The following is a 115,343-nucleotide window of genomic DNA, read 5'->3' as shown; positions in this document are numbered from 1 at the left end:
TCGCTCCTACCAGCGTCTCAATTCGCCGACAGGGATGACGGGCAAGAAGGATTTGCGTCGAAGGACGCCGAATCCTGTCTGCCGCAATTAATCCGGCAGAAGGTGTGATCATCGTTGAGCAGGCAGTCGAAGTGGGTCTTTTGGATGGTAATGGCATTAATAATGGCAGTGGCCGGGGGGCCGGGCCGATCGAGCGCGCAGGAGGCGCAGGAAGCGAACGAAGCTTACATTAGCGTGGCGTACAGCATCAAACCTGGGGAAACGCTGTACAGCATCTCCAAGAAGTTTTATTTGACCGGCGATTACGAACGGGTTGCGAAGACGAATGGCTGGAATCCGATGGTCGGTCTGAAGTCGGGGACATCGCTTACGCTGCGGAATCCGCTTCTCTTGGACCAATATACGGTCAAGACGGGCGATACGCTGTACGCGGTAACGAACCGCTACTTCAACCGTACACGGTATATGGACGCATTGATGGATTATAACGGAATCTCGGATCCGAATACGGGACTGAAGGCGGGCGCCGCACTGCGCGTTCCGCTGCCCGCAGGGGAATTAAGGTATACCGTGCTGAAGGGCGACACGCTGTTCAGCCTTGCGGCCCGCTATTTCAAAGCAGCCGATTATCAGGGGGCCATCGCCCAATCGAACGGGATCAAGGACGCGGCCGGATCGATCAAAGCCGGACAGACGCTGCAAATCCCGAATCCATATTATGCGGACGAAGCAGTCTCGAGTGCCCCGAGCACTCCGAATGCTCCAAGCACCCCGAGCATCCCGAGCAATGGCGCGGCGGTCCCGATTGGTCCCGTCATAGTGCTTTCAATCGAGATCGACCTTGGGAATAACACGCTGAACGTGCTTCGCGGGGGGAAGGCTTTGAAGAGCTTCGGCATCGCCAGCGGGAGGAAAGCGGGTCTGACGCCGACGGGCAGTTATGAAATCATAACGAAAATCAAAAATCCGTGGTATTCGGCCAAAGGCATTCCCGGCGGGGATCCGAGCAATCCGCTCGGCAGCCGCTGGCTGGGACTGAGCGTTCCGAATACGCAGGGGACCAAATACGGCATTCATGGGACGAACGCTCCCTCATCGATCGGCAGTTATGCCAGCGGCGGCTGCATCCGAATGAACAACAAGGACGTGGAATGGCTGTACGACACGATTCCGACGGGCACGAAAGTGAGGATTCACGCGTAGCGGCATCGCCGCCTCGCCGAATAACGGCTTATTGAAGCTTCCGGACCGCCGCACGCGGGAGGAAGCTTCTTTCTATGGCAACCTTTTTTAATGCGCACCTTTTGGATGGAAACCTGACAGCATCGTCCCTTGCCCGAAGTCGATCGCAGCTCGATCCCGCACAGCCGGGGCCGCGTATCCATGGTACTGGGGACGATTGGAAACTCTGTCAAGAAGGAGTTGCGAGAACGATCGTCGAAGCCTGAGAAGGACGTGTCGCATGAAGGAAATTGAAACAGGGTTCCGATTATCGCGTATAATTGACAATCCAGCCAAAAAAGGGGAATTGACATCATCATGAAAGTATATTTAATCGAGAAGTCAGCGGACGGCACTTTAATTCCGATCGACGAGCGGGAGTGGGATACGGTCATGATCACGGCGCTCGAGCATGTGAATTATCTCAGCGTCAATAACCAGGAATACCAAACGATCGAAGGAAAATTGAACGTGGATTCCGGCAGCCTGGAGCTGCTTGTCGTCAAGATGAACAAAGACCACTAATCGCTTACACTGGAAGGGAGTCAGGATATGCACCCCGACAAACCGGATAAACCGGACGATCTGATACGAAACAAACTGTTCACGAGCGACGGAAAGCCTCTTCGCATTCTCTCGACCTCGCTCGGGATCGCCCTGCTGGCCAACGTGGCCTTCCTGCCCCATGCTTCGCATGCGGCGCCCGATGCCGCAAGCACGGCATCGACGACGGCCTCCCCTACGCTGGTAGAATGGTCGAACGAGGCGGTCAAGGCTTATTACGATCCGGCCGTCGACTGGAATCTGCCCTTGCCCCCGGAGAAAGAGCTGGATCAGAGCGAGCTCGACCAGGGAGCCGCATCAGGCGCAGGCGCTTCATCCGGCGGCGCGTCCGGCGGCACGACGATCATTAACACGACGTCCTCCGGCTTCGGCTGGGATGACCTTATGCTCTATCATCTCCTGTTCAACAGCGGCGGTCCGTATTCCGCGCAATCATGGTCTTCTTCCCATCGTTCCTACTATTACGGAAGCCATGCGCCCTACCAGCCAAGGACGCGTACCGCGGGCGTTTATCAGAACAAGCCCGTGGCGGGTTCGACCATCAAGCCTAAAACCTCGAATACGACGGGAAGCATCACGCGGCGCACGACCTCTTCGAAGCCCGGCGGAATCGGCGGGAAATCAAGCAGCATGAGCTCTTCGTCCTCGTCGGGCTCTCACGCGTCGTCGTCCAGCTCTCATGCGTCGTCGTCAGGGTTCGGAGGATGACCGCGGACGTATTTCAAGTGATCGGCCAGCCGGACGATAACCGCGCGGAGAAGGTAGCGCTCTTGAGCGAGCTTGGGTTCGCGTGGGCCGACCTGGAAGACGAAGCCTACTGGCTCGATCAGATCGTCGGGATGCGCCGCGATGTCTGCGAGGAGCTCTTCGGCGCGTCGGAACGGCTGTGGCTCATTCTCGACAAGACCGCCCGGTACATCCTGGGCAGGCGCGATCTGTATCAGCTGCTCGGCATCCCGGACATTCATTGGGATTTGCTCGATCGATTGCCCGTGCCTCCGGAAGGGTTGATCAGCAGATACGCCAGATTCGACTACGCGATCTCGGCGGACGGCAAGATCAAGATGCTGGAGCTCAACGCGGATACGCCCACCGGCTACGTGGAAGCCTCTATAGCGACGCCATGGCTCTGCGAACGGGCCGGAATCGAAACGGTCAACGATACGATGAAGGAACGGGTCGCCTCGGCATGGTCGATCGAGCGGCCGGACACCGCTGCCTGCGTCGCTTACGGGTCGCATCTCGAAGATTCGGGAACGATCGAAGCTTTGGTCAAGCACAGCGGCCTGCGGATGAACTGCGTGGACTGCCTGGATCTGTGGGTCGATAACGGCTTGCTGAAGAACGGCGAGGATCAGCCGATCCATCGCATGTTCGCGCTCTATCCGAAGGAATGGATGGCCCATGACGATGGAGGCGAAGCGCTCGCCTACGCCATCGAGCAAGGCAACCTGCAGCTGTTCAACGGCATGCACAGCATTTTGCTGCAATCCAAAGGGCTTCAGGCCGCCGCATGGGGCCTCTACGAGCTGGGTCTCCTCTTCGACGCGGAAGAACGGGACGCCATTGGGCGCTATATGCTTCCGACTTATAATAAGCCGGTCTTCGAAGGCGGCTTCGTGTCCAAATCGATGTTCGGCCGCGAAGGGGGCTCGGTCAAAATGTTCGACGAAAGCGGTCAGCTGGAGGTCGAAGATCGAGACGGCTTCGATACGAGCGAGCTCTTCCCGGTCGTGTACCAGAAGCGGGCCGACCTCGCGCGCATTGAAACCGCCGGTGGCGAGTTCCATCTGCTGGTGGGCATGTTCGTCATCGACGGCAAGCCGTGCGGCCTTCTGGGCCGGGCCGGCGGGCCGATTACCGGGAACGCCAGCCACTTTATTCCGATTGGAGTGTTGTAACGCTATGAAACGTATCTATCTTATCCTTGGCGGGTTGATGCTCTGCCTTCTCCTTAGCGCCTGCGGCACCGAGGATCAGACGTCGATCTTCAGCACGTCTTCGACTACGGACGACGCTTCTTCGTCGGTCGACGTTGCGCGGGTTCCCTGGGATTACCGGATCATGCAGGGCAAAGTCGGCGATCTCGTCGGCAGCGACATGACGATCCTGCCCGATAACGTGATGCTTCCGAACGATAATAATTTCGCGACCGGCGACGCGGTATGGACCTTGCAGTACATGGACGCCGAGATTACGACGGACGAACAGAAGCGCAATCAGCTCCAACTCTCGGCTTGGGGGACGCTGAAGTCGTACAAGGACGAAGCGAGCGCCAAGAAAGACATCGCGGAGCTCAAGGAAACGATTCAAACGGAGCTCGACCTGGTCGGCGTCTACAAGACCGAGAACCAAGGAAAGTTCCGCGAGTTTGCCGTGGTCGCCATGCCGTCCGGCAACGTGATCAAGCAGCCGATCAGCGAAGAGAAGTACGCCTCCTTGAAAGATCAGAAGAAGGTAAAAGCGAATATCGAGCAGATTCATGATTTCGGGGATTACGATACCGTGTACGCAAAATTTCGGGGGTGGGCGCAGTGACCGTATTCATTAATCTCGTTGGCAGCGTCGTCGTCATCGTGGCCTTGCAGCTGGCCGGCATGCTGATTTTCAGCGCCATGACGCCGTTTAACGATCTGGAAGAACTCAAGAAGGGCAATACGGCCGTCGGCTTGGCTTTCGGAGGGAAGTTCCTTTCCACCGCCATCATCATCGGCGTATCCGCTTATACGAACACCTCCATCTGGCACATGATGCTGTGGTTCGCGGTCGGTTATGTCATTCTGATCGCGACTTACTGGCTGTTCGAGTTGGTGACGCCCGGCCTGAAGGTGTCGGAGCATCTGCAGAAAGGCAACGTCGCGATCGGCACGCTGCTGTGCTGCGTGTTTATCGGCATGAGCTTCGCCATCAGCAGCTTGATCATTTAAGTCTTGCTTTTCGAATCGCATGAGGGCTTCCATTACCGAGCGCATCGGAACGGAAGCCTTTCTTGCGAACGGGAGCGGGACTGCCTAGAAGAGAGGAAGAAGCGGGATGCCCTTGATCATGAGGACGATGCTGAAGGTTTTACGGGTGCCGAATACGACCATCCTCATCACGGTGCTGGCCTTCATTCTCGGCTGCGCCACCGTTGCCTACGCGATCGAGCCGTCCACGTTCCGGACCTGGTTCAATGCGCTGTATTGGGTCATGACCACGATGGCTACGGTCGGATACGGGGATTTTTACGCGAAGACCTGGATCGGCAAAGCGTTTTCCTTGTTTATATACGTGTTCGGCATCGGCCTGCTCAGTCTGATAATCGGTAAAATCATCGATTCGATATCGACCATTTATAAGCATTGGGAGGCCGGGAAGATGCATTTCCACGGGAAAGACCACATCATCATCATCAACTGGAGCAAGAAAGCGCAATACGCGATCGACGAGATCCTGTCTTATTCGCCGGCTTCGCATATCGTCATCCTGGACGAGTCTGATAAGCATCCGATCGTGGATCGGCAGGAGATCCACTTTATCAGCGGGGATCCTTCGACGGAGGAAGCGTTGGACAAGGCGATGATCAAGCAGGCGAGGGCCGTCATCATCTTCGCGGATACGCGCATCGACGAGCCTGCGCTAGCGGATGGCAAGACGCTCTTGATCGCATCGAGCATCGAGCGCCTCCACCCGGACATCCATACGACCGTCGAGATCACGCAGGACAAGAACATCCCGAACTTCCGGCATGCGAAGGTGAACGAATTCGTCCTGTCGCATGACGCGGTTTCGAGACTGGCGGTTCGCAGCGCGCTGCAGCAAGGCGGCTCCGAGATCATCCATCAGCTGATCAGCCGTGAAGTCGGCGACGACATATACGAGGTTCCGGTCAGAGCGGAATGGAAGACGTACAGGGACGCCTTTCAAGGCATCTTGGAGCGCGGCGCAACGCTGCTGTCGGACCGGGGAGACCTGGGAATCAATCGCAAATTAAACGATCCGATTCCCGCAGCGGCCAGGCTGTACGTGGTTGCCGATGAAGCGACGTATCGGCTGCTGAAGTCGCAGGCATAGACGAATGAGGGCATAGCTGCATAGGAAGAACCGGAGAGGGAAGTGAAGCGATGCCCACCTATAACAAGCTCGTTCGCGACGGCATTCCGCGCACCATCGCTGCCAACGGCAAAAGCTTCCGCACGCGCATCCTGCAGCCCGAAGAGTACGCCGTCGCATTGCGAACGAAGCTGCAAGAGGAAACCGAAGAATTTTTGCGGGCCAAGGACCCTGAGGAAGCGCTGGAAGAATTGGCGGATCTGCTCGAGGTCATCCGGGCTCTGGCCGGTGCGAACGGCGCCGATTGGGATCGGCTCGAAGCGATTCGGGCCATGAAGGCGGAGAAGCGCGGCGGCTTCGAGGATCGGATCTATCTGGTCGATGTCGATGACGGGGAGTCGTAACGTCTTGCTAGCGCAGCATGCATCTGAATAGGCAATTGGAACTTTAGCAATTCAATACGGATTCGGCGCAGCCGGGTCCGTTTTTTGTCGGATTTACGCGTGGCGACGTAATTTGCACACCGCATGCAGAAATTGCAATATACAGGGAGAACGGCTCGAATCTACAATGAGGACGTCATCTAGGAAACCGGAGAGGAGGGGAATACGGCATAAATTGTTTAGCGGGATGCATTAGAAGAAAGCATGCATAGGATACGGCAAGTATAAATCGAGCAGATGAGGTGCTATTTATGAAAGCATGGACATGGTGGGCCAGAGGAATCGTTTCATTCGTGTTTGTAACCGCATTCATTTTAATTGCGCACTGGACGGTCACTTCCGCTTCGGCGGCGGCGTACTACATTAACAACCAAGTGACATGCAGCGATTCGAACGCCGGCACGTCGTCCGGCGCGCCGTGGTGCAACGTATCGCGGGCAAGCTCGCAGGCGTTCGCATCGGGAGATACGATCAACCTGGCGCGCGGCGCGACGTGGACGGGGCAGACGATGACGTTCACGGAGAGCGGCGCTAGCGGTTCGCCGATCGCAATCCAAGCGTACGGAAGCGGCAACCGGCCGAAGCTGCTCGGGAACGGGCTGGCTGCCGACCGGCTGATCAAGCTGACGAACCCGTCGTATTGGCGCTTCAGCGACCTGGAGCTGGGCAATGCCGGCGCGGGCCTGCTGTTGTTCTACACGACGGCGAGCCACGAGGGGCTCGACTTCAAGAGCCTGTATGTCCACGGCATGAACGGCATCGTCAAGGGCGTGCCGTCGAATACGGACCGCATCTTCTTCTCCTCCGGCATCCTCTTCACGGGCCAGTCGCTCAGCGTGCCGGACGCGGCGAATTACGTCGTGCGGAACGTGACGATGGACGGCATCGAGGGCACGGACAACCAAGACAGCGTGAACTTCGACTTCGACAACGGCGCCAGCGTGACGGATTGCTACGGCGACTGCGGCAACGTCGTGCAGAATGTCATCTTGAACCATCTCAACCTGCATGACGACGACGGCGGCGGCACGTCCAACAGCTGCAGCGATTCGCTGCGCCTTCACCTCGTGTCGAACCTGGTGCTGATGAATTCCACGCTGAAGAACGAAGCGTCCTGCTACTCGGTCAGCGGCACGGCGGCCGTGTTCGCGGCGCGGATGAACAACGTCGTCATCGTCAACAACGACATGACCGACGTGCCGGACACGAACTCGGCCGACCAGGTCGCCATCGACTTCGAATGGAACACGAACCAGACGAAGCTGTATGGCAATTATTTCGCGAACAACGCCGGGCCCGCGCTCGATCTGCTGAACGGAGCGGCCTGCAGCGGCTGCGGAACGACGGTCGACCTGGAGGTGAACGGCAATGCGTTCGAGAACAACGGTCACCATGCGCACGGGGCGCAAGCGGGGTCCGGTTCGATTTATGCCCACACGTATCCGTCGTCGGGCGTGATCAGTCATAATTTGTACAAGGAAGGCACCCGTCCGTTTACTTACGGGGACGTGAGCCAGCTGGCGCTGACCAACAATAAGGGCATCGCCGGAAGCCTCTATCCGATCCTGCGCGATTACGGCGGCACCCAGGGCGCAGGCGGCTGGCGCTACCAGTACAAGAACGGCAGCGGCGCCTGGACGGACATGCCGAGCTTCGATGCGGCGTCGCAGCAATGGTACCTGACGAGCGGCTCGGCGGCGCAGTCGGCGACGAAGTATGAGCTCACGCCGGGCACGGGCAGCAGCAACGCCGACGTCGCCAAGTCGTGGACGGCGCCTTCGTCCGGAACGGTCAGCATTCGCGGACGCGTCCTCAAGTCCGATATCGCGGGAGGCAACGGCGTCGTCGCGCGCATCACGAAGAACGGAACGCGCATCTGGCCGGCGTCCGGCGATCAAACGGTCGCTTATAACGACAGGAACGGCTACGACACGCATGTCGACGGCGTGACGGTGAACGCGGGCGACGTCATCCGCTTCGAGGTCGGGAACAACGGCAGCGGAACGAACGAAACGACGAGCTGGACGCCGGCGATCGCCTACACGGCCAGCGCCGAATCGCTGGCGTACGACTGGGGCTTCCCGGCGAACGGCGATACCATGGGCTGGACGGGTTCGAGCCAGGTCAGCCAATCGGTCTCCGGGGGCATCAATACGCTGACTTCGAGCGGCTCCGATCCGTATATCTTCTCGCCGGACAACTTGGGCGTGAACGCGTCGACGTACAAATTCATCAAAATTCGCGTCAAGAACAATACGGCATTCTCCGACGCGGAGCTGTTCTTCACCACGACGAGCGATACGTCCTTCAGCGCGGCCAAGCGCGCGCGGATATATATGTCGACGAGCGACGCCGGCTACAAGAACTACGTGTTCGACATGAGCGCGACGCCGGGCTGGACGGGCACGATCAAGCAGCTGCGCTTCGACGCGCTGTCCGGAACAGGCACGATGAACGTCGATTACATCCGCTTCTCCGACACGGGCTGGACGAGTACCGACTACGCCGCGTATTGGGGCTTCAATGCTTCCGGAAATACGGAAGGATGGGCGAATCAGAGCCAGATCAGTCAGAGCGTATCCGGCGGCGTCGACACGATCACGGCAAGCGGCGCGGATCCGTACATGTACTCGGCGGATAACCTGAACATCGATGCTTCCACGTACAAGAAGGTGCACGTGCAGATGCGGTACAACGGTTCCTCGGCGAGCACGACCGAGCTGTTCTTCACTACCAATGCGGATTCGTCGTTTACGCAGGCCAAGGCGGTAGCGGTAAACGTCGTCGCCGGCGATGCGATCTACGTCGACTACGTCTTCGACTTCACGGGGGTCGCGGCCTGGAGCGGCACGATCAAACAGCTGAGATTCGATCCGATCAACGCGAGCGGAACGGCGGACATCAATTCGATCGTGGTTACGAACTAGCCATGCCTTCGTAATTCTTGATTTGTATTCGTTGATTTGCAACCGTTAACGAGAAAGCCTGGCCATGTCCGAACAGGACGGGGCTGGGTTTTTTCTATTTGGCGGCAGGCGATAGAACATCCTCGCGTGTTCCCGGTTCGCAAAGAATGGATGACAGGAAATGGCCGGAATTATATAGTTATAGGGAACTTATCGAGCGACAGACGATGGACCCAAAGGAGCGATAGTTGAATGCTGCTGTTAGCGATTCGAAATGGTAATGACGCCGCAAGAGGCGAAGAGCCCCCGCTGTCAGAGCAAGCTGAAATCAAAATCGGCGATAGCGAGCGGGATTTATGAAGATACTGGTAACCGGCGCTACCGGCCAGCTGGGTTATGACGTCGTTCGACATGGAATGAAGCGCGGTTTACAAATGGTGGGGATCGGATCGCGCGATCTGGATCTGACAAAAGAAGCCGAGGTCTCAACGTATATAAGAGAATTGAATCCGGATGCTATCGTTCATTGCGCGGCCTACACGGCCGTGGATCGTGCCGAGGACGAGAAGGAGCAGTGTTGGAGCGTAAACGTTGATGCAACGAAATACTTGGCCCAACTTGCAAAAGAAGTGAACGCGAAGCTGTTGTATACGAGCACCGACTATGTTTTTGATGGCTTAGGCGAAGCCCCTTTCATGGAATCAGATCAACCAAGTCCGATCGGCTATTATGGAATCACCAAATACGAAGGCGAAGAAGCCGTGAAACGATTGGCGGACGATTGGTTCATTGTCCGTGTTTCTTGGGTTTTCGGCAGCAATGGAAGCAACTTCGTTAAAACCATGCTGCGACTGGCGGAAACGCGAACCGAATTGAATGTCGTCGGCGATCAAGTGGGTTCGCCAACGTATACGGCCGATTTGGCCCGGTTATTGATTGACATCGTACAAACCGATAAATACGGCGTTTATCATGCCTCTAACGAAGGCTTCTGCAGCTGGGCCGAGTTTGCGCAAGACATATTCAGACAAGCGGATAAAGACGTTACCGTCAACGCCATATCGACGGAGGACTATCCGACAAGGGCCGTTCGCCCGAAAAACTCCCGCATGTCGAAGCAGAATCTGGTCCGCAACGGATTTCATTTGCTGCCCGCATGGCAGGATGCCGTCAAGAGATACTTGAGCGAAATGGATCGGGAAGATACGAAGCCCATGCAGTAGAGTACGAAGCCTGGCCGAGTCCCGCTGCGACATGGTGGGGCTTTTAGCTTATTGGCGAAAAAGATTCGGCGCTCGATCCATTTTGTTGATGCAGGACATGAGCGCGATCGTGTATAATTACTTATGTACAGGTCGGAATACAAGGAATTGGATTTGGAACCGAAGCCGATATCGGCTATAATCGCTCTATAAGGCAACATTCGCAAGCTTGAAAGGAGGCCGCGCTATGCAGCTCATCGAACGCACGGCGATCCAAGAACGGATCGATCGATTCAAGGATCAGGATTTATATCTTCATTTGGAAATGACGACAGGTGCGTACGCCTCCCATCTCGACGCCTCGAAGCATCCCGCGGCGACATTCGTGACGAATGCGGTCGTTCATTATTCGCTCGGCTCGATCTCCGGCAACGGTCCGTACCGGGTGGGCCTGAAGATGGCACACGGCTGGATCTATTCCGAGGGATTGACGCATTACGAGGAGACGGATACGGAACGGTTGATTCTGGCGGGGCATGACGGACAGGGCAAGCTAGTGGTCGCGCTGCAGCTGAGCCGCGAACCCTTCTGATGGAAGAGGAGATGAGAAACGCCATGGAACGAGAACGACATATTCTGGTCGTGCTGCCGCATCCGGATGACGAAGCCTTCGGTTTGTCGGGCACGCTGGCAAAATATATAGAGGCCGGGTCGCCGGTAACGTACGCCTGCTTGACGCTTGGCGAAATGGGCCGCAATATGGGCATTCCGCCATTCGCCAATCGGGTGACGCTGCCTGAAATTCGGAAAGCCGAGCTTGAGGCCTCCTGCCGCGCGATCGGCATCTCGGATTTGAGAATGTACGGCTTCCACGACAAGACGCTCGAATTCGAAGATCAGGCGCTGCTGGAGGGACAGATCGGGGCGCTGCTGGACGAGTTGAAGCCGTCGCTGGTCTTGACCTTCTACCCGGGCTACGCCGTCCATCCCGACCACGACGCCACCGGCGCCGCCGTCGTGCGCGCGATCGGCCGTCTGCCGGAGAACGAAAGGCCGCGGGTGCATGCGATGGCGTTCGCCCGAGACCTCGAGAAAGCAATAGGGAAGCCCGACGTGGTCGTCGATATCCGGGGTTTCTTGAAGCAGAAGCTGGCCAGCATCGAAGCCCACCGCTCCCAGTTCCAGGCAGCGGAGCTGATGGGCAGCAAGACGCTTGAGGATCCGGAGCTGCAGGAGCGGTTCGGGACGGAACGTTTCTGGACGTATCGGTTCGAGTAACCGTCCACAGTCCGATTTAAACAGCCGAATGCGCATCTCAGCCCGAGATGCGCATTCGGCTTTTCGGCTTTTCAGCGTGAAGAAGGGTCGTTTCAGCCCGTAGGGAAACCCTGACCGCTTGAACTCGCCTTTGAGCCTGTGCGAACGGCTTGTTTTTATTGCTTGTCCGAGTCGCCGCTCCTGCCCGCGGTCTGATAAACTAGAACCAAGGCTCGAGCATTCGAGCAAACCCCGGACAAGCGGAAGGAGACAAGGAACAGCCATGCCGGACAACAAAACGGCCCCGGATTCAACCGACGACTATATTGCGGCTTTCCCGCCGAACGTGCAGGAAACGCTGCAGGCGCTTAGGCAAACGATCAAAGAGGCTGCGCCGGAGGCGAAAGAGAAGATCGCGTATCAGATGCCCGCATTCGACCTGCACGGCAGCCTCGTCTACTTCGCCGCTTACAAGAACCACATCGGCTTTTACCCGACCGCAAGCGGCATTCGGGATTTTCAGGACGAGCTGTCGGCCTACAAGACGTCGAAGGGCGCCATACAGTTCCCGCTCGGGGAGGCGCTGCCGTTTGCGCTGATCAAGCGGATCGTTGAATACCGCGCGGCCGAGAATATCGAGAAGGCAAGCCGCAAGCGGGAGAAGAAGCGGTAGCGGAATTGCTGCGCTAACGAATCAGGAAGACTTGTATCGTTCCTCTCGGAAAAACGTCCGACGCGTGCTACAATAATGCTGCAATCCTACTCTAACGAAAAGGAACCTATGCCATGCTGCCAATAAACAAGCCGCAAGCGGAGGCCGAGCTTCGGAAATTCGTCGGAGCAGACGCCTATATCCACAGCGAGGCGACTTCATTCGTATTCGTTCGGAATTTCAAGGTCAAGGTCACGCATGCTTTTATCGCCGGAGAGAGCTCTTCGTACCGGGCCGCGCTGCGGTTCGACGGACATGGCTGGCTGCGCATGGAAGCGCTCACGCATTACGAGGTGGATGAATTCGGCCGGCTCCTGCTGGCCGGTTACGATGATAGAGGACGCATGAACGTAGCGCTTCATCTAGGAAAGGAGCCGTTTCCGGAATGACAATCCAAGGTAACGCGAACACGCCGCGCAAGCTGCTGGCGGTCTTCGCTCATCCCGACGACGAGACGTTCATCTGCGGAGGAACGTTTGCCAAATACGCCGCCGAGGGCGTCGAGATGACGCTGGTGAGCGCGACCCGGGGAGAAATGGGACGCCGGATGGGCAACCCTCCCTACCTTAACCGGGAAACGATGGCGGCCGCCCGCGAGCAGGAGCTGCGGGAAGCCTGCGCATGCTTGGGAATCGGGAATCTGATCTTCTTCGATATCCGCGACAAAACGGTCGAATTCGAAGACGAGAGATCGCTCGAGGGGCGCATCGAGGCGTTGATCCGCGACATCGCACCTGACGTCGTGCTGACGTTTCACGAGCGTTACGGCGGACATCCGGACCACTGCGCGATCGGCAAGGCGACGACGGCCGCGTTTTGGCGGTCCGCACGCAAGGGAGCGCTCTATTTCATAACGTTCGGCGACGCGATGGAGCGGCCGGAGCGGTACGGCTACAAGCGGAAGGACGTCGTCAAGATCGACGTGCAGGCCTATCAGTCCGCCAAGCTCGCCGCGTTCCGAGCCCATCGCTGTCAGACCGAGATCGACGAGTGGGTATGGCTGGCCGACAACGAGGCGTTGTCCCGTTTCGGGCGGCATGAATATTTTCTCAAAGGCGACGTGCAGGCGGCGCAGCGGGCCAACACGGATTTATTCTAATTCGTGGAAGCGAAAGAGAGAGGCTCGAAATGCTGCAGCGCAGCATTTCGAGCCTCTTGTGGTGAGAGGGCGTATAGGGCGATAAGGCGATAAGGCGTAATATAAAAGGCGTATGCGCCTAAAGGCACAAAGGGCGATTGTATTCCGCGGCCTCGAGGCGAGTTGTGCAGCAGCGCAGCATTTCGAGCGTTCCGCGGCTCGGAAAAGGCGAAATTGTGCAGCGGCGCAGCTTTTTGAGCGTCCCGCTGCCTAGAAGCGGCGAAATTGTGCAGGAGCGCAGCATTTTGAGCGTTCCGCGGCCTAGAAGCAGTGGAATTGTGCAGGAGCGCAGCATTTCGAGCATTCCGCAGCCTAGAAGCAGCGAAATTGTGCAGGAGCGCAGCATTTTGAGCATTCCGCAGCCTAGAAGCAGCGAAATTGTGCAGGAGCGCAGCTTTTTGAGCGTCCCGAGGCCTAGAAGCGGCGAAATTGTGCAGGAGCGCAGCATTTTGAGCGTTCCGCGGCCTAGAGGCAGCGAAATTGTGCAGGAGCGCAGCATTTCGAGCATTCCGCAGCCTAGAAGCACGAAATTGTGCAGGAGCGCAGCATTTCGAGCGTTCCGCGGCCTCGAGGCGTCGCAGCTCTTACTCGTCCGCTTCGCCCAGCGCGGCGGCGGCCAAGCCGTAGAGCACCGCGTTGTCCATCGGCGGATTATGCAGCCCCGCCCGGACATCCCGGTAGTAGCGCTCGAGCGGCGTGTTCCGCGACAGGCTTGATCCGCCGACGATGCGCATCGCCAAGTCCACGATTCGGATGGCGTTGTTGGTGACCTCGTACTTGGCCAGGCCGAGCTCCGGCTTGAGCGCCGGCCGGTCATCCGGCTCGTTGTCCCAACGCTCCGCCGCCGCATACAGGACCGCTCGCGCGGTACGAAGCTCGACCTCCATCTCCCCGATCGTATGCTGGACGTACGGAATAGCCGAGATCGGCTTTTCCATCCCGCCGGGCCGATAGGACCGTGCGAAGGCCAAGGCATAATCCCGCGCGGCGAGGGCGATGCCCATGTAACAAGCCGGAATATGCAGCATCCATCCTGCTCCGTCGTCCACGCCTTTACCGCCTGACAGCCGCATGTCCCGGGCAGCGAATGCCCCGTCCAGCACGACGTCATGGCTTCCGGTGGCGCGCATGCCTAGCGTGTCCCAGGTTTCCACCAGCGTAACTTGGTCCGAGCGATGGACCAGGAAATCCGCCGTGCTGTCCTCGTCCGGCAGATAGGCGGTCACGACGAAACGATCCAATATCGGGGAGAGCGTGCTGAACGTCTTGCGTCCCGTGATGCGCCAGCCGCCGTCCGCGGGCACCGCCGTCGTCGACGGCCGTCCTCCGCGGCTGGGGCTGCCGGTTGCCGCTTCGCTGGCGAAGGTGTTGATCATCGTGCCGTCCTTCACGACGGAGCGGCAGAGCTCGGCAAACGTATCGCCCGGCCATTTGCCGGTCGTCCGCAAATGCAGGATCTGGCCGAGATGCCAGCCGACGGCAAGCGCGGTCGATCCGTCTCCGTAAGCGAGCCGCTCCTGCAGCATGACGAACTCGTACAGCGATATCTCCTCGCCCCCGTAAGCACGGGGAACGGTCAGTTTCAAATAGCCCGCCTCGCGCAGGTCGGCGAAGTTGTCGAACGGGAACGAGCCCTCGCGGTCATGGACGGCCGCTCTCTCCGCGAAAACGGCCGCCAGCTCTTCAGCTTGTCGAACCCTAGCTTGCTCTGCTTCGTTGCGAATATAGGTATCGATCAGTCGTTTCATCCTTGCCACACTCCTTCTCTTCGTATTATACCAATCGACGCAAGGCAGGGGGAGCACCTTTCGGAGCATAAGGCCAGCGACCTGGCGGCGAGCATGTCAGGGATGCAAATCGAAAAGCGTCGCAACTTGCGAATAGCATTGAAAAGCATTGAAAAGCATTGTAATGCGCAGAGGAATGTGCTACTATGAATCAAATTTAGAACGCGATGAAGAGAAGCACATGCACGGACTTATGTTCAGAGAGCGGGGGGAGTGGTGAAACCTCCGTCATAAGCGCTGCATGACGTCGTCTCGGAGCGGTTGACCGAACATCGAAGCTTGGAAGCCAGCTGCTGGCTGCCCCGGCCGAGATCGGTAGGCTCAGACGGAGCGCACACGTTACCGTGCGGAGGCAGGGCAATAGACTGCTTCATGAGGCCGAAATCGCGAGATCTCGGCAAATCAGGGTGGTACCGCGAAATGTTAACCCCTTTCGTCCCTAGGCCGGACAGCTGCTGTCTGCGCCTTGGGAGGAGAGGGGTTTTTTGACGTTCTTTACGGTCTATGCATAGCAGTAACGCGATGAAGAGAATCACATGCAGCAGTCTTGATGCCCAGAGAGCGGGGGGAGTGGTGAGACCTCCGCCGTAAGCGCTGCATGACGTCGTCTCGGAGCAGTCGATCGAAAGCCGGAGCCTGCGTTTGCCAATGGCGGACGCATGGAGTTCGGGGAGTAGGTTCGAACGGAATGGCACACGTTACCGTGCGGCAGGCAAGGTTACTCGACCTTGTCTCTTGAGGCTGGAACCGCAAGGTTTCGGCAAACCAGGGTGGTACCGCGAAGATCGACCTCTTTCGCCCCTTCGGAGCCGAACGGCAGTCGCCGTTCCCGCTCGCGAAGGGGTTATTTATTTTGAAGGAGGCCATGGAAGATGAAAATGGAGACGGAGACGGGAACGGGCACGGATCGAGAGCTGGATGCGGAACGGAATCATGCGAAGCAGCATGATTCGGAGACAGGACGGAATTACGACCGCGAGGAAGAGCGGATAACCGGCTCGGAGGCGCTGCTGCGGCTGCTGCTTGCGGAGGGTGTAGATTGCGTATTCGGTTATCCGGGCGGCAACGCGTTACATATTTACGATGCGATGACGGGCAATCCGGCTTTTAGGCATCTGTTGACGAGGCATGAGCAGGGGGCGGTCCACGCCGCGGACGGTTATGCGAGATCCACGGGGAAGATCGGCGTGTGCATCGCGACTTCCGGGCCGGGGGCGACGAACTTGGTCACCGGTATCGCGACGGCTTATATGGACTCCGTGCCGATGGTCATCATTACGGCGAACGTGCCGACGACGGTCATGGGGACGGATGCCTTCCAAGAGGCGGACATCGTGAGCATGACGATGCCGATCACGAAGCACAGCTATGCGGTCCGCGACGTGCGCGACCTGCCGCGAATCGTCCGCGAAGCCTTTCACCTTGCGGGCAGCGGGAGGAAGGGACCGGTGCTCATCGACATTCCGAAGGACGTATCGAATCACCGCATGCTGTTCCAGCCGGCGGATGCCGAGGTTCGGCTGCGGGGCTACGATCCTATGCCGGCCGTTGATCCGGACGCTGTCGGCGAGCTGCTCGCGGCCATCGCGGAAGCCGAGCGGCCGGTCATTATCGCCGGCGGGGGCGTCGTGTATGCCGATGCCTCGGCGGAGCTGCTGGCCTTCGTGGAACGGACGCGAATGCCCGTGGCGACGACGCTGCTCGGACTCGGCGGTTTCCCGAGCGGCCACGAGCTGTGGCTGGGGATGCCCGGCCATCACGGTGCGTATACGCCGAACATGGCGATTCAAAATGCCGATCTCCTGATCGCGATCGGCTCTCGCTTCGACGACCGGGTCACGATGAAGCTCGACGGCTTCGCTCCGAAGGCGAAGCGCATCGCCCATATCGATATCGACCCGGCCGAGATCGGCAAGAACGTGCGAACCGATATCGCCTGCCTCGGTGATATCAAGGACGTGCTTCGCGCCGCGAACGAGGCGGCGGAGAAGTCGGACCGGTTCGAGCCATGGATCGCGGAGCTGCAGCGCAGCAAGGCGGAATACCCGCTTCGTTATCGGGATTCCGAGACGGAGCTGAAGCCGCAGTACGTGATCGAGATGATTCACGAGACGACGAAGGGCGAAGCGATCATGACGACGGACGTCGGTCAGCATCAGATGTGGACCGCGCAGTTCTACGCGTTCCGCCATCCGCGCTCGCTCATCACGTCGGGCGGGATGGGAACGATGGGCTTCGGCTTTCCCGCAGCGATCGGGGCGCAGATGGGGCATCCGGGTCGTCTCGTGGTCTCGGTCAACGGCGACGGCGGCATGCAGATGTGCGCGCAGGAGATGGCCGTCTGCGCCGTTCACAACCTTCCCGTTAAGATCGTCGTCATCAACAACCAAGTGCTCGGCATGGTAAAGCAGCAGCAGGAGCTGATGTACGAGCGGCGGTACAGCCAGATCGATTTGGCCGGCAGTCCCGATTTCGTCAAGCTTGCCGAAGCTTACGGAATCAAAGGGCTCCGGGCGAGCAATAAGGCGGATGCCCGTCAGGCTTGGCGGGAAGCGCTGGACACTCCGGGGCCGGTCCTCGTGGAGTTCATGGTGCCGACGGACGAGAACGTATATCCGATGGTGCTTGGCGGCACGACGCTGGATCAGATGATCATGGGGGAGTAGAAAAAGCCGGAAGGGCGCTCGTTATCGAGCGCGCCATCCGGCTTTTGCCGCATTTGCAGGCATATTTCAGCTTAGCGATTATTAAAATAATGATACGCTTTGGTGAGCAGGTCAGCCAAATGATCGCTTTCTTCCGCGCCCAGATGGTCGATGAGTCCGCCAAGCGTTTGCTTGATGCTCGCATCGGCTTCCATGGCGACCGCTTTGCCCTTCTCCGTCAGCTCGATGCCCACGGATCGACGGTCGTCCGGATCGACGGTGCGCTCGATCAACTCTTCTTCGATCAGCTTCTTGATCAATTGGGTGACCGTAGGCGTCGTCACGAGCAGCTTCTTGCTCAGATCCGAGATGCGCGGCTTCGGATTGCCGCTGCACTCGCTTTCCATGATGCAGAAGAGGATGCGTATGTCGCTGCGCGTTAGGCCGTTAACCGGTTTCTGCCGCCATTCGGCCTTTGCAAATAGCGTAAACGCGTCCTTCAGCCGTTGTATGGTTTCTTGGTCGTCCTTCATAACGTGCTCCTATTCGTTTCTGTTTTTTTTGATACTTGAAATATACTACATGGATCTTTATTATAAAAGTTAAGTTGGTAAACTAATTTTTCTCATTTTGCGAAAACGGCACGACGGCGAGGAGGAACGATGGTGAAGATTGGAATTATGGGCACGGGGTACGTTGGCTTAGTTCATGGCGCCGTCCTTTCCAGTTATGGCTTCCCGGTGACCTGCATGGATGTGGATGCCGCCAAGATCGAGCGTTTGGCAGACGGGATATCGCCCATCTATGAGCCGGGTCTTGATGAGCTGCTGGCAAGCGGCCTTCGCGATGGGACGCTGTCGTTCACGACGAACGCCAAGCAGGCGATTCAATCCAGCGACGTGATCTTCATTGCGGTAGGAACGCCTGCGAAGGAAGACGGGAGCGCCAATCTTTCCTATGTCCAAGAAGTCGTGCAGTCGATCGGAAAATACGCGAACGATTATAAAGTGGTCGTCTGCAAGTCCACGATGCCCGTCGGCACGAATCGCGGCATCGCGCGTTATCTCGATGGCGTGCTGAAGGCGCGGAATGCGCCTTTCCGAATCGATGTCGCTTCGAATCCGGAGTTTCTTCGGCAGGGCAAAGCGGTCGGCGACTCGCGGCATCCGTCCAGAATCGTCATCGGAACCGAGAACGAGGAAGCGAAGCTGAGGCTTCAATCTCTCTATGACGTTCATATCCGCCAGGATGTTCCATTCCTGTATACGAATCCGGAAACGGCGGAGATGATCAAGTACGCTTCCAATTCGTTTCTCGCGGTCAAAATATCATTCGTAAACGAACTCGCGCTTCTGTCCGAGAAGGTGGGCGCGAACATTCAAGACATTGCGGCGGGCATGGGGCTCGACGATCGGATATCGCTGCATTTCCTTCAGGCCGGCCCGGGGTACGGGGGGAGCTGTTTCCCGAAGGATACGCAGGCGCTCATCGATGTCGGCCGGAAGAACGGCGAAGAGCTGTACGTCGTGCGCGCGGCCATCGCGGCCAACGAGAAGCAGAAACTGAAGATGGTTCATAAAATCAACGACGTGCTTTCGTTCAATGGCACGCTCAAAGGAAAAACGATCGCCGTATGGGGGCTGTCGTTCAAACCGGAGACCGATGATATTCGCTCCGCGCCGAGTTATGATATCATCAGCGGTCTTCTCGGCAGAGGCGCGGCAGTGAAAGCGTACTGCCCCCAAGGCATGAAGCAGGCAGAACGATTATGGACGGACTTGAACGGCTCCGTCGCGTATTGCGAGAACGAGGCGGACTGCGCCCAGAATGCGGATGCCATCGTATTAATGACGGAATGGGAGCAGTTCAGGGAGAACAGTTGGGATACCATCGTCAAGAGCATGCGCGGCAATGCGTTTTTCGATCTGCGCAATATGTTTGCGGGGCATGCTCATGTACGCCGGTTGTTCGATTATTACCCGATCGGCTCGAATGAACTGGCGTATGCCCTGGAGGAGGCCCAGTGAATGAAAACGTATTGCGTTACCGGAGGAGCGGGCTTTATCGGCTCCCATCTTTGCGAGCGGCTGCTCGCGCTCGGCCATCGCGTCGTCTGCATCGATAATTTTAACGACGCGTACGACTACAGAATCAAAATCCGGAATATCCTGAATAGTACAGGATCATTAACCACTTTTCAATTCACGGGGAAGGAAACCGATCTGCTTCATCTGCAGCAAGCTGTACGCGGGGACAGCTTCAAGCTCGTTGTTGCGGATATTCGCCATGTGGACGAGTTGGTGTCGGCCTTCGGGCGGGAACAGATCGACGCGGTCATTCACTTGGCGGCGATGGCAGGCGTACGGCCTTCCATCGAGGAGCCGCTGCTCTATGAGGATGTCAATGTGAAGGGGACATTGACGGTGCTGGAAGCGATGCGCAGGCAAGGCATTCGCAAGTGGCTGTGCGCTTCGTCCTCGTCCGTGTACGGCAACAACGCGAAGGTGCCTTTCGCCGAAGAAGATATCGTCGACCGAAGCATATCGCCTTACGCCGCGACGAAGAAAGCCTGCGAAGTGCTGGGCCACGCGTATTATCATTTGCATGGCATCGACACGGTTATGCTTCGTTTCTTCACCGTCTATGGCGAACGGCAGCGTCCGGACCTGGCCATCCACAAATTCGTGGGCATGCTGGAGCGGGGCGAGCCGCTGACGGTTTACGGCAACGGTTCGTCGAGACGGGATTACACCTACATTGGCGATATCGTGAACGGCCTCGTCGGCGCGCTGGCTTACGTCGAATCGGAGGAGAAGGTTTACGAAATCGTGAATTTAGGGACCAACCGGACGATATCGCTGCTCGAGCTGATTCGAGGCATCGAGCAGGCTTACGGCAAGGAAGCAGAGCTCCGCTGGCTGGCGAATCAGCCCGGCGACGTGGAGCAGACGTACGCGGACATTTCCAAGGCGAACAGGCTGTTCGGTTACGACCCGCAGACGGATTTCGCCGAGGGATTGCACAAGTTCGTCAACTGGTATAGGGGGAATAGATATGGTCAAGCTCTCGATCGTCGCGCCGATCTATAACGAGGAAGAGAATATATTGCTGCTGCACGAGGCGATTACGAATGCCGTGACAGGCAAGGTGGAGAGTTACGAAATCGTGCTCGTCAACGACGGCAGCCGAGATCGAAGCGCGAGTATTCTGACCGAGCTGGCGGAGCGCGATCCGGCGGTCAAGGTCATTCACTTCACCAAGAACTGCGGGCAGACCGCCGCGATCTACGCGGGCATGAAGGAATCCAAGGGAGAGCTCGTGGCGCTGATCGATGCCGATCTGCAGACGGATCCGAGGGATATTTTCAAGCTGATGCCTTACATTCCGAACATGGATTTCGTAAACGGCAAGCGCGTCAAACGGCAGGACAACATCGTGAAGAAAGTATCGTCGCGGGTGGGCAACGGCGTGCGCAACTGGCTGACGGGGGACGAGATATACGACACGGGCTGCCCCATGAAGCTGATGAAGCGCGAGGTGGCGGACAGCTACTATTTGTATGAAGGCATGCACCGCTTCCTGCCGACGCTGGCGAAAATCAACGGCTTCAAGGTCATCGAAATCGCGGTGTCCCATCATGAGCGGCAGCACGGCGTATCCAAATACGGCGTGTTCAACCGTGCGTTCGTCGGCCTGATGGACGCCATCGTCATCGGCTGGCTGCGAAAACGGGTCATTCGCTACCAGATCAGGGGACAGTAAGATGTGGTGGCATTCGTTGATAGGCAGCTTCTCCGGCAGCGGCATGGGATGGCTCATCTTCGGTTTCATCGGACAAATCATGTTCACGATGCGGTTCATCACGCAATGGCTCGCAAGCGAGAAGGCAAAGCGGACCGTCGTGCCGCTTTCCTTCTGGATCTACAGCATACTAGGCAGCGTGGTGCTGTCGATCTACGCGATCTACCGGCAGGACCCGGTCTTCATCCTTGGCCAGCTGCCGAGCGTCTTCATTTATTTCCGCAATATCATGCTGGAGCGTAAAAACAACATGGCCATGGCGACGGCAAACGCGGCGTCGGGGACGACAGCGGCGAGTGAGTTGAAAACGTTGGATTCATAGACGAATGGTTTGCGTAAGGCGATTGGTTTGCGCTCGCCGACGGAGGTCGGGGAGTGCAGCATTCGTCCGCTTCCTCGAAACGGACAGGGAATGCAGCATTCGTTCGCTTCGGAGCATAGAATGGTTTGCGTAAGGCGATTGGTTTGCGCTCGCCGACGGAGGTCGGGGAGTGCAGCATTCGCCCGCTTCCTCGAAACGGACAGGGAATGCAGCATTCATCCGCTTCCTCGAAACGGACGGGGAATGCAGCATTCGCTCGCTTCATCGAAACAGACAGGGAATGCAGCATTCGTCCGTTTCCGCGAAACGAACAGGGAATGCAGCATTCGCTCGCTTCATCGAAACAGACAGGGAATGCAGCATTCGTCCGCTTCCGCGAAACGAACAGGGAGTGCAGCATTCGCCCGTTTCCTCGAAACGGACGGGAAATGCAGCATTCATCCCGCTTCCTCGAAACGGACAGGGAATGCAGCATTCAACCTTCCCCTGTCGAAGCAGTTCCACCGCTAACCAAGGCGAATCTTGCAGAAAATGCAACAAATCCTGCTCCATTCATCTGCCGAAGATGCGATTGTTGCAGGAAATACAACATTTCCATCGTAAACAACCCGATTTGGGCTTTTTTTCACTATTTTCTTGCACATTATACATGAAATCATGATTTCCCCTCTGGAATTCTTCGATTTTCTTGCATTTTATGCAACTTTACTAATCATGCACATCTCGAGCGAGCCAAGCGATTGGTTTGCCCTTCACCATATCCGATTCCCTGGACACTACAAAGACGCCTCATGGCTGCATGGGGAGTCTTTTTGCTGTGGGCTCCTATTGCGATCCACTGACGGGAGGTGTCAGTCGACGCTGTTATACTTGAACCATAGAGATCTTTCGATAGGGAGGCATTCGCATGGCGGCGCAGCTCAAAGGGAGGCAGGATACCGAGATCGGCTTCATGTTCATCCACGGTGCGGGACTTAGAGGAAACGTTTGGGAGGCGGTAACAAGCGGTCTCGATGTACCTGTACTGCTGGCGGATTTTCCGTATCGGGACGGCTCCGAACAAACGAGGCTGGCCTTGACGTTGGACGACTATGCTTCTCATCTGTGCGGGCAGGCGGAGTCGTGGAATATACCGAGGGTGATCGTGGTCGCGCATTCCATTGGCGGCGTACTTGCCTTGCAAGTGGCGGAAGCTTTACTGAAGCGAGGAAGGCTCGCTGGCCTCGCGGCAGTCGGAGCCGCGATTCCGGGTCGCGGAGGTTCCTTCTTGTCCGAGCTGCCTTTGGTGAAGCGGGCGCTGCTGCGTATCGTCATGCGCGTCGCGGGGACCCGGCCGCCGGAATCGGCGATTCGAACCGGCTTATGCAATGACCTGCCGGAATCGCAATCGGCCGGCATCGTGCAAGCATTCGTACCGGAAGCGAGGCGCATCTACTCGGATGCTTGCCACGCCGGGGTTCCCGATGTACCATCGCTATATGTGAAGCTGACCCGGGACCGGGAGTTCAGTCCGGCCCTGCAGGACCGAATGATCGCAAATTTGGGCCCGGGAACGGTCAGGCAGCTGGATACGGGCCATCTCCCGATGCTCGGGAACCCGGATGGCTTGCGGGCGATTTTGCAATCGTTCATGGCGGAATGCGTGGATAAGCAACAATGAATCAGAGCGGATAAGCAGCGATGAAACGCAGCTGATGAGCCTCCAGGAAATGCATACGGAAGCACCGCAATCAAGTCCGCAATCAAGTCCGCAATCAAGTACCGCAATCAAGTACTGCAGTTAAGCACCGCAATCAAGTCCGCAATTAAGTACCACAATCAGTAACGGAATTGCATCACCCCAGTTGAAGTAACGCAATCCCTGCAGAATGCCAGAGCCGCCTAGGAGATCAAAACACATGAGAGAACATGAGATTGTTGCCAATACAAGGATGCCCGTCACCGTAAGCAGCCTGCTGCGCGATCTAAGCGCGCTTGGCGTTCGGGAAGGAGACTGCGTGCTCGTCCACTCCTCCTTATCCAGTCTCGGTTGGGTATGCGGAGGGCCGCAGGCCGTCGTTCAAGCGCTGCTCGGCGCGGTCGGGGAAGCGGGTACGATCGTCATGCCGGCTCAAAGCGGGGATTGGAGCGATCCGGCCGAGTGGTCGAACCCGCCCGTTCCGAAGGAATGGATCGACATTATCTATCGCGAGATGCCGGCCTTCGATCCGCTCGTAACGCCGACCCGCGGCATGGGCCGGATCGCAGAGACGTTCCGGACATATCCCGGCACTCTGCGGTCAGGGCATCCGCAGGTGTCCTTCTGCGCGAATGGGAGTCTAGCTGAGAATCTTGCGGCGGATCATCCGCTCACGCCGCAGTTTGGCATGGCGTCTCCGCTCGGCAAGCTCTATGAGCTGCCGAATGCCAAGGTGCTGCTGCTCGGCGCCGGCTATGACGCCTGTACGAGTTTCCATTTGGCCGAGGCGCTGCTCGAGGACATGCCGTCCAAGAAGATGGGCACGGCAGTGATGGACGCTGGCGCGAGGACATGGAAATGGTTCGAGGACTTTGCTTACGATTCCGCGGATTTCAGCCTGATCGGAGCAGAGCTGGACGAACGCGGCGAATTGCCGGTGCGAGACAAAGTCGGAATGGCGGACAGCCGCCTATTCAATTTGAGAGCCGGAGTAGATGCGGCTCGTGAATGGCTGAAGACTAACCGTAATAACGGTTAGGTTAGGCACGGCCATAGTCCGTCTACAGCAGACTTGCCGTAGTCATCGCGGCAGAAGCCGAACGGGTTGATCTTGAATACATGCGTGCAGCCAAAAGGCTGACCTGGCCATTTCTTATGGCACGGGTCAGCCTTTTCCTATGCTTGCTTTGGCCACTTGCTTTGCCCTCTCGCTTTGCCCTCTCGATACTCCTATAGTTCCTGTTTCCGTCATTTCTGTCCTTCCCGCCGTTCCCTTCACTCCCGATGCCGCTTGTAATAACCCGGATTCACGCCGGTGGCGGATTTGAACGTCTTGGAAAAATGATGCACATCCGTAAACCCGCAATACTCGCTCACCCGCTGCAGGGAGAGTCCATCCTTCAGCAGCTCCTGGGCGTGTTCGATCCGCAGCTTCAGCAAGTACTGATATGGAGACAGGTTGAAATGCTGCCGGAAGAGCACGGTGAACCGAGACGGCGACAGCCCGGCCCTCCTGGCCATATCCTCCACTTTGATCGGCTCCGAGATGCGGAAGGCGAAGTAGGACGTGATCCAGTTCAGGAACGGCTGCACGGAGAGCGTACCCGGATCGGGCGTCATGTAGGCTTTGAACAGGGCGGTCACCCACTCGTGGGCCAGCTGATTGGCTTCCATCATGCCGAGATACGTTTGCAGCTGCCAGCTCTCGATCATGCGGAAGACGAGGTCGCGCATTTTCTTCGGATGGGGAGTCTCCAGCTTGAGCGGAATCCGCAGGGACTCGCAATCGTGCAGCCGCGGCTGCATGTATGATGCGTACGGAGCCATGTCCAACTGACCGGGGCGGGTGACGAAGCTGTCCGCTCGGTGCGGGTTATAGAAGAAATCCAAATGCACGTACGGATTGATCGTGTTATCCAGCCCCCGAATCGTATGCAGGTCTCCGGGCTGAAGCAGGCAGAGATCGCCCTCCTTCACCATATGGCGCTGACCGTTGACTTGCAGGTCGAACCGGCCCTCCTGGACGTAGAAGATAATATAATCGAGCAGACTGCGTTCGCCGAGCAGAAAAGGAGGCCGGATCGCATAGTCCGCATTGCGAATATAAGGGGCGACCGCATGGTCTTCCAATCGCATCGTCATCACCTCGGAACAATCGTTTTCTACATAAAAAACAGTGCTTATATATAAAGGCATCCTGTCCGTAAACCTCTATAATGAAGGTGATTTCAGTATACCACGTCATGAGGGGGAACACTTGAATGACTCATTTATACAAAGGCGCCAAAACGCGGGAGATCAGCTTCCCGCTCGGAGGCATCGGCAGCGGAAGCATCGGCTTGGCGGGAAACGGCAGGCTGGTAGATTGGGAGATTTTCAATCGGCCGAACAAGCGGAGCTTTAACGGCTTCAGCCACTTCGCCGTAAAGGCGGAACGGGACGGGAAACTGCTCGACGCGCGGGTGCTGAACGGCGATATGCAGTCTCCCTACGTGGGCGAGCCCGTGCGAGGGGGCCCGCTGCACAGCGGCTACGGCTTCGGTCCGGAGAGCCAGACGATGGCGGGCATGCCGCATTTTCGGGAGACGACCTTCCGAGGGGAATTCCCGCTGGCCGAGATGACCTTCGCGGAACCGGCGTTTCCGGGACGGGTGCGTTTGACGGCATTCAATCCGTTCATCCCGCTGCGGGAGGATGATTCGAGCCTGCCTGCGGCATTCTTCGAATGGGAGCTGGAGAATACGGACGATGCGCCGATTGCGTATACGGTATGCCTGTCGGCCGGGAACCCCTTTGCCGTGGAGAACGCGGCATATCGGTACGGGGAGGTCGGGGGCGAACGGGAGCAGAAGGTTCATGCGATCAAGCTAAGCTCGAATCAGTACAGCCCGGAGCATGCCCGTTACGGAGATATTACGATCGCGACGGACGCGGCGGACGCGAGCTATCAAGAATATTGGTACCGCGGCGGATGGTGCGACAATCTCGAGATGTACTGGCATGATTTCACGCAGCCGGGCCGCTTGACGAATAGGCAGTACGGCGAGGACGAGCGGCCCGCGGGACGAAAGGATACCGCTTCGCTGGCTGCGCATCTGGAGCTGCGGCCCGGCGAGAAGAAGACGGTCCGCTTCGCGATCAGCTGGCATTTTCCGAACGTGGAGAATTACTGGAACCCCAATCCGGATGGCCCGAACGGCTGGCGAAACTACTATGCGTCGCTGTTCGAGGATTCCGGGGCGAGCGCGCGGTACGCCTTGGCGCACTGGGATCGGCTGTACGGGGAGACGCTGCGATTCAAGGAAGCGCTGTTCGCTTCCACGGTGCCGGACGCGGTGATGGATGCGGTATCCGCGAACTTGTCCGTCATCAAATCGGCGACGGCGCTCCGTCTGACGGACGGTTCGTTCTACGGCTTCGAGGGAAGCATCGAGGATACCGGCTGCTGCGAGGGCTCTTGCACCCATGTATGGAATTATGCCTATGCGCTGCCGTTCTTGTTCCCCCGCTTGGAACGCAGCATGCGGGAGCTGGACTTCGCGTACAACCGGCGCGAGGACGGCCGCATGTCGTTCCGGCTCATGCTGCCGCTCGGCCGCGACAGGCAGAATTTCCGCGCCTGCGCGGACGGGCAATTCGGCGGCGTCATCAAGGCGTACCGCGATTGGAAAATCTCCGGCAGCACGGACTGGCTCCGGTCGGTCTGGCCGGCTGTCAAAGGCTCTATCGCATACGCGTGGGCGGACAGCAACGAAGACAAGTGGGATCCGGGCAAGACGGGCGTGCTGTCGGGCAGGCAGCATCATACGCTGGACATGGAACTGTACGGACCGAATTCCTGGCTGAACGGCTTCTACCTGGCCGCGCTCAAGGCCGGCGCCGAGATGGCGGCGCATATGGGCGAGCAGGAGACGGCGGATGAATTCGGCCGCTTGTTCCAGTCGGGCAAACGCTGGGTCGACGAGCATTTGTTCAACGGCGACTATTATATCCAGCAGGTCGATCTGTCGGATAAGTCGCTGCTGGAAGCCTTCGATGAAGAGACCGTCCGCACGTACTGGAACGGAGAATTAGGCGAGATCAAATACCAAGTCGCGGACGGCTGCGCCATCGATCAGGTGGTCGCGCAGTGGCATGCCAATCTGAGCGGGCTGGGCGAGATTTTCGATAAAGAACAGTCCCGGAAGGCGCTGCGATCGTTGTATCGGCATAACTTTAAGCCGTCGATGCGCGGGGAAGCGAACACTTGGCGGCTGTATTCGCTCAACGATGAGGGGGGACTCGTCATCTGCACGTGGCCGGAAGGCACGAGCAAACCGGCGATTCCGCTCACGTACAATTCGGAGACGATGACCGGCTTCGAATACCAAGCGGCCGCGCATATGATCCAAGAGGGCTTGGTCGACGAAGGATTGTCGGTCGTGCAGGCGATCCGCGACCGCTACGACGGGGAGAAGCGCAATCCGTGGAACGAGATCGAGTGCGGCAGCAACTATGCAAGGTCGATGGCCAGTTATGCGCTGCTGCAGGCGTTCAGCGGTTTCGAGTACGATATGGTCCGGGGCATGATCGGGTTCAAGCCGGTGTCCGTGGATGCCGAAGGCGAATTCCGCGTCGTGTGGTCGCTCGACATGGCGTGGGGCAGCTACGAGCAAAGCGAGAAGCAGATCAGCGTTCACGTACGAGGCGGCGCGTTGTCGCTGCGGACGCTCAAGCTTCGCGAGGAGCAGACGTCGCGCATCGAGCGGATCGAGGCGGGCGGCGCCGGCGTTGACTATCGGATCGACGGGGATGAAATTCAATTCCCGGACCCGGTGGAAGTGGAAGCGGAGGGTTCGTTGGTCGTTACGCTGCGGTAAGCTCCGCCAAGCCTTCAGCGCACCGATGCGGGCGAAGAGTTTTATAGTTTCCTTTAAGATGCTCCCCTCCCAAGGGAGCATTTTTGCCGTTCGTTTCGCGGCCCGGCTCAAAGGCCTGGCGGCTGGACGCTGATGGCTGCAGACGTACGTCTTCGATAATCCAAATCTCGCCGGCGCGGAAGAATTACCCCAAGATCACAAAAGGAGCGAGCCGATGTCATAAAAACGATTTTGAAAGCGCTTTATCGCAGGTATGCTTATAGCTGGAAACCGTTTCTAGTTTCCAAGCCGCACGTAAGTTCATTTATTAAAGGAGGACTATGATGGGAATCGGAAAACGCAGCATCTTCGTCGCCGCTGCAGCGCTGGTGCTCGCGTCGGCGGCCAACTGGACGATGGCGCCGCCTCGCGCCGCGTATGCGTACTCGGCAGGCAGCATGATCGCGAAGGTGAGCACGGACAAGGCCCGCTACAACCCGGGCACCGCGGTCACGCTCAGCGTGAATCTCAAGAATACGACCGGCAGCACGATCACGAACGGAACGGTCACGCTGTACTTCAAGCATTTGGAGAACGAACTGAGCGGGACTTCGCAGACGAAGACGTACACGCTCGCGAACAACGCCTCCACGACGCTGACGTACGTGTGGACGCCGCCGAGCACGGATTATCAAGGCTATGCCGTGGAAGCATGGGCGCGCGACGGTGCCGGCACGACGATCGACAATATGAATTCGGCGGTCGACGTATCCTCGACATGGACCAAATTTCCGCGATACGGGTTCCTCTCTTCGTTCCCGTCCCAAGCCGGAAGCACTTCGTCCGCGATCGTCGGCATGCTGAAGGATTATCACATCAATGCCCTGCAATTCTACGATTGGCAGTACAAGCATCATCTTCCGGTTAAAGGCAGCGTGTCCAATCCCGATGCCAGCTGGCCGGATATCGCGGGCCGTACGACTTACAAGCAAACGATCCTGGATTACATCGGCGCCTCCCACAACGCGAATATATCGGCCATGAACTATAACTTGATCAACGGAGCGTTCGACGGCTACGGCCAAGACGGAACCGGCGTCAATGCCCAATGGGGGCTGTTCGACGACAGTGCCCATGCGAACCAGGCAAGCCTGTCGATGCCGGGCGGCTGGGCGACGTCCAAGCTGTGGTATTTCAACCCGGCGAATACGAATTGGCAAAATTACATCTTCGCGAAGGAGCAGGACGCCTTCAACGCCTTCGGCTTCGACGGCTGGCATGTCGACCAGATCGGCAATCCCGGCACGAAGTACGATTATAACGGCAATCCGGTCTCATTCGCGGATACGTTCAAGCCTTTCCTGGACCACGCGAAGACGGCGCTCGGCAAGACGATCGTGTTCAACAACGTGGACGAATACGGACGCATTCCGACGGCGCAAAGCCAGACGGATATCATGTACGACGAATTATGGGGCACGCGCAAGCTGTCCGACGTGAAGACCGTCCTGGACTACCAGACCGGGGACAGCGGGGGCAAGGCGACGGTGTTCCCGCTCTACATGAATTACAGTTACCAGAACAACTTTACGGACGCGAATCCCGGCTACTTCAACACGCCAGGCATTCTGCTCGCGGACGCCGGGTTCTTCGCCATGGGGGCGCAGCATCTCGAGCTCGGGGACGATCTCAAAATGCTGGATCATGAGTATTTTCCGAACCACCATCTGATCATGACGGACGACCTGAAGAAGCGCCTGCTCGGTTATTACGACTTTGCCGTGGCCTACGAGAACCTGCTGCGGGGCGGATTATCCAATACGTCGAACGCGGTCAGCTTGAACGGCATCGCCTCGAGTACGTCTTCCGACGCGAACAGGGTATGGACGTTCACGAAGAGCGGCGGCGGCTACGACGTCATTCATATGGTCAACCAGCTGGGCATCGCGGATACGGATATCCGGGATACGAACGCGAATAAGCCGGCTCCGACGGTACAAACGAACGTGGCGGTCAAATATTATTATGGCTCCGGCACGATCGGAAGCGTCAACTTCGCTTCGCCCGACTACGAGAACGGGAAGACCTATTCGCTTGCCTATACCCTGGGGTCGGACGCAGGCGGAAGCTATGTTCAATTCACGGTGCCGACGCTGCAGTATTGGGACATGGTTTACGTGAAGAAGACGTCTTCCTCGACGAACATCCCGGTCGCCAACCCCGGCTTCGAGAGCGGCACCATCACAGGCTGGAACGAGTGGCATCCGACGGGACAAAGCGCCCAGTACGGCGTGGATGCGACGGATGCGCACGGCGGCGGCTACAAGCTGTATTTCTGGAGCACGGCTGCTTACCAGCAGAGCGTCCATCAAGTCGTAAGCGGCCTGACGAACGGCTCCTACACGCTGACCGGCTGGGTGAAAGCGACGGCTTACGGCGGCTCGCCAACCTTCTGCCGAATGGAAGCCGCGAACTTCGGCGGCAGTACCGTCTATGCGAACATGACGGTGGACGGCGTCTGGCGGCAGTATTCCTCGACGGTGAACGTCACGAACGGGCAGCTCGATATCGGCTTCTATATCAATTCGCCGGGCTCGACGTCGATGCAGATCGACGATATTGCGTTGACGAAGAATTGAAAGGGACAGAGAAATACAACCTGAAGAGAGATCGATGAAATGAAAATACGTTTAATCCGATAGCTTATTGGCGATCGCTGTCCTACGCTCGACTGGGGAGCGGTCGCCAAGCGCTTGCTGGAATTTTTTTTCGTTGTACTATTGGGAGTTCATCGTAGGATGAACTCTTTTTCCGCTTTCTACCGTAAGGGGATAGTACCGGGATGAGTCCTATTATTCGCTAAGAAATAAATGATTTAACAGGATAGACAATCCGTGTAAAATAATGGAATTAACGCTTACGCACGGAGGGATTGAAAATGGGAGCTTTTTTTGCAAATGTTCAAGTGTTTACGGGAAGCATGGATAACGGGGAAGCAGTTCTTCACATTCAATCTGCGATCCGGTCGTGGATGAAACAGACCGGCTATGAGGAAATACCCGAAAACGACCATTCCGAAGCGGACCGGACATTTCTCGTCGGTGAAGTCTATAATGGACGCTGGCTGACGGTGTACGATCAAGAGCTTGCAAGCCAGGACGGCACGTTAGAAGAATTAGCGGCGTTTATTTCAAGAGAAAGTTCTGCCCCGACCGTAGGGGTATTGGTGCACGACAGCGATCTAATGCTGCTCAGGCTATTCGAACAGGGCAAACGGATCGATACGGTTGTTAATGACCTAACGATGTATAATGAGATGTTCGGGAAGAGTCGCAAGCGCAACGGATCGTTGAATAAATGGAAGCCGTTCTTGCTGCCCGGTCGCTCGGAACAAGAATTAAGGCAGGCTTGGGAGAAGCGCACGGTATTCGCTGAAGAAAATGTAGCCGCCGTCGCGGAAACCGTCGGGTGGCATCCGGAAGAATGCTCAAGCGATTATCAAAGGATCGAAGAGTCAAGCTTGTCGACGTTGTATACGTCATTGCGTTTTAGAGAGATCAACAAGCGGCCTCCCCATTTTGAAGAAAACGGGCCGCCTAAGCTTACGTACACAGGATATCGCACCTTTATTCAATGTTCTTCCGGACAAGTCGTAACCGAGCGGTTCGGACTTCGCAATCAGGGAAGAAGGTTCACGGGCCTGCAGGTTGCGATTTGGGGCGATACCCTCTCCAAGGGATGGATGGAAGTGGTGGAGGCCAAGCTTGTCGTTACGTCGCCTGATTATCGGTCGCGCCAAGAAATCGCAGGCAGTCTTGAAGAAGGCTGGATTGAAACGTCGGAAGACCGTATTCCGGGTATGTACCTGGATTTTCCGGATATCGATTTCCCGGATGGAATACGTATCCTAAGAGCTGTAGCCAATAATAAAGAAGCCAGGAACTTAGACAAACGATTGAAGACGACAAACATTGATCTTCATCTTTCCTACAAAGGAATCTCGAAGGGCGAAGGGACGCTCAGTCATGCCTTTATTCCTCATGATCATCCAGAGGGGTAGCTTCAACTGAAGGTAAACACGTACGTAGATATGGATATGGACGAGTACGCATTGCTCGACAAATTGTTGGCGGATTTGCCCAAATAAGCTCGCTATCATTGAATTCCTCCTACAACGTCAACAGGCTGCCGCATGCGGCAGCCTGTTTTTCTTCAATCCATGCAGCGGAATTCGCGCCAAGGGCGTCTAATAGGGTGGAGGTGGTTATCCCATGAAGCCGGCCGGCTTGGCAACTAAACAACATTTCGCGCAAGATCCCGCCGCGGCGCTTGAGCAGCTGATGGAAAGCTTCGGCGCCATCGTGATGCGTACGGCGTATTTCTATTCGGGCGACCGGCATCTTGCCGAGGATATCAGCCAGGAAACATTTCTGCGCGCATACCGCAAATGGACCTCGTTCCGGGGGGACAGTTCAGTTAAAACGTGGTTGACGACGATCGCGATCAACGTCTGCAGAGATAAAATGGGCGTTCGGATGTACACGGAGCAGCCGACTGACCCTAGCCGCATGGAGCAAGGCCGTACGATCAGCGTGGAGGAAGAGGCGCTTGAGAGGATGGCGAAGAGCGAAGTGCTGCAGCATGTGCTGCGCTTGCCTTTGCCGTACCAAGAAGCCTTGTATCTGTATTACTATCTGGAGCTGAGCACGCGGGAAATCGCGGAAGCAGTCGCGTCTCCCGAAGGAACCGTGCGGAACAGGCTGCACCGGGCACGCGAGGCGCTGGCCCGAGAGATGAATAAGGAGGACGTACAGATATGACGGACATGGATCATAAATTGCGCGGACTGCTTCAAGAAGAGGCCGACGAGCTGCTGTTTGCCGACATGGAGCTGAGCGACCGCCTGAAGCAGAAGATAAGGCTGCAAGCAGCGGCGGAGAAGACGGGCCGTCGATTTACGTTCAAGAAATCATGGACGGCCGCGCTGGCTGCCGCGGTCGTGCTGATCGCGGGCTTCATGCTGCTGCAGCAGCCGAATGCTGCGGTTCCCGATTCGAATTCGGTTGGAAACGTATCGCCGTCTGACGGTAGCGGCGCCGGTTCGGAGCTGTCGCAGTTAATCACCACGCCGCTGAGCACGGCGGAAGACGCAAGATCCGCCTTCGGATCCGAGCTTCGCGTCCCGAGCGTTCTGCCGCAGGGCTTTGCGCTGAAGGAGATCGTGGCGGTTGGGATGAAGAACGAGCGGGCGAGAGACGTCACCTTCACCTATTTCGCGGGCGAGAAGACGCTCACGTTCATGGCGAGCCGAATGGACGCTGCATTCCCGGCGGAAATGTTCGCCAAGACGAAGGTAGGCGGGGAAGACGGGTTCGTGTTCGAACAGCCCGAGCTCACGGAATTGTATTGGAAGCAGGACGGCATTCAATACGGCCTTACGGGCAATATCTCGGCGGATGAAGCGAGGAAGGTCGCTGAATCGCTGGAATAGGGAATAGGGAACGGCATTCGCGGCCAGGGGCCATGTGCTGAAAAGCAACAGACCTGCAAGTCTGCTGGTCAATAAGTCGGCAAAGCTGCAAGAATGCAAGGCTGCAAGAATGCAAGAATGCAAGGCAATAGAATCGTAGAGCCGCGGATGCCTCATCCTCGGCTCTTTGTAATTGGTTATTTTTGCAGTACGTGAAGGTATTTCCACTAAAAAGGCGAATATACATTCGTATTGCGAGGCCGGTATGGGCCGATATCTTAAACAACGGAGTGCTAACCTATGATGGATCATTCGGATTGGCTGATCGGGCTGCGGCCGGACCTGCTTCGATATTGCCGTTCGCTGTGCGGCAGGGGAACCCAAGGCTGGGAAGCGGAAGACGTCGCCCAGGAGGTCGTGACCAAGCTGCTCGGCCGCCGCGCCCAGGACCCCGAGTTCCGCCCCACCAAAACGTACGTGCTGCGAACAGCCCGCAACCTCTGGATCGACCGTCTGCGGAAGCGGCAGGAAGTGCCGGTCCCGGACATGCCGGAATGGCTGGAGACGTCGGCCTATCGCGACGAGTCTCCTTACGCCACGAGGGAGCTTCTCGACACGCTCATCCGGCGGCTGCCGCCGAGACCGTTCGTGATCCTGCTGCTCTGCGACATCTTCGGATTTACGGCGAAGGAGACGGCGAACTGCATCGATTCGGCGGAGGTTGCCGTGCAGGTCGCGCTCTCCCGTGCCCGAAGCCGGCTTCGCCAGCTGGCCTCCCGAGAACCCGGGCCGGACGCCGCCGCGGCTTCCGCATCGATCTCGGTGCCGCAAGCCCGCCTGCTCGACGAAGTGGCGGAAGCGTTCCGCCGGCATGATCCGAAGCGGATTTATCAAGCGTATCTGCGCCTCTACGAGAGTGGCGCGACCATCACGAGAATTCGAACGTCGCCCGGCGGCATCCTGTCGTTCACGTTCCGCGATCCCGACGGCAATCTGCTGATGGTGAGCGGATAATATTTTTCGGCGTGCCAGCGGGCGTGTATGGTTGCCGGCCGCTCGTTCGTCTATTAGGCGAAGGCAAGAAGAGGAGGATGAAGAATGCTGCAGGCGTTGGAGCACGCGCAAATTCCGGTCCGGGACATGGAACGGGCGATCATGTGGTATGCGGAATACTTGGGCTTCAAGCCGACGGGAAGGGACGGGGACCGGATCGCGTTCCTGTCGCTTCCGGCCGGGCCGATTCTCATGCTGTGGAAGACAACGAGCGACACGGCGGCGCACTATCAGGTGGATGGCGTGGATTTTCCCGTGCTGCTGTACCGGACGGAACGCATTCACGAGCTGCATGGTCGGCTGTCGGAGGCGGGAGCACGGATTCAAGTCTATGAAGACGGCGGCTTTGCTTGGGTGCTGAAATTTTACGACCCCGAGGGCAATCTATGGGGCGCCCTGCAGATGAACGAGAAGCAGGAGGAGGCCTGAAGATGAGCGCGGAAATTCGACGGGTCCATTTGAAAGGGAAGAAGTTCGTCGGCCTTACCGAGGAGGTCGTCATCCAGGAGGTAACCGCCGATGTTTGAGCGTATCGATCGCGTCATTCTGCCCGTCGCCGACGTGAAGCGCGCCGCGCAATGGTATGCGGACGAACTGGAATTTCGGATTCACCGGTACCGCGGCCGGGAAATCGACCTGCATGTTCACCGGGGCGAGGCGCTGCTTACGCTGACGGAGGTCCGGCCGTTCCGGCCGAGGAAGCATCTCCACGAGGATGGCCATGTGCCTTGCTTCAATTTCTACACGCATTGGGAGGACTTGCATCTCGATTGGCTGAGGGAGCGAGGCGTGAGCACGAGCGAAGCGATGCTCGATCCGCATATGAACGTCGCCGAGATGGCGGACCCGGACGGCAACGTCGTCGGGATGTGTCACGAGAAGGCAGGCTCCCTGTACCATACGCCCCATGAAGGACCGCTGCCCCCGATGTTTCACCGCGTGCTGGCCGTATTCCTGCCCGTGCGGGACTTGGAATCGTCCATCGCTTGGTACGTCGGCATGCTCGGCTTCAAGCTCCATAACCATTGGGGGCAAGGGGCGGACTTGACTGTTGGCGGCGGGGAGACGATCGTCACGATGATCGCGATGTCCGAGGAGGTTCATGGCGAGGCGATTGCAGGCATGAGCGACATCCCGTACTATTCGCTGCAGTCCGGCCGCATTCACGAGACGTATCGTAAGCTTCAAGAGCGAGGCGTGACGGCGGACGAATGCACCGAACAGGACGGCGTCATACAATTCCACGTTCGTTCGCCGGAAGGATTACTCATGCGCATATCTGAGAAGGAGGCGGTCATCGTTGAACAGCCGCGTTAGAGGAATAACCCCATTGGAGCCGAGAGCGGCATCCGTATTCGTGCATGTGACGAACCTGCGGGGATCGGCGGAATGGTACAACAAGCTGCTCGGCCTGCCCATGCTGGAGGACCGATTCAATGGCGGTCCCGTCTATTGGTACAATCTGCGGCATACGAATCTGATCTTGGATAACAACGCCGGGAATGAAGCCAACCCGGATTGGCGAGTGTCCATGAAGCCGCGGATTATGTTCAAAACCGCGAATATCGACGAAGCGTATGCCTACGTGAAGGAGAAGGGCGAGCCGTTCCTTGAGCCGGAGCGCCACGGCGGCGTCATGGCCTTCTTTAACTTCCGCGATCCGGAAGGCAACGTGCAGATGGTTTGCTGGACAGCGGAGGAAGAAAACCCGGGGGAACCCGAGCCCGTTGGCGCAAGTCCGATCCTTCCCCGCATCGGGGCCGTATTCATCGACGTGAAGGACATGACCGCCATGAGTTCATGGTATGCGGATTTGCTCGGTATTCCGGCGGATGCTTATCATGCCGAAGGCGAAGTCGTCGACCTGCCGACGACGAAGGGGGGCGGCATCCTGCTGGATGCCAATCGCGGCCTGCAGGGCAACGATTTCACGATTCCGTTCATGTTCGTGACGGAAGACCTCGAAGCTTCGCTGGTTTTTGCCCAAGAGAACGGCTTCGAGCTGTTCGGCGAGCCTCAGTATTACGGCCCTGTCTCCTTCTTCGTCCTGAAGGACCCCGACGGCAATCTCGTCATGGTGTGCCGGGATGAGAGCTTGGCGAAAACGGCTGAGCGGGAGTAAAGAATCGAATAGATTCAAAAAGAATCGAAAAGAAGCCACCGATGGATGGCTTCTTTTTCTTTCTTGGAATATTGGAGTTGTGGGCAGGGTAGTGTCCAATAAAAAAGCCGCATCAGCGATGCTGACACGGCTCCCCTGCCCGATTAACGCAATGTTTTCAAAGCGCCGCTCCAGGCAATAACCTGGTCAAGCATCGTGTTGACCGATTGCTCTTGATGCGCACCCGGCTTAAACACGCTGTAGTTCTCGAAATCGGTGATGAGGGAAAGTCCGACCTGCGCGCGAACGTCGGCCATATGAAGCTCGCCGGCGATCAATCTGAGATTCTCGATGGCGCGCGAGCCGCCGCTTCCGCCGTAACCCACGAAGCCGGCCGCTTTATCTTTCCATTCGTTGAAAAGGAAATCGATGGCGTTCTTCAGCGCGCCGGAAGTGGCGTGGTTGTATTCGGGCGTGACGAACACGTAGCCGTCGAACGAAGCGATTTTCTCCGACCAAGCAATCGTGTGCGGTTTGCTGTATTGTCCCATGGACGCAGGAATCGGCTCGTCCAGCAGCGGCAGATTGAAATCCGCGATATCGACCAGTTCGAAAGAAGCGTCGCTGCGCTTCTGTGCAATATCGGTCACCCAGCGTGCTACTGCTTCGCCATTGCGGCCGGGACGTGTGCTTCCAAGAATAACTGCGATTTTCAACATTGTGAATGCCTCCAGTATTTTAAATGTTTATCATTTGTCGTTGGTTTGACGGTCTTGAATCCCATACCCGATCTTCTTCAGCAAAACGATAAGCTCGCGCTTCTCCTCGTCCGTAACGGAGGACAAATTGTCGGAGATCTTCTGAACATGCTTAGGGAAGATCGCATCGAAGTAATTCCGTCCTTCTTCCGTCAGGGCGGCATTCGTTTTACGGCGGTCGCCGGGAATCGGGAGCCGCTCCACGTAACCCTTCTTCTCGAGCTTATCGACCACGTACGTGATACTGCCGCTCGGAATCGAGAACGTGTCGCTTATTTTTTGAATGGGATGCGGACCCTTGCTGTATAGAAACTCGAGAATTTGGAACGTTTCAATATTGAGGCCATAGCTGTCGATGTCGCGTTCTAAGCTCCCAAACAGCGTTTTTACCATATTTCTCATGACGCGCATTAGCTTTAGATCAAGATCCGTCCCGTGAACATCAGGTTCCATCATTTCTTAACCACCTATCTTGCCTTTTTGTACAAAGGATACTCGACTTCGGAAAGAACTTCAATTCGAACAAGCGTCCGGTGGCAATATAAGGTGGAAATAGAATGTCCCTGGCTCGATCTCGACGTCAACTTCCGCAAATCCGCTACCAGCGGGCAAGCCTAATCCCATATCGTCTTTATATTTTATATGGACGCCATCTTGGAGAGTGTAATGTGCAGTGGCATGCCTCCTTCCTTCCGGTGCGGGCTGTACGGATGCATTACAAACCGCTTATCCTCTTGTTAACTATTATACTAACAATATTTATTATAATTATAGGATATTTTAATGTCAATAAGCCACGCTCGATATCGCCTCCTTCCAAGTGTCCGGCATCGTATATCCATATCCGCGAAAAGGCCCTCGTGCTTCCGATCCGGGATTGACAGCCTTCCAGGATATGGATACGATGGGGTGGCATGATTCGAATAGGAAAAGAGGATTACGTATGTCGCCTGGCCTGAATTTCATGAAGTTGAGGAATTAAGATGCGTTTCTATGCAATCCCTGGCAGCAGGGTTTGTTAGCGATGCCGATCTAATCAACGAATGAGATGGAGGCGAGGTTTTTTATATGCAAAGCAACGACGCGATTACCGTTGAAATTCTTGCATGCGCGGCGCGGCAATATCGTGCGAGCGGCAGAGACGCTGCTTATATCGGAGGAAGCCAGAATAGCGTTTACGAATACGTCCAGGATGGCCGCAGCTTCATATTGCGATTGACGCCATGCGGAAACCGTTCCGAGAGCCTTGTCCGGAGCGAGCTGGATTGGATCCTGTTCCTCGCGGATGCGGGTATCTCCGTGTCCAAGCCGATCCGCTCGAAGAACGGACGATGGACGGAAGTCATTCCGTCTCCGGAGGGCAGCCGCTATACCTGCGTGGTTTTCGAGAAGGCGCCGGGAAGGCAGATCGGGTACCCCGAGTGCCTCGAGGATCATGGCCTGCATGAACGGCTCGGCCGGCTGACGGGCAGATTGCACGCAGTATCGCAGACGTATCAACCTCAAGCGCCCATAACCGCGAGGCATGATTGGCGTCAGAATTGGTTTCTGCAGCACATGGACTTACTTCCCGAGTCGCAGGCAGGCGTCGTGCCGCGAGCGATGATTTAATCCGAACGCTCAGCGCGCTGCCGCGAGACAGCCGCACCTTCGGCCTTATTCATGGCGACATCGGCGTGGGCAACTTTTGCGTGGATGAACGCGGGGGAATTACGCTCTTTGACTTCGACGAGGCTCAGTACAGCTGGTTCGTAGAGGATATCGCCCTGCAGCTCTATTATCTGGTCTATGTCTATGGCGGCGAAGATGGCCAGGCATACCGCGAGGATCAGGCACGGCGGTTCATGAAGCATTTTATGAGAGGCTACCTGCTGGAGCATGCGTTGGACGACGAATGGCTTGGGAGGATCCCGCTCTTTCTGCGTCTGCGGGAACTGATCGTATATATCGGTTCCTTCAGAAGCTGGGACGGGGATGAAACCTTCGGCAGCTCGGATAACCAATGGTTCAAGGACTGGATCGCGGAAAGCAAAGCGAGGATCGAGAACGGAATACCCATCGTGAATATATGGACGTGATGGCGGCGAAGCTGGGAATAGGCCATGCAGCATTGCCCGCCGACCCCAATGACGGTTTTACGCAAACACGAGCTCATCGTTCCTTTTGAACGCCGATCCATGCTACTATAGAGACCTACAATGAAGAGGACGTGAATCGACCGTGATCATGATCACCATACCCAAACCGGACGTGACGATTACCAAACAGAGCAATCCGCAGCTCAGCCATATTTATGGTTTTACCGACTTTCATCTGATTTCCAGGGAAACAGGCGGCATCTTCATGTTCTACAATAGCAAGGACGAGCTGCTGTTCGTCGGCAAAGCGAGGAAGCTGCGCCCGAGAATCAAGAAACACTTCGAAGATACGGTATCGCCGATTAAAAACCACAGGGACGAAGTGGCCAAGATCGAAGTTTGCCTCGTCGGGGACCCGCTGCATCGCGAATTATACGAGATCTATATCGCCAATAAATTCGGAGCGAAGTACAACGCGGATAAAGTGGTATCCGGTTAGCGGCAGAGTTTTTCTTAGTTAGCAGCGTTGCATTTCTCTGTCGGCGGGGATAGAATATGTTGATGGAAATTTTATGGAAGGGGTGGGCGTATGAAGCCGAACGGCAGAGACGGAGACGGTCAAGGAACGGTTAAGCGAGTCGTCATTCCTTATTTGCCGGTTTTATATTCCTGTTCCACTGAGACACTAAAGCATCCGATGCTTTAGTGTTTTTTATTTGGCGGAGGTGATCGAGTGGTCAGGTACGGAAGAGTGCTCATCAAATTAAGCGGCGGAGCGGTCGCGGGCAGTACGGAATTCGGATTCGAGCCGGAGAGCTTGGATCATATCGCGAACGAGATCATGGCGGTCGTGAACCTGGGCGTCGAGGTTTCTTTGGTTATCGGCGGCGGCAATATTTTTCGCGGGAGCATGGCGGATACCTGGGGAATCGAACGGGCGGAAGCGGACAACATCGGAACGCTGGCGACGGTGATCAACAGCTTGATGCTTCGCGGCGTGCTGAAGGCCAAGACCGACAAAGAAGTCCGCGTCATGACGGCCATCCCGCTGACGTCCGTGGCCGAGCCGTATATCAGATTAAGGGCCGTGCACCATTTGGAGAAGGGCTACATCGTCATCTTCGCCGGAGGAAACGGGCAGCCCTACGTGACGACGGACTATCCATCCGTCCAGCGGGCGATCGAAGTGAATTGCGATGCGCTGTTGGTTGCGAAGCAGGGCGTCGAAGGCGTCCTTAATGCAGACCCGAAGCACGACAAGGGTGCAAGGAAGTTCAGATCCCTTCACTACGACGATGTCTTGCGTCAGAACTTGAAGGTGATGGACCAGTCGGCCTTCATCTTGGCCAGAGACTATCATCTGCCCATGCACGTGTTCAACTTCGACAAGCCGGGCTCGATGAAAGAGATATGCGAAGGGAAGGACATCGGCACGATCATTAGCGGCGAATCGGCGATGGAGCTGGAATAAGCATATTCAAAGAAACGGAGCTGATTCAAACGGATATTGAACGCGCCATTTCAATCGCGCTGCGCGCGCATCAAGGGCAGCGCGACAAGGGCGGCAGTCCTTATATTTTACATCCCTTGGCGGTCATGAACCGCGTAGAGACGATGGAGGAGAAGATCGCTGCCGTTCTACACGATGTTGTCGAAGATACGGATGTCACGCTGGACCAGTTAAGGGAATATGGATTTTCGGACGAAATTACGGAAGCCGTACATCTCTTGACGAGATCCGATGAAGACAGCTACGAGGAATTCATCGAGAAGACTTGCCGCAACCGAATCGCAAGAGCCGTGAAGCGAGCAGACATTCTAGAGAACATGGATCTGTCGCGCATTCAGGATCCATCCGAGCGGGATTATAAGCGAATGGAAAAATATCGGCAGGCATTGGAGAGGTTGGCCGGAGACGACTAATTAGCCTGCAGCCAAGCGGGGGCGAGCACGATGAATCCTATCGTTCATAGCGGTATGTGACGTGAACGCCCTCGGATTCCTGCCGGACGCATGCAATGTCACAAAAGGAGCCGGAAGAAGTCATAAAACCAGTCGTGGAAGCGCTTTACTTATAGTATACTGGAATCGATCCAGCGACGAAGCGGCAACCGATTACGCGCGACAGCGCAGCCATATGCACGATACAGGGAAGCGTCGGCCGAGGCCGCCGCTTCTTTGGGCATACTGGCGGGAACGCGTTAAGGGGTATCGAACGATGCGTGCGTGTTGTGCAGGTACTTGCATTCGTATGTTCGTGCTGCGACGTGCTGCGTGCATACGTGCGAGCTTGCGTGCATACGTGCGTGCTGCGTGAGTGGCATAGCTCCTCGGATTAGTTGCAAATATGCACTTATTTTTGAATACAAACGAGGATTAAACAAAATAAGTGCAAAAGTGCACTTATTCATCCGGATTACCGCTGAATAGGCTCAGCGTTGGCTGATTAGTTGCAGATATGCACCTATTTCTGTTTTTTGGGTAATTTCGGCGAAATTAGTTGCAGAATTGCACCTATTTTTCTGAAAGCATGGCGGGAACGCATCAGCGCAGCATGAGCGAATGCCGCGGTAGTGGAAGGAACGCATCAGCGCAGCATGAGCGCATGGCGCAGCAGCGGAAGAAACGCATCAGCCGAGCATGAGCGCATGGCGCAGCAGCGGAAGAAACGCATCAGCGCAGCATGAGCGCATGGCGCGGCAGTGGCAGGAACGCATCAGCCAGGCATGAGCGCATGGCGCAGCAGAGTCACTCCCATGTATCACTGGAAATTGCACGGAGTCGTCCCAACACAGCAGAGAGGGGATCCCCGGACGCCGGGGCATGACGTCCCATGTGGAAACTGAATACCAGAACGCTCGGCTCGCGGCTCGTCATCCTGTTCGGCGCCGTCACGATACCGCTGCTCATCATCCTTTATTTGGCCGGCGATTACGCCAAGGGAGTCGTGCTGACGCAGGTTGCGAAGTCCTACGAGAACCTCGTCAACTCCAATCTGAACATGATCGACCGAAGCCTGGACGACATCACGCTGAACATGGTGGACATCGTCAATCACGACGATAACTTCCGGTTGTTCGAGCAGCCCGGCCTGTCGGGATCGGACTCGTATTTCGCCCAGATGGAGCTCATTCGCCGCAACGATTACTACCAATCCTATTACCACACGGTCGATATGTTCTTCATTTACTCGAAGCCTAACGACCTGCTGGTTTCGACCAACTTAACCGGCGAAGCGGCTTCCTATTACGAAGTCGTCCGCGGCTGGCTGACGGATTCCTTCTACCATTCCGACAGCCTGAAGAAGGCGATGTACAAATGGTCGGTCGTCCATATTTCGGATCAGTACTTCCTGTACAGGATCGTCAGCGACGACGACACCAACAACGCTTATATCGGGGCGCTGATCAATATTAACAGCTTGCGGACGCCGCTTGGCAGCTTGAATCTGCCGGAGGGCAGCGACCTGCTGTTCGCGGGCGACGACGGCACGGTGCTGTCCAATGCCGCCGAGCCTCTGGATTCCCTGAAGCGCCTGCCTCCGGCGGAGCTGAACAAGAATCATGCGTTTACGACCGATGCGAACGGCGGCAAAGAAAAGCTGCTCGTCGTCACGAGCCGCTCCCGCAACGTGGGCATCCACACGGCGGTCGTCATCCCGAATTCGGAGCTGCTCCGGGGATTGAACGCCTTCCAGACGTTCACGTACCTGCTGCCGCTGATCGTCCTGGCGATCCTGATCGCGTACGGGTTTATTTTCCGAAGCCTGATCTTCACGCCGATCCGCCAATTGCTTGGCGCGATTCGCCGCATCAAGGAAGGGAATATGAGCGCGCGTTTGCCGTCGTCCGGCACGGTCGAATTCAATATCATCAACCATACGTTCAACGGCATGGTGGAGGAAATCGTCGATCTCAAAATCGACGTTTACGAGGAGCGCCTGCGGGCGCAGAAGGCGCAGATGAAGCAGCTGCAGCTGCAAATCAACCCGCATTTCTTCCTGAATACGATGAATATCATCTTTCAACTGGTCGATCTGAAGCGCTATGAGCTGGTGAAGAAGACGGTGCGATTGCTCGTGCAGTATTTCCGGTTCATGATGACCGTCAAGCGGGATACGATCACGCTGGAGCAGGAGACGGCGCATATCCGCAATTACTTGGAAATTCAACGGATGCGCTACCAGGAGTCGTTCCTGTTCGGCATCGAGATCGCCGAGGAGCTGAAGGACGTGCACATTCCGTCGTTGTTCGTGCAGCCGTTCGTGGAGAATGCCATGATCCACGGCATGAGCCTGCAGCATGTCCCGTTCCGGCTCGATATTACGGCCAGCCGCGCCGAGTCCGAAGGAGCCGGGGGAGGCGAGGGTGTCATGCTGATCGAAGTACGCGATAACGGCAAAGGCATTCCGCCCGAGAAGCTCGAAGAGCTGAACGCGCCCGATTACGCGCCCGTATCGGAAGACAGCAATATCGGGATATGGAACGTGAAGCAGCGGCTCGCGATGCGCTACGGCGACCGGGCACGGCTGATCTTCCAGGCGGGCGAGCCGCGAGGAACCGTCGTTCGGATTCTGCTGCCGATGTCATTTCCGGAGGAGAGAAACGATGTATAACATGCTGATCGTCGATGACGAGAAATACGCCGCCGAGGGGATCCTGCACTGTCATGACTGGTCCGCGCTCGGCATTGAATCGGTACGCACGGCGGGCAGCGCGGGCGAAGCGCGCGCGGTGCTGCTGGAGCGCCGGGTCGATATCCTGGTCTGCGACATCGAGATGCCGGACGAAGACGGCTTATCCTTGGTCCGCTGGGCGAAAGAATACTCGCCGCACACGGAAGCGGTATTCCTGACCTGTCACAGCGAATTCGCCTACGCCAAGGAAGCCTTCCAGCTGAAGAGCTTCGATTATTTGCTGAAACCCGTCGACAGCGACGAGCTGGCCGGCGTGGTGAAGCAGATGCTGGACGCCATTCGAAGCCGGGAGGAGCAGTCCCGCCATGCGGAGCAATTCCGGCAGTACCAGACGTTATGGAGCAAGCAGCAGCCGGTGCTGGCGGAGCGCTTCTGGCGGGATCTGCTGTCGCGCCGAATCTTGTCCTTCGGCGATTTCCTGGAGCGGGCGCTTCAGGATGCGCAGATCGCGCTGCCTCCCGGGGCGAAAGTGCTGCCTATTCTGATCAGCATCGAGGAATGGCAGCGGCCGCTCCACGAGCGGGATCAAGAGATCATGGCCTATGCGGTGAAGAAGGCCGCCGAGGAGCTGCTGCTGGACGGACGCCCGGGGCATGTCGTGACGGATAAGAACGACGTCCCGTTCGTCATGTGCTATGCCTCCGAGGCGGAGCAGGCGCGGCTCGGCAGCGAGCACTGGGCAGCGGCCGGCAGCCGGTTCATCGAGGCATGCGCCTCGTACTTCTACGGCCAGGTTTCTTGCTATGTCGGCATCTGCTCGGACGTCAATGAAGTGCCGGAATGCTGCGACCGCTTGAGGGAGATGGAGCGCCACAATCTGACGAGCTCCGGTGCCGTTCACCTGTACAGCGGTACAGCCGTCCCCGACTCCGCCGCTTCGGCCTACGCGGGCATCGATATCTCGGAGTGGTCGAGTTATATGATTGGGGGCCATCGGGACCGTATCCTCGGCAGAATCCAGCAGATCTGCGCGGGGCTCGAGAAATCGACGGTGGGCGGGGAGAAACAGCTGGAGATGGCCTATCAGGATCTGCTGCAGGTCATCTATCATTTTCTCGGAGTCAAAGGACTGAGCGTGCACGAGGTGCCAAGCGCGGCGCTTTGGCTGTCGACGCCGGTCCGCAGCCTGGCGCAGTATAAGCATTGGGCGGTTAATCTCGTATCCGCCGTCATGGATGCCGTGCTGGAGGAGAGCGAGCAGAACGGCTTCGCCCGGCAGGCGCTGTCGTTCGTGAAAGCGAACGTCGAGGAGGATATTTCCCGCGAGGACGTTGCCGCGCACGTCGGTCTCAATCCGGCCTATCTCTCGCGTCTCTTCAAGAAGGAGACCGGCAAGAACCTGATCGACTATCTCATCGAATGCAAAATGAACCGGGCCAAGCAGCTGATGGATGCGACGGGCATGACGGTCAGCATGATCGCCCAGCAGGTAGGCTACGCGAACTTCTCGCATTTTACGAAGACGTTCCGCAAGTATTATGGCGTCAATCCGCAGGAGTACCGGAGCGGGCGGGGATAGCAGAGCCGAGGCGCGAAAATGCATCTAGTTCGTCTGAAGGAGCGGGCCTTTGGCGGCCCGCACGATCCGAACGCCGGGAAAGCCAAAAAAGCGGAAATGGATCGGGTTTAATCGGGCCGCGCTGCTTGCCGATGCAAACAAAATCATCGTGTTGGTCGAAAATGAGCCTCTCCACCTTACGCTAACGGTTGTGGGAGAGCTTAATCGGCTTCCCAATGTCCATTTCATAGAGCTAACGATTGTCAGCGATCTTATTACGAGGTTTTTCGCGCTGATCAGCTCTTATCCGCCCATTAACGCCTGTCACAATCATTAGCGTTTCATAAGCGGCCTTTTTCATGGAATAGCCGCGCTGGCAATCGTTACGCCTCCGGCGGCATTCCTGTCACCCGCTGCGCTCGGCAGCTATTGGTATCGCATAGTCGGCCAAGTCGGAGAAGCACGGTTCGCATGCCGCCGCCGCTTGTCGAGGCCGATTCGGTCTATAATCGCTGTTCGTCAACAGGGCCCGAGCGCTCGTAAGCGCAGCTTTGTTTCAACAACCTGGAAAGAGCGGGCCGTTAACGGCTCGCTCTTTATTTGCGGTCGGTAGAATCGGCAGGTCCCGGCGGCTAAGCTCTGGCGGTCCCGTCCTCAAGAACGCTTTCCCCGGATTCGGATCCACCGGTTTCGGCCGAAGAAGTTCGGTTGCGGCCGCTCGGAAGAACGAAGATCCTCCCATGCGCCTTCGCCCCGGCCCTGCCGCGCCCCGAACATGCCCTCGCCCTGATCACCCCGCGCGCCGATCGCGCACCACATCCGAACCGGTCACAAAACGACTCTCCCCAGGTATCAAAAACGGCGGATGCCCCGCTCGGCGCCCGGTATGATTAGAGCATCAAGCAACAGGAGGTGTCCCCCTTGGAGATCGGGAAGCAAAGAGCGACAGCGGCGGCAGGCGAATGGGGGAGCAGGACCGGGCGCAATCCGCTCCGGAAGCTGTGGAAATACAGGGCGTTATGGATATTGGCGCTGCCGGGCATTCTGCTGCTGCTCGTCAACAACTATTTGCCGATGTTCGGCGTGTTCCTGGCGTTCAAGGATTTTAATTTCTCGCGGGGCATATGGGGCAGCGCGTGGAACGGTCTCGACAATTTCAAATTCATGTTCACCACGAACGATATCTGGTACACGATCGCCCATACGATCGGCTATAACTTGGCCTTCCTCGTCATCAATACGGTGCTGTCCGTGCTCGTGGCGCTCCTCCTCAACGAGGTCAAGAACCGCGCCATGTCCAAGTTTTATCAAAGCACGATGCTGCTGCCGCACTTCATCTCGATGGTCGTCGTGGCGTATCTGGCGTTCGGCTTCTTCAATCCGGAGCTGGGCTTCATCAACAAGTCCATTCTGGAGCCGATGGGGCGCGAGGGCGTGTCCTGGTATATGGAGCCGCAATATTGGCCGTATATCCTGACGGTCGTGAACATTTGGAAATCGGTCGGCTTCGGCTCCATTATCTATCTGGCGACGATCGTCGGCATCGACAAGGAATATTACGAGGCCGCCATGCTCGACGGCGCCGGCAAGTGGAAGCAAATGACGAAGATCACGCTGCCGTTTCTCATCCCGGTCATCATCATTCTCACGCTGCTCGCGATCGGACGCATCTTCAGCGCCGACTTCGGCCTCTTCTATCAGGTGACGATGAATTCGGGGATGCTGAAGAGCACGACCGAGGTCATCGACACGTACGTCTACAGCGCGCTCTTGGTTTCGGGCGATACGAACTTAGCTTCTGCCGCCGGCCTGCTGCAATCCGTCGTCGGTTTCATCCTCGTCGTGTCGGTCAACATGGTCGTGAAGCGAGTAAGCAACGACAATTCGTTATTCTAAGGAGGGAGAGCATGCTGGAGCATAACCGGACCAACCCGGTCATCACGATCGTCTTCATCTTGGGCAGCTTGGCCTGCCTCATCCCGTTCTGGCTCATTCTGATGGTGTCCCTGTCGGGTCAGAACGCGCTGGCGAAATACGGCTACAGCTTCTGGCCGCGGGAGTTCGACCTCGTCGCCTACCGGTTTCTCATCCATGATGCGGAGCCGATTCTGCGCTCGTTCGGCGTGTCCATCCTCGTGACGGTCATCGGCACGGCAGTAAGCCTGCTCGTTACGTCGGCGCTGGCGTTCTCGCTGTCGCGGCAGGATTTTCCGTACCGCGGCGCCGTCAGCCTGTTCGTGCTCATCACGATGCTGTTCGGAGGCGGCCTGCTTCCCTGGTACCTCGTCTATACGAAGTTCCTTCATTTGCAAAATACGCTGTTTGCCCTGATCGTTCCGGGCTTGCTCGGCGCGTTCAACGTATTCATCATACGGACGTACTTCACGACCAGCATTCCGCCGTCCTTGATCGACTCCGCGCAGATCGATGGGGCGAGCGAATACCGCACGTACTTCAACATCATCATCCCGCTGTCGCTGCCGGTGCTGGCCACGATCGGACTGTTCACCATCGTCGGCTATTGGAACGACTGGTTTACGAGTCTCGTGTTCATCAATACCGACAAGCTGTACAACCTGCAATATTTCCTGTATAACACGTTAATGAACGCCCAGTACTTGCAATCGGTCGCGGACAAAGCGCATATCGACGCCGCTTCCCTGCAGGTTCAGCCGCTCGAGGAACTCCGGATGGCGATGGCCATCATCGCGGTGCTGCCGGTGGCGCTAGTGTTCCCGTTTCTTCAGAAGTATTTTGTCAAAGGCCTAACGATAGGCGCGGTCAAAGGCTGATCAGACGCACGGCTAATCCCGGCCGCGCGGCCGGTCTAGCGATAGATAAGAGGAAGAGAAGCAATCCTGCTCATAATGAAATCGGGAGGTCACAGACATGCATTCGATTAGAAAAGGGTCCATGCTCGCTTCATCGCTGCTGCTTTCGTTCGCGCTTCTTGCGGCGGGCTGCGGCAACAACGGCAACAACGGCAGCACGGGCGAGAACGCCGGCCAGACGAACAACCAAGACGCGAACCAGCCTGCGAACGATCAGGCGGCGGGGAACAATCAGGCGGCGAACGCCAATTCCGGCAACGCCGGGGCCGAGAAGCCGCTCGATCCGTACGAGGTCGTCATGATCTATCCGGACGGCAAACAGAACGATCTCGCCGCGGTCCAGACCGCAATGAACGACTATTTGCAGAAAACCTACCCGCAGATGAACATGACGGTCAAACTAAATCCGATCGACTGGGGCGCCTATACGGATAAGCTCAATCTGATGATGTCCTCGGGCGAGAAATTCGACCTGCTGTGGACGGCCAACTGGATGAACTTCGAGACGCAGGTCAACAAGGGAGCCCTGCTGCCGCTCGACGAATTGGTGGATCAATACGGACCGGACATCAAGTCGGTCGAAGGCGATCTTCTCGACGGCGCGAAGCGCAAAGGCAAGCTGTACGGCATCCACGTGCATCAAGAGCTCGGCAATCCGCAGGGCATCGCGCTGCGCAAGGATCTCGTCGACAAGTACCATATCGACCTGGCGCCGCTGGCGTCCGGCGAGTTCAAGGACCTGGAGCCGATCCTGAAGACGATCAAGGAGAACGAGCCAAGCGTGACGCCTGCCGTCGGTCCGGCTTTCCCGCTGGGCGCTTACTTCGGCTCCGGCAGCATGGAGAGCATTATCGGTCCGGTTGGGCTCGATCAACGGGATACCAATGCGGACAACACGTACAAAGTCGTCGACATGTACGAGACGCCGCGCTACATGGAGCTGGCGAAGCTGACGCATGACTGGTACAAAGCCGGCTATATCAACAAGGACGCTACGACGCCGGGCGTAGACATTTGGAAGAAGATTCAGGCGAAGACGGCATTTGCCGCCATCGGCACGGATCTCGAGATCGTCAAGGACATGGCCATCGGCAAGCCGTCGCACATGGACGGCAAGAGCGCGCAGCTCGGCATGGACATCATCCAGGTGCCGATGAACATCGACCGGCTGCACACGTCGAAGCTGTCCGCGACGCTGCAGGCCATTTCCCAAACCTCCAAGGATCCTGCCCGCGCCATGATGCTGCTTGACCTGTTCTACAAGGACGCGAAGCTGCTGACACTGTTCAACTATGGCGTGGAAGGCACGCATTACGCGCTGAACAACGGTCAGATCGACCTGCCGCAAGGCAAGACGAAGGACAACGTCGGTTTCTATCACGACAACCAATGGCAGCTCGGCAACCAGATGCTGAACTTCACGCGTCTTGGCGAAGATCCGAACAAGTACCAGAACTACGAGCAGTTCAACGAGATGGTCAAAAGCCAGTCGTCGCCGATCATCGGTTTCGTCTTCGATTCCGAGCCGGTGAAGAACGAGCTGATCGCCGTCGGCAAGGTGCAGAGCACGTACGATCCGGGCCTGCAGTCGGGCCAGCTCGATCCCGAGAAGGATCTCCCGAAGATGATCGACAAGCTCAAGGCGGCCGGACTCGATAAAATCATCTCCGAAGCCCAGAAGCAGATCGACGAATGGCGCGCCGCGAACGGGAAATAGGGCTTGCTTGAAGGGAAGAATCATACGAAGATAGGAAAGGGGATAACCCGCGGGTTGTCCTTTTTCTTTATTTTTCCGCTTAAGCGGTTTCATTCTTCGTTGAAACAAGGGAGAGAGCATAGGATGAAGACATTTCGAATCGGTTTAATCGGCCTCGGGGGCATGGGGCAGGCTCACATCAGATGGATGTCCGAGATGGGCGGACGCTTCCGGCTCGTCGCTATCAGCGACGTCAATCCGCCGGCGCTTGCGGACATGGGCGATAAGCTCGGCATCTCCGAAGCGAAGCGCTATGCGGACTTCGAGCGGCTGATCGCGGACCCGGACGTGGATGCCGTCGTCTCCGTGACGCCGAACAACGTGCATGCGGCCATCGTTCGCGCCTGCCTGGAAGCGGGCAAGCCGTTCCTGGCCGAGAAGCCGTTCACGCGCGACTTCGAGGAAGCCGTTCCGCTGCTGGCGCTCTACGAGCGCCAGCCGGTAGCGGCGATGATCGGATTCACCTACCGCTACACGCCGGCGTTCCGATATGCGCGCGAGCTGGTACGGCAGGGACGGATCGGCCGGGTGCGCAGCTTCTCCAGTCAATATTTGCAAGGCTGGGGCGCGGCGCAGTACAACTGTCCGTTCGTATGGCGGTTCGATAAGGCGATCACGGGTACCGGCACGCTCGGCGATCTCGGCTCGCACATGATCGATTTGGCGCGATTCCTGTTCGGCGGCGAATTCCTGGAGCTGACGGCGCAGATGCAGACGATCGTTCCGGAGCGTCCGGATCCGCTGACGGGCGAGCCGGTGCGGATCGAGGTGGACGACTTCGTCAGCTTCCAGGCGCGGATGACGGGCGATATTCGCGGCGTCTTCCAATCGTCGCGCAACGCGATCGGATCGGGCAACCAGCATGAAATCTCCATCTACGGCGACACGGGCACGATTCACGCTTCGACGCTGGATGAAGGCCATACCGTGCTTATCGGGGAAGACGGGGAAGGCCAGCTGTCGCGGTCGACGATCGCCGTTCCGCAGCGCTGCAGGATCAAGCAGTACGACGACTTCCTCGCGCTGCTCGACGGCACGGAGACGGACGGCTTGCCCGGCATTATCGACGGGTACCGGAACCAGGAGGTGCTCGAGGCGATCGTTCGGGCGAGCGAGATTCGGAGCTTGGTGGAGTTGTAGGGCGAAGCCCCGTTCGGGAAGGCAATTCGGAGCGCTTGCAAGCAGGGTAAGCGCAGGAGAAGGATGGATCTCGAGCATCGTCGAGACCATCCTTTTCTTCATTCTCAGGGTCCGATTCGAGCCGCGAGCGCGAGACGTATCGAAACCTGATGCATAATGTCAAAATTTCTCGAATTTTCTTCTTGATAATGGAAAAATTCCGTTTATGATTAATGGACTAGGACTTTCACTGTTCCGCGGTTGATGGAACGGAAAGGGGGATATTCGTGCATCACATGCATGGTTCGTATGATATGCTGCTGGTTTTATTCTCTTATGTGGTTGCCGTGGTCGCGTCGTATACGGTGCTTGATTTGGTCGGCAGGATTAGTACGGCCAAGGGCATTCAACGCTGGGGCTGGGTCCTGTTCGGCGCAGTCGCGATGGGGCTTGGCGTATGGTCCATGCATTTTGTAGGCATGCTGGCTTTCTCGCTCAGCATCTCCGTCGCATACGATCTCGGCATGGTCTTGCTTTCGGTGGTGGTGGTCATAGCCGCTTCGTTCGGGGCGCTGTACGTCGTGGGCCGAAGCAAGCTGACGCTGCCCCATCTGCTTGGCGGAGGCATGCTGCTTGCCGTTGGCATATCGGCGATGCATTATATCGGCATGGGCGCGATGGAGATCCGCATAAGCTACGATCCCTTCTGGTTCACGTGCTCCGTGCTCATCGCGATCGGCGCTTCGTTCGCGGCGTTCTGGCTGGCCTTTTATTTGCGGACGGGGAATGACCGGGGCAGCGTATGGAAGAAGCTCGGGAGCAGCTTCATCATGGGGGCTGCGGTCGTAGGGATGCATTACACGGGCATGCATGCCGCGCGGTTTCAAGAGAGGGATGCTTCCTACAGGGCTTCCGGCATTCTCCTGAACCATACGTTCCTTCCTTATTTCATAGCTGGCGGCACGCTTCTGACGCTGGGACTGTCCATATTCGGCATCTTCATCTCCAATCGCTTCGCCAGCAAGGAGTCCGAGATCCGGCAAGGCGAGAAATGGTACAAGTCGCTATTCGACAACAATCAGGACGGCATCATTTCCATCGACATGCACAATCGCATCACGGGCTTTAATTCGGCCATCGTCAGGCTGACGGGAATATCCGCCGACTGGTTCCGGAGCGGGTCGATCGACGGCATTCTGCCGTTCATCGTTCCGGAGGAGCGGGAACGGACGAGAGAGCTGTTCTTGAAATCGCTGAACGGCGAGATGCAAAGCTATCAAACCGCGATCACTCATCGGCTGGGGCATCGCGTCGAGCTCAACGTCGTCAACGTGCCGGTCGAGCAAGAGGGCAAGGTGGCCGGGAGCTATATCATCGCCAAGGACATCACGGAGGAGCATGCCTCCAAGGAAAAAATTCAATACCTTGCGTTCCATGACGAACTGACGGGCATGCCCAACAGGCGGATGTTCAACCAAGCGCTTAACGGCATGATCGAGCGGCGCGCCGAACGTTTCTGCGTGATGATGATGGATATCGACCGCTTCAAGCTGATTAATGACTCGCTGGGACATACGTACGGCGATTTGTTTTTGCAGGAGGTCGGCAAGCGGATTCAAACCTGCATCTCCGCAGATCGGGTGACCGTGGCCCGCTTGGGGGGAGATGAATTCACGTTCCTGTGCGATCCTTGCTGCGATATGGACGAGGTGGCCGGAATCGCGACGAAGGTCATTGCCGAGATCAGCGTGCCTTATCGGCTGAAAGAGAATGATTTCTATGTTACGGCGAGCATCGGCATTGCCGTCTATCCGGATGATGGGGAGGACGCGGTGCAGCTGCTCAAGAATGCGGACACCGCCATGTACGAGGTGAAGAGGAACGGCAAGAACGGGTATCAATTCTACACGGGCGAGCTGAACGCGCAGCTGCAGGAGAAGATCGAGCTGGAAATCGATCTCCGGCAGGCCATTCTGCGGGAGCAGCTGTACCTCGATTACCAGCCTCAAATCCGGTCTTCGGACAGCCAAATGATCGGCGTCGAAGCGCTGGTCCGATGGCGTCACCCGGTGAAAGGGGTCATATCTCCCGGCGTGTTCATCCCGATCGCGGAAGAGACGGGCATCATCTATGAGCTGGGAACGTGGGTGCTGCGGGAAGCATGCCGTCAGATGAAGCAGTGGCATGACGCGGGCGGTCCGAAGATTACGGTCTCGGTCAATTTATCGTCCCAGCAGTTTCACCAGTCGAACTTGCCTGTCTATATAAAGGGCATTTTGGAAGAGACGGGCCTCGAGGCGCAATACCTGGAGCTGGAGATTACCGAGAGCATGATGATGGACCCATCCGTATCGACCGCGATTTTGAACGAACTGACGGAATTGGGTATACGCATTAGCTTGGACGATTTCGGGACGGGCTACAGCTCCTTGAGCTACCTCAAGCTGCTGCCGATTCATACGCTGAAGATCGACCGTTCCTTCATCCGCGACATTACCGTCAACAAGAACGACAAGGCGATCGTGGCGACGATCATCTCGATGGCCCAGCATCTCAACATGGACGTCATCGCGGAAGGCATTGAAACGAAGGAGCAGCTGGACATTCTGACGGACAACGACTGCGAGAAGATTCAAGGTTATTATTTCAGCCGCCCGCTGCCGCCGAAAGAAGTCGAAGCGGTGTTCTTCGCACCGCGCAGTCTCGTCTTGGAATAAGTTTAGAGGCGTGCCGCCAACCGTCTCTCATGTTTAAATGTTCAACCGTTTAACCCTTCACTTCTTTACGGGAGTGGAGGGTTATTTTCTTGAATCCGATCAGTCCCGTGCATGCTGGGTACGCTGAAAGGAATGAAGCTCGATTTTTGATATACTGACAGAACAACGCTTAACAGGGAGGCGGCAGTCAAATGGCATTCGGCGTGAAACGCGAGGAATTGGAGCGCTGGAAGGCGAAGGCGGGGAGAGGCGAGATCGCGTTCATGACGCATTATTGGCTCGAGCCGCGATTCGTGGGCATCAAGACCGTGACGAAGGTCGGCTGCGACGATTTGGAGAAGCTGGCCGCCTGGTGCCGCGCGAACGGGCTGGATCCGAAGCACATCCACCGCCGGCAGCCGTTTCCGCATTATGATCTGATCGGCGACAAGCAGGTGGAAATACTGCGGCGCGAGGGGCTTCGGGAGCAGCTTGAGCGGTTTAAGATGGAGTGAGCGGCGGCGGGAGCCGGCGAGGACTTCGGAATCACCGAAGTTGTGTATGGCCCGTGAATTTACATTCTACATTCGCATCAAAGTGGATAGCGATCCGTCATAAACTATGGCTTTACCATCATTCGGAAGCTCATAGAGCCTAAATAGTCGCGTGTTCTCGGGGTTTCTACGCACCGGGCTGGGGCTCTGGAAATACGTGCAAATTTACACTTCTTTTAATCCGATTCGTTCATTTGCGAGGAGTAAGAGCAACTATGCACTATCGATCCGAAATGGCCTATGGCCTGGAATTCCTCACAAATAAGTGCAGTGTTGCGCTTAAATCAGAATGATGGCCTGCAGGCATAGGAGATAATTACATTTTACACTTGAATTTACTGGCGCCTGCACGCAGTGCCACGCGTATTTTAGGACAACCGCTCGCCGTACCGAAGGTTGTTGCGGCGTTTAAGTATGCGACTCAGCCGGTCTTCGCAGCGTCCACCTCGTTCATTCGGCCCGAATTGGGGTAGTAAGGAGTAGAAGCCTGCGCACGAACGGCGGGTTAGAACGAGGACGAGGGGGATAACAACATGAAGACGATTAGAGTCGCGATTATCGGCTGCGGTTCGATTGCGGAATTTCGCCATGCGCCGGAATATGCAGCGAATGAGCAGGTGGAAATTGCCGCGTTCTTCGATCATAATCCCGAGCGGGCGGAGCGGCTGGTGGACGTGTACGGGGGCCGGGCGGCGCCTAGCATTGCATCCATTCTCGCGGATCCCGATATTGATGCGGTAAGCGTCTGCACCTCCAACGAAACGCATGAAGAAGTGACGGTGGACGCGCTGCAGGCAGGCAAACACGTGCTGTGCGAGAAGCCGATCGCGACATCGGTCGAAGGCGCGCGGGCGATGATGAAGGCGGGCAGGGAATCGGGGCGCATTCTGATGGTCGGTCACAATCAGCGGTTCTCGGAGGCCCACGTCGTTGCCAGGCGTCTGATCGAATCGGGCGAAATCGGCAAGGTGCTGACGTTTCAGACGACGTTCGGCCACAGCGGGCCGGAGCATTGGGCGTTCGTGAAAAGCACGGATTCGTGGTTCTTCAGCAAGGAGCGTTCCGTGCTCGGCGCTGCCGGCGACCTCGGCATTCATAAGCTGGATCTCATTCGTTATTTGCTGGAGGACGAGATCGCCGACATCGCGGCATTCGGCGGCGCGCTCCACAAGACCGACGCGGACGGCGAACCGATCGCGGTCAACGACAATATGGTCTGCATCGTGAAGACGGAGGGCGGCGTGCTCGGTACCGTTGCGCTCAGCTGGACGTATTACGGCGAGGAAGATAACAGCACGGTGCTCTACGGCGAGAAAGGGATTTTGAAAATTTTCGCGAACGAAACGTTTCCCGTGCAAGTGAAACGAAGCGACGGCACCTCGCGCGAATACGAAATCGAAGGAATCCAGACGAACGACAACCAAACCGACAGCGGCGTCATCAATGCGTTCGTCGACTGCATCGTGGAGGGCAAGAAACCGCCGGTAAGCGCGCGGGACGGACTCGTCTCGCTGAAGCTCATCGAAGCGATGATGAAGGCGGCCGACGAGCGCCGCTCCGTGCGCTTGTAGAAGGTGCGGCTAAACGAGGCAGCGCGAATGAGCGAACCGCATACTGCGCGAAAAGCAAGTAAATGCCCGAGCGTGCGAGAGATATTCTCTCGCGCGTTCGGGCATTCGTGCATTAGATATGTTGGTGCGTTGCTTTTGTGCATGCCGGCAGGGACGGGTATACGCACCCAATGCGCGTGCGTCCCAATGCTTCTGCATCTCAATGCGCGTGCGTCCAGGTCATGCTAAGAACTTGCTGATGGCCGGCCGGCGAGTTCGACCGATCGAACCTAGACTCTCGATCCGCAATCCCCAACCATATAAGCCCCGGCAAAAACAAAAAAACCGAAGCCGTCCTGCCCGCGGGCAAGTCAGCTTCGGCTAACGTTCTTATGCTTTCTCAAGCGCGATAGCCGCCACGGCAGGCGCCTCCCGATCGAACAGCGACTGCGGCAGCCGATCCGGCGTGACGACGAAGCGCGGGTGCGCCGCGACGCAGTCGCCCGGCGCGATGACGGTAACATCGCCGTTCAGGCTGCCGATGACCGCGCCGTCTTCGATGACGGCCCCTTCCCCGATAATGACGCGGGACAATCGAACGTCTTTGCCGATGCGGGAGCCCGGCATAAGGATGCTCTCCCGGATGTCGGCGCCTTCTTCGACGGCAACGTCCCCGAATACGACGCTCCGGTCCAGGTCGCCTTTAATCGAGCTGCCGTGATGGACGTAGGAGCTCTGCACGTCCGCATTCGGACATACATAGGTACGCATCGAATTGTTCAGCAGGCGGGATAGGATCGGCCAAGGTTTCGCTTTCGTTCCTGCCGCGTCTTCCAGCTCGCCGTCGATGAGGTCCATGTGGGCTTCCCACAGGCTCTCCACCGTGCCGACATCGCGCCAGTAGCCGTCGAATGCATGCGCCAGCATCGATGTTCCGTTCCGCAGCAAGGCCGGGATAATATCCTTGCCGAAGTCATGGCTCGATGCGGGGTTCAGGCGGTCCGCCATCAGCGCGTCGCGCAGCACCTGCCATTTGAAAATATAAATGCCCATGGAAGCCAGATTGCTCGTCGGCTTTGCCGGCTTTTCCACAAAGTCCACGATCGTCCGGCGCTCGTCGGCGGTCATGATGCCGAAGCGGCTGGCATCGCGCCAAGGCACGCGTTTGACAGCGATCGTGGCTGCCGCGCCGGACGCCACGTGATCCTGCAGCATGCTGCGGTAATCCATCCGATAGATATGGTCGCCGGAGAGGATGAGCACATGCTCGGGCGATTGCCGGTCGATATAATCGATATTTTGATAGATCGCATCGGCCGTTCCCAAATATCCGTTCTCGCCGACGCGGCTGGATGGCAGCAGCGTGATGTCCGCCGTTTGTCCGTTCGTGTGCCAAGAGGAACCGTCCCCGATATGCTTATGAAGCGAATCCGCCATGTACTGCGTCAACACCCCGATGGATCCGATTCCGGAGTTGATGCAGTTGCTGAGCGTGTAGTCAATGATGCGGCAGTTTCCGCCAAAAGGCACGGCCGGCTTAGCCATGGACTCCGTTAGCGGCGCCAGTCGGCGCCCTTCTCCACCTGCAAGCAGCATTGCGACACAAGAATTCGTATTCATATTTCGTTTCCTCCCCGAAGTCCGTTTGTATTAGAAATATACACGCGGCAAAATAGGATGAAACGCCCAAAAAAATTTCCTCCTGCCCAGGAAAAAGTACGCTTCAAACGGCGAATGGGTGGGTATATCACCACCCGTTTTCATGACTGACGCATGTCCGGGAAGGCAGATGGCGCGGAATGAAGCCTGCTTGCGCCGGTGGAAGCACCTCCTTCCGCGCGCTGGAAGGTTGCGCTTGCCCGGCATGAGCCGGCCCTGGCGAATAGCCTGTATCCTGCACCACGCCTGCGTCTTGAACGCTGCGCATGCAGTGCTGGAACTGCATCTGATTCATTATATGTGGCATGCCCTGTATTATTAACTTTTTACGCATCTACAGCGGGGAAAAAGCGTTCGACAAGCGGGTAACCAGTTGGACGGGCCGCGCTGTTGCCGAAGCGACCGCACCGGCAGCAGGTACAGAGTCACGGGGTGTACTAGTGTTTTAGAACCAGTGTTCGAACTAGGCAAGAAGGGCCGTCAAGGCCTGCTTATTCAAACGCACGAAGAAGGGGATGCCCCCGCCCGCGCTCCGCGACAGTCCGACATCCCCTTCATTGCGGAAGAACAGTGCACCGTCCTACAGCTCGCGCCGCAATATCCGATACCCCCACGGGTCCAGCTCCACCTTCTGCACGCCGTTCTCGGCAGGCGCATGGTCGCCCGTCAGCGCGTCATGCCAGTCATTCGTGTTCATGGCATGCTCCAGCACGGTCCGATCGCCGGTCGGATTCATCCAAACGGTGAAATGCTCGCCCTCGCCGAGCCGCTCGTAGATGATGCGCGCATCTTCCGGGTCCGCCTTCAGGAAGCGGAAGCGGCCGCTTCGCAGCACGGAATGCTCTTTGCGCAAGCCGATCAGCAGCTTGTAGAAGTCATATAACTCGCGGTCCTGCCGCTCCTCGTCCCAGATCATGCAGCCGCGGCAATCCGGATCGTTCCCGCCCTGAAGCCCGATCTCGTCGCCGTAGAAGATGCACGGCGTCCCGATGTACGTCATCAGGAAGACGACCGCAAGCTTCAGCTTGAGCTTATTGCCTCCGGCCCGCGTCAGCACCCGCGGCGTATCGTGACTCGACAGCAGATTGAAGATGACCTCGTTGGTCCCTTGCGGGTAGCGCATGAGCAGGTTGTTCATGCCTTCCGAGAAGGTCCGGCCGTCGATCATGCCGTCCGCGAAGAAGCCCAGCACGCGATCGGCGAACGGATAGTTCATGACCGAGTCGAACTGGTCGCCGAGCAGCCATGTGCGCGAGTCGTTCCATACTTCCCCGACGATATAGGCATCCGGCTTCGCCTCCTTCACGACCTGGCGGAACGCGCGCCAGAAGTGATGGTCGACTTCGTTGGCCACGTCGAGCCGCCAGCCGTCGATATTCGTCTCGCGGATCCAATAGTCGGCGACGTCGAGCAAATATTTCTTCGTCTTGGGATTCGCCGTGTTCAGCTTCGGCATCTGGCCGAAGAAGCCGAACGTATCGTACGTGGCGATGCCGTCCTTCACTTCGGCAGGGAACGTCCGCACGTGGAACCAGTCCGCGTATTCCGACTGCTCGCCATTGCGCAGCACATCCTGGAAGGCCGGGAAATTCTCGCTCGTATGATTGAAGACCGCATCGAGCACGACGCGGATCCCGCGCTCATGGCATTCGTGCACGAGCTTCTTCAGCATATCCTTATCGCCGAAGTGCTCGTCGATCTTCATATAATCGACCGTGTCGTATTTGTGGTTGGAGGGGGATTTGAAGATCGGCGTCAAATAGACCGCCGTCACGCCGAGATCGGTCAGGTGGTCGAGATGGTCGAGAATCCCCTGGAGATCGCCGCCGAAGCAGCTTTCCCCGGTAGGGGCGGCGCCCCATTCCGCCATGCCTTCCGGATTGATGGACGGGTCGCCGTTCGCGAAGCGATCCGGCATGATTTGATAGAACACCGCCGATTTGGCCCATTCGGGCGCCGAGAACAAATCGATCTCGTGAATGTAGGGAAACTCGTAATAGCCGGCAACCGGCTGCGGTTGATCCCCGCATATGCCCCCTTCGGTCAAATAGACGGTCTCATCGCCCTGCCGCAGGCGAAAGATATAAGAGAAGCGCTTGTACTTGGGCTTCACTTCCGCCTCCCAATAATCGAAGAAATGGTCCGTCGCGATCTTCAGCATCGGCAGTTCTTCATTAAAGCTTCCCCAATCGTATTTGTCGCCGGCAACGGCCGTTACTTCCTCCACGTCGTCGCGTTTGGTCTGCACGCGCAAGTGAATGGTTTCCATGTCGTAGGCGTAGGCCCAATTGCTGCGGGGAGAGTGGTGAAAACATTCCTGAAACATCCGCTCCAGCTCCTTTTGATAATCTGCTATAATGAGGGCGCTGCCGTCAGGCGGCCTATTTGTCATTTACACGGGCAGAGGAGCGCGTGAATCTGGGGGCTTTAGTCGTATGCCGCCTGCGCCTAAAGTACTGCCGAAGACCGGGCTTAACCGTTCCGGCTTGTTTCATTCCGCTCCCGCCGGGGTAAACCCTAAGTAGCCTAACCTGGCAAATCCATTTGAAAAGCGGAGGGATTCCCATGCAACAGATGAAACCGAGCGTTCAAATTGTACCGACGGCGATGGATGCGCTGCATACCGTTCAAGAGCTGAACCGGCGTGGATACAGGCAGGAGAACATTTTCGTCCTTGCTCATGACAGCAGTCAGACGAAGTCGTTGTCCGAGGCGGCGGATGCCAACGAGATCGGCATGAAGGAAGAAGGCATGTTCAACGCGATGGCGAATGTATTTAAGTCGCGGGGCGATGAGATTCGCTCCAAGCTGACGTCGATCGGCCTGTCGGACATGGAAGCGGAACGTTACGAAGAGGAGCTTGATCGCGGTCGTGTACTCGTTATTACGAACGTCCATTAGAAAGCGCAGCATATGCAATAACCAAGTATTGGCCATTGAAAATGACCGATGTGAAAAGGTCGCCGTCCTTTAGGACGCGCGGCCTGTTCGCACGTTTCGATAATACAGCGTTCGCGCGCAGGCGCGCGCGCGACAAAAAAAGGGGAATCATCGGGTGGGGTACGCCATATGAGAACAAAAACAAAGCTGACGATCAGTTTTATAGTCATGATGCTCGTATTAATCTTCATATCGATCGCCAGCCTGAATAACATATCCATGCTGGGCGGCAAGCTGGACGAAGTCTACGGCAACCGGTATCAGAAGCTGATGGCCGCCTACGACCTGCGCGGCTCCGTGAATAACGTGGCCAAGAGCGTGACGAACGTCCTGACCATGCCGACAGCCGAGAGCTTGGCTAAGAACGAGGCGTCGTTGACCGAAGAGCCCGCGCAGGCGCGGCAGGATTTCGAATTGCTGAAACGATTGTCTTCGACCGAGACGGAACGCGGTTCGCTAAGCGAGCTTGAGCGCGCCTTTACCGCCTATTTTCAGTACGCGGCCGAAGTGAAGCGGCTGATCGGGCAAGGCAAGACGGCGGAAGCGGTTGCGCTAAGACAGAAGGAAGGCATCGTCGGCCAGGAGACGACGGTCAATCTTATCGACGATTTGACCGAGTTCCACCGGCATGCCACCGACCAGGCCGTCCAGTCGGCCGTCGACGCCAATCGCAGCACGCGGATGATCATGGTCACGACCATGGTTCTCGGCATGCTGATCGGCATCGGAACGATGCTCTGGAACATTACCGGCGTGACGCGCAGCCTGAATCGTCTGGCCGACATGATCTCCGCCTATGCGCGCGGGATCAGCGATCCGGCATTGCGCAAACGGTCGGAGACCGGAGACGAATTCGGAGCCGTGGCCAAGGCGTTCTTCTCGCTGGCCGACGATCTGGAGCGCAAGACGGCCATCGAGCAGGTCTATAACAAGAAGGTCGAGGACGAAGCATGGGTCAAGTCCAACTTCGCTTCCACGACGGTCGCCATGCAGGATCAGATGGAGCTGCGACAGATGGGCAGCGCGTTCATCGAGAGGCTCGTGCCGATCGTCGGCGCTGTCTACGGCGGGCTCTACATCCGCGAAGGGCTCGGCGAGGATAACAAGCTTCGGCTCTATGGCGCGTACGCGCCGCAGGGCGAATCCGCCTTCGAGGAGCAATTCAAGCTCGGCGAAGGCTTAGTAGGCCAGTGCGCGCGGAGCGGCGAGCCGATCGAGCTGACGGAGCTGCCGCCTTCCTACCTTCGCATTCGCTCCGGCATGGGCGAGGCGCAGCCGCAAACGCTGATGCTCCTGCCGGTCACGTACCAGAACAGGCCGCTGGCCGTCATCGAGCTGGCTTCGCTGAAGCCGATCGGCGGCAGGGAGCGCGAGCTGCTGCACGAGCTGTCGGAAGGACTCGGCATCCTGCTGAACAATCTGTTCGGCCGGCTGCGGATCGAGGAGCTGCTGCGCGAATCGCAGGCGCTCGGCGAAGAGCTTCAGGTGCAGTCCGAGGAGCTCGTGTCGCAGCAGGAAGAGCTGCGCCGTTCCAACGACCAGCTGGAGGAGCAGACGCGCACGCTCAAGAATTCCGAAGAGCTGCTGCAGAGCCAGCAGGAAGAGCTGGAGCAGACGAACGAAGAGCTGCTGAAGAAGACGCACTTGCTGGAGCAGCAGATGCGCAGCACCGAACAGAAGAACGAGCAGATCGAACGGACGAAGACGGCGCTGGAGCGCCAAACCGTGCAGCTGGCGCTGTCGTCCAAGTACAAATCCGAATTCCTTGCGAACATGTCGCATGAACTTCGCACGCCGCTCAACAGTCTGCTTATCTTGTCCCAAATGCTCAAAGATAACAAGGAAGGCAATCTGAACGGCAAACAGATCGAATTCGCTTCGACGATCCATTCGTCCGGCAGCGACCTGTTGAAGCTGATCGACGAGATATTGGATTTATCCAAGATCGGCGCGGGCAAAATGAGCGTAGTGACCGAGCATGTGCCGTTTGCGGATCTGACCCAGTCGCTGCGGCGGAGCTTCGGGCCGATGAGTCAGCAGAAAGGGCTCGTCTTCGATGTGAACGTCGCGAAGGACGTTCCAGAAGGGTTGTACTCCGACAGCCACCGCGTCAAGCAGATTCTTAAGAATCTGTTGTCGAACGCCATTAAATTTACGCATCGGGGCTCGGTCAGCTTGGCGATACGGAACGCGCGGCCGGGGGAAGCCGTTCTCTCGGCGGAGGGCGGACGCATGCTGGCCTTCGAGGTACGAGACACCGGCATAGGCATCGCAGCCGAGAAGCAGCAGCTCGTATTCGAAGCGTTCCAGCAGGTCGACGGCACGACAAGCCGCATTTACGGCGGAACGGGACTCGGCCTTGCTATCAGCCGCGAGCTGGCGGGCCTGCTCGGAGGAACGATCGAATTGGAGAGCAGAGAAGGCGAGGGCAGCACGTTCACGCTGTACCTGCCTGAGTATTACGTCGCGCCGACGTCCGACGGCGGTACGGTCTATGCGGACGACGATCACAGGCTCGGCGAGCAGGCCGTCGAAGCGATGCTTGCACAGCCCGGCAACCAGGATGCGCGGACAGGTATGTCGCAAGCAGCTCCGGGATTGGCCATTCGCGAGAATGGAACGGATTCCGGTCATGGCCGCGAGATCGTTCAGATCGAGGACGACCGGAACGCGATCGGGCCGGAGGATCGCGTCGTCCTCATTATCGAAGATGACGGGCCTTTTGCCCGCGTGCTGCTGGATATGGCGCGGTCGCGCGGCTTCAAGGGCATCGTGGCGGTGCAGGGCGATACCGGGCTGAACGATGCGAGACATTATAAGCCGGATGCGATCCTGCTCGATATTATGCTGCCGGTCATGGACGGCTGGTCGGTGCTGCATCATCTGAAACACGATGCGGATACGCGTCATATCCCGGTGCATGTGATCTCGGTTATGGAAGAGGTACAGCAGGGATTGTCCATGGGCGCGATCGCGTACCTGCGCAAGCCGGCCGGGAAGGAACGGCTGGATCAGCTGTTCCTGCAGATTGAATCCTTCCTGGACCGCGATCTCAAATACGTGCTGGTCGTCGAGGACGACGCCGCGCAGCGAACGGGCATCATCGAGCTGGTCGGCGACGAGGACGTCGTCGTGAAGGCCGTCCCTTCGGGAGCGGAGGCGCTCCATGAGCTTGAGATGCAGCATTACGACTGCATGGTGCTCGATCTGGGGCTGCCGGATATATCCGGCTTCGACCTGCTGGACAACATCCGCAAGAGCGAGAAGCTGCGCGAGCTGCCGATCATTATTTATACCGGCCGCGATCTCGACAAGAAGGAAGAGATCCAGCTGAAGAAATACGCAGGAACCATTATCATTAAGGACGTCAAGTCGCCGGAACGGCTGCTCGACGAGACGACGCTGTTCCTCCACCGCGTCGTGGCGGATTTACCGGAGGCGAAGCGCAGCGTGCTGCGGAAGCTTCACAGCGTGGAGACGATTTTCGAAGACAAGACGATCATGATCGTCGACGACGACATTCGGAACGTATTCGCCCTGTCGAGCGCGCTCGAAGGCTATAAGATGAACATTCATTTCGCCGAGAACGGACGCGAGGCGCTGGAGATGCTGCAGCAGCATCCGGAGACGCAGCTCATTCTCATGGATATGATGATGCCGGAGATGGACGGCTACGAGACGATGCGGCATATCCGCGCGATGGCGGATTTCGAACGGCTGCCGATGATCGCAATTACGGCCAAAGCCATGAAAGAAGACCGCGACAAATGCATCGAAGCCGGCGCTTCCGACTATATCGCCAAGCCGGTGAATATCGATCAGCTGCTATCCTTGATGAGGGTGTGGTTATATCAATAACGATATGCAAGACGTCATCGAAGAAATGAAGAGAGAAGAGACTATCATGATGCAGGACGACAACGAACAAAACAAAGCCAGCGAGCGGGAACAAGTGGAGATCAACCTGCTGCTCGAAGGGCTGTATCAGCTGTACGGCTATGATTTTCGCAATTACGCGTTCTCTTCCATCCGCCGCCGTATCTGGCATCGGGTGAACGCGGAGCGGCTCCCGACGATTACCTCCTTGACGGAGCGGGTGCTGCATGACCGGACCGTCATGAACCGGCTGTTAGCCGACTTGACGATCCACGTGACGGAGATGTTCCGCGATCCGGAGGTGTTCAAGGCTTTCCGCGAGCGGGTCGTGCCCTTGCTTCGAACCTATCCGTTTATCCGCGTCTGGCATGCGGGGTGTTCGACCGGCGAGGAAGTCTACTCCATGGCGATTCTGCTGAAGGAAGAAGGTTTGTACGATAAGACGCGTATCTATGCGACGGACATGAACGAACGCGTGCTGGAGACGGCGCGCGAGGGCGTGTTCCCGCTGGAGAGGATGCAGATCTTCACGCGCAATTATATCGAGGCCGGCGGCAAGGAATCGTTCAGCAATTACTATACGGCCAAGTACGATTCCGTGCTGTTCCAGAGCGAACTGAAGAGCAATATCGTATTCGCGCAGCATAATCTGGTGACGGACCGCTCGTTTAACGAATTCAACGTCATATTTTGCCGCAACGTCATGATATATTTCAACAAGGAGCTTCAGAACCATGTGCACGGCCTGCTCTTCGACAGCCTCAGCACCTTCGGGATCCTGGCCTTGGGCACGAAGGAATCGATTAATTTCACGCGGCATGCCAAAGCTTACGAGGAGCTCGATGCGCACAGCCGGCTGTACCGTAAAATCAAATCATAACCGGGAAGGCTTGCAATGCTGGTTGTTGCGCATATTCGAGAGACTAGGCAAGAGGCAGGCAGCGCCAAGCGGTATCCATGCAAGGGGAAGGTGAAGGGGCAGTTATGATCGCTTATGATGGACCGGTTAACATATTGCTGGTGGATGACCACCCGGATAATTTATTAGCGCTGGAAGCAGTGCTGGGAGATTTGAACTGTAATCTCGTCAAATGCCTGTCTGGCGCGGAGGCGCTGCGCTGCCTCCTGAAGGATGAGTTCGCCGTCATTCTGCTGGACGTGCAGATGCCCGAGATGGACGGCTTCGAAACGGCAAGGCTGATCAAGTCGCGCAAGAAAACGCAGGAGACGCCGATCATCTTCATCTCCGCGACAAGCAAGGAAGCGGAGCATTTCTTCACCGGCTACGAGGCCGGCGCGATCGATTACATGCTGAAGCCGTTCGTGCCGCAAATTCTCAAAGCCAAGATCGAAGGCTTCGTCCGGATGTACGTCGGCCACAAGACGCTGCAGCTGCAAGCCGAATTGCTGCAGCGGCAGACGATGGAGCTCGAACGAAGCAATCGCGAGCTCATGATGACGACGTATCAGCTGACGAAGTCGCAGGCGCTTACGCGCGCGATCCAAGAGACGAGCATGGATACGATGATGACCTTCGACGAGGAAGGCATCATCTTGACGGTAAACCCCGCGATCAAGTCGATGTTCGGGTACCGGGAGGACGAGGTGTTGGGGCATCCGGTCACGATGCTTATTCCGTGCTTCGAAGGCGGGTCATACCGTACTCACGAAGGAGGCGCGCCCGCGAAGAACGGTGCCGGGGGCAATAAGCAGCAGCCCGGTCAAGCCGGCCAATCTTCAGAGCACGGCGAATGGTTCCGTGCGCGCGGGATCGAAGCATCGGCCGATATTCCGTTCGAGAGCGGGGCAGCCGTCTGCGCCGCGCTGTCCGAACGCAGGCAGCTGAATCCGATCCGCAAAGACGGCAGCCGTTTCCCGGCGGAGATCCAGATCGGCGTCGCGACGATCGACGAGGAGCGGGTATACGCCTGCACCGTCGTTGACGTGACGGAGCGGAATCGCTTCGAGCAGGAGCTGATGGCGGCGAGGGATACGGCGGAAGTCGCAGCGCGGGCGAAGACGAACTTCCTGACGATGGTGAGCCACGAGATTCGCACGCCGATGAACGGCGTGCTCGGCATGGCGGGCCTGCTGCTCGATACGGAGCTCGACGGCGCGCAGCGGGAATACGCGGACATTATCCGCAAGAGCGGAGAGGCGCTGCTGTCGGTCATCAACGATATTTTGGATTATGCCAAGATCGAGTCCGGCAAGCTGGAGGTCGAGAAGCTGCCGTTCAAGCTTCCGCTGCTGATCGCGGAAACGTTTGACCTGTTCACGGCCAAGTCGCGGCAAAGCCGGCTGACGCTTACGTATGAAGCCGATCCGGCGATGCCGGAGCTGCTGGTGGGCGATGAAATCAAGCTGCGCCAGGTGCTGGTTAACCTGATCGGCAACGCCTTCAAATTCACGTCGGAGGGCTCCATTACCGTCACTTCGAAGATGCTTGCGGTTCACGGACAGTCGGTGCTGATCGAATTCATCGTGGCCGATTCCGGCGTCGGCATCGCGGAAGATAAGCTTCCGCTGCTGTTCCATCCGTTCTCGCAGGTCGATACGTCGCTTACGCGGCAATACGAAGGCACCGGCCTCGGCCTCGCCATCTGCAAAAATCTCGTCGAGCTGATGGGCGGCTCGATCGGCGTGAGTTCTGTCCCGGGCGCAGGCACGACGTTCCGTTTCACCGTGCAGCTGCAGGCGTGGCCGGCGTCCCAGCATGATCCGTCCGCGGACGAGGGCAGCTTCGCCGCACTGGCGGGGGAATCCTTCGGATCTTTTTATGAAGCCGAGCTCACGGGTTCGGGTTCGGATGTCGAACCATCCGAGCATGGGCAGGCTTCGGCTCACGCGCAGCCGTCCAAGACGACCGCGGACAGAGCCGGAGGCGCCGCCGTACTCGTCGCCGACGATAATGAAATCAACCAGAAGCTGACGCTGTCGCTGCTCGATAAGCTGGGCATCTCCGCCGATGTCGCCGGCAATGGCAGCGATGCCGTCGATTTGGCTTTTAATCGCAATTATGATCTTATCCTTATGGATATGCGGATGCCTGTCATGGATGGGCTCGAGGCCACGCGGCGCGTGCTCGCTTCGGCGCCGCCGGGCAGAGCGCCGATCGTCGTGGCGATGACGGCGAACGTGCTGCCAAGCGATAGAGAACGCTGCCTGGAAGCGGGCATGGCGGATTTCCTCGCGAAGCCGATTCAATTCGACGCGGTGAAGCGGGTACTGAAGCGCTACGGCATCGAGCCGGAGCGGACGCAGTCGTCGTTATAAAGGCGCCGGGCAAGCAGCTGCGATGGCGCCTGCCGGCGCGCAGCAAGCAAAAAACCTTCCTGCCACAGTTGTGGAGGAAGGTTTTTTGGTTTGCCGGCTTTCGCTAGGCGGTTGGTTCGTTGGCCGATGGTTCGCGAGCGCGGTTGGGCCCGACGAGCAAGAGAGGAGCGCCCCGCGCACTGCATCGCCGCAAACATCGTCCCGACTCATCAACCGTGCAGCAGCGATTCCGCACCGTCGATGAAGATCGGAGTGCCGGTAATATGGCTCGATGCGTCGGAAGCCAGGAACAGGACGAGGTCGCCAACCTGGGAGGCACGGCCGGGGCCGTCTCCGAGCGGATGGTCGCCTTCCGGAAATTCGACCGGAATACGGATCTCCTCCAGCTCCGGCGTCGGATGCGTATTCTGATCGATATGTGTCTTGATCGCGCCCGGACAGATCGCGTTGACGCGAATGCCGTACTGCCCCAGCTCCAAAGCAGCCATTTGCATAAAAGCAACCTGTCCCGCTTTCGACGTGCTGTACGCGCTGAAACCGAAATTCGAGAAAACGCGGTTGCCGTTGATCGAGCTCGTAATGACGATGCTGCCGCCATTCTTCTTCAGGAAAGGAATGGCGTATTTGACGGTTAGGAAGGTGCCCTTCAGATTGATATCGAGGGTCGTATCCCAATCCTCGGGCGTCATCTTCTCGATCGGCGCCAGGGTGCCGTTAACGCCGGCATTGGCGAACACGATGTCGAGCCGGTCCCATTTGCCCGCCGCCTCTTGGATTGCGCTCTCGATATCCTCCGGCTTCGATATATCGGCCTCGATCGCGATGGCATCGCCGCCCGCGTCCAGGATTCGCTTCCGGACGTCCGCGACCCGCTCTTCCTTCACGTCGACGAGCGCGATGCGCGCGCCCTCCTCCGCCAGCCGCAGCGCTGCGGCACGTCCGATGCCTGAGCCGGCACCCGTGATAACGGCGACTTTGCCGTGTACGCTTCCTTGTCGATCATTCGATTTGGTCATGGGTAGACGAGACCTCCATTCAATGGACTACTGTGCTGCTCTGCACTCTTCATACCCGTTTTTTCCTATTCGCAACCAAATATACGTCCCGCTGCCGCGCGCTTGTTCTAGCGCTACCCGATCTACCGCGATTTGCGGTACTGAAGGGGCGTGACGCCGAAGGCGCGTTTGAACAGCTCGATGAATTGCGACGTCGTGGAGAAGCCGCAATCCACGCCGACCGTGCTGATCGGAACCGCCGAGTTCAGGAGCAAATCCTTGGCCGCGTGCAGCCGTTTGTGCAGGATATATTGACCTGGCGGCAGTCCGGTTTGTTCCTTGAACAACTGGCGAAAATGATCCTCGCTGTAGCCGGACAGCTCCGCAAGCGTTCGAAGCTGAAAGGGCTGCGTGAAATTCTCGTCCATGTACCGTCTGGCGTAGAAGAGCCGTTCCGGACGATGGTCGTCCTGCACGGATGCGGCTTCGGACTGGCGTCCGAGCAGCAGGATGACCTCGTTCAGCAGCAGATTGACGCGCGGCGCGTAATGCGCTTTTTGGCCGAGGAGCTCCTCTTTCATCGTCATCATGAGCGAGAGGATCGCGCGGTTCTCGGTGTCCGGGATGAGGCCGTTTTGAAGCCGTACGGGGAAGTCGTCGTAGAGGAAGCCGAAGAAGACGACCTCCGTCGCCTCGTCGTGGCGTTCGTCATGCATGTAGTTGGGACGTGTCAGCGTTATCGTGCCTGGCTTGTAATGCAGGGATTGCCCGCCGAGCTTCATCACGCCGACCCCCGAAACATAATATACGAGCTCGAAGCAGCTATGTTTATGAAACTCCACATAGGTGCTCGCCCCGTGGCTGCGATACAAGAAGAAATCCAGTTTCCCGTTCATCGGGGAACACGACCTTTCCCGGAATTCTGATATTTTATACCCAGTCTATTATAGCGGCGCAATCCTGTCACCTTTATGATGAAAGGGTAGGTTATGCAATCGAACGCGGGAGTGATGAATGATGACCAGTGGAATCGAGCAAGGATTGACCGAACGGGAAATCAAGCAGTATGGGGAGGATGGCTTCCTCGTTTTCGACGATATTCTATCCGCGGAGGAGGTCGGGGAGCTGCGCCTTGCCTGCGAGGAGCCGCAGATCGTGGAATTGCGGTCGCAAAAGGATTACGAGACCAAGACGGTCCACGCGCTCGGCATTACGGCGCTTCACCCGGCGTTTCTGAAGCTGGCCAAGCATCCGGCGATCGTCGCCAAGCTGAAGTCCTTGCTCGGGGAAGATATCGAGCTGCAGCATTCCAAGCTGGCGACGAAGCCGCCGACGAAGGGACTCGGCATTTTCGCGTGGCATCAGGATATCGCGTTCTACCCGCATACGAATACCGACCTGCTGTCGGTGATGGTCATGCTCGACGACGCGACGCCGGAGAACGGCTGCATGCAAATGGTGAAGGGCAGCCACCGGCTGGGTCTGCTGAATCATCTGGTGAACGGCCGCTTCGCGGCGGAATGTCAGGAGCGGCAGTATTGGGAGCAGCCGGAGAATCCCGGCGACATCGTCTGCATTACGCCGAAGAGCGGCGGAATCAGCATCCATCACGGCTTGACGCTGCATGGGTCGGATGCGAACGCGTCCGGCAAGCCGCGCCGCGGAATCGTATTCTCGTACCGCGCCGGCGACGCCTATCAACTGGCCGATACGCTGTTCGACGACACGGGACTTCTCATCTGCGGCAGCAAGAAGGGCATCGTCCGCTGCGATGCCGGCGTCGTGACGCTGCCTTATCGCGGCGGTAACTCGCCATACGGCTCGTCTTGGAACCAGGTCGGCGGTTTCGCGGCTGCGCAGAATGAGGCGAACGAATAGATCGGGCAAAAGAGAAGTAAGAAGCGAGAGGAAGGAAGAGAAAAAGAGAGCCATGAATGCCCGTAAGGGGTTCATGGCTCTCTTGCTGCGGCGAAACTGCTGCAGATCAGGGCGCTCAGCCAGCGGCGGAAGCTGCCGGACGTGCCCTATGAATCGGACTGACACCTAACGCTTGCCAGCGTTGCTATTTCGCGAAAAATACAACTGAAAAAAATCTAACGGTTATGACAGACGTTATTGGCCGAATAGAAGCTGATTTGCGCAGGAAATTTTGAAATAAGCCTCCTGGCAGACGTTAGCGATAAAAAGGGAGCATTTTGAGCTAAATAGCCTTTCGTGCAAGCGTTAGCGCTGTGGCAGTTAGGTTTTTCTTTAGCATGACGATATTTGCTTGCAGGGGCTCTCTTCGCACCGTAGTCGCACATAGTCGCATCGTCGTCGCACCGTTGTCCTGCCGTAGTCGTATCGTCGATGCCCGAGCGTCGACCAGGCGTCTAACGCCCCTCAAGCTCCGCTTGCAGCGATCTCACATATCCCGCGGCCAGTTTGTATTCCTCGGCGGTCGGCAGATGCTCCAACATCAGCGGAATGTGCTTGTCCAGCTTTCCCAGCTCGGACAGGTACGTCCGGTAATCGATGCCGCCGAGTCCCGGACGGCGTTCGCCGAGATGGACGGTCAGTTCGTCGGTCAGCTCGAGGTCTTTGGCATGGCAGCTCTTGACGTACGGTCCCAGCTTGCGGAAGCTCTCGCGGATGATATCGCCGTTAAAGTAGAAGTCCCGAGGGCTCGTTATGAGGTTGACCGGATCGAGATGCACGGCGAAGCCCGGCCTGTCGATGGCTTCAATGAGCTTCAGGTAGTTGTCCGCGGTGTCCGGGAATACCCAAGGCATCGTTTCGAGCGTGTAAAAGGCGTTAACCGGCCGAACGGCGTCGACGATCTCGCGCACCGTATCGACGATCAACGCGAACGTGTCGTCCGACAGATTAGCCGGATGCGGCCCGTCCCACTTGGCGCCGCGGGAGCCTGCGATGTTGACGCAGCAGCGCGCGCCGATTTCCTCGGCCAACGCTAGCCTTTCCTGGCAGTAACGGATGGCGCTTCGCCGGGCTTCGTCGTCCGGACTGATGGGATTGCTCCATGCGCCGACTTCGGCGATGACGAGTTCCGCATCCGCCGCGGCTTTCCGGTAGGCGGCGATTTCGTCGCTCTGGCCGAGCTTTAATTCCGGGCTGTAAGCAGCGGTATATCCTTCGCGGCGATGGGCGGCGACCCATTCCTGCGGATCCGCCGTCTTCTCCATGATCGGTCCTCCAAGTCTCATGCCACTAACCTCCGATCGAATGATGTTCCATGATGGACACTTTGATTGAACCAAAAAAACGGCGATCCGTACACCTCTGAAAATGCCGAATATGTATCTGTGCGTCCAGCATGCCGTCCATGCCGATAAGGAACCGCCGCCAATGGCGAATGCCGTCGGGAAGGTTTGCGAAGTCCCTCCAAAAAATATTCGCAAAAACATATCATTGGCCGGCGAAAAAACCGAAATAAGAAGTAGGACATTCAACACGTGCATCTACGTAGAGGAGCGAACGCGGCATGGTTATGGATAAAGAGGCGTATTTGCAATCGGTAATGAACATGATGGACACGTTGTTAAGCGTGTATCCGGAAGAGGCGGCACTCGTTCTCATCGATCAGGAGAAGGTGATCGCGTACCGCAAGACGACGGAGATCGCGGTCGAAATTCCGGTCGGCACGCCGCGATCCGCGCTGGCCCATACGATTTCGGAGAAGGCGTTCGTGCATGGCCGGGAATTCCGGGAGGAACGGGGCCCGGAGGCGTTCGGCGTCTCATACATCGGGACGGCTGCGCCATTGTGGTTCGAGGGGGAAATCGTCGGCGTGCTGACGTCGGCGATGATGAGCCGCAAGATGGACATGATTCGCGATTCCTCGGAGGGGCTCGCCGCTTCCGTGGAGCAAATGACGGCAACCTCGAACCAGATCGCCTCGGCCTTCGACAAGATTAATGCCGAGATGGACGCGCTGTCGGGCAAGTCGGAGACGTTGAACCGGAACATCGACGACGTGCAGGCCATCATCGGCGTCGTGCAGGAGCTGGCGGACACCTCCAATCTGCTGGGGCTGAACGCCTCGATCGAAGCGGCGCACGCGGGCGAATACGGCCGGGGCTTCTCGGTCGTGGCGAACGAGATCCGCCGCATGTCGGGGCAAAGCCGGGACGCCTCCAAGAACATCCGCGAGCAGCTCGGCCTCATCCAGGAGCGGCTGAAGGAAATCGCGAGCGACATCGGGCGGATCAAAGGCGATATGTCGCATCACTCCGAGAGCGTCAGGGAGCTCGACGCGGCGTTCGAGCATATCGCTGTCACGGCGGGCGACCTGATGGACCAGTTCACGGTGGAGAAGTAAGGGCTTTACAGAACTTGCTCGTCTTTCGGCTGTTGTGAAAAACACAAAAAGGCAGTTCCCGGTTCATCATCGGGAACTGCCTTTTTGTCGTGATGCCCATCATCCATCCTGTTCTGCCATCAATACAGCGTCTGCGTGGCCTCTGGCGTGAATGGACGCAGCTCGCTTTCGCGTCCTTCCTTGATTTTGGCCGCCCAGGCGGGGTCGCCGAGGAGCGCCCGGCCGATGGCGACGAGGTCGAATTCGCCTCGGTCGAGCCGTTCCAGCAGTTCTTCGATGCCTGTTATGCCTGCGCCCTTCTTCTCCTTGAAGAACCGCGTGAACTCGAGGTCCAGGCCGACCGAGCCGACCGTGATGGTCGGTTTGCCCGTCAGTTTCTTCGTCCAGGCCGCCAGATTCAGGTCGACGCCGTCGTCGAATGCCGGCTCCCAGAAGCGGCGCGTGGAGCAATGGAAGACATCGACGCCCGCATCGGTAAGCGGCTGCAGGAACAGTGCCAGCTCGTCGGCGTCCTTCGCGAGCCTGGCGTCGTAGGCGCCGTCCTTCCACTGCGAGAAGCGGAGCATGATCGGGAAGTCCGGCCCGACCGCGCGCCGGCATGCTTCGACGACCTCGGCCGCGAAACGGGTGCGCTTCACGAGCCCCCCGCCGAAGCGGTCCGTCCGCGTATTCGTCACGCCCCAGAAGAACTGGTCGATCAGGTAGCCGTGCGCGCCGTGCAGCTCGATACCGTCGAAGCCGAGCCGTTTGGCATCGGCCGCCGCCTGCGCGTAGGCCGCGATCAGATCGGCGATCTCCGCTTCGGTCAGCGGCTCGCCCACCTGTTCGCCGGCAAGGTTCAAGCCGGAAGGACCGACGGAAGGCGCATCCGGGTTCGTGCCGGTGCCGGGTTTGCGGGTGATGCCGAGATGCCACAGCTGCGGCATGATTTTGCCGCCTGCCCCGTGAACGGCGTTGACGACGCCGGACCAGCCGTTCAGCGCGTTCGCGCCGTAGAAATGCGGCCATCTCGTACTCGCGCCCGCGGCGGGATGGTTAATCAAGGTACCCTCCGTGACGATTAAGCCTACGCCATTCTCGGCACGGCGCTTGTAGTAAGCGGCCACGTCTTCGCTGGGCACCCCGCCGGGCGAGAAGCCGCGGGTCATCGGCGCCATGACGATACGGTTGTCGAGCGACAGCTTCGCGGATCGGAAGGGCTCGAATAAGGCTTTGGCGGAATTGGTGCTCATGTAAATTCCTCCTTGCGGATTGGGTTTACGGCAGGGACAGGGGGACGGTTACGTTCTTTAACTGTAATCTTTTAAGTTGCGATATTCAATAGAACTACTCGGATTTGGCGGGGACGCCGATTTCACTAGCGCGATAACCGAAGCAAGGCGAAGCAATTTGCAAGATTGTCCGCAAATCAATCGGATCATCGCGTTTTCATCGTTTATTTTGGCCGGGAAGCACGTTATGCGCGATGGAAAGCCTTTTTACAATTTTCGCGGCCGGGCCTACGATTAGTATCAACAAAGGAGCACCGGCCATTCCCTCCGGTCACAATGTCGTTGCAGGAGTCCTGCGCACGCTGCCCCTTTGAATCTTTCACCGGAATTTCATTAGCTTTGAATCAGCTTCGCAAATCGGCCTTACATTAACGCATCGCCAGCTTGAAGCCGGGAGAGAGAAATGCGCTTCCTTCCGGTTTCTTTGGTTATCCCACTAAGGAGTGAACGAACATGTATGCGGTACAGACGAGCGCGTGGATGAAAGAGCGTTTGGACACGACGAGAATCGCGAGATTGGAATGCTTCCGGTTTGACCGAGAGGCATCGGGACAGCTCCCTCCCGGCTACGACAGCGGCGACTGCCGCGGCATGCTGATCGTGAGCACGGCGGACGGTGAATCCGGCGTCGGCGTCTTCCACGAGATGCGTTTGAAGGGAGATTTCGTACAGTGGGCTTGCGCCTTTCAGCGGATCAAGGGCCTTACCCTGTGCGATGCGCTCCAAACGACGCTCTTGAAGCATGAAGCGTGGGGCGATGAACGAACGGCTGCGGTCATGACGGCGATCCGCGCATTGATCCGCCCGCCGGGCGACGAATCGGACGCAAGGACATCGCTGGCTGATTGCTTTCGCGATTCGTCTTATTGCTTCCGGCATGCCGAGGCCTACATCATTTTTTGACCGCCTACCAGCCTGGCATTCGAATTTTTACGTTTTTTTTACGCCTATCCGGGCATCTCTTTACCCCGAATTTATGGGAAATGGGATTAAGATGACAGTGTGATCGAGCGAAAGGCGGGGAAGCGGACGTGAACGAACGGGATGCCGATACGAATCCGCCGCCGACGATGATCGTTGCCGCCTCCTTGACGAAAGCCGGCACGCAGTTCATCAAGCAGCTGCTTGCGAGGGGCGTACCCTTCGCGGCCGTGACGAACAGCATCGCCGAGCGGCAGCAATTGTCCAAGCTTGGCGTCCGAACGATCCTGCTCGTCAATACGATCGATTCGGACATATGGGCCGCGCCGGGATTTCCCGTGGGGCAGTCGTTTCTGTTTGAGAGCAGTCTGTCGCTGTGCTGCCGATACGTGCGCATGGTTCGTGCATGGAGCGGACATCCGGTGTCTGTGATCACAAGCCGGACGAACGGCAGGCTCATCTACAAGAGTCTCGGCGCCGACCGGATCGTGCATGCCGCATCCGGAAGCTTCGCGTTCCTGACGGGAGCAGAGTAATAATGTTCCGATTGGGAAATCCTAACAAACGCAGAATGGCAAAAAAGGAGATGCGCGTATGGTGAACGATTTTACGATGATCGTCTTGGCGGCGGTCATGTTCGCGTTGTTTTGGGGGTTCAGGAAATTTTGCGAGAAAGCGTGAACGCGGAAGGCACAAAAAAGGTTTAGGAGGAATCGCCATGATCGCAATGGGCATCATTGCCATCGCACTGTTGGTTTATCTCGGTTTCGTCTTGGTGAAGCCGGAGAAGTTTTAACCGGGACGGCTGCTTCGATAATGAGGAGGATATTTGGATATGGGTATGGGATTCTTGCAAGTCGCCGTTACGCTGGCGATCGTCATGCTGCTGGTCAAACCGGTAGGCACCTATCTCGTCAACGTATTTTCGCAGGAAAAAACAAAGCTTGACCGCGTATTCGGCCCGGTCGAGCGATTGATCTACCGGATCATGGGCGTTCGCGAAGGGGAGTCCATGGGGTGGCGCGGCTACTTGGGCGCGGTGCTGCTGTCCAATTTCATCATGCTGATCTTATGTTATCTAGTGCTGCGGCTGCAAGGCCACCTGCCGATGAACCCGGACGGAATCGGCAGCATGCCGGCGGGCCAGGCGTTCAATACGGCCGTATCGTTCATAACGAATACGAACTGGCAGTCCTATAGCGGCGAGAACGGCTTGTCGTATCTCTCCCAGCTGCTCGCCATTACGTTTCCGATGTTTACGTCGGCGGCTACGGGATTCGCGGTCGCGATCGCCTTCATTCGCGGTTTGGCCGGCCGCAAGGACGAGCTCGGCAACTTCTATGTCGACGTCACCCGGTCCATTACTCGGATTTTCTTGCCGTTAAGCTTTCTTGTCGCGTTGTTCCTGGTGTTCCAAGGCGTGCCGCAGACGGTGCTCGGCGCCGTTCATGCCTCCACGCTGGACGGGGGAGAACAGACGATTACGCGGGGCCTCATCGCTTCGCTCGAGTCCATTAAGCATCTCGGCACGAACGGCGGCGGCTGGATGGGAACCAACGCGGCGCATCCGTTCGAGAATCCGACGGCGCTCGCGAACCTGATTCATATCCTATGCATGATGCTGCTGCCTACCGCGCTGATCTATGCATTCGGTCTGATGATCAAGAACAAAAAGCAGGGCTGGGTGCTGTTCGGCGCCATGAGCGTGATTTTCCTGGCCATGCTGGCGACGGTGTTCGTGTCCGAATACCGCGGCGTCGGCGCAGTGGATGCCATGGGCGTTCACGGCAACATGGAGGGCAAGGAAGTACGCTTCGGCATCTCGGAATCGGCCTTGTTCACCACCGTGACGACGGCGGCCACGACCGGCAGCGTCAACAACATGCACGAATCGCTCACGCCGCTCGGCGGATTCACGGCGCTGGCCGAGATGATGCTGAACAACGTGTTCGGCGGCAAAGGCGTCGGGCTGCTCAATGGTCTGCTGTATCTGATTCTAGCCATCTTCATCTGCGGCCTGATGGTCGGGCGGACGCCTGAATTCCTGGGCAAGAAGATCGAAGGCAAGGAAGTGAAGCTCGCTTCCATCGCCCTGCTGATCCACCCGCTTATCATCCTGGCGCCGACGGCCATCGCGTTCCTCAGTCCGAATGCGCAGTCGTCGATTGCCAACGGCGGCATGCACGGCCTGTCCGAAGTCCTGTACGCCTTCGCGTCAGGCGCGGCCAATAACGGCTCGGCCTTCGGCGGCCTGAGCGCGAACACGGACTTCTATAATATCGGCATCGGCGTCGTCATGCTGCTCGGCCGGTACGTATCGATTATCGCGATGATCGCGATCGCGGGCTCGCTGGCCGTCAAACGCGTCGTGCCGGTCACGACGGGCACGCTGCGGACGAACACGCCGCTGTTCTCGGGCATCCTGCTCGTCATCATCCTCGTCATCGGGGCGCTGACGTTCTTCCCGTCGCTCGCGCTCGGACCGATCGCGGAGCATCTGGCCATGCCGAAATGATGTCCGGACATGTCTGAAGTTTTGGCGATGTGAACGTGGAGCAGTGACCGGAGAGTCGGTGTGGAGTCGGAAAAGCGTCAGCGTTCGCCTTTGTAGTCTAATTTCAACCTCTACTCACTTAAATAATCAATGAAAATAGAACTACAACAGCGATTGGAGACCCAGACCGACCGCAGGTCACTGTGCCTTTGACTCACCAAGTTTTAAGGGAGGATCCAAGATGGCAAGCAAAAAAACCTATTCAAAGGATATCGTCTTTCAAGCAGTCGTCGACGCGTTCAAGAAGTTGAACCCCGCGGTCATGATCAAGAACCCGGTCATGTTCATCGTGGAAGTCGGCACGCTGATTACGCTGCTGCTCTCGATCAAGCCGGATCTCTTCGCCGCTTCCGGCGAGGGCCGGGGCTATAATATCGCCGTGTTCTTGATCCTGCTCTTCACCGTCCTGTTCGCCAACTTCGCGGAGGCGCTGGCCGAAGGGCGGGGCAAGGCGCAGGCGGACACGCTGCGCAAGACCAAATCGGAGACGACGGCGAAGCTGGTCCAGAAGGACGGCTCGCTGAAGCAGGTGTCCTCCACGCAGCTGCGCAAAGGAGACGTCGTCCGCGTCGATATCGGAGAGATCATCCCGACCGACGGCGAGATCATCGAAGGACTCGCGTCCATCGACGAATCGGCGATCACGGGCGAATCCGCGCCGGTGATCAAGGAAGCCGGCGGCGATTTCTCGTCTGTCACCGGCGGTACGCGGGTAGCCTCGGACTTTATCATCGTCAAAGTCATGACGGAACCCGGCGAGTCGTTCCTGGACCGGATGATCGCGCTCGTCGAAGGGGCCAAGCGGCAGAAGACGCCGAACGAGATCGCCTTGACGACGCTGCTCGCCGTGCTGACCATGATTTTCTTGATCGTAATCGTAACGATGGTGCCGATGGCGGATTACTTGAACGTGAAGCTGGATATCGCGACGCTGATCGCCCTGCTGGTCTGCTTGATTCCCACCACGATCGGCGGGCTGCTGTCCGCGATCGGCATCGCCGGCATGGACCGCGTCACGCAGTTCAACGTGCTGGCCATGTCGGGCAAGGCGGTCGAAGCCGCCGGCGATATCGATACGCTGATCCTCGACAAAACGGGGACGATTACGTACGGCAACCGAATGGCATCCGAATTCACGCCCGTCAGCGGCGTGACGGCCCAAGAAGTGACGGAAGCGGCGCTTCGCGCTTCCCTGAAGGACGAAACGCCGGAAGGGCGTTCCATCGTGGAGCTGGCGCTCAAGATGGGCGCGGTGCCGGGGAATCCGCTCGACGAGGCCGCCGAGCCGGTCGAATTCACGGCCGAGACGCGCATGTCGGGTCTCGACCTCGCGAATGGCACGAAGATCCGCAAAGGCGCCGTCGACGCCATGAAGAAACATATCGCGGCGCAGGGCGGCAGCGTGCCGGCCGGATTGGACGACATCTCGAACCGGATCGCGAAGGCAGGCGGCACGCCGCTGGCGGTTGCGATCGGCGACCGGATTTACGGGGTCATCTATTTGAAGGATACCGTCAAGCCGGGACTGAAGGAAAGGTTCGCGGAGATGCGGGGCATGGGCATCAAGACGATCATGTGCACGGGCGACAATCCCCTGACGGCCGCGACGATCGCGCTGGAAGTCGGCGTGGACGATTTTATCGCGGAAGCGAAGCCGGAGGACAAGATCGCCGCCATTCGCAGGGAGCAGCAGGAAGGCAAGCTTGTCGCGATGACGGGCGACGGCACGAACGACGCGCCGGCGCTGGCGCAGGCCGACGTCGGCCTCGCGATGAACTCCGGCACGATGGCGGCGAAGGAAGCCGCCAACATGATCGATCTCGATTCCGATCCGACGAAGCTGCTATCCGTCGTATCCATCGGCAAGCAGCTGCTCATTACCCGCGGCGCGCTGACGACGTTCTCCATCTCCAACGACATCGCCAAATATTTCGCCATCATTCCGGCGATGTTCATTCTCGCGATGCCGCAGCTGCAGTCGCTCAACATCATGGACCTGGCTTCGCCGAAGTCGGCCATTCTATCGGCGCTTATCTTCAATGCGATCGTCATCCCGCTGCTCATCCCGATCGCGATGAAAGGCGTCAAATACCGTGCGATGAGCGCGGATCGGCTGCTGGCGCGCAACGTGCTGCTCTATGGCATCGGCGGGGTCATCGTGCCGTTTATCGGAATCAAGATCATCGATCTCGTGCTGCACGGCCTGAACCTGGCCTAGAAACGAAAGCAAAGGAGTCCTCACTGTATGAAATCGATGTTTATCGCGCTCCGCTTTTCCATCGTGCTAATGTTGATATGCGGACTGGTATACCCGCTCGTGACGACAGGCTTCGCGCAGGTGCTGTTTCCGAAGCAGGCGGACGGAAGCCTGATGACGGCGGCCGACGGTACGGTTACCGGATCGAAGCTGATCGCCCAGAACGTCGAGTCTTCGATGCTGTTCCATCCCCGGGCATCGAACGCGAAGTATGACCCGACTGCCTCGGCCGGCTCTAACCGCGCGGTGGCCACGACGGATTACGTCAAGGAAATCGGCGATAAGGTCGCCGCCGTGAAGGCCGACAATCCCGGCCTGGCGAAGATCCCGGCCGATCTCGTGACCGTCTCCGGATCGGGCTTCGACCCGGACCTGTCGCCGGAAGCGGCGAAAGCGCAGGTCGCGCGGATCAGCAAGGCGACCGGCATGAGCGCGGACGCGCTGAACAAGCTGATCGACGACGCGGAGCAAGGGCGCCAATTGAGCATTTTCGGCGAACCGCGGGTGAATGTCAATGCCTTGAACGAGGCGCTGTTGAAGCAAATCAAACCATAAATACGCAGCCGCTCCCACGAATACGGGGGTGGCTTTGTCTGTATCATGCGCGGGCGACGGCGAAGGGGGGGAATGGGCGTGGAGGGCTTCAGAAGGAAGACGCCGGAGGAAATACTGCAGTCGATCTCCAAGCTCCACAGGGGAAGGCTCAAGATCTACGTCGGACCGGTCAGCGGTTCGGGGAAAACGTACCATATGCTGAGGGAAGGCCAACTGCTTCTGCAGCAGGGCGTCGACGTCGTCATCTGCGCCGTATCGACGAAGCAGCGACCGGAGACGCTGGAACAGATCGGAGGCTTGGAGCGGGTGCCGAGCATCCACTGGTACCGGGACGGCGTCGAAAATAAGGATTTGAACGTGGACGCGCTGCTGGAACGCAACCCCGAAGTCGTGCTCGCGGATGGACTGGCGCACCGGAACCGGCCGGACGCTCCCCGCGCCACGCGGCTGGAGGATATTCAATTGCTTCTGAGCCGTGGCATCAGCGTGATCATCACGGTGAACGTCTATGAACTGGAGGGCTATACGGAGCTCGCCCAGAAAATGACGGGCATCGTGGCGCAGTGCACGGTCCCTGCCGATACGCTGGAGCTGGCCGACGAAGTGCGGCTGATCGACGTTACCCCGGAGACGATTTTGAATCGCCTCTCGGAAGGCCAGCTGCTGGGCAGCAAGGATGCGGCGGTCTTCAAGCGCGGCAATCTGGGCGTGCTTCGCGAGCTGGCGCTTCGGCTTGTGGCCGAGGGCGTCGGCGAATCGCTGCGCGCGTACCGCGAGGAGCAGGGACTGATCGGCCCGACCGGTACGGGCGATCGGATCCTCGTGTCGGCGCAGTACCATTGGAACGGATCGATCTACGTCCGGCGCGGCCAGCAGATCGCCAAACGGCTAAACTGCGAGCTGATGGTCGTGACCTTTCATGACGGAAAGAAGCCGCTCTCCAAAGAAGCGGCGGTCTTTCGCAGAAACATGATCAAGCTGGTGGAAAAGGTAGGCGGCAGTTTCGAGGAGCTGCCCTACTGCAATCGCAGGCATATTCCGAAGACGATCGCGGATTACGCGGCTCGGCATGGGGTGACGCGCGTCGTCATGGGGCATACGAAGCATACACGCTGGCAGGAAATCTGGCAGGGCTCCGTCATTGACCGGCTGCTGAAGCGGGCGAAGCATTTGGACGTGTTTCTCATCGCGGACCGGTCGGAGCGCGAGGGCGAACGGGTGCTTCCGGCCAAGTTCGCCTCTGCCGGGGACCGGCAGCGGTACCGCAGGCTGAACGAGCAGGAAGTGACCGAGCGGATCGGCGAGATCCGGCGGGGAACGTTCAAGGTGTATATCGGAGCGGCGCCCGGCGTCGGCAAGACGTACATGATGCTGCGGGACGGCAACGATTTGCTGCGCAAAGGGATCGACGTGCGGATCGGCCTGCTGGAAACGCACGGCAGGCGGGAGACGATCGCCCAAATCGGCGGGCTGCCGCTCATTCCGCGCGAGCGGATCCAATACCAGGGCGTCACGCTGGAGGAGATGGACGCGGAGGCGATCATTCGGAGCTGTCCGGAAGTGGTGCTGGTCGACGAGCTGGCCCATACGAACGTGCCCGGCAGCCGCAGCAAGAAGAGGTACGAGGACGTCCTGACCATTCTGGACGCCGGCATCTCGGTCATCACGACGGTCAACGTGCAGCATTTGGAGAGCCTGAACGACGCCGTGGAGCAGATCACGGGGATCCGCGTCCGCGAGACGGTGCCGGACAGTATCCTGCAGCTGGCGGATGAAGTACAATTAATTGACGTCGCCCCCGAAGCGCTGCAGAATCGCATGCGGGAGGGCAACATCTACGCCATGGATAAAGTCGATCAGGCGCTGTCGAACTTTTTCAAGACGGGCAATCTGATCGCGCTGCGCGAGCTGGCGCTGCGGGAGATCGCGGACGACGTGGACGAGAGGCTGGAGTCGTTGGAACGGAAGAGTTCCTTGCGCGGGCCTTGGCGGAGACGGGAATCGATCTTCATCTGCGTCAACGACACGCCGCATGCCCAGCGTCTCGTCCGGCGGGGATTTCGGACGGCGTACCGGCTTAAGGCGCCGTGGTGCGTCAATTACGTGCAGGTCGGCGGACGGAGCGGCGAAGCTCCGCCTGCAAGCCTGGAGGCGCTGGAGCGGCTGACCGTCAGGCTCGGCGGCAAGTTCGTGGTCCATGGCGCCGAATCGCGCAAGGAAATCGCGAATGTCTTGTCGTCCGCGGCGGATGCGGCGGAGGCGACGCAGCTCGTCATCGGGCAGTCGAAAGTTTCCTGGTGGGACGCGTTCCTGCACGGGGCGGTCGTGAAGAAGCTGATCGCGATGTCCAGGCAGCGCGATATCTTGATCGTCGCGGACGATTATGGGAAAGAAGGCGATGAGCGTAGCGGCAATTGAACGGAACGGCAAATTCATGCTGAAGTCTTACGGGTGGATCACGGTCGGCACCGCGGCTTTGACCGCCGTGCTGCATGCGTTCGGTTTCGCGTTCGATCCGGTGAACATTGCACTCTTATATTTGTTTCCGGTGTTATTCAGCGCCGTGTACTGGGGGCTCGCCCCCGCGATCTATGCAGCGGCCGCCGGCGTGCTGGCCTTCGATTATTTCTTCGTGCCGCCGTTCCTCAGCTTCAGCGTCGAGGATCTGCGGTATTTGCTTTCTTTCGGCGTCTATCTCGCGGTCGCCGCGCTGACGGCTTCGCTCGCTGCCCGGCTGAGGCGCCAGGCGCAGCTGGCCAAGGAACGGGAGGCGCATACGGCGGCGCTGTATACGCTGAGCCGGCAGATGACGGCCATCAACGATATCCGGGTGCTGCTCGAGAATATCGCGCTGCGGGTGTCCGCGACCGTACAGGCCCAGATCGTGATCTATTTGCCCGGCGAACGGGCGGAGCTGGAGCGTGCCGCATGGTCGCCCGGGGATAACGGCTTCGGCGAGGCCGAATCCACGATGGCGATCGCCAAGTGGGTGTTCGAGCACGGCCGGATGGCCGGCAAGGATACGGGGACGCTGGGCGAGTTTCCGGGCTTGTTCGTCCCCTTGCGGACCGAGGAGCGAACGTACGGCGTCATGACCGTCCGTCTGGAAGGAGAAGGGCTGGCGACGGACGACCGCAATCTGCTGGAGGCGTTCGGCGGCCTTGCGGCGTCGGCGATCGCCCGCGTCAAGCTGAGCGAGGAAGCGAAGCTGGCCCACTTGACGGCGGAATCCGAACGCATCCGGACGGCCTTGCTCGACTCGGTATCGCATGAGCTGCGGACGCCGCTTGCGACGATCATCGGTTCGGCTACGGGACTCATTGACGGCGACGGCGTGTTCTCCGCGGAAGACCGTCAGGAGCTGCTGGCGACGATCCGGGACGGCGCGCTGCGGATGAACCTGCTCGTCACGAACCTGCTCGGCATGGTCAAGCTGGAGAGCGGCATGCTGGCTTTGCGCCGCGAATGGTGCGATGCCGAAGATATCATCGGCGTCGTGCTGTCGCAGGTGAAGGGCTTCCAGCAACGCCGCCGCATGACGGTGAAGATGCAGGATCCGGCACCGTATTTTCCGGGCGACGAGGTGCTGCTGGAGCAGGTGCTCGTCAATATCGTCAGCAACGCGATCAAATATTCGCCGGACGGCGAGGAGATCGTCATCTCCGCCCGGACGAGCGGTTCATGGGTTCGGATAGCGGTCGCGGACAACGGCATCGGCATCAACGAGACGGACCGCGAGCGGATGTTCGATAAGTTTTACCGCGGACCGGGCGCGGGCGGCACGACCGGCACGGGGCTCGGACTCGCGATTTGCAAAGGGATCGTGGAAGCCCACGGCGGCACCATCACGGCGTCTCCGCGCGCGGAGAAAGGCACGGTCGTGACGATCGCGCTGCCCGCGGGCGAGCCGGAAATGCCGCAGGGGTGGAAGCAACGGGAGGAGGAGCGGGATGACAACGGATAACGGCGCGCGCATTCTCGTCGTGGACGACGAGCCGCAAATCATCAAGCTGCTCAAAGTTACGCTGAAGGCGCATCGATTCGACGTGCTGGAGGCGGCGACTGGAGAGCAGGGCATCTATCAAGCCAGCATCAGCCATCCGGATTTGATCGTGCTGGACCTGGGTCTGCCGGATATGTCGGGGATGGACGTGCTGAAGCGGATCCGGGAGTGGTCCCGGGTTCCCGTCATCGTACTGACGGCGAAAGAACGGGAAGCGGACAAGATCGAAGCGCTCGACGGCGGCGCGGACGATTACGTGACCAAGCCGTTCGGCATGGGCGAGCTGGTCGCCCGGATCCGCGTCGCGCTCCGCCATGCGGGCAATGTTCAGCAGGAGCCGGTACTGCGCTTCGGCGGGCTCGTCATCGATCTGGCGCAGCGGTTCGTGGAGCTGAACGGCAGCCGGGTTAAGCTCACGCCGACGGAGTACGAGCTGCTCAAGATTCTGGCCTCCAACGCGGGCAAGGTCATCACGCAGCGGCAGCTCCTGCAGCAGGTGTGGGGTGGGCACCATCACGAGTCCGACAGCCATTACCTCCGCATCTACATCGGCCATCTGCGCAAGAAGCTGGAGGAAGATCCGACGCGGCCGAAGCTGATCGAGACGGAGCCGGGCATCGGCTACCGGTTCCTGCTGCAGGAGCAGGCGGAGTAGCGATGCGGTGATGGCTGCGCATCTCCATGAGCGAGCGGCCGAGGCCGTTAGCTTGAACGGCCGCCGTGTGCTTTCCGTAAACGGCTGCTTTTGTCAGCTTTCGCCGAGGCGCAGGTCTGCTTCTCGGCGCGAATAAACGGCCAGAAGGCAGCCTGCTCAGGCTGCCTTCTGCCGTTCGCGTCTGCCTGCGGCGGCGTTAAGCGTCGGCGGAGGCATTCGCGTCTGCGTTCGCCACTGCCCTATGCCGTTGTGGTCTGCCGGCGCTGTCGAGCCGGCAGCTCTTGATCCATCCGCATAACGTCAATTGACGTAACGGCGATAACGTTTCGTCTTGCGCACCATCTTGCACTGCGACATGTAACGCCGCATGCTTTTTTTCTGCGTGTGGCTCTTGCTGCTTTTGTTGCGGACGCAGACGTAATGCTTCCTGGACAACGAGTAGATCCGAATGTTTCGGCGATGGCAGCGCCCGAGCCAGCCGGCATCGGTGCCGACCTGCTTGAATTCGGGAAACTTGACCCGCTTCCAGACCGATCTGCGGAAGACGAGCGTACCGCCTTTGACGCTGCGCGTATAGCTCCTTTCGCCTCCGGGACGGTACAGCATCAGCGCCCGTTTCGCTTTGAAGTAGACGTAGGACGTGTGCTTGCCGACGATGCCCGCTTTGCCTCTTTTGATCGCGCGGGCGGCTTCGCGGAGGAATTTGGGCCCGTAGTAGTCGTCGTCGTCGAACTTGGCGACGAGTCCTTTGTTCGCGCGTTTAATGGCGTAGTTCAAGCATTTGCCGAGCTTGTATTTCTGGGAGAGCTTGAACACGCGGACCTCGTTCTTCTTATAACGTCTCGCCCGTTTCCGGTAGCGCTTGAGCTTCAGCTTGTCGTTGTTCAGGACGATGATCATTTTCTTGTCCTTCCACAGCTGCCGGTCGTAGTTATCGAACACGTTATCGATGCATTTTCGGCGGATCGTGCAGGCGATTACGGTAATCATGGCTGGTCATCTCCGTTTGCCGTAAGTTCAAGCTTCGCTTTCATAGGCATTCCATGTAGGATATGAGCGGACGACCGCGCAAGGCACGGCGTATTCATCATTTTCGCGCCGCGGCGGACGATGCGGGCTGCCCCTTATTCGTTCGGAGAACGATCCATTCTCCGATTCGTCACCGCTGGAAGAAGAAAAGGCATGGACGATTGCCGTGCCGATCGGATACGCTAGGAATGCGGGAGGTAGATGCAGACATGTACAAAGCAATTATCGTCGACGACGAGGCCGTCGTGCGCGTCGGCCTGAAGAATACGATCGACTGGGCCGGGCACGGATTCGAGCTGACCGGCGATTACGCCAACGGGCGCGACGCCTGGGAGGCCATCGAGCAGGACAAGCCCGACTTGGTCATCTCCGACATCAGCATGCCCTTCATGGACGGCTTGGAACTGGCCGGGCTGATCGGCGGGAGCTATCCGTATATCAAAGTCATCATCCTCACCGGATACGACGAGTTCGAATATGCGCAGCAGGCGCTCCGCCTGAAGGTATCGGACTTCGTATTGAAACCGATTACCGCCCGGGAAATCCGGCAGCTGCTGGACAAGGTCCGGGCCGAGATGGACGAGGAGCGCCAGCGCCGCGAGGACCTGAGCCGGCTGCAGAGCCAGCTGAAGCAGAGCCTGCCTATCTTGAGGGAGCGGTTCCTGGAGCGGCTCGTCGCCGTCGGCCTCGGCACCGCGGAGATCGGGGACCGCTTCGCGTATTTCAACCTGCCGCCGCTAAGTTCCGGCTCCGTCGCCATTGTGGCCGACATCGACGACTTCGGCGACCGCGAGCTGCTCTCGTACGAGCATGACGCCGAATTTCTGCGGTTCGCCGCCTTCGATATTTTCGAGGAAATCGCGGAGCGGGTAGACGCGCTCGTCTTCCGCACCCGCGAGGAGCGAATGGTCGCGATTCTGACCGGCGCCGGCGACGAAAACGACCTGTACGACACCGCTTTCCGTTATGCCGAGGAAGTGCGCCATCATATCGAGAAGTTTCTCAGCTTCACCGTCACGATCGGCGTCGGCCGGATCGTATCGTCTCCCGAGATGCTGCCCGCTTCTTACAAAGGCGCGCTGTCCGCGCTGGACTACCGGTTTCTGCATGGGAAGAACCGGGTACTCAGCATTCTCGACCTGGAGGGACAGCCCGAAGCCGCGCCGATGCCGAGCCTGTCGTGGGACCGCAAGCTCGTCTCCACGGTCAAGACGGGCTCCATCCGCGAGGCGCAGGATTTGATCGAGCACGGCATCGCGGCGCTCAAGCAGTCGCGCGTGCCGATCGAAACCTGCTTCCTGCAGATGCAGAAGGTCGTCTTGTCGCTCATGAACGCGATTCAAGAGGTCGTGCCGCATGACCGCGAAGCGTCGATCGACAGCCAGATGATGCTGATGGAAGTGTACCGCTTCAAGACGCTCGGAGAGATCGAAGACTGGCTGAAGCAAGTCGTAAGCGCAGTCATGACGGAGATCGCCGACAATCGGAACCATCTTACGAATACGCAGATTCACCGGGCCATCGAATATATCGAGACCAACTATGCCAACCATACGATGTCGCTGCAGGATTTGTGCCGCCACGTGCATATGAGCACAAGCTACTTCAGCCTCGTGTTCAAGCAGCATACCAGCGAGACGTTCGTCGAGTACTTAACGGGCGTCCGTATCGCCAAGGCGAAGGAATTGCTTCAGTCGACGAGTATGAAATTCTACGAAATCGCCGAGCAGGTCGGCTACGCCGATCCGAATTATTTCAGCATCCTCTTCAAGAAACGCGCCGGCATGACGCCGAAAGACTATCGTGACAGACTTGCAAAGGAGAGCGGAATCTGACATGCCGAGAGAACGTCCGCTTCGACTGCCGCTGTTTCCGCTCAAGAGCATCCGGCTCAGCATTTCGTTCGCTTTCTCCTGCGTCATCCTGGCGGCGATCGTGTCGATCAGCCTCATCAGCTACGGGCTGTCCGTCGGAGCGGTCGAGAAGAACTCGCAGGGCTACATCGAGGAAATCATCAAGCAGGTCAACACGAATATCCAGTCGTACGTCGACAATATGGAGAATATCTCCCTGCTCGCCATGACGAGCAAGGATGTCAAATATTATATCTCGGACAACAGCTTCATCAGCGCGGAGGAGCGCCGGCCTTACGAGAAGCGCATCTCCGACTTGTTCCAGGCCATCCTCTATACCCGGCAGGACATCGCGAACATCATGGTGTTCGGGTACAACGGCCGGTTCGTGTCGGACCGGCGCATCACCGACCTGAATCCGAACGCGGCGCTGACGGAGCAGGCGTGGTACAAGGATGCGAAAGCCGCCGGCGGCAGATCCGTCATCTCCGCGCCGCATGTGCAGAACATCATTCAGAACGAATACCGCTGGGTCGTGTCGTTAAGCCGGGAGCTTAAGAGCACCGACGGCATTACGGCCGAGGGCGTGTTTCTCGTCGATTTGAACCTGAGCGTCATCAACGACTTGGCAAGCGATATTAATCTCGGCAGGCGCGGCTACGTCTTCATCGTCGACCGGAAGGGCAATATCGTCTATCATCCGCAGCAGCAGCTGATCAACAGCAATCTGCGGACGGAGCTGATTCCGGAGGTGACCGCGGCGAAGAGCGGTTCGTCCTTCATTGCCGACGACAATGACGGGAAGCGTATCTACTCGATCCAGGATACGAACTTCGGCTGGAAAATCGTCGGCGTTGCCTACACGGACGATCTGATCGCAAGCAAGGGCGCGCTTCGCAATTCCATCCTGCTGTATGCGCTGTGCGGACTGGCGATATCGCTGCTGATCTCGTTCTGGCTGTCGCATCGGTTATCGCGGCCGATCCGGGATTTGCAGGCGGACATGAAGCTCGTCGAGCGGGGGAACTTCGGCATCCAGACGGAAATCCGGCAGATGAATGAAATCGGCCAGCTCGGCCGCAGCTTCAACATGATGGTCGGCCGCATCAAGACGCTCATGGACGAGATCATCCTCAATCAGGAGAGCAAGCGAAAGAGCGAGCTGCAGCTGCTGCAGGCGCAGATCAATCCGCATTTTCTGTACAATACGCTCGACTCCATCGTATGGATGGCCGAGCAGAAGCAGCACGAGGAGGTCGTCCTCATGACGTCCGCGCTGGCGAAGCTGTTCCGGGCAAGCATCACGAAGGACCAGGAGATCGTGCCGATCCGCGTGGAGGCGGAGCATATCACGAATTACCTGCTCATTCAGAAAATGCGCTACGACAGTCAGCTGGATTACGACATCGACATCGCGGACGAGATCTTGAGCCGCAAGACGCTCAAGCTGCTGCTTCAGCCATTCGTGGAGAACGCCATCTACCACGGCATCCGGGGAAGCGCGGACAAAGGGCTGATCACGATCCGCGGCATGCGCCAGGGCGACAACATCGTCTTCGAAGTCGAAGACAATGGGCAGGGCATGGCGCCGGAACAGGTGCAGCGCCTGCTGCTTCCCGACGACGGGGACAGCCGCAAGGGGATCGGCATTCGCAACGTCAACGAACGGATCAAGCTTTATTTCGGTCATGAATACGGCGTTCAGATCCGCAGCGAGCTCGAAGCCGGCACCTGCGTGACGATCACGATTCCGACACTTTAACCTACTTCAAGCAAAGGAAGAACGCCTCATGCGCAAGCAACGCCTTACGATTCTGATCGTTATCGTACTCGTGACGGCTGCCGTTTACGCGGTCTTTTTCTCCAAGCTGTTCCTCGGACCTGACCGCGGCGGCAAGACGGTGACCGTCGTGCTGAGGTCGCTGAACGTCCGTTCCGACTATTGGCAGACGATGATATCGGGCGCGCAGACCGCGGCGAAGGAGCTCGGCATCGAGCTCGATCTGCAGGGGCCGCTGCAGGAATCGGATACGGACGGGCAGGTCCAAGCCCTGAAGGACGCGATTGCGCGCAAGCCGGATGCGCTCGCGGTCGCGCCGGCGGATGATCCGCGGATACCCGAGCTGCTTGAAGACGCGCGCAAAGCCGGCATATCGCTCGTCGTCATGGATACGCCGGTGACCCTGTCCGACCCGCCTGTCTATGTCGCGAACGATCATCAGTTGGCAGGACGGCTTGCCGGCGATGCCGCCGCCCGATCGGTGCATGGCAGTCCGGCCGTTGCGGTGTTCAGCGATTCGCCGGAATCTTCGATCTCGCTCAAACGGCTGGACGGTATCCGCGCGGCGATGAAAGAGCATGGCGGCCGCGTAACCGGCACGTACTACAACGGGGATTCCGAGCAATTGGCGTATGAATTCGCCGTTACGCTGCTGCGCTCGGAGCCGCAGTTCAATGCCTTCATTACGCTGAACGAAAGCGCCACGCTCGGCGTTGCCAAGGCGCTTCAGGAAGTGAAGGGCACGAGCCGGTACAAGCTGATCGGTTTCGACAGCTCCATTTACGAGATCCAGCTGCTCGAAGAGGGAGCCGTGAGCGCCCTTCTCGTGCAGAAACCGTTTAACGTCGGTTATTTGGGCGTCAAGACGGCGATCGGAATGATCGATGGCCGCAGAACGGACAAGCGGACGCTCATCGGCTCGACCGTCGTGACCCGGGATAATATGAACGACCCGGATATCCAGCGTTTGATGTTCCCGTTTCCCGTCATCCAATAGCGTGCGGTTGCCCTTGTCCGATTCGCCCGAAAGGAAGTGTCAACGCCAATGCTCCAAACCTCCGCCAAACTGCCTATCTTCGCTGCCGCGGCGCTGCTCGCGCTTCCCGTGCTGCTCGCCTCCTGCAGCGGCGAAGACGGCGGACAAGCCCCGCCTCCTCCGGAGAAGCGGTCGCTCATTCGTTTCGTGGCATCCGAATACAGCACGGAGACGAAGCCTATTCTCGAGAAGCTGGTCAAGGAGTTCGAGCTCAAGAATCCGCTCATCGATATCGAGCTGCAGGTTGCGAATTGGGATATTCTGGACGGTATCTACACGACCATGATCAGCCAAAATCAACCGCCGGACCTGCTGAACACGAACGTCTACGCCCACTTTGCTGCGGACGGGCTGCTGAACGACTTTAACGATATCCTGTCGCCCGAGCTGCGGAACAAGCTGTACCCGAATTTGATGAGCATGGACCAGATCGAGGGTCATCAGTATGCGATTCCGTACGTCGCCACGATTCGCAATCTGTATTATAACCGGGATCTGTTCGACCGGGCAGGCATTCGGGAGACGCCGGCCACCTGGTCGGAGCTGAAGGCCGATGCGGTCAAGATCAAGAAGAGCGGCGGCGAATACGGCTTCGGCGTCGATCTGACGGACAACGAGACGCAGGCGTATTTGTCCTACTTCTTCTTCGGAGCGGGCGGCGGCTGGATCAAGAACGGGAAGTGGACGATCAATTCGCCCGAGAACGTGGAAGGCTTGACGTATATGAAGACGCTCTTCGACGCGGGTCTTACCGACCCCGAACCGACGATCACGACGCGGGACGAGAAGCAGCGCATCCTCGGCGACGGCAAGCTCGGCATGATGATATCGGGCAACTACTTCACCTCCGTCGTCCCGAAGGAGTTTCCGAATCTGAAATGGGGCGTCGGCGAGATTCCGGTCAAGGACGGTACCGCGCCGATCTCGTTCGGCGTCCATGACGTGCTCGTCTCCTTTAAGACCGATCATACGGACAAGGTGGCGCTGTCGAAGTTTTTGGATTTCTTGTATGACAATCCGTCTTATATGGAGATGATCCAGCGCGAGGGTTTCCTCCCGGCCAATGCCGAGGTAGGCGCGGAGCTTGCGGCCGAGGACGACGGCATGAAAGCCAATCTGCTTGCCCTCACGCGGGCGAAGTTCTATCCCGTGCAGGAGCCTGCCTGGCAGGCCGTGATGGACTACGCGCGCAAGCTGGGCGATGCCGTCCTGTTCGACCGATTGACGCCGCAGGCGGCGCTCGACGAGCTGCAGCATTTCGCGGAGACGCGGAGCAAGCAGCAGCGTGCCCAGAAGAAGTGACGAACGGAATAAGCAATGAGTCTAGATTCTTTATATGATCATTTGGCCGGTCCGCAGGCAGCGGGTCGGTTTTTTTTGTGCGCCGAGGTGGAAATTGTGCTGATTAGCAGCAATTCGAGCGATCTGAGAGCAGTTGGGGCGGAAATTGTGCTGATTAGCAGCAATTCGAGCGATCTGAGAGCAGTTGGGGCGGAAATTGTGCAGAATAGCAGCAATTCGAGCGATCTGAGGGCAGTTGGGGCGGAAATTGTGCAGATTAGCAGCAATTCGAGCGATCTGAGGGCAGTGGGGGTGGTAATTGTGCAGATTAGCAGCAATTCAAGCGATCTGAGGGCAGTGGGTGCGGAAATTGTGCAGAATAGCAGCAATTCGAGCGTCTGGGGGCAGTAGGCCCGAAATTGTGCTGTGCAGCACAATTTCACGAGCCCGTATCATCAAAAGGTGCCTGAGTCCCAACTCAGGCTCCCTAGCTCCCCGCCGTGCTCCCCGCCGTGCTCCGCGCCGTGCTCCGCGCCGTGCTCCGTGCCGTGCTCTCCGCCGTGCTCCGCGCCGTGCTCCGCGCCGTGCTCCGCGCCGTGCTCCGCGCCGTGCTCCGCGCCGTGCTCTCCGCCGTGCCCCGAGCCGTGCTCCCCGCCGTGCTCCCCGCCGTGCTCCGCGCCGTGCTCTCCGCCATGCTCCGCGCCATGCTCCGCGCCGTGCTCCCCCGCCATGCTCCGCACCGTGCTCCCCGCTGTTCTCTACCACCGCCCGCCGCCGGCGATCGAACCGCAGGACAACCTCGACTTTTACAAGAAGAAAATACTAAAGAATTCGTGGAAGATATTCGATTCAGCGAAACCTCCGCGCCCACTATGATGAATACAAGCGCTGCGGCACACTTGCACCGGCAACCCGCTGCATGCGGGATTAGCGCCAACACACACATACTAGGAGGGTACGCTTTATGATGAACAAGAAAAAGTACGCTGCGATGAGCGCGGCCGTATTGCTCGCTTCGGTGTCGCTTGCGGGCTGCGGCTCGAGCAACGACAACGCCTCGAATAATGCGTCCACGAACGCGGCGAACAACGGTTCCACGAACGCGACGAACGACGGCGGCACGAATGCGGGCAGCACGAACGCCGGCACGAACGCGGGAACGAACGCAGGCACGACGGATACGCCTAAGCTGACCGGCGACTTCGAAGTGCAATATTTCGTTGGCGGCTACGGGGACAAATGGTGGACGAAGGTCATCGCGGACTTCCAAGCGGCGAACCCCGACCTCCATGTGAAGGCGCTGGGCGGCCCGAAAATCAACGAACAAAACAAACCGCGCTGGATCGGCGGCAACCCGCCCGACTTCGTCTACATCGACGGACCGGAGCTGAACGACCGCCAAATGGTCGAAGACGGCCAGCTCGAAGATCTGACCGACTGGATCAAGGACGCGAAGAACGTGGACGGCGACAAAATTCTCGACATGCTGGCGCAGCAGCCGCAGCAGTTCGACGGCAAGATCTACAACATCCCGCTCGTTCTGAACTCGTGGGGCATTTTCTGGAATAAGGCGCTCTTCAAGGAAAAAGGCTGGCAAGAGCCGCAGGACTTCCAACAATTCCTCGACGTCAGCGACAAAATCAAAGCAGCCGGCACGACGCCATTCATTCATACCGGTAAATACCCGTACTACATCAACGGCGCGTTCCTGTACCCGGCCATCGTCTCCGCCAACAACGGCGACTACACCGTGCTCCAGGACATGGCGGCCAATAAAGTCGAAGCGTTCGAGAGCGAAGCGGTCAAGACGGCGCTCGGCAAGATCGTAACGCTGCGCGACAAGGGCTTCATCGACAAAGCGTCCATCCAAATCAACCATACCGATTCGCAAATGCTCTTCCTGCAAAACAAGGACGCGTTCATCCCGAACGGCTTGTGGCTGCCGAACGAGATGTCCAAGGATATCCCGCAAGGCTTCGACTTCGGCTTCATTCCTTCGATCACGCAGGACGCGGGCCAGAAGATCGTGGCGAACACGTCGACGGCAACCGTCGCGATCGCGAAGAACGCGAAGAACAAGGATGCCGCCCATGCGTTCCTGCAATTCGTCTTCTCCAAAGCGCAAGCTTCCCAATGGGCGGAGCTGAGCGGCGCGCCGTCCAACATCAAGGGCGACATCTCCGCATCCAACGCGCCTAGCTTCGTGAAGGACGCGGCGAAGTACCTGACGGATCCGAACACGATCGTCATCCCGACGATCACGTTCAACGCCGATGTCGACAAAGCGATGCAGGACGCGACCGACGCGCTCACGATCGGCAAGATCGATCCGGCCGGCTGGGTCAAACGCGTTACCGACGTCGTCAAGAAAGTCGCCAAATAAGCAAGCCTCGCTTGCAGCCTTAGATACAGAAGCGCGATGGATGGCCGGGTCAGCCCGGTCGTCCTTCGCGAATTTACCGGAAGGGCGGTCGCGTCATGGAAGCAGGCAGCGCCAAGTGGCAGAGAAATCTTTTCATCGCTTCATTCATCATCCCGACGTTCGCGTTTTTCTGCATCTTCACGATCTACCCGGTCGCGAAAGGCCTCTATTATTCGATGTTCGACTGGTCCGGCATGTCGCAGACCAAATCGTTCATCGGTCTCGACAACTTCAAGGAAATGTTCAAGGATCCCATCGTTTGGCGGGCAATCGGCAACGATTATTTTCTCGTCGTAGGCAAGATCATCGGCATTATGGTCATCGCCACGTTCTTCGCGGTAGCCCTGACCCGGTTTAACTTCAAGATGGCCGGCTTCTTCCGGTCGATCTTCTTCATTCCGAATGTCATTTCCGTCGTCGTCATCGGCGTCTTGTGGAACTTCATATACAACCCGCAGATCGGGTTTCTGAACGCGTTCCTGTCCCTGTTCACCGACGAGAAGGTGACCATCACCTGGCTCGGCTTCACGAATCACACGATTTGGATGCTGCTCCCGCCCGCCATCTGGGCAGGCATCGGTTTCTACATGATCCTGCTGATCGCGGCCATCCAGAATATCCCCGCCTCGTATTACGAAGCGGCCGAGCTGGAAGGGGCGACCCAGTGGCGGCAATTCCGGAGCATCACCGTCCCGCTGATCTGGGAGCAGATGAAGGTATCGATTCTCAATATCATGATGACGACGCTGAACGGCTCGTTCGTGATCGTGTGGATCATGACGGAGGGCGGACCGGACAACAGCACGCAGGTCATGGGTTCGTATTTGTACCAAATGGCATTCCGCCAATATCATTTCGGCTTCGGTGCCGCGATCGGCGTACTGATTCTGATGCTCTCGCTCATTACGACGGTGGTGCTCCAGCGGCTGCTTCGTCATGAAACCGTCGAGCTCAGCTAAGGGGGACTTCAGCATGAATAACGGCATTCGCAATCCGATCGTCAAAATCGTCTTCTACGCCATTCTTATCCTGTGGGGCCTGTCGGTGCTGTATCCGCTCCTGTGGACGCTGCTGGACGCGCTCAAGAACAACGATCAGTTCTTCCGCCATGCGCCGTGGTCGCTTCCGGATTTCCCGCTGCTCTGGTCCAACTTCTCGTACGTATGGAACAAATACAATTTCGACTCGTATTTCATGAATTCGATCATCATTACGACGGGCTCGACCTTGCTCGGCCTGCTGCTTGCGGCGACGACGGCGTACGTGCTTGCGCGTTACAAATTCATGGGCAGCGGCGCGCTCTACCTGCTCTACATCGCGTCGATGATGGTACCGTTCATCCTGGCCCTCATCCCGCTGTTCTTCCTGATGAACTCGTTCCATCTCATCAATACCAAAATCGGCCTGATTCTCGTGTATACGTCCAGCGTGCTGGCGTTCGGCATCTTCGTGCTCGTCGGTTTCTTCAGATCGCTGCCGAAGGAGCTGGAGGAAGCATCGATCATGGACGGCGCGTCGTACTTCGGTACTTTCTTCCGCGTCATGCTGCCGCTCTCGCAGCCAGGTCTGATCACGGTGGCGATCGTCAACGTGCTCAACATCTGGAACGAATACATCGTCGGCACGATTCTCGTCAACGATCCGACCCAGTACACGCTGCCCGTCGAGATCGGCGTCATGCAGGCGGAGATGCAGTACCGCACGGAGTGGGGACCGCTGTTCGCGGCGCTCTTCTTCACGATCGTGCCCGTGCTGCTCGTCTATATTATTTTCCAACGCAAAATCGCCAGCGGCATCACGGCGGGCGCGGTCAAATAATCGGGCTCGACAGTTGCCCCGGGCAGTCGGTGCACTTGCGGCAAGCGGCGCTTCCCCCTACAATGGACGGTAGCGAGAACATAAAGGAGCTTTGCCGCACATGCACAACGACATTACGATTCATCTCTACGAGGACTGGCTGAACACGGTGAAGGAGATTTTCGCGGGCTCGGGTCATCCGCTGCCGGCCGATCTGACGCCGGATCAAGTCGCGCTCGCTTACTTCCTGCAGACGGCGCCGTCGAAGGAGGAAGCGCTGCGCCAGCGCGAGGCCAACGAAGAGCGGCTGAACGATATTCAGCAGAAGCTGCTCGATAACTTCGAGGCCGTCATCCTCCCCGATCTGCGCAGCCGTACCGGTTACGCAGGCGAGTCGTTCGCTTTCAAGTGGGTCTATAATCAAGGCGAACATATCGTCGAGGAGCGTTCCTCGTACCGGATACCGCTGTAAGCGGATCGCATCGCCGCCAAGCAAGACGGACCGCAGAACAAACAGGCACAATCGCCAAGCAAAGGTGGAACCGTCAAGAAGACAGACACAGCAGCAAAGCCCTCCCGGAATAAGAATCCGGGAGGGCTTTCAGATTGTAGAGGCACCCAATTCAAATCATCAAGTTGCTCGGACAGCGAATCAACCCGTTTGAAGGGATCGATGCTGGATGAAAGAAATTCGGCTGACACTGAAAGCCGCCGATCGTTCAACGAGTAGGCATTCCAACGCCTAACGATTGTCAGCGTTGCTATTTCACCAAAAATATGGATGGAAAAATGGTAACGATTGTGATAGACGCTATTTGGCGTATGGAAGCTGATTTAGACGGCAAAATCCCGCAATAAGCCTTCTGGCAACCGTTAGAAATACATAATGCGCATTTTGAGCTGAATAGCGCTCCGTACAATCGTTAGCCTGCGAGGTGTCTGGGTTTATTCCCGCGAGCAGGACTGTAATTGATTGCATCTGCCATCAGCGTCAAATGGATTCCCGAATGTCGATTTTGGGGCAGCATTAAATCCCTCCCGGTACAGGAATCCGGGAGGGATTTTTGCCGTTTGAGCTAATCACTGCACACGCTAATCACTGCACGTGCTAATCACTGCACGCGCTAATCACTGGACGTGCTGATCACTGCACGCACTTAACCACTGCCAGCGCTAATCATTGCGCACCAGAATCAGGCGTTACTTCGACGCTTTCCACGCATCGATCTGCTTCTGCATCTCGGCTATGATTTTATCCGCGCCGGCCGTTTTCATTTTGGCGACGAAGGTGTTGTATTTATCCTCGGAGGATACGCCGAGCTGGATGGCGCGCGAGTATTCGTCGTAGACCGCGGTCGCTTTGGCGATCTCGCCCTTGACCGGCTCCGCGTCGAACGTGAAGCCGAGCAGCTTGGAAGGCAGCGCCTCTTCGTTGACCTTCTTCGTTTGCTCCCAGACGTCGGCCGGCATGCCCTTCTCGACGTTCGCCAGGAAGTTGCTCGCGAACATCCAAGGCACGGACGGATTGTAGCCCTGCTGGTTATCGCCGGGGACCATGAAGCCGTCGGCATCGATTTTGAAATGGTTGTCTTTGATGCCGAAATTAAGCAGGTTGAACAGCTCTTTGTCCGTGTTCAGCAGCTCCAGCAGCATCATCGCGCGCTCCGGATTTTTGGAGTTGCGGTTGATGGCCATCATCGTTGCCGTGATGCCCCCCGTCGTCAAATGGGCCGTGCCGGCCGGTGCTTCCACGTACGGTTCTCCGCCGAGCGCGGCGGCCAGGTTGGCGCCGCCCGGCTTGAAGGCGCCGCCGATGCTGAGGACCCATTTGCCTGCTTTGGCATCGACCCAGTCATCCGTTTTCTTGGAGATGCGCTCCTTGGAGTTCATGTAGCCCTTCGCGTTCCAATCGCGCAGCGTCGCCGCGAACGTCCGGAATTCCTCGGAATCGAACTGGTTCACGACGGTAAGCGTGTCATCGTTGAACCGGACGACGCCGGGCACGTTGATGCCGACGATCGCTTCCATGTTGAAGAAGTCCGGATCGATGCCGATGCTTGGATATCGCTCCGGGTGGTCTGCCTTGACGGCCTGGATGAACGGCTCCAGCAGATTTAACGTATTGTAGGTGATTTTGCCGCCGACGGAATTGATGTCGAATTTGTATTCATCCGCAAGTTTCTGCGTGACGTCGATTGCCGGCGTGCGCGCCGAGATTTGCTGATTGACGAAGCCGTAGATTTGGCCTTTGATCCGCGTGGCATCCCAGAAGGAGGCCGGCATGGAGGCGTAGGACTGCGGCGCGTATTTGTGCAGCAGGTCATCGAGCGGGAGGAAGGCGCCTTTCGCGACGTTTTGCGTGTAGTTATTGATCCAGCCGGCCGTGAACGCGAGGTCGTAAGGCTCGCCCGAAGCGATGACGACCTGCATCTTCTGATCGTAGTCGCCGAACGGGAGCGCCTTGAAGTCGACGGTGGCGTTGATTTTTTCTTTGATGACTTTATTGACCTCGGCGAATACTTTGTCCTGGTCGGGCTGCGGCCAGTTACCCGGGAAGTACCAGGTCAGCTTCACCTCGGGCAGATCGGCGGCATCGCCGGCCGCAGCGCCCGAATCGTTCGTGCCTGCGCCGTTCGCGGCCGCAGCGTCGTTGCCGCCCGCGTTCGTTCCCGTGTTGGCGGGCTTGTCGGCAGCCTTGTTGGTCGAATTGTCGGCGGCGTCTTTATTCCCGGCGTTGTTGTTCGAATTGCCGCATGCCGCGGCAAACAGACCGAATACGAGAAGCAGGATGATACCCGTTAACCCCAGCTTGGTCATGCGGAACGTTCTTGCCATCCATGAAACCTCCCTCGTCATTTGCGTTTCTTTATCCTGAAATGGGGCCGAAGCCGCCATGTCCAAGCATGTGCAAAGCTAACCGGTCATCGCATAGCCGTCCATTGCATAACCGGTCATCGCATAACCGCATCCTGCATAACCAGTGATCGCATAACCGCCTATCGCTTAGCCGAAGCCAAACGCATCGGCCGTCAGCCTTTGATCGCCCCTACGGTCAGTCCGCGGACGAAGTATTTCTGGAAGAACGGAAACACGGCCAGCATCGGTCCCGCAGCCAGGATCGCCATCGCCATGCGGGCGGATTCCGACGGCAGCGTCATGTTCTTCATGCCCGGCGGCATCATGTTCGTGGAGCTGGTCAAGAACGAGATGTTGTTCATCATGCGGTAGAGCATGTATTGCAGGGGAACGAGATGCTCCTCTTCAATATAGAGAAGGCTGAGCCACCAGTCGTTCCAGTACTGCAGCATGGTGAACAGGGCGATCGTGGCCAAGCCGGGCTTGGCGAGCGGCAGGATGATTTGGTAGAAGATCCGAAACTCGTTCGCACCGTCGATCATGCAGGACTCGATGATGTCGTGGGGAATCTTCTGCATGAAGGAGCGCAGCAGCAGGATGAACCACGGCACGGCGAGGTAAGGGAGAATAAGGACCCACAGCGTGTTTTTCAAATGCAGGTAATTGCTGATCAGAATGTAGGAGGGCACGAGGCCGCCGTTGAACAGCATCGTGAAGAAGACGAAGAAGCTGAGTCCGTTCTTGAAGCGGTAGTCCTGCCGGGACAAGGCGTAGGAGATGCCCGCCATGAACAGCACGGACAACAAGGTGCCGATGACGCTGACCAGGATGGAGATCTTGAAGGCGTTCAGCAGCTGGATCGGACGGTAGAGCACGTAGGCATAAGCTTTGAAATCGAACAAATGCGGGATGAGGCGATAGCCGTTCTGGATGATGTCCACCTCGCTGCTGAACGAGATCGACAGGACGGATATAAGCGGAATGACGCAGGACAGGCCGAACAGGATGAAGACCGAATGAATGATGAGCTGCGGGGCTCTTTTCTTCAGCGGCACGGGATCGCCTCCTTCTAGAACAATTTATTGTCGTCGTCGATCTTCCGAACGACGTAATTGCTGAGCAGCACGACGATGAAGCCCATGACGGACTGGAACAGGCCGACGGCCGAGGACATGCCGATATCGCCGGATACCTTGAGCATGCGGTACACGTACGTATCGATGACCTGCGTGACGGGGAACAGCTGCCCGACCTCTCTAGGCACGAAGAAGAACAGGCCGAAGTCGGAATAGAAGATTTTGCCGATCGACAGCAGCGTCATGATCGTGATGAGCGGCATGATCAGCGGGATGGTCACGTGACGGATGGCCTGCAGCTTGGATGCGCCGTCCATCTGCGCCGCTTCGAAATATTCTTGCGGGATGCCGATAATGCCCGCGTAGAAAATAATGCTGACATACCCCAGTCCCTTCCAAATATTAATGAAGGTAAGCATGATCGGCCATATCCATGTTTCGCTGTAGAAGTCGAATGATTCCATGCCGAGCTGGCTGATCCATGAAGTTAGGATGCCGTATGGACCGATGAAGGAGTAGGCCATGTAAGCGACGATGATCCAGGAGAAGAAGTACGGGAAGAAGAAGACGGTTTGGTACGTCTTGAGCCATCTGCGGCTTACGATCTCGTTCAGCAGAATCGCGAAGACGACGGACAGGAAGGTGCCGACGGCGATGAAGACGATATTGTAGGACAGCGTATTGCGAATGACCATCCATGCATCGCTCGACGTGAAGAAGAACTTGAAGTTGGTGAACCCGACCCACGGGCTGCGCAGGATACCGTCGGTATAGTTGACGTTCTTGAATGCGATGAAGACGCCGCCCATGGGCACGTAGGCAAAGACGAGAATGAGAAGAATGGCCGGCAGTGCGAGCAGCGTCAGCTGCAAATTCTTCTTGGCATGCCGCGACGGTGCGAGGAAGGGGCGCTTGACGGATTTTTCTGTTTTGTACACGTTCCGGACTCCTTTGCTATAAGCGGATGGGCAGACGTTTCAATCCAAGGCTGCGCGTTCCTAAGCCAAGGGTTCGTTCGCAGCAATCCGCTATCTATTTTGTAAGCGCTCTCTGTTATAATTCGATCATAGGAGAATCGGATACCGCCGACAATTTCTTATCTTGCGAATTCGTCCGAAGAATGGGGATTCGCCAGTTCTCAAACCGTGCATAAGTTCTCGATCGAGGCATTTTTCCTGATTTTACCGGTTCGCGTTGTAGCGGTTTTGCGTTCTGTGATAGTCTTGGGAATAGAGGAGTGTGGCGAAGATGTTGCGTACATTCGTGCTGAAAAACCCGTTTCAGCTCTTCCTTACGATCCTGCTTCCTTTCCTCGTCAGCACCGTGCTGCTGCTGTTTCTCCAATCCTCGCTGCTCAGCCGCAACTTCGAACGATTCGCCTTGAAGCAAGTGTACGGCCAGCAGCTGACGAACCTCCAGAACACGAGCAGCAACGTAAGCGCGCTCGAGCAGACGGCGAAGTCGGTCTCGACCACGGCCTTCTTCGATGATGTCGTCAAGGATTTGCTTTACTCCGACGTCAACGCCGAGGATTACAGCAAGTATCAGGCCAAGCTTCAATCCTACAAGAACATCTATCCCTTCCTTCAATCCATTTACGTCTATAACGGCGACAGCATGTATACCGTACCGAGAACGCAGTTCGTGCAGGACCGGGAGCATTTTGACGATCCGGGCATTTTCGCGCTTCTGGACAATATGGAGACGTACAAGTCCCACAGCATCGTGCTCCGCAAGATACCGAATATCATGTCGGGCATTTCGACGGGCGCGAAGAAAGATATTTTCGTCTATTCGTATTTGTTCTTCGACTCGCAGCTGACGAGCGGCAAAGTGAACGAAGCCATCATTTTGAACATTTCCGAGGAGTGGCTGAACCAAAGCATCCAAGCGCAGAACCCGGCAGGGAATTTCTCCCGGATCTTTGTCATCGATAATCGGGGCCGTCTCTTGTCGCCCGACGCCGTGCATCCGCTGCTCAGCGACTTGCACGGCGAGGGGTATATCCGGCAGATCAACGAGGCCAAGGACCGGGCAGGCAGCCTCCGCATGAACGTCAACGGCGTGGACGCTTTCGTGACGTACGTGAGCACGGATGCCTTCGATTGGAAATTGGTCAGCGTAACGCCCTACGCGCACATTATGAAAGACATCGAGCATATGCGGCAGAAAACGTATCTGTTCGTGGCGTGCTTCATTATCGGCAGCATGCTGCTGTCGTTTTATTTCTCCCGCAGGCTGTACGTCCCCATGTCGGTCGTCATTCAGAATTACAAGCAGCTGGAGTCCGAGAAGCGCAACGAGCTGTACAACCGGAAGCAGGAATTTCTGCGCAAGCTTGTTCATGCCCAAGGACTGCTCCCGCCGGACTTCGTGACCAAGCAGTTCCAGCGCTACGAGATCGGGCTTGACCCCGCGGGGCATTGTTTGATCGTGCTCGCGAAGATCGACCGATTCTCGGATTTCTGCAGCGCCTATAACCGCGCCGACCGCGATTTATTGAAGTTCGGCATCGTCAATATCGTGAACGAGCTGCTTCGGCCGAGCTATGCGCACGAGTGCATCGACATGGACGAGGACTTGATCGCCATGCTGCTCCAAGTGCCGTCGCTCGGAGCGCCGTCGGAGAATGAAGAGCTGGTCGGCCTGATGAGGCAGCTCCAAGCCCATACGCGGCAATTCCTTCGCCTTTCCGTGTCCATCACGTTCGGCGAACCGTTCGAGACGCTGCGCGCGCTCGATTTCCACTATTTGAAGACGGCGGATTTGTCCGATTACCGTCTGATGTACGGCCGCAACTGCATGATTTTCAGCGATTTGACCGAGGTGCGGACGGAAGACTTCCAGCTGCTGCCTGAGCAGGAGAAGGCATTGACGGAGGCGCTCGTGCAAGGACGGTTCGAAGAAGGCAAGCAGCTGCTCGGCGAGATGGCTCAAGGCGCATCGCGGTATGGCTATACGGCCGTTCATTCGATGTTCATCCGGCAGCTGCTGCTGATCCGCCATGCGGTCGAAGTGCTGGAGAGCAATCATGCGATGAAGGTGGATTTCCAATTCAATGCTTACTTGGCGAAGCTGCAGAAGCTGGAGACCATCGAAGACGTCCTGGCGGATTACGATGCGCTGCTCGACGGATTGGCCTTGGAGCTGGAAGCGAAGAGAGACAACCGGTACACGAAGCTGCTCGAGTGCGTCACGCGGATCGTGGAGCGGGAGCTGGCCAATCCCTGCTTGTCGCTGGATGCGATCGCGGAAGAAGTTCATCTCTCTCCGCCTTACCTGGGCAAGCTGTTCAAGAAGCATCGGTCGATTTCGGTCGCGGATTATATCAATGGCGAGCGTCTGCAGTACGCCGGGCGGCTGGTCGCCTCGTCGGACGATCCGATCGCGGACATCATGGAGAAGTCGGGCTTCTCCAGCCGAAGCCACTTCTTCACGCAATTCAAGCGGGCCTACGGCACGACGCCTAGCCAGTATCGTACGAACGCGAAGCTCGAAGCGGGCGGCGGACCGCGGCTGTCCGACGCCTATCAACGGTAGGATGGCGGGTGCGGCATTGACTTTAGGTTTAAATAAGGGTAGCGTGGTACTAGCTGGCAATGGATATGCAGGCCGCGGCCGATGAGCGCTGCGCCGTGCGGACAGCCGATCTATAACCTAAGGGAGATTGATGAAAGTGGAACATACAGAGGAACAAGCCATGCAGCAGGCCGAGGAACAATCGGAAACTTCGCCGGGCATGGAGGAGTTGAAGCGGGCCGCGAGCCGGACTTCCAATTGGAGAGAACGTCTGAAGGCCGTTGAAGCATTGCGGGAGCTGGGCGGACAGCCGGCAGTCGATTTGCTGACGCGCATCGTAAGCAACGATACCGTCCATCAGGTGCAATTGGCCGCGCACGAAGCTTTGACGGAGCTTGGCGTGCAAGCCGAGCGTCCGGCGAAGAAGACGAACGAGCTCGTGAAGGGTACGGGCAAGATTCTGCTACGCATCAAGAAGAGCCTGCCGGCAGGCCATTCGTACGAGGCATTCAAAGAGAAGCTGAAAAACATGCGGACGGACGTGTACGATATTTACGAAGGCGACAAAGGAGAAGGCTTCGACGAATGGCTCGAGAGCACGTGGTCTTCTTTGTCCGGCAGGTAGGCCGCGCATGGCCAAGAGCAAGGGCGGCACGGGCCGCGGCACGGACAAGAAGGGCTGGAACCGCTGGCAGGCGAGCGCGAACCGGTTGAAGAACGCGCCGAAGCCGTATAAGAGCAAAGGCACCAAGAAACCGCAGGATGCGGACGGCGCGGCTCCGGCAGCGACTGCCGCGAGCAAGAGCTCAAGAACCGGCAACGGCGGCGGAAGTTCGCGTTAACGAAGAGAAGTTAGGGAACAGGACATCCCTTGCCCGCTGATGCGCTTGCCTGCGTCCGCGGGCAAGGGATTTTTGTGCGGATGACAATAGCGATGTAACTCATGGGAGGTAATGGAATGGTACGTTTCGGAGTCAGCTCTTACAGCTTGTGGAATGCCATCAGAAGCGGGCAGATGAACATTCTGCAGGCCATCGAATGGATCGCGGACAATGGCGGCGAGCACATGGAGGTCGTTCCGCTGGATATGAAGCTCGAGGAAGACCCGACGCTGGTGCGGGAGATCGCGGCCAAAGCCGCAGAGAAGGGAATTGCCCTGTCCAATTACGCCATCGGCGCGGAATTCGCGGTCGGAGACGACGAATCGTTCCGGAAGGAGATCGAACGCGTGAAACGGCAGGTCGACGTTGCCCATGCGCTCGGCATGAAGCTGATGCGCCATGACGTCGCCTCCGTTCCGCCGGCCGAAGCGACGCTGGGCAGATTCATGGCGGATTTTCCGCGCCTCGTCGATGCCTGCCGGCAAGTGGCCGACTATGCGGATACGCTCGGCATCGTGACGAGCGTGGAGAATCACGGTTATTACGTGCAAGCGAGCGAACGCGTGCAAGCGCTCGTCGAAGCGGTCGGACGACGGAATTTCCGCACGACCATGGATATCGGCAATTTCATGTGCGCGGACGAGAATTCGGTTGTCGCCGTTCAGCGCAGCGTGCGAAATGCTTCGATGATTCACCTCAAAGATTTCTATTCGAGATCCGAGCGTGCGAATCCGGGCGAAGGCTGGTTTCGCAGCGCCGGGGGGAACTACCTGCGCGGCGCGATCGTCGGGCAAGGCGACATCGACATGTACGAGGTGCTTCGCATTATTAAGTCTTCCGGCTACGACGGATTCATCTCGATCGAATTCGAGGGGCACGAAGACTGCCGGTACGGCACGCGCGTCGGGCTCGAGAATGCCAAGCGCATTTGGAACGAGATCGGCAACGTCTAGCGCTGAGATCGCGGCGGTCATTGCCGGGCGATGCCATTCGCCGGGCATGGCCGGCTAACGGCGCTTATTGAATAAACGATCCCATCTTCGTGCACGCTGTTAGCGGGTACATACGCGGAGATGGGATTTTCTTTCAGGAGGCGCTTGATTTTTGTTTTTGATTATGTCAAAATGACAATATAAAAGAACGAAGCAGGTGACCCTCGCATGACCGAGCCGAACAACTTACCGAGTAATAGGTCAGACCATGCATCGCATGACGAGTCTGGCCACGAGCCGAACGGCAAGCCGTTTGACGAGGCGGCGAACTACTCCGCCAGCCGGTACCGTACGCCAGACGGCGCTCCGGCCGACATCGTCATTTTCACGATAACCTCAAGGGAACGCGGCACCGCCAAGAAATCGCTGCCGCTTCGGCAGCTCGAAGTGCTGCTCATTCAACGAAAGGCCTGGCCGTTTCAAGGGCAGTGGGCGCTGCCGGGCGGGTTTTCCAAGGAAACGGAGACGCTGATGGACAGCGCGCTGCGCGAGCTGCGCGAAGAGACGGGCGTCGCCGACGTTCATATCGAATATTACGGCGCTTATAGTACGCCGGGCCGCGATCCCAGGGGCTGGATGATCTCGCATGCGTTCTTCGCGCTCGTGCACGAGCATGCGCTGGCGAACCGGCGGGCGGCTGACGATGCCGCGGACGTGCGGCTGTTCCCGATAGAGGAGGCGCTGGAGATGAATCTGGCTTTCGACCATCGGGAGATTCTGGCGGATGCGCTGCATCAAATCCGCGTCAAGATGCTGACGACGACGATCGCCAAGTCGTTCCTGCCGGAGGAGTTTACGATCGGCGAGCTGTATCAGGTGATCGAAGCGGTCGTGCCGGAGTTCGAAGAACGGAATTTCATTCGGAAGATCACGTCTACGCGGAGCCGCGAAGGCATCATAGAAGAAGTGCTCGACAGCAAGGGCGAGCCGAAGCAGTCCAATCGTCATTCCCAGCGGGCGGCGCAGCTGTACCGGTTTACGGAATATGTGCCGCGGCTTTCGATTTACAGCTAAGGATAAGGGCATGCCCTGCGGGCGGTAAGGATCTCCAATCGCTGTTGTAACCGGACTTATTTAATAAGAACTTAGCGGTGTAAGTCCGATTACAAAGGCGAACGCTATCGCTTTTCCGATTCCTTACCGCCCTCCGGGCACAAGCTACTTGTGAGGGGGATTTTCAAATGAAAGCACTCATCGTCATCGATTACACCGTCGACTTCGTGGTCGGCAAGCTGCCATGCGGCCAGCCGGCGATCGATATCGAGGATCGCATGGCCGCATTGACGGAGCAGTTCGCCTCGCGGGGGGATTTCGTCGTGATGGCCGTCGACCTGCATAAGGAAGGGGATGCGCTGCATCCCGAGCATAAGCTGTTTCCCCCGCATAACATCGAAGGCACGAGCGGAAGGGATTTGTACGGCAAGCTGAAGGAGGTCCACGAAGCGAATCGAGATCGCATCCATTGGATGGACAAAACGCGCTACAGCGCTTTTTGCGGCACGGATTTGGAATTGCAGCTGCGCATGCGGGACATTCGGGAGCTGCATTTGATCGGCGTCTGCACCGATATCTGCGTCCTGCACACCGCCGTCGACGCGTATAACAAGGGGTTTCGTATCGTCGTTCATGCCGATGCAGTCGCAAGCTTCAACGCGCTCGGGCATGAATGGGCCTTGACGCATTTCGCGGGATCGCTGGGTGCCGCCGTTTATAGAGACGGACAGCAAGATAAATAGTTAAAGGAGAGTGAAGCAGATGAGCGAAAACCTGACCATGCATACCGATAAATATCAAATCAATATGATGTACGCGCACTGGGTTCAAGGCTCGCAAAACGAGCAGGCCGTATTCGAGGTTTATTTCCGCAAGCTTCCGTTCGGCAACGGCTATGCGGTATTCGCCGGCTTGGAGCGGGTGGTCCGTTATATGCAAAGCCTCCGGTTCGGGGACGAAGAGATCGCCTTTCTCCGCGAGCAGGAAGAGGGATACACGGAGGCGTTTCTGGATGCGCTGCGGGAATTCCGGTTTACGGGGCAGCTGGATGCCGTGCCGGAAGGGACGGTCGTGTTCGCGAACGAACCGCTCCTTCGGGTTACGGCCCGGATATTCGAAGCGCAGCTTATCGAGACGGCCATTCTGAACTTCGTCAACTATCAGACGCTGATCGCGACGAAAGCATCGCGAATCAAGCAGGTGGCCGGCGAAGACGGCTTGCTGGAATTCGGAACCCGGAGAGCGCAGGAAGCGGATGCTGCCGTCTGGGGAGCGAGAGCGGCTTACCTCGCCGGATTCCATGCCACGTCCAACCTGCGCGCGGGCATGCTGTTCGGCATTCCGACCAAGGGAACCCATGCCCATGCCTGGGTACAGGGACATGACAGCGAGGAAGAGGCATTCCGCAAATACGCGGAGGCGCTGCCCGATCAAGTGACGTTGTTGGTGGATACATACGATACGCTGCGCAGCGGCGTTCCGAATGCGATCCGGATCGGGAAGCTGCTGGAGAAGCAGGGCAAACGGATGAACGGAATCCGGCTGGACAGCGGCGATTTGGCTTATCTGTCGCAGGAAGCGCGGCGCATGATGGATGAGGCGGGGCTGCATTACGCGGGCATCGTCGCATCGAACGACCTGGATGAGGGCATTATTTTCAGCTTGAAGGGCCAGGGGGCGAAGATTGACGTCTGGGGCGTCGGTACCCAGCTCATTACTTCGGGCGACCAGCCATCGCTTGGCGGCGTGTATAAGCTGGTGGCGCGGGAGAAGGATGGCGAGCTCATTCCCGTTATCAAAATTTCCGGCAACCCCGAGAAGGTGACGACACCGGGGCGCAAGGATATCTATCGGATCGTCAATCGCGAGACCGGCATTGCGGAAGGCGATTATTTGACGCTCGCGGAAGAAGGCCCGTTGAACACGGAGGAGCCGCTGCGGCTGTTCGATCCGATCCATCATTACATCCAGAAGGTCGTTCAACGCTACGATGCCCTACCGCTGCTGACCGCCGTGTTCCGAGACGGAGCATTGGTTTACGAGCTCCCGACCTTGGAAGAAGCGCGCAGCTATCATCGCGGACAGCTTGCGTTGTTTTGGCCGCAGGTGCTTCGGAAGACGAATCCCGCGGAGTACCGCGTCAACCTCAGCGATGCGGCGTGGGAGCTGAAGATGGCGATGATCGCGGAGCATACGATTTAACGGCCTGCGCAATCGACCAAGAAGACACGGCACGTAAACAAGCGGTTTCGGCCCGAGGGGTGAAGCCGCTTGTTGGCGTTTATGCCTGCCCCTGTTCCTAATCGCCGGCATCCGCTCTATCGCACTTTGCGCCCGCATATATATGAACCAAAGGAGCGTGAGGAAATTGAACGAAAAGGTGCGAAGCTATTTCCGGTTGAAGAAGAAGCAGAAGGAGATCGAGCAGGAGCTGGCCAAGCTGCGCGAGGAGATTTTGGCGCATTGCGCCGAGAACGATACGAAGTCCGCGGAGTTCGGCAGCTATATCGTTAAAGTGATTCCCCACCGGAGAAAAGAATACGACGAGGCTAAGCTGTTCGAGGCACTGCCGGACCTGGAGCTGTGGCGCCTGCTTTCGAGCCCGGACACCGCCAAAATCGCGAATCTCGTCAATTTGAACGTCCTCACGGAAGAGCGGCTGAAGGATACGTTCAACGTGAAGGAAGTGTCTTATTTGCAAGTCGAGCGAAAATAGCGAGAGCGAGGACCGGTCGCTATACGCAAAGTGCGGACTGGCAGCGGCGCGCTGTACTTCTTCAAGTCCACGGCCATTTGTTAAAATTGTGCGTCCGGTTATCCGAACGAAGGAATTCGTCCTCCATTTGTCGAATGTTGAGCTTCGAGGAAGAAGCTTGAATCGGGTTGAAACGGACTCTATCCAATTTCTGAAGCGAAGTCAGTCATATCGAACAATGGGGGAACAGAATGAATGTGCCACGTTTAACGAAAAAAATGGTCAGCCTCACGGTGGCCGGATCGCTCTCGCTTTCGCTGCTGGGCGCAGCCAACGGCGCGGCCGCCGGGTTACCGGCATCGACCGCAGCTGCGGATATTACGGGACATTGGGCGGAGAAGGATATCGCGCAATGGATCGCCGACGGCCTGATCAAAGGCTATGAGGACGGCAGCTTCCAACCGGATAAAGAAGTGACCCGGGCCGAGTTTATCGCGCTCGTTAATCGCGCTTTCCGCTTTGCGGAAGCCGGCAGCGCTGCATTCAAGGACCTTCCGGCGGCGGCTTGGAGCTATGCCGATGTCCAGAAGGCCGTGAAAGCAGGATACATAACCGGATTCTCCGATGGAAGCGTTCATCCCGACGCGCCGATTACCCGGCAGGAAATCGCGTTGGTCGTCGAGCGCCTGCTCGGCTTGACGCCGTCCGTACAGGACGCGGCATCGTTTAAAGACGCCGCGTCGATCCCGTCCTGGAGCAAAGGCGCCATCGGGACAGCCAAGGCGAACGGGATCATGAGCGGATACGAAGACAATGCGTTCAGACCTGCGAATAAAGCGACCCGCGCGGAAGCCGTCGTGATTCTGAGCCATGCGCTTCAAACGAAAGCGGCTCCCGCGACGTTCGACAAGGGCGGGGTCTACGGGCCGGAGACGGGCACCCGGACGATTGCCGGCGATGTCGTGATCTCCGCGGCTGGCGTTACGCTGCGGAACACCGTCGTCGAAGGGAATTTGACGTTTGCCGCCGGCGTCGGCGAAGGCGATGCGACCTTGGACCATGTCACGGTCAAAGGCACGACGCTCGTTCAAGGCGGCGGAGCGCACAGCATTCACGTCGAGGATTCCGTATTGCTGACGATCGTCGTCGACAAGTCCACGGGAACCGTGCGAATCGTGGCGGAAGGCACGACGACGGTCGCTTCCGTCGTTATGCAGACCGGAGCGACATTGGAGGAGAGCGGGCTGACGGGCGAAGGTTTCACCGACGTTAAGTTGAGCGGTCTGCTGCCCCAAGGCGCGCTCATAACGCTCGTTGGCTCCTTCGACGACGTCGACGTCTCGAGCGTGAAAGTCAAAATCGCCATTCCAAGCGGTTCCGTGCGGCAAATCACCGTCGACGAGCATGCCGACGGCAACGGGTTCGACCTGGGTTCCCAAGCAAGAGCGGTGAATCTCGTGCTTTATGCCGCAGTACAGTTCGTCGGCGGCGGGACAATAGAATCCGTTAAAACCATGAATCAGGCTGCGAAGGATTCGAGCACCTTCGAAACGCATCCAAGCCAAATGCAGGACGCGGTCGGCTCTGTCTATTACCCGCCGCCTCCAAGCAGCGGCTTGAACCAGCAGCAGATCGACGCTTTGGCAGCCGAACGCGTCTCGGCATTGATCGCCGCGCTTCCCGTCGCAGTGGATTTGACGCTTGCCGCGAACGAAGCGGGCGTCGGCGCCGCGAAGGATGCGTTTGCCGCATTGACGACGGCCCAGCAAGCGCTGGTAACGGCGGAGCATCAAACCAAGCTGTCCGGCGCGGTCGCACGCATTGCGGCACTGAATGCAGACAAGGCTGCGGCGGAGCTCGTCATTGCGAAGATCGCGGCTTTGCCGGCAACGGCGAACCTTGAACTGTGGGATGAGCCGGCTGTCAATGAAGCGAACGCTGCTTTTGCATCGCTAACGCAAGCGCAACAAGATTTGATTCTGCCCGCGGACCAAGCCAAGCTAAGCGATGCTGTCACTCGGATCGCGGAATTGAAGGCGGACAAGGCGGCAGCGGCTCTGGTCACGTCGCAAATCACGGCTTTGCCGGCAACCGCGAGCCTCGCGCTGACGGACGAAACGATCGTCAACGAAGCGAAGGACGCATTCGCAAGACTAACGGCAGCTCAAAAACAGTTGATTTCGTCTGTTGACCAAACAAAATTAGGCGATGCCGTCGCCAGGATCGCAGAACTGAAGGCAGACCGAGCGGCAGCGGATGCGGTCATCGCGAGAATCACGTCTTTGCCTGCAATCGGCAGCCTGACGCTGCAGCATGAGACGGCCGTCAACGAAGCAAGAGACGCATTTGCTAGATTAACGGCAGTCCAGCAAGCTTTGGTCCTGCCGGCCGAACAAACCCGACTCCGTGACGCCGTCGCTCGAATCGCGGCATTGAACGCGGATAAGGACGCAGCGGATGCGGTGAATGCGCTGATCGCAGCCCTGCCGGACGCGGCACAGCTCCAACTAACGGATGAAGCCGTCGTCCATACGGCGAAAACCGCTTTTAATGCGTTGACGGCCGAGCAGAAGGCTTTGGTGTCCCAAGAGAACCAAGCCAAGCTTACGGCAGCGGATACCCGAATCGCGAAACTGAACGCGGACAAAGACGCAGCCGATGCAGTCACCGACCAAATCCTGGCGCTGCCGCCAGTCGCGGGGCTTACGCTCGCGAATGAAACAGCCGTTCATTCGGCAAAGTTCGCCTATGACGCGTTGACGTTGGAGCAACAAGCGTTGGTGTCTTCTGACGATGCCGTCAAACTATCCTCGGCAGTCGCGCGAATTGCCCAATTGCATGCGGATAAAGCGGAAGCGGATCTTGTCGCCGACCAAATCAAGGCCTTGCCGGTCACCGCGAATCTGACACTGGCGAACGAGGCGGCCGTTAACGCGGCAAGCGGTGCCTATGCGGCTCTAACGGCAGACCAGCAAGCGTTTGTTTCGGGAACCGATTTCGCAACGTTGCAGGCGGCAATCGCCAAGATTGCCGAACTCAAGGCCGATCAAGCGGCGGCGAATGCGGTCATCGCCCAAATCGCGGCTTTGCTGCCGATCGCCGAGCTTACGCTTGCCGACGAAGCCGGCGTAACGGCTGCCAGCGCTGCGTACAACGGCCTTACGGCGGTACGGCAAGCACTGGTGACCAACCATGACGTGCTCGTCCAAGCCGAAGCGAAGATCTACGAGCTCCACCATCCGTCCCTGAAGAGTTTGGCGATTGCAAGTCTGGATTTCGCAACGATCGCCGCAGTACAGGCGCAGGGCCAAAGCCTGGCCGTACCGGCCAGTACGGATTTCACGGGCAACAATACGATTGATTTCACCATTGCATTCACGTACGCGAACGTTCCGAGGGAAGTACATGTTCTGTTGAATTGGAACATCGCGCCGAACGGCTTCACGCCGGGCGAGATCGTTGGCGGGGTAGTCGACAGCTTCATCCAGCAGTACTGCTTGGATAATGGCATCGACTTGATGCAGCGTCCGATCGAGGCTTTCGGTGCCGGAAACACGTTCATCATTCGTGGATCCGCTCCGGGATCACAGGGAACGTTCACGGTCAAGGGAAGCGGCGCCGTGCAGCTGTTCGGAGCCGAAAAGCAATTCGCGGGCACGGATACGAACACGTCCAAGAACCGTACGTTTACGGTAGGCGACGGCACGCATACGGCGACCATCGTTCTGAGCAGGGCGTACGCAACGATAGACAGCCTTGTCTCGGCTTTGAATACGCAGCTTCGCAATGCGAGCGTAGCTGCGGTGGCTGCGAAAATCGACGGGTCTCATTTCTCGATTGCGCCAAATAACCCTAGCGGGCCGCTTACCATCGGCGGAACGGACAAGGGCCAGTTTTTCAGTGCATTCCAAATCAACGGTTAATATCGTTCATTTCGCAAGCTGAACAAGCAGAAGGCACCGAGGCAGCTCGGTGTCTTCTTTATTGATTTCGAAGCGATTCGACACGGTACGTCAAAAACCACCCGTTTACATAAAATGGGGGCTTCTTCATACTGAAAGAGTGCCTGATATTATTGAAGAGGAGCGATAGCATGTCCAAACGCATTCTCATCGTCACCGGAGACGCCGCAGAAGTACTCGAGGTTTACTATCCCTATTATCGCGTGCTTGAAGAAGGCTATGAAGCCGTCATCGCCGCTCCGGTCAAGAAAGTGCTGCATACGGTCGTACACGATTTTATCGAGGGTTGGGACACGTACACCGAGAAACCGGCACATCTGCTGCCTGCGCATGTTGCATTCGCGGACGTGGACCCTGCCCAATATGACGCGCTTCTCATACCCGGCGGCCGAGCGCCCGAGTACATTAGAGGGGATGCCGACCTTCCGCGAATCCTTAGTCATTTTCTGGAGTCGGACAAACCTGTCGGAGCGATTTGCCACGGCGTGCAAGTATTCGCTGCCTTGAAGGATACAAGCTATTTCGAAGGGCGTACGATGACGGCCTATAATGCGTGCCGTTTGGATGTGGAACGCCTGGGAGCGCGTTATGCGCCAGATACGCTTCATGTGGACGGCAAATTGGTCTCGGGTCACGCTTGGCCGGACTTGCCGGGTTTCATGCGCGAATTCCTCCGGTTATTAGCCTAGTCCGGATAGTGTTTCAATCCGTTGAGACTGCCGTCCGGCAGTCTTTTTACATTGACGAGATTCATATCGAGCAGCTAGGAAACAGGGTACCGAATTTTCATTCGACATTTTCCGAGAAAAAGCTTGCATGTCCAAAATGATCTATGGTATATTCTAATTCCGGCCGAGACGGACATGTCGAAACGGTGATCGAAATCGAAACAAGTTTGAAAATAAAGCTTGCCAAACGATTTCGAAATATGATATATTCTAATTCCGGGCCGAGAGGCTTGGACGAAAAATGAGCACCATTTGTTCCTTGAAAACTGAACAATGAGCGACCTGTCAAAAGGTCTTAAATCGCGAAACTAACGTTTCGCAAGCTAGTATTTTGAATGAGCTACCAAGCGAATTCATCTAGGCGAATGCTGCATGTCCAACCTCGGTTGTGCACGCAAACCAATCGTCTTTTATGGAGAGTTTGATCCTGGCTCAGGACGAACGCTGGCGGCGTGCC

The 115,343-nt window shown here is 57.8% G+C and carries 95 protein-coding genes and 1 pseudogene; 80 read left to right on the top strand and 16 right to left on the bottom strand.

Annotated features, from left to right (window positions below):
• The first annotated feature begins 144 nt into the window (after positions 1-144).
• The 15 genes from GT003_RS26190 to GT003_RS26120 all read left to right on the top strand — a co-directional run bounded on the left by GT003_RS26190 (position 145) and on the right by GT003_RS26120 (position 13,436).
• Positions 145-1,203, top strand: coding sequence for a LysM peptidoglycan-binding domain-containing protein (locus GT003_RS26190; protein ID WP_161703554.1), 1,059 nt, complete (start codon positions 145-147; stop codon positions 1,201-1,203).
• A 336-nt stretch (positions 1,204-1,539) separates the two neighbouring features.
• Complete coding sequence (locus tag GT003_RS26185) at positions 1,540-1,746, top strand: hypothetical protein (protein ID WP_161703553.1); 207 nt, start codon at positions 1,540-1,542, stop codon at positions 1,744-1,746.
• Positions 1,747-1,773: 27 nt separating this feature from the next.
• A complete protein-coding gene (locus tag GT003_RS26180) occupies positions 1,774-2,493 on the top strand; it encodes a hypothetical protein (protein WP_161703552.1) in 720 nt (239 codons plus the stop codon).
• The gene (locus tag GT003_RS26175; RefSeq protein ID WP_161703551.1) at positions 2,490-3,686 is read left to right on the top strand and encodes a glutathionylspermidine synthase family protein; all 1,197 of its coding nucleotides are present in this window, start codon (positions 2,490-2,492) and stop codon (positions 3,684-3,686) included. The genes GT003_RS26180 and GT003_RS26175 overlap by 4 nt, the downstream gene beginning before the upstream one ends.
• A gap of 4 nt (positions 3,687-3,690) precedes the next feature.
• On the top strand, positions 3,691-4,323 hold the full coding sequence (locus GT003_RS26170) for a hypothetical protein (protein ID WP_161703550.1): 633 nt from the start codon (positions 3,691-3,693) through the stop codon (positions 4,321-4,323).
• Positions 4,320-4,712, top strand: coding sequence for a DUF350 domain-containing protein (locus GT003_RS26165; protein ID WP_161703548.1), 393 nt, complete (start codon positions 4,320-4,322; stop codon positions 4,710-4,712). The genes GT003_RS26170 and GT003_RS26165 overlap by 4 nt, the downstream gene beginning before the upstream one ends.
• Before the next feature lie 118 nt (positions 4,713-4,830).
• On the top strand, positions 4,831-5,838 hold the full coding sequence (locus GT003_RS26160; protein ID WP_338046020.1) for a potassium channel family protein: 1,008 nt from the start codon (positions 4,831-4,833) through the stop codon (positions 5,836-5,838).
• A gap of 50 nt (positions 5,839-5,888) precedes the next feature.
• Positions 5,889-6,221, top strand: a complete 333-nt coding sequence (locus tag GT003_RS26155; RefSeq protein ID WP_161703544.1) for a nucleoside triphosphate pyrophosphohydrolase — start codon at positions 5,889-5,891, stop codon at positions 6,219-6,221.
• A 290-nt stretch (positions 6,222-6,511) separates the two neighbouring features.
• A complete protein-coding gene (locus tag GT003_RS26150; protein ID WP_161703542.1) occupies positions 6,512-9,187 on the top strand; it encodes a hypothetical protein in 2,676 nt (891 codons plus the stop codon).
• Between the two features lie 335 nt (positions 9,188-9,522).
• A complete protein-coding gene (gene rfbD / locus GT003_RS26145; RefSeq protein WP_161703540.1) occupies positions 9,523-10,389 on the top strand; it encodes a dTDP-4-dehydrorhamnose reductase in 867 nt (288 codons plus the stop codon).
• 226 nt (positions 10,390-10,615) lie between these two features.
• Positions 10,616-10,960, top strand: coding sequence for a YojF family protein (locus GT003_RS26140; protein ID WP_161703538.1), 345 nt, complete (start codon positions 10,616-10,618; stop codon positions 10,958-10,960).
• A 23-nt stretch (positions 10,961-10,983) separates the two neighbouring features.
• Positions 10,984-11,646: a bacillithiol biosynthesis deacetylase BshB2 gene (gene bshB2 / locus GT003_RS26135; protein ID WP_161703536.1), complete on the top strand. Its 663-nt coding sequence runs from the start codon at positions 10,984-10,986 to the stop codon at positions 11,644-11,646.
• Positions 11,647-11,908: 262 nt separating this feature from the next.
• On the top strand, positions 11,909-12,298 hold the full coding sequence (locus tag GT003_RS26130; protein WP_161703534.1) for an iron chaperone: 390 nt from the start codon (positions 11,909-11,911) through the stop codon (positions 12,296-12,298).
• 113 nt (positions 12,299-12,411) lie between these two features.
• Positions 12,412-12,726: a DUF1806 family protein gene (locus GT003_RS26125; protein ID WP_161703532.1), complete on the top strand. Its 315-nt coding sequence runs from the start codon at positions 12,412-12,414 to the stop codon at positions 12,724-12,726.
• On the top strand, positions 12,723-13,436 hold the full coding sequence (locus GT003_RS26120) for a PIG-L family deacetylase (protein ID WP_161703530.1): 714 nt from the start codon (positions 12,723-12,725) through the stop codon (positions 13,434-13,436). Before GT003_RS26125 ends, GT003_RS26120 begins: the two co-directional genes overlap by 4 nt.
• 623 nt (positions 13,437-14,059) lie before the next feature.
• Here the strand turns inward: GT003_RS26120 and GT003_RS26115 are convergent.
• Positions 14,060-15,223, bottom strand: a complete 1,164-nt coding sequence (locus tag GT003_RS26115) for an acyl-CoA dehydrogenase family protein (RefSeq protein ID WP_161703528.1) — start codon at positions 15,221-15,223, stop codon at positions 14,060-14,062.
• A gap of 911 nt (positions 15,224-16,134) precedes the next feature.
• Between GT003_RS26115 and ilvB the strand changes: the two genes are divergently transcribed.
• The gene (gene ilvB / locus GT003_RS26110) at positions 16,135-17,928 is read left to right on the top strand and encodes a biosynthetic-type acetolactate synthase large subunit (RefSeq protein WP_239566111.1); all 1,794 of its coding nucleotides are present in this window, start codon (positions 16,135-16,137) and stop codon (positions 17,926-17,928) included.
• Between the two features lie 71 nt (positions 17,929-17,999).
• On the opposite strand, the gene GT003_RS26105 is transcribed toward ilvB, so the two are convergent.
• The gene (locus GT003_RS26105; RefSeq protein WP_161703526.1) at positions 18,000-18,440 is read right to left on the bottom strand and encodes a MarR family winged helix-turn-helix transcriptional regulator; all 441 of its coding nucleotides are present in this window, start codon (positions 18,438-18,440) and stop codon (positions 18,000-18,002) included.
• 129 nt (positions 18,441-18,569) lie between these two features.
• Between GT003_RS26105 and GT003_RS26100 the strand changes: the two genes are divergently transcribed.
• From GT003_RS26100 to GT003_RS26075, 6 genes are all read left to right on the top strand, one after another.
• Positions 18,570-19,934: a UDP-glucose dehydrogenase family protein gene (locus GT003_RS26100; RefSeq protein WP_170312343.1), complete on the top strand. Its 1,365-nt coding sequence runs from the start codon at positions 18,570-18,572 to the stop codon at positions 19,932-19,934.
• Positions 19,935-20,996 (top strand): GDP-mannose 4,6-dehydratase, encoded by a 1,062-nt coding sequence (locus GT003_RS26095; RefSeq protein WP_161703522.1) that lies wholly within the window; start codon positions 19,935-19,937, stop codon positions 20,994-20,996.
• Positions 20,962-21,669, top strand: a complete 708-nt coding sequence (locus GT003_RS26090) for a glycosyltransferase family 2 protein (protein WP_161703520.1) — start codon at positions 20,962-20,964, stop codon at positions 21,667-21,669. Before GT003_RS26095 ends, GT003_RS26090 begins: the two co-directional genes overlap by 35 nt.
• Before the next feature lies 1 nt (position 21,670).
• Positions 21,671-22,030: a lipid-A-disaccharide synthase N-terminal domain-containing protein gene (locus GT003_RS26085; protein ID WP_161703518.1), complete on the top strand. Its 360-nt coding sequence runs from the start codon at positions 21,671-21,673 to the stop codon at positions 22,028-22,030.
• A 907-nt stretch (positions 22,031-22,937) separates the two neighbouring features.
• The gene (locus tag GT003_RS26080; protein WP_161703516.1) at positions 22,938-23,690 is read left to right on the top strand and encodes an alpha/beta fold hydrolase; all 753 of its coding nucleotides are present in this window, start codon (positions 22,938-22,940) and stop codon (positions 23,688-23,690) included.
• Between the two features lie 238 nt (positions 23,691-23,928).
• Positions 23,929-24,747 carry an AAC(3) family N-acetyltransferase gene (locus GT003_RS26075; RefSeq protein WP_161703514.1) on the top strand — a complete coding sequence of 273 codons (819 nt, stop codon included), beginning with the start codon at positions 23,929-23,931 and terminating at the stop codon, positions 24,745-24,747.
• 236 nt (positions 24,748-24,983) lie between these two features.
• Here the strand turns inward: GT003_RS26075 and GT003_RS26070 are convergent, their stop codons facing one another.
• A complete protein-coding gene (locus tag GT003_RS26070; protein WP_161703512.1) occupies positions 24,984-25,844 on the bottom strand; it encodes an AraC family transcriptional regulator in 861 nt (286 codons plus the stop codon).
• A 125-nt stretch (positions 25,845-25,969) separates the two neighbouring features.
• Here GT003_RS26070 and GT003_RS26065 point away from each other — a divergent pair, with 125 nt between their 5' ends.
• The 9 genes from GT003_RS26065 (at position 25,970) to GT003_RS26025 (ending at position 37,191) form a co-directional block, all read left to right on the top strand.
• Positions 25,970-28,567 (top strand): GH116 family glycosyl-hydrolase, encoded by a 2,598-nt coding sequence (locus tag GT003_RS26065; RefSeq protein WP_161703510.1) that lies wholly within the window; start codon positions 25,970-25,972, stop codon positions 28,565-28,567.
• 323 nt (positions 28,568-28,890) lie between these two features.
• Positions 28,891-31,185 carry a glycoside hydrolase family 66 protein gene (locus GT003_RS26060; protein WP_161703508.1) on the top strand — a complete coding sequence of 765 codons (2,295 nt, stop codon included), beginning with the start codon at positions 28,891-28,893 and terminating at the stop codon, positions 31,183-31,185.
• A 299-nt stretch (positions 31,186-31,484) separates the two neighbouring features.
• Entirely contained in the window at positions 31,485-32,606 is a 1,122-nt protein-coding gene (locus GT003_RS26055) for a hypothetical protein (protein ID WP_161703506.1), read from the top strand.
• 211 nt (positions 32,607-32,817) lie between these two features.
• Positions 32,818-33,366: a sigma-70 family RNA polymerase sigma factor gene (locus GT003_RS26050; protein ID WP_161703504.1), complete on the top strand. Its 549-nt coding sequence runs from the start codon at positions 32,818-32,820 to the stop codon at positions 33,364-33,366.
• On the top strand, positions 33,363-34,037 hold the full coding sequence (locus GT003_RS26045) for a DUF4367 domain-containing protein (protein WP_161703502.1): 675 nt from the start codon (positions 33,363-33,365) through the stop codon (positions 34,035-34,037). The genes GT003_RS26050 and GT003_RS26045 overlap by 4 nt, the downstream gene beginning before the upstream one ends.
• Positions 34,038-34,316: 279 nt before the next feature.
• Positions 34,317-35,030, top strand: a complete 714-nt coding sequence (locus tag GT003_RS26040) for a sigma-70 family RNA polymerase sigma factor (protein WP_161703500.1) — start codon at positions 34,317-34,319, stop codon at positions 35,028-35,030.
• 84 nt (positions 35,031-35,114) lie between these two features.
• Entirely contained in the window at positions 35,115-35,498 is a 384-nt protein-coding gene (locus GT003_RS26035) for a VOC family protein (protein ID WP_161703498.1), read from the top strand.
• 90 nt (positions 35,499-35,588) lie between these two features.
• A complete protein-coding gene (locus GT003_RS26030; RefSeq protein ID WP_161703496.1) occupies positions 35,589-36,386 on the top strand; it encodes a VOC family protein in 798 nt (265 codons plus the stop codon).
• On the top strand, positions 36,370-37,191 hold the full coding sequence (locus GT003_RS26025) for a VOC family protein (protein ID WP_161703494.1): 822 nt from the start codon (positions 36,370-36,372) through the stop codon (positions 37,189-37,191). Before GT003_RS26030 ends, GT003_RS26025 begins: the two co-directional genes overlap by 17 nt.
• 143 nt (positions 37,192-37,334) lie before the next feature.
• Here the strand turns inward: GT003_RS26025 and GT003_RS26020 are convergent, their stop codons facing one another.
• Entirely contained in the window at positions 37,335-37,889 is a 555-nt protein-coding gene (locus GT003_RS26020; RefSeq protein WP_161703492.1) for an NADPH-dependent FMN reductase, read from the bottom strand.
• Between the two features lie 30 nt (positions 37,890-37,919).
• Positions 37,920-38,384, bottom strand: coding sequence for a MarR family winged helix-turn-helix transcriptional regulator (locus GT003_RS26015; protein WP_161703490.1), 465 nt, complete (start codon positions 38,382-38,384; stop codon positions 37,920-37,922).
• A 612-nt stretch (positions 38,385-38,996) separates the two neighbouring features.
• Here GT003_RS26015 and GT003_RS32930 point away from each other — a divergent pair.
• From GT003_RS32930 to GT003_RS25940, 15 genes are all read left to right on the top strand, one after another.
• Positions 38,997-39,539 (top strand): phosphotransferase enzyme family protein, encoded by a 543-nt coding sequence (locus GT003_RS32930; protein WP_161703488.1) that lies wholly within the window; start codon positions 38,997-38,999, stop codon positions 39,537-39,539.
• Positions 39,458-40,006, top strand: coding sequence for a phosphotransferase (locus tag GT003_RS32925; protein WP_161703486.1), 549 nt, complete (start codon positions 39,458-39,460; stop codon positions 40,004-40,006). Before GT003_RS32930 ends, GT003_RS32925 begins: the two co-directional genes overlap by 82 nt.
• Before the next feature lie 142 nt (positions 40,007-40,148).
• Positions 40,149-40,505, top strand: coding sequence for a GIY-YIG nuclease family protein (locus GT003_RS26000; protein ID WP_204798974.1), 357 nt, complete (start codon positions 40,149-40,151; stop codon positions 40,503-40,505).
• A 234-nt stretch (positions 40,506-40,739) separates the two neighbouring features.
• Entirely contained in the window at positions 40,740-41,477 is a 738-nt protein-coding gene (gene pyrH / locus GT003_RS25995) for a UMP kinase (RefSeq protein ID WP_161703484.1), read from the top strand.
• On the top strand, positions 41,456-41,929 hold the full coding sequence (locus tag GT003_RS25990; protein ID WP_346266597.1) for an HD domain-containing protein: 474 nt from the start codon (positions 41,456-41,458) through the stop codon (positions 41,927-41,929). The genes pyrH and GT003_RS25990 overlap by 22 nt, the downstream gene beginning before the upstream one ends.
• Before the next feature lie 910 nt (positions 41,930-42,839).
• A complete protein-coding gene (locus GT003_RS25985) occupies positions 42,840-44,621 on the top strand; it encodes a sensor histidine kinase (protein ID WP_161703482.1) in 1,782 nt (593 codons plus the stop codon).
• Complete coding sequence (locus GT003_RS25980) at positions 44,614-46,221, top strand: helix-turn-helix domain-containing protein (RefSeq protein ID WP_161703480.1); 1,608 nt, start codon at positions 44,614-44,616, stop codon at positions 46,219-46,221. The genes GT003_RS25985 and GT003_RS25980 overlap by 8 nt, the downstream gene beginning before the upstream one ends.
• Before the next feature lie 49 nt (positions 46,222-46,270).
• Positions 46,271-46,537: a hypothetical protein gene (locus GT003_RS25975; protein WP_161703478.1), complete on the top strand. Its 267-nt coding sequence runs from the start codon at positions 46,271-46,273 to the stop codon at positions 46,535-46,537.
• Positions 46,538-47,121: 584 nt separating this feature from the next.
• Positions 47,122-48,096 carry an ABC transporter permease gene (locus GT003_RS25970; RefSeq protein WP_170312342.1) on the top strand — a complete coding sequence of 325 codons (975 nt, stop codon included), beginning with the start codon at positions 47,122-47,124 and terminating at the stop codon, positions 48,094-48,096.
• Positions 48,097-48,107: 11 nt separating this feature from the next.
• Positions 48,108-48,992: a carbohydrate ABC transporter permease gene (locus GT003_RS25965; protein WP_161703476.1), complete on the top strand. Its 885-nt coding sequence runs from the start codon at positions 48,108-48,110 to the stop codon at positions 48,990-48,992.
• A gap of 97 nt (positions 48,993-49,089) precedes the next feature.
• Complete coding sequence (locus GT003_RS25960) at positions 49,090-50,748, top strand: ABC transporter substrate-binding protein (protein WP_161703474.1); 1,659 nt, start codon at positions 49,090-49,092, stop codon at positions 50,746-50,748.
• Between the two features lie 123 nt (positions 50,749-50,871).
• Positions 50,872-51,927, top strand: coding sequence for a Gfo/Idh/MocA family protein (locus GT003_RS25955; protein WP_161703472.1), 1,056 nt, complete (start codon positions 50,872-50,874; stop codon positions 51,925-51,927).
• Positions 51,928-52,202: 275 nt separating this feature from the next.
• Positions 52,203-54,623 (top strand): EAL domain-containing protein, encoded by a 2,421-nt coding sequence (locus tag GT003_RS25950; protein ID WP_161703571.1) that lies wholly within the window; start codon positions 52,203-52,205, stop codon positions 54,621-54,623.
• Between the two features lie 191 nt (positions 54,624-54,814).
• A complete protein-coding gene (locus GT003_RS25945; protein ID WP_161703469.1) occupies positions 54,815-55,117 on the top strand; it encodes a hypothetical protein in 303 nt (100 codons plus the stop codon).
• Positions 55,118-55,689: 572 nt separating this feature from the next.
• The gene (locus tag GT003_RS25940; RefSeq protein WP_161703467.1) at positions 55,690-56,727 is read left to right on the top strand and encodes a Gfo/Idh/MocA family protein; all 1,038 of its coding nucleotides are present in this window, start codon (positions 55,690-55,692) and stop codon (positions 56,725-56,727) included.
• Positions 56,728-57,096: 369 nt separating this feature from the next.
• Here GT003_RS25940 and GT003_RS25935 read toward each other — a convergent pair whose 3' ends face one another.
• Both GT003_RS25935 and GT003_RS25930 read right to left on the bottom strand, forming a co-directional pair.
• Complete coding sequence (locus tag GT003_RS25935) at positions 57,097-58,326, bottom strand: glucose-1-phosphate adenylyltransferase (protein ID WP_161703465.1); 1,230 nt, start codon at positions 58,324-58,326, stop codon at positions 57,097-57,099.
• 619 nt (positions 58,327-58,945) lie between these two features.
• Positions 58,946-60,691, bottom strand: a complete 1,746-nt coding sequence (locus GT003_RS25930; protein ID WP_161703463.1) for an alpha-glycosidase — start codon at positions 60,689-60,691, stop codon at positions 58,946-58,948.
• A gap of 239 nt (positions 60,692-60,930) precedes the next feature.
• Here GT003_RS25930 and GT003_RS25925 point away from each other — a divergent pair, with 239 nt between their 5' ends.
• From GT003_RS25925 to GT003_RS32690, 5 genes and pseudogenes are all read left to right on the top strand, one after another.
• Positions 60,931-61,266: a YflT domain-containing protein gene (locus GT003_RS25925; protein WP_239566112.1), complete on the top strand. Its 336-nt coding sequence runs from the start codon at positions 60,931-60,933 to the stop codon at positions 61,264-61,266.
• A 168-nt stretch (positions 61,267-61,434) separates the two neighbouring features.
• The gene (locus GT003_RS25920) at positions 61,435-65,163 is read left to right on the top strand and encodes a response regulator (RefSeq protein ID WP_161703461.1); all 3,729 of its coding nucleotides are present in this window, start codon (positions 61,435-61,437) and stop codon (positions 65,161-65,163) included.
• A gap of 46 nt (positions 65,164-65,209) precedes the next feature.
• Complete coding sequence (locus tag GT003_RS25915) at positions 65,210-66,061, top strand: CheR family methyltransferase (RefSeq protein ID WP_161703459.1); 852 nt, start codon at positions 65,210-65,212, stop codon at positions 66,059-66,061.
• Between the two features lie 107 nt (positions 66,062-66,168).
• Positions 66,169-67,122 (top strand): annotated as a pseudogene (locus GT003_RS32695) (response regulator); the annotation flags it as partial.
• 36 nt (positions 67,123-67,158) lie between these two features.
• A complete protein-coding gene (locus GT003_RS32690) occupies positions 67,159-68,457 on the top strand; it encodes an ATP-binding protein (protein WP_275589204.1) in 1,299 nt (432 codons plus the stop codon).
• A gap of 209 nt (positions 68,458-68,666) precedes the next feature.
• Here GT003_RS32690 and GT003_RS25905 read toward each other — a convergent pair whose 3' ends face one another.
• Both GT003_RS25905 and GT003_RS25900 read right to left on the bottom strand, forming a co-directional pair.
• Complete coding sequence (locus GT003_RS25905) at positions 68,667-69,473, bottom strand: SDR family oxidoreductase (RefSeq protein ID WP_161703455.1); 807 nt, start codon at positions 69,471-69,473, stop codon at positions 68,667-68,669.
• Positions 69,474-69,595: 122 nt separating this feature from the next.
• Positions 69,596-70,348, bottom strand: coding sequence for an AraC family transcriptional regulator (locus GT003_RS25900; RefSeq protein ID WP_161703453.1), 753 nt, complete (start codon positions 70,346-70,348; stop codon positions 69,596-69,598).
• Between the two features lie 121 nt (positions 70,349-70,469).
• Here GT003_RS25900 and GT003_RS25895 point away from each other — a divergent pair, with 121 nt between their 5' ends.
• Entirely contained in the window at positions 70,470-71,330 is an 861-nt protein-coding gene (locus GT003_RS25895) for a phytanoyl-CoA dioxygenase family protein (RefSeq protein ID WP_161703451.1), read from the top strand.
• Between the two features lie 494 nt (positions 71,331-71,824).
• Here GT003_RS25895 and GT003_RS25890 read toward each other — a convergent pair whose 3' ends face one another.
• On the bottom strand, positions 71,825-72,655 hold the full coding sequence (locus tag GT003_RS25890; protein ID WP_161703449.1) for a sugar phosphate isomerase/epimerase family protein: 831 nt from the start codon (positions 72,653-72,655) through the stop codon (positions 71,825-71,827).
• A gap of 278 nt (positions 72,656-72,933) precedes the next feature.
• On the opposite strand from GT003_RS25890, the gene GT003_RS25885 reads away from it, so the two are divergent.
• Complete coding sequence (locus GT003_RS25885; protein ID WP_161703447.1) at positions 72,934-73,770, top strand: methyl-accepting chemotaxis protein; 837 nt, start codon at positions 72,934-72,936, stop codon at positions 73,768-73,770.
• 119 nt (positions 73,771-73,889) lie between these two features.
• Here the strand turns inward: GT003_RS25885 and GT003_RS25880 are convergent, their stop codons facing one another.
• The gene (locus tag GT003_RS25880; protein WP_161703445.1) at positions 73,890-75,002 is read right to left on the bottom strand and encodes an NADH:flavin oxidoreductase; all 1,113 of its coding nucleotides are present in this window, start codon (positions 75,000-75,002) and stop codon (positions 73,890-73,892) included.
• A 492-nt stretch (positions 75,003-75,494) separates the two neighbouring features.
• On the opposite strand from GT003_RS25880, the gene GT003_RS25875 reads away from it, so the two are divergent.
• From GT003_RS25875 to GT003_RS25835, 9 genes are all read left to right on the top strand, one after another.
• Complete coding sequence (locus GT003_RS25875) at positions 75,495-75,944, top strand: hypothetical protein (RefSeq protein WP_161703443.1); 450 nt, start codon at positions 75,495-75,497, stop codon at positions 75,942-75,944.
• 128 nt (positions 75,945-76,072) lie between these two features.
• Entirely contained in the window at positions 76,073-76,498 is a 426-nt protein-coding gene (locus GT003_RS25870) for a hypothetical protein (protein WP_338046021.1), read from the top strand.
• Positions 76,499-76,680: 182 nt separating this feature from the next.
• Positions 76,681-76,758, top strand: a complete 78-nt coding sequence (locus tag GT003_RS33185; protein WP_161703566.1) for a potassium-transporting ATPase subunit F — start codon at positions 76,681-76,683, stop codon at positions 76,756-76,758.
• Positions 76,759-76,803: 45 nt separating this feature from the next.
• The gene (kdpA, locus tag GT003_RS25860) at positions 76,804-78,477 is read left to right on the top strand and encodes a potassium-transporting ATPase subunit KdpA (protein ID WP_161703564.1); all 1,674 of its coding nucleotides are present in this window, start codon (positions 76,804-76,806) and stop codon (positions 78,475-78,477) included.
• A 220-nt stretch (positions 78,478-78,697) separates the two neighbouring features.
• Positions 78,698-80,734 carry a potassium-transporting ATPase subunit KdpB gene (kdpB, locus tag GT003_RS25855; RefSeq protein ID WP_161703441.1) on the top strand — a complete coding sequence of 679 codons (2,037 nt, stop codon included), beginning with the start codon at positions 78,698-78,700 and terminating at the stop codon, positions 80,732-80,734.
• Positions 80,735-80,761: 27 nt separating this feature from the next.
• A complete protein-coding gene (gene kdpC / locus GT003_RS25850; protein ID WP_161703439.1) occupies positions 80,762-81,328 on the top strand; it encodes a potassium-transporting ATPase subunit KdpC in 567 nt (188 codons plus the stop codon).
• 78 nt (positions 81,329-81,406) lie between these two features.
• Complete coding sequence (locus GT003_RS25845; protein WP_161703437.1) at positions 81,407-83,746, top strand: histidine kinase; 2,340 nt, start codon at positions 81,407-81,409, stop codon at positions 83,744-83,746.
• Positions 83,727-85,292, top strand: a complete 1,566-nt coding sequence (locus tag GT003_RS25840; RefSeq protein WP_161703435.1) for an ATP-binding protein — start codon at positions 83,727-83,729, stop codon at positions 85,290-85,292. The genes GT003_RS25845 and GT003_RS25840 overlap by 20 nt, the downstream gene beginning before the upstream one ends.
• The gene (locus tag GT003_RS25835) at positions 85,279-85,986 is read left to right on the top strand and encodes a response regulator (protein WP_161703432.1); all 708 of its coding nucleotides are present in this window, start codon (positions 85,279-85,281) and stop codon (positions 85,984-85,986) included. Before GT003_RS25840 ends, GT003_RS25835 begins: the two co-directional genes overlap by 14 nt.
• A gap of 300 nt (positions 85,987-86,286) precedes the next feature.
• Here GT003_RS25835 and GT003_RS25830 read toward each other — a convergent pair whose 3' ends face one another.
• Positions 86,287-86,976: a glycosyltransferase gene (locus tag GT003_RS25830; RefSeq protein ID WP_161703430.1), complete on the bottom strand. Its 690-nt coding sequence runs from the start codon at positions 86,974-86,976 to the stop codon at positions 86,287-86,289.
• A 248-nt stretch (positions 86,977-87,224) separates the two neighbouring features.
• On the opposite strand from GT003_RS25830, the gene GT003_RS25825 reads away from it, so the two are divergent.
• From GT003_RS25825 to GT003_RS25810, 4 genes are read left to right on the top strand one after another with little or no spacing between them, the layout of a single operon-like run.
• Entirely contained in the window at positions 87,225-88,850 is a 1,626-nt protein-coding gene (locus GT003_RS25825; protein WP_161703428.1) for a response regulator transcription factor, read from the top strand.
• A 1-nt stretch (position 88,851) separates the two neighbouring features.
• Positions 88,852-90,630: a cache domain-containing sensor histidine kinase gene (locus GT003_RS25820; RefSeq protein ID WP_161703426.1), complete on the top strand. Its 1,779-nt coding sequence runs from the start codon at positions 88,852-88,854 to the stop codon at positions 90,628-90,630.
• Between the two features lie 28 nt (positions 90,631-90,658).
• Positions 90,659-91,645 carry a substrate-binding domain-containing protein gene (locus GT003_RS25815; protein ID WP_161703424.1) on the top strand — a complete coding sequence of 329 codons (987 nt, stop codon included), beginning with the start codon at positions 90,659-90,661 and terminating at the stop codon, positions 91,643-91,645.
• A gap of 48 nt (positions 91,646-91,693) precedes the next feature.
• A complete protein-coding gene (locus GT003_RS25810; RefSeq protein WP_161703422.1) occupies positions 91,694-92,986 on the top strand; it encodes an extracellular solute-binding protein in 1,293 nt (430 codons plus the stop codon).
• Between the two features lie 434 nt (positions 92,987-93,420).
• Here the strand turns inward: GT003_RS25810 and GT003_RS25805 are convergent, their stop codons facing one another.
• Complete coding sequence (locus GT003_RS25805) at positions 93,421-93,696, bottom strand: hypothetical protein (protein WP_161703420.1); 276 nt, start codon at positions 93,694-93,696, stop codon at positions 93,421-93,423.
• A gap of 233 nt (positions 93,697-93,929) precedes the next feature.
• On the opposite strand from GT003_RS25805, the gene GT003_RS25800 reads away from it, so the two are divergent.
• The 4 genes from GT003_RS25800 (at position 93,930) to GT003_RS25785 (ending at position 97,656) form a co-directional block, all read left to right on the top strand.
• Complete coding sequence (locus tag GT003_RS25800; RefSeq protein ID WP_161703418.1) at positions 93,930-95,348, top strand: ABC transporter substrate-binding protein; 1,419 nt, start codon at positions 93,930-93,932, stop codon at positions 95,346-95,348.
• 95 nt (positions 95,349-95,443) lie between these two features.
• Positions 95,444-96,346, top strand: coding sequence for a carbohydrate ABC transporter permease (locus GT003_RS25795; RefSeq protein WP_161703416.1), 903 nt, complete (start codon positions 95,444-95,446; stop codon positions 96,344-96,346).
• Between the two features lie 13 nt (positions 96,347-96,359).
• Positions 96,360-97,205 carry a carbohydrate ABC transporter permease gene (locus GT003_RS25790; protein WP_161703414.1) on the top strand — a complete coding sequence of 282 codons (846 nt, stop codon included), beginning with the start codon at positions 96,360-96,362 and terminating at the stop codon, positions 97,203-97,205.
• 100 nt (positions 97,206-97,305) lie between these two features.
• Positions 97,306-97,656: a hypothetical protein gene (locus GT003_RS25785; RefSeq protein ID WP_161703412.1), complete on the top strand. Its 351-nt coding sequence runs from the start codon at positions 97,306-97,308 to the stop codon at positions 97,654-97,656.
• Between the two features lie 728 nt (positions 97,657-98,384).
• Here the strand turns inward: GT003_RS25785 and GT003_RS25780 are convergent.
• From GT003_RS25780 to GT003_RS25770, 3 genes are all read right to left on the bottom strand, one after another.
• On the bottom strand, positions 98,385-100,019 hold the full coding sequence (locus GT003_RS25780) for an ABC transporter substrate-binding protein (protein ID WP_161703410.1): 1,635 nt from the start codon (positions 100,017-100,019) through the stop codon (positions 98,385-98,387).
• Positions 100,020-100,213: 194 nt separating this feature from the next.
• Positions 100,214-101,095 carry an ABC transporter permease subunit gene (locus tag GT003_RS25775; RefSeq protein WP_161703408.1) on the bottom strand — a complete coding sequence of 294 codons (882 nt, stop codon included), beginning with the start codon at positions 101,093-101,095 and terminating at the stop codon, positions 100,214-100,216.
• 14 nt (positions 101,096-101,109) lie between these two features.
• A complete protein-coding gene (locus GT003_RS25770; protein ID WP_338046022.1) occupies positions 101,110-102,054 on the bottom strand; it encodes an ABC transporter permease in 945 nt (314 codons plus the stop codon).
• Positions 102,055-102,364: 310 nt separating this feature from the next.
• Here GT003_RS25770 and GT003_RS25765 point away from each other — a divergent pair, with 310 nt between their 5' ends.
• The 10 genes from GT003_RS25765 to GT003_RS25720 all read left to right on the top strand — a co-directional run bounded on the left by GT003_RS25765 (position 102,365) and on the right by GT003_RS25720 (position 114,847).
• Positions 102,365-104,656 carry an AraC family transcriptional regulator gene (locus GT003_RS25765; protein ID WP_161703406.1) on the top strand — a complete coding sequence of 764 codons (2,292 nt, stop codon included), beginning with the start codon at positions 102,365-102,367 and terminating at the stop codon, positions 104,654-104,656.
• A gap of 160 nt (positions 104,657-104,816) precedes the next feature.
• Positions 104,817-105,260 carry a HEAT repeat domain-containing protein gene (locus GT003_RS25760; RefSeq protein WP_161703561.1) on the top strand — a complete coding sequence of 148 codons (444 nt, stop codon included), beginning with the start codon at positions 104,817-104,819 and terminating at the stop codon, positions 105,258-105,260.
• A 7-nt stretch (positions 105,261-105,267) separates the two neighbouring features.
• Positions 105,268-105,477, top strand: a complete 210-nt coding sequence (locus GT003_RS25755) for a DUF3934 domain-containing protein (protein WP_161703404.1) — start codon at positions 105,268-105,270, stop codon at positions 105,475-105,477.
• 116 nt (positions 105,478-105,593) lie between these two features.
• Positions 105,594-106,469: a sugar phosphate isomerase/epimerase family protein gene (locus GT003_RS25750; RefSeq protein ID WP_161703402.1), complete on the top strand. Its 876-nt coding sequence runs from the start codon at positions 105,594-105,596 to the stop codon at positions 106,467-106,469.
• Positions 106,470-106,676: 207 nt separating this feature from the next.
• Positions 106,677-107,522 carry an NUDIX hydrolase gene (locus tag GT003_RS25745; RefSeq protein WP_161703400.1) on the top strand — a complete coding sequence of 282 codons (846 nt, stop codon included), beginning with the start codon at positions 106,677-106,679 and terminating at the stop codon, positions 107,520-107,522.
• Positions 107,523-107,689: 167 nt separating this feature from the next.
• Entirely contained in the window at positions 107,690-108,244 is a 555-nt protein-coding gene (locus GT003_RS25740; RefSeq protein ID WP_161703398.1) for a cysteine hydrolase family protein, read from the top strand.
• A 19-nt stretch (positions 108,245-108,263) separates the two neighbouring features.
• Positions 108,264-109,703, top strand: a complete 1,440-nt coding sequence (locus tag GT003_RS25735; RefSeq protein ID WP_161703396.1) for a nicotinate phosphoribosyltransferase — start codon at positions 108,264-108,266, stop codon at positions 109,701-109,703.
• 157 nt (positions 109,704-109,860) lie between these two features.
• Positions 109,861-110,217, top strand: coding sequence for a hypothetical protein (locus tag GT003_RS25730; RefSeq protein WP_420831482.1), 357 nt, complete (start codon positions 109,861-109,863; stop codon positions 110,215-110,217).
• Between the two features lie 230 nt (positions 110,218-110,447).
• Positions 110,448-114,119: an S-layer homology domain-containing protein gene (locus GT003_RS25725; RefSeq protein ID WP_161703392.1), complete on the top strand. Its 3,672-nt coding sequence runs from the start codon at positions 110,448-110,450 to the stop codon at positions 114,117-114,119.
• Positions 114,120-114,289: 170 nt separating this feature from the next.
• Positions 114,290-114,847 carry a DJ-1/PfpI family protein gene (locus GT003_RS25720; protein WP_161703390.1) on the top strand — a complete coding sequence of 186 codons (558 nt, stop codon included), beginning with the start codon at positions 114,290-114,292 and terminating at the stop codon, positions 114,845-114,847.
• Positions 114,848-115,343: the final 496 nt, after the last annotated feature.

This window comes from Paenibacillus sacheonensis, from assembly GCF_009909195.1.
Lineage (GTDB): Bacteria > Bacillota > Bacilli > Paenibacillales > Paenibacillaceae > Paenibacillus_Z > Paenibacillus_Z sacheonensis.
The sequence above is the reverse complement of the archived record's forward strand: the minus strand, read 5'-3'. Positions and strand labels throughout refer to the sequence as shown.

Bases quoted from the DNA above. Each gene is read 5' to 3' on its own strand.
- GT003_RS26190 (WP_161703554.1), top strand. From the start codon at position 145: ATGGTAATGGCATTAATAATGGCAGTGGCCGGGGGGCCGGGCCGATCG.
- GT003_RS26185 (WP_161703553.1), top strand. From the start codon at position 1,540: ATGAAAGTATATTTAATCGAGAAGTCAGCGGACGGCACTTTAATTCCG.
- GT003_RS26180 (WP_161703552.1), top strand. From the start codon at position 1,774: ATGCACCCCGACAAACCGGATAAACCGGACGATCTGATACGAAACAAA.
- GT003_RS26175 (WP_161703551.1), top strand. From the start codon at position 2,490: ATGACCGCGGACGTATTTCAAGTGATCGGCCAGCCGGACGATAACCGC.
- GT003_RS26170 (WP_161703550.1), top strand. From the start codon at position 3,691: ATGAAACGTATCTATCTTATCCTTGGCGGGTTGATGCTCTGCCTTCTC.
- GT003_RS26160 (WP_338046020.1), top strand. From the start codon at position 4,831: ATGAGGACGATGCTGAAGGTTTTACGGGTGCCGAATACGACCATCCTC.
- GT003_RS26155 (WP_161703544.1), top strand. From the start codon at position 5,889: ATGCCCACCTATAACAAGCTCGTTCGCGACGGCATTCCGCGCACCATC.
- GT003_RS26150 (WP_161703542.1), top strand. From the start codon at position 6,512: ATGAAAGCATGGACATGGTGGGCCAGAGGAATCGTTTCATTCGTGTTT.
- rfbD (WP_161703540.1), top strand. From the start codon at position 9,523: ATGAAGATACTGGTAACCGGCGCTACCGGCCAGCTGGGTTATGACGTC.
- GT003_RS26140 (WP_161703538.1), top strand. From the start codon at position 10,616: ATGCAGCTCATCGAACGCACGGCGATCCAAGAACGGATCGATCGATTC.
- bshB2 (WP_161703536.1), top strand. From the start codon at position 10,984: ATGGAACGAGAACGACATATTCTGGTCGTGCTGCCGCATCCGGATGAC.
- GT003_RS26130 (WP_161703534.1), top strand. From the start codon at position 11,909: ATGCCGGACAACAAAACGGCCCCGGATTCAACCGACGACTATATTGCG.
- GT003_RS26125 (WP_161703532.1), top strand. From the start codon at position 12,412: ATGCTGCCAATAAACAAGCCGCAAGCGGAGGCCGAGCTTCGGAAATTC.
- GT003_RS26120 (WP_161703530.1), top strand. From the start codon at position 12,723: ATGACAATCCAAGGTAACGCGAACACGCCGCGCAAGCTGCTGGCGGTC.
- GT003_RS26115 (WP_161703528.1), bottom strand. From the start codon at position 15,223: ATGAAACGACTGATCGATACCTATATTCGCAACGAAGCAGAGCAAGCT.
- ilvB (WP_239566111.1), top strand. From the start codon at position 16,135: ATGAAAATGGAGACGGAGACGGGAACGGGCACGGATCGAGAGCTGGAT.
- GT003_RS26105 (WP_161703526.1), bottom strand. From the start codon at position 18,440: ATGAAGGACGACCAAGAAACCATACAACGGCTGAAGGACGCGTTTACG.
- GT003_RS26100 (WP_170312343.1), top strand. From the start codon at position 18,570: ATGGTGAAGATTGGAATTATGGGCACGGGGTACGTTGGCTTAGTTCAT.
- GT003_RS26095 (WP_161703522.1), top strand. From the start codon at position 19,935: ATGAAAACGTATTGCGTTACCGGAGGAGCGGGCTTTATCGGCTCCCAT.
- GT003_RS26090 (WP_161703520.1), top strand. From the start codon at position 20,962: ATGGTCAAGCTCTCGATCGTCGCGCCGATCTATAACGAGGAAGAGAAT.
- GT003_RS26085 (WP_161703518.1), top strand. From the start codon at position 21,671: ATGTGGTGGCATTCGTTGATAGGCAGCTTCTCCGGCAGCGGCATGGGA.
- GT003_RS26080 (WP_161703516.1), top strand. From the start codon at position 22,938: ATGGCGGCGCAGCTCAAAGGGAGGCAGGATACCGAGATCGGCTTCATG.
- GT003_RS26075 (WP_161703514.1), top strand. From the start codon at position 23,929: ATGAGAGAACATGAGATTGTTGCCAATACAAGGATGCCCGTCACCGTA.
- GT003_RS26070 (WP_161703512.1), bottom strand. From the start codon at position 25,844: ATGCGATTGGAAGACCATGCGGTCGCCCCTTATATTCGCAATGCGGAC.
- GT003_RS26065 (WP_161703510.1), top strand. From the start codon at position 25,970: ATGACTCATTTATACAAAGGCGCCAAAACGCGGGAGATCAGCTTCCCG.
- GT003_RS26060 (WP_161703508.1), top strand. From the start codon at position 28,891: ATGGGAATCGGAAAACGCAGCATCTTCGTCGCCGCTGCAGCGCTGGTG.
- GT003_RS26055 (WP_161703506.1), top strand. From the start codon at position 31,485: ATGGGAGCTTTTTTTGCAAATGTTCAAGTGTTTACGGGAAGCATGGAT.
- GT003_RS26050 (WP_161703504.1), top strand. From the start codon at position 32,818: ATGAAGCCGGCCGGCTTGGCAACTAAACAACATTTCGCGCAAGATCCC.
- GT003_RS26045 (WP_161703502.1), top strand. From the start codon at position 33,363: ATGACGGACATGGATCATAAATTGCGCGGACTGCTTCAAGAAGAGGCC.
- GT003_RS26040 (WP_161703500.1), top strand. From the start codon at position 34,317: ATGATGGATCATTCGGATTGGCTGATCGGGCTGCGGCCGGACCTGCTT.
- GT003_RS26035 (WP_161703498.1), top strand. From the start codon at position 35,115: ATGCTGCAGGCGTTGGAGCACGCGCAAATTCCGGTCCGGGACATGGAA.
- GT003_RS26030 (WP_161703496.1), top strand. From the start codon at position 35,589: ATGTTTGAGCGTATCGATCGCGTCATTCTGCCCGTCGCCGACGTGAAG.
- GT003_RS26020 (WP_161703492.1), bottom strand. From the start codon at position 37,889: ATGTTGAAAATCGCAGTTATTCTTGGAAGCACACGTCCCGGCCGCAAT.
- GT003_RS26015 (WP_161703490.1), bottom strand. From the start codon at position 38,384: ATGATGGAACCTGATGTTCACGGGACGGATCTTGATCTAAAGCTAATG.
- GT003_RS32930 (WP_161703488.1), top strand. From the start codon at position 38,997: ATGCAAAGCAACGACGCGATTACCGTTGAAATTCTTGCATGCGCGGCG.
- GT003_RS25985 (WP_161703482.1), top strand. From the start codon at position 42,840: ATGTGGAAACTGAATACCAGAACGCTCGGCTCGCGGCTCGTCATCCTG.
- GT003_RS25980 (WP_161703480.1), top strand. From the start codon at position 44,614: ATGTATAACATGCTGATCGTCGATGACGAGAAATACGCCGCCGAGGGG.
- GT003_RS25965 (WP_161703476.1), top strand. From the start codon at position 48,108: ATGCTGGAGCATAACCGGACCAACCCGGTCATCACGATCGTCTTCATC.
- GT003_RS25960 (WP_161703474.1), top strand. From the start codon at position 49,090: ATGCATTCGATTAGAAAAGGGTCCATGCTCGCTTCATCGCTGCTGCTT.
- GT003_RS25955 (WP_161703472.1), top strand. From the start codon at position 50,872: ATGAAGACATTTCGAATCGGTTTAATCGGCCTCGGGGGCATGGGGCAG.
- GT003_RS25950 (WP_161703571.1), top strand. From the start codon at position 52,203: ATGCATGGTTCGTATGATATGCTGCTGGTTTTATTCTCTTATGTGGTT.
- GT003_RS25945 (WP_161703469.1), top strand. From the start codon at position 54,815: ATGGCATTCGGCGTGAAACGCGAGGAATTGGAGCGCTGGAAGGCGAAG.
- GT003_RS25940 (WP_161703467.1), top strand. From the start codon at position 55,690: ATGAAGACGATTAGAGTCGCGATTATCGGCTGCGGTTCGATTGCGGAA.
- GT003_RS25935 (WP_161703465.1), bottom strand. From the start codon at position 58,326: ATGAATACGAATTCTTGTGTCGCAATGCTGCTTGCAGGTGGAGAAGGG.
- GT003_RS25930 (WP_161703463.1), bottom strand. From the start codon at position 60,691: ATGTTTCAGGAATGTTTTCACCACTCTCCCCGCAGCAATTGGGCCTAC.
- GT003_RS25925 (WP_239566112.1), top strand. From the start codon at position 60,931: ATGCAACAGATGAAACCGAGCGTTCAAATTGTACCGACGGCGATGGAT.
- GT003_RS25920 (WP_161703461.1), top strand. From the start codon at position 61,435: ATGAGAACAAAAACAAAGCTGACGATCAGTTTTATAGTCATGATGCTC.
- GT003_RS25915 (WP_161703459.1), top strand. From the start codon at position 65,210: ATGATGCAGGACGACAACGAACAAAACAAAGCCAGCGAGCGGGAACAA.
- GT003_RS32690 (WP_275589204.1), top strand. From the start codon at position 67,159: ATGGCGGCGAGGGATACGGCGGAAGTCGCAGCGCGGGCGAAGACGAAC.
- GT003_RS25905 (WP_161703455.1), bottom strand. From the start codon at position 69,473: ATGACCAAATCGAATGATCGACAAGGAAGCGTACACGGCAAAGTCGCC.
- GT003_RS25900 (WP_161703453.1), bottom strand. From the start codon at position 70,348: ATGAACGGGAAACTGGATTTCTTCTTGTATCGCAGCCACGGGGCGAGC.
- GT003_RS25895 (WP_161703451.1), top strand. From the start codon at position 70,470: ATGACCAGTGGAATCGAGCAAGGATTGACCGAACGGGAAATCAAGCAG.
- GT003_RS25890 (WP_161703449.1), bottom strand. From the start codon at position 72,655: ATGAGACTTGGAGGACCGATCATGGAGAAGACGGCGGATCCGCAGGAA.
- GT003_RS25885 (WP_161703447.1), top strand. From the start codon at position 72,934: ATGGTTATGGATAAAGAGGCGTATTTGCAATCGGTAATGAACATGATG.
- GT003_RS25880 (WP_161703445.1), bottom strand. From the start codon at position 75,002: ATGAGCACCAATTCCGCCAAAGCCTTATTCGAGCCCTTCCGATCCGCG.
- GT003_RS25875 (WP_161703443.1), top strand. From the start codon at position 75,495: ATGTATGCGGTACAGACGAGCGCGTGGATGAAAGAGCGTTTGGACACG.
- GT003_RS33185 (WP_161703566.1), top strand. From the start codon at position 76,681: ATGATCGCAATGGGCATCATTGCCATCGCACTGTTGGTTTATCTCGGT.
- kdpA (WP_161703564.1), top strand. From the start codon at position 76,804: ATGGGATTCTTGCAAGTCGCCGTTACGCTGGCGATCGTCATGCTGCTG.
- kdpB (WP_161703441.1), top strand. From the start codon at position 78,698: ATGGCAAGCAAAAAAACCTATTCAAAGGATATCGTCTTTCAAGCAGTC.
- kdpC (WP_161703439.1), top strand. From the start codon at position 80,762: ATGAAATCGATGTTTATCGCGCTCCGCTTTTCCATCGTGCTAATGTTG.
- GT003_RS25840 (WP_161703435.1), top strand. From the start codon at position 83,727: ATGAGCGTAGCGGCAATTGAACGGAACGGCAAATTCATGCTGAAGTCT.
- GT003_RS25835 (WP_161703432.1), top strand. From the start codon at position 85,279: ATGACAACGGATAACGGCGCGCGCATTCTCGTCGTGGACGACGAGCCG.
- GT003_RS25830 (WP_161703430.1), bottom strand. From the start codon at position 86,976: ATGATTACCGTAATCGCCTGCACGATCCGCCGAAAATGCATCGATAAC.
- GT003_RS25825 (WP_161703428.1), top strand. From the start codon at position 87,225: ATGTACAAAGCAATTATCGTCGACGACGAGGCCGTCGTGCGCGTCGGC.
- GT003_RS25820 (WP_161703426.1), top strand. From the start codon at position 88,852: ATGCCGAGAGAACGTCCGCTTCGACTGCCGCTGTTTCCGCTCAAGAGC.
- GT003_RS25815 (WP_161703424.1), top strand. From the start codon at position 90,659: ATGCGCAAGCAACGCCTTACGATTCTGATCGTTATCGTACTCGTGACG.
- GT003_RS25810 (WP_161703422.1), top strand. From the start codon at position 91,694: ATGCTCCAAACCTCCGCCAAACTGCCTATCTTCGCTGCCGCGGCGCTG.
- GT003_RS25805 (WP_161703420.1), bottom strand. From the start codon at position 93,696: ATGGCGGGGGAGCACGGCGCGGAGCATGGCGCGGAGCATGGCGGAGAG.
- GT003_RS25800 (WP_161703418.1), top strand. From the start codon at position 93,930: ATGATGAACAAGAAAAAGTACGCTGCGATGAGCGCGGCCGTATTGCTC.
- GT003_RS25795 (WP_161703416.1), top strand. From the start codon at position 95,444: ATGGAAGCAGGCAGCGCCAAGTGGCAGAGAAATCTTTTCATCGCTTCA.
- GT003_RS25790 (WP_161703414.1), top strand. From the start codon at position 96,360: ATGAATAACGGCATTCGCAATCCGATCGTCAAAATCGTCTTCTACGCC.
- GT003_RS25785 (WP_161703412.1), top strand. From the start codon at position 97,306: ATGCACAACGACATTACGATTCATCTCTACGAGGACTGGCTGAACACG.
- GT003_RS25780 (WP_161703410.1), bottom strand. From the start codon at position 100,019: ATGGCAAGAACGTTCCGCATGACCAAGCTGGGGTTAACGGGTATCATC.
- GT003_RS25765 (WP_161703406.1), top strand. From the start codon at position 102,365: ATGTTGCGTACATTCGTGCTGAAAAACCCGTTTCAGCTCTTCCTTACG.
- GT003_RS25760 (WP_161703561.1), top strand. From the start codon at position 104,817: ATGCAGCAGGCCGAGGAACAATCGGAAACTTCGCCGGGCATGGAGGAG.
- GT003_RS25755 (WP_161703404.1), top strand. From the start codon at position 105,268: ATGGCCAAGAGCAAGGGCGGCACGGGCCGCGGCACGGACAAGAAGGGC.
- GT003_RS25750 (WP_161703402.1), top strand. From the start codon at position 105,594: ATGGTACGTTTCGGAGTCAGCTCTTACAGCTTGTGGAATGCCATCAGA.
- GT003_RS25745 (WP_161703400.1), top strand. From the start codon at position 106,677: ATGACCGAGCCGAACAACTTACCGAGTAATAGGTCAGACCATGCATCG.
- GT003_RS25740 (WP_161703398.1), top strand. From the start codon at position 107,690: ATGAAAGCACTCATCGTCATCGATTACACCGTCGACTTCGTGGTCGGC.
- GT003_RS25735 (WP_161703396.1), top strand. From the start codon at position 108,264: ATGAGCGAAAACCTGACCATGCATACCGATAAATATCAAATCAATATG.
- GT003_RS25725 (WP_161703392.1), top strand. From the start codon at position 110,448: ATGAATGTGCCACGTTTAACGAAAAAAATGGTCAGCCTCACGGTGGCC.
- GT003_RS25720 (WP_161703390.1), top strand. From the start codon at position 114,290: ATGTCCAAACGCATTCTCATCGTCACCGGAGACGCCGCAGAAGTACTC.